Annotated in this window: 95 protein-coding genes and 8 pseudogenes (1 of these 103 running past the window's edge); 53 read left to right on the top strand and 50 right to left on the bottom strand. The window is 71.1% G+C overall.

Translation table 11 applies throughout. From position 1 onward, the window contains the following. Positions 1-480 carry the 3' portion of a class F sortase gene (locus ABZX65_RS27985; RefSeq protein WP_355345724.1) on the top strand. The gene continues 201 nt to the left of window position 1, outside the view, so the window shows 480 of its 681 coding nt (coding positions 202-681); its start codon lies beyond the left edge, outside the window; its stop codon occupies positions 478-480. Between the two features lie 167 nt (positions 481-647). Further along, entirely contained in the window at positions 648-2,219 is a 1,572-nt protein-coding gene (locus tag ABZX65_RS27980; protein ID WP_355345721.1) for an oleate hydratase, read from the top strand. A gap of 224 nt (positions 2,220-2,443) precedes the next feature. Here ABZX65_RS27980 and ABZX65_RS27975 read toward each other — a convergent pair whose 3' ends face one another. After that, positions 2,444-2,896: an anthrone oxygenase family protein gene (locus ABZX65_RS27975; RefSeq protein ID WP_355345718.1), complete on the bottom strand. Its 453-nt coding sequence runs from the start codon at positions 2,894-2,896 to the stop codon at positions 2,444-2,446. 81 nt (positions 2,897-2,977) lie between these two features. On the opposite strand from ABZX65_RS27975, the gene ABZX65_RS27970 reads away from it, so the two are divergent. The 6 genes from ABZX65_RS27970 to ABZX65_RS27945 all read left to right on the top strand — a co-directional run bounded on the left by ABZX65_RS27970 (position 2,978) and on the right by ABZX65_RS27945 (position 7,727). After that, positions 2,978-3,697: a TetR family transcriptional regulator gene (locus ABZX65_RS27970; protein WP_355345715.1), complete on the top strand. Its 720-nt coding sequence runs from the start codon at positions 2,978-2,980 to the stop codon at positions 3,695-3,697. Between the two features lie 143 nt (positions 3,698-3,840). Next, complete coding sequence (locus tag ABZX65_RS27965) at positions 3,841-3,972, top strand: putative leader peptide (RefSeq protein WP_355345712.1); 132 nt, start codon at positions 3,841-3,843, stop codon at positions 3,970-3,972. A 224-nt stretch (positions 3,973-4,196) separates the two neighbouring features. Then, the gene (locus ABZX65_RS27960; RefSeq protein WP_355345709.1) at positions 4,197-5,240 is read left to right on the top strand and encodes an amino acid ABC transporter permease; all 1,044 of its coding nucleotides are present in this window, start codon (positions 4,197-4,199) and stop codon (positions 5,238-5,240) included. Between the two features lie 17 nt (positions 5,241-5,257). Continuing rightward, the gene (locus tag ABZX65_RS27955) at positions 5,258-6,010 is read left to right on the top strand and encodes an amino acid ABC transporter ATP-binding protein (RefSeq protein ID WP_355345777.1); all 753 of its coding nucleotides are present in this window, start codon (positions 5,258-5,260) and stop codon (positions 6,008-6,010) included. A 118-nt stretch (positions 6,011-6,128) separates the two neighbouring features. Next, entirely contained in the window at positions 6,129-7,130 is a 1,002-nt protein-coding gene (locus ABZX65_RS27950; protein WP_355345706.1) for an ABC transporter substrate-binding protein, read from the top strand. A 156-nt stretch (positions 7,131-7,286) separates the two neighbouring features. After that, positions 7,287-7,727, top strand: coding sequence for an NUDIX hydrolase (locus ABZX65_RS27945; protein WP_355345703.1), 441 nt, complete (start codon positions 7,287-7,289; stop codon positions 7,725-7,727). A 23-nt stretch (positions 7,728-7,750) separates the two neighbouring features. Here ABZX65_RS27945 and rpsN read toward each other — a convergent pair whose 3' ends face one another. From rpsN to ABZX65_RS27920, 5 genes are all read right to left on the bottom strand, one after another. Continuing rightward, the gene (gene rpsN, locus ABZX65_RS27940) at positions 7,751-8,056 is read right to left on the bottom strand and encodes a 30S ribosomal protein S14 (RefSeq protein WP_355345700.1); all 306 of its coding nucleotides are present in this window, start codon (positions 8,054-8,056) and stop codon (positions 7,751-7,753) included. Next, positions 8,056-8,292 (bottom strand): 50S ribosomal protein L28, encoded by a 237-nt coding sequence (gene rpmB, locus ABZX65_RS27935; protein WP_355345697.1) that lies wholly within the window; start codon positions 8,290-8,292, stop codon positions 8,056-8,058. The genes rpsN and rpmB overlap by 1 nt, the downstream gene beginning before the upstream one ends. A 248-nt stretch (positions 8,293-8,540) precedes the next feature. Further along, positions 8,541-9,356, bottom strand: a complete 816-nt coding sequence (locus ABZX65_RS27930) for an SAM-dependent methyltransferase (RefSeq protein WP_355345694.1) — start codon at positions 9,354-9,356, stop codon at positions 8,541-8,543. Between the two features lie 56 nt (positions 9,357-9,412). Further along, positions 9,413-9,652, bottom strand: coding sequence for a DUF397 domain-containing protein (locus ABZX65_RS27925; RefSeq protein WP_317452483.1), 240 nt, complete (start codon positions 9,650-9,652; stop codon positions 9,413-9,415). Position 9,653: 1 nt separating this feature from the next. Beyond that, a complete protein-coding gene (locus ABZX65_RS27920) occupies positions 9,654-10,535 on the bottom strand; it encodes a helix-turn-helix transcriptional regulator (RefSeq protein WP_355345690.1) in 882 nt (293 codons plus the stop codon). A gap of 244 nt (positions 10,536-10,779) precedes the next feature. On the opposite strand from ABZX65_RS27920, the gene ABZX65_RS27915 reads away from it, so the two are divergent. Next, the gene (locus ABZX65_RS27915; RefSeq protein ID WP_355345687.1) at positions 10,780-11,343 is read left to right on the top strand and encodes an ATP-binding protein; all 564 of its coding nucleotides are present in this window, start codon (positions 10,780-10,782) and stop codon (positions 11,341-11,343) included. Then, on the top strand, positions 11,340-11,813 hold the full coding sequence (locus tag ABZX65_RS27910; RefSeq protein ID WP_355345684.1) for a hypothetical protein: 474 nt from the start codon (positions 11,340-11,342) through the stop codon (positions 11,811-11,813). Before ABZX65_RS27915 ends, ABZX65_RS27910 begins: the two co-directional genes overlap by 4 nt. 83 nt (positions 11,814-11,896) lie before the next feature. Here ABZX65_RS27910 and ABZX65_RS27905 read toward each other — a convergent pair whose 3' ends face one another. Both ABZX65_RS27905 and ABZX65_RS27900 read right to left on the bottom strand, forming a co-directional pair. Further along, entirely contained in the window at positions 11,897-13,894 is a 1,998-nt protein-coding gene (locus ABZX65_RS27905; protein WP_355345681.1) for a hypothetical protein, read from the bottom strand. Positions 13,895-14,177: 283 nt separating this feature from the next. Next, positions 14,178-15,800 (bottom strand): hypothetical protein, encoded by a 1,623-nt coding sequence (locus ABZX65_RS27900; protein WP_355345678.1) that lies wholly within the window; start codon positions 15,798-15,800, stop codon positions 14,178-14,180. Between the two features lie 325 nt (positions 15,801-16,125). On the opposite strand from ABZX65_RS27900, the gene ABZX65_RS27895 reads away from it, so the two are divergent. After that, positions 16,126-16,641: a hypothetical protein gene (locus tag ABZX65_RS27895; protein ID WP_355345675.1), complete on the top strand. Its 516-nt coding sequence runs from the start codon at positions 16,126-16,128 to the stop codon at positions 16,639-16,641. A gap of 107 nt (positions 16,642-16,748) precedes the next feature. On the opposite strand, the gene ABZX65_RS27890 is transcribed toward ABZX65_RS27895, so the two are convergent. Further along, a complete protein-coding gene (locus ABZX65_RS27890; protein WP_355345672.1) occupies positions 16,749-18,185 on the bottom strand; it encodes an MFS transporter in 1,437 nt (478 codons plus the stop codon). Between the two features lie 191 nt (positions 18,186-18,376). Here ABZX65_RS27890 and ABZX65_RS27885 point away from each other — a divergent pair, with 191 nt between their 5' ends. Beyond that, positions 18,377-19,066 (top strand): TetR/AcrR family transcriptional regulator C-terminal domain-containing protein, encoded by a 690-nt coding sequence (locus tag ABZX65_RS27885; protein WP_355345669.1) that lies wholly within the window; start codon positions 18,377-18,379, stop codon positions 19,064-19,066. A 21-nt stretch (positions 19,067-19,087) separates the two neighbouring features. Here ABZX65_RS27885 and ABZX65_RS27880 read toward each other — a convergent pair whose 3' ends face one another. Further along, the gene (locus ABZX65_RS27880; protein ID WP_355345666.1) at positions 19,088-19,981 is read right to left on the bottom strand and encodes a MurR/RpiR family transcriptional regulator; all 894 of its coding nucleotides are present in this window, start codon (positions 19,979-19,981) and stop codon (positions 19,088-19,090) included. Between the two features lie 89 nt (positions 19,982-20,070). After that, positions 20,071-21,816: a serine hydrolase gene (locus ABZX65_RS27875; protein ID WP_355345663.1), complete on the bottom strand. Its 1,746-nt coding sequence runs from the start codon at positions 21,814-21,816 to the stop codon at positions 20,071-20,073. A gap of 205 nt (positions 21,817-22,021) precedes the next feature. Here ABZX65_RS27875 and ABZX65_RS27870 point away from each other — a divergent pair, with 205 nt between their 5' ends. After that, a complete protein-coding gene (locus ABZX65_RS27870) occupies positions 22,022-23,230 on the top strand; it encodes an amidohydrolase (protein ID WP_355345660.1) in 1,209 nt (402 codons plus the stop codon). A gap of 43 nt (positions 23,231-23,273) precedes the next feature. Here the strand turns inward: ABZX65_RS27870 and ABZX65_RS27865 are convergent, their stop codons facing one another. The 4 genes from ABZX65_RS27865 to ABZX65_RS27850 all read right to left on the bottom strand — a co-directional run bounded on the left by ABZX65_RS27865 (position 23,274) and on the right by ABZX65_RS27850 (position 29,538). Then, a complete protein-coding gene (locus ABZX65_RS27865) occupies positions 23,274-23,417 on the bottom strand; it encodes a hypothetical protein (RefSeq protein ID WP_355345657.1) in 144 nt (47 codons plus the stop codon). 111 nt (positions 23,418-23,528) lie between these two features. Further along, a complete protein-coding gene (locus tag ABZX65_RS27860) occupies positions 23,529-26,738 on the bottom strand; it encodes a discoidin domain-containing protein (protein ID WP_355345654.1) in 3,210 nt (1,069 codons plus the stop codon). Between the two features lie 257 nt (positions 26,739-26,995). Beyond that, the gene (locus ABZX65_RS27855) at positions 26,996-27,520 is read right to left on the bottom strand and encodes an AAA family ATPase (RefSeq protein ID WP_355345651.1); all 525 of its coding nucleotides are present in this window, start codon (positions 27,518-27,520) and stop codon (positions 26,996-26,998) included. 134 nt (positions 27,521-27,654) lie between these two features. Beyond that, positions 27,655-29,538 (bottom strand): LamG-like jellyroll fold domain-containing protein, encoded by a 1,884-nt coding sequence (locus ABZX65_RS27850; protein ID WP_355345648.1) that lies wholly within the window; start codon positions 29,536-29,538, stop codon positions 27,655-27,657. Positions 29,539-29,841: 303 nt separating this feature from the next. Here ABZX65_RS27850 and ABZX65_RS27845 point away from each other — a divergent pair, with 303 nt between their 5' ends. Then, positions 29,842-30,837: a pyridoxal-phosphate dependent enzyme gene (locus ABZX65_RS27845; RefSeq protein WP_355345645.1), complete on the top strand. Its 996-nt coding sequence runs from the start codon at positions 29,842-29,844 to the stop codon at positions 30,835-30,837. Positions 30,838-30,896: 59 nt separating this feature from the next. On the opposite strand, the gene ABZX65_RS27840 is transcribed toward ABZX65_RS27845, so the two are convergent. Next, on the bottom strand, positions 30,897-34,106 hold the full coding sequence (locus tag ABZX65_RS27840; RefSeq protein WP_355345774.1) for a TIM-barrel domain-containing protein: 3,210 nt from the start codon (positions 34,104-34,106) through the stop codon (positions 30,897-30,899). 683 nt (positions 34,107-34,789) lie between these two features. Here ABZX65_RS27840 and ABZX65_RS27835 point away from each other — a divergent pair. Continuing rightward, positions 34,790-35,314, top strand: coding sequence for a hypothetical protein (locus tag ABZX65_RS27835; protein WP_355345642.1), 525 nt, complete (start codon positions 34,790-34,792; stop codon positions 35,312-35,314). 55 nt (positions 35,315-35,369) lie between these two features. Here the strand turns inward: ABZX65_RS27835 and ABZX65_RS27830 are convergent, their stop codons facing one another. After that, entirely contained in the window at positions 35,370-36,008 is a 639-nt protein-coding gene (locus ABZX65_RS27830; protein WP_355345639.1) for a hypothetical protein, read from the bottom strand. A gap of 298 nt (positions 36,009-36,306) precedes the next feature. Between ABZX65_RS27830 and ABZX65_RS27825 the strand changes: the two genes are divergently transcribed. Together ABZX65_RS27825 and ABZX65_RS27820 are read left to right on the top strand one after the other, a co-directional pair. Next, positions 36,307-38,022, top strand: a complete 1,716-nt coding sequence (locus tag ABZX65_RS27825; RefSeq protein WP_355345636.1) for a PHP domain-containing protein — start codon at positions 36,307-36,309, stop codon at positions 38,020-38,022. Continuing rightward, on the top strand, positions 38,019-38,711 hold the full coding sequence (locus ABZX65_RS27820) for a hypothetical protein (protein ID WP_355345633.1): 693 nt from the start codon (positions 38,019-38,021) through the stop codon (positions 38,709-38,711). The genes ABZX65_RS27825 and ABZX65_RS27820 overlap by 4 nt, the downstream gene beginning before the upstream one ends. Before the next feature lie 54 nt (positions 38,712-38,765). Here ABZX65_RS27820 and ABZX65_RS27815 read toward each other — a convergent pair whose 3' ends face one another. Next, positions 38,766-39,005: a DUF6191 domain-containing protein gene (locus tag ABZX65_RS27815; RefSeq protein WP_355345630.1), complete on the bottom strand. Its 240-nt coding sequence runs from the start codon at positions 39,003-39,005 to the stop codon at positions 38,766-38,768. A gap of 130 nt (positions 39,006-39,135) precedes the next feature. Here ABZX65_RS27815 and ABZX65_RS27810 point away from each other — a divergent pair, with 130 nt between their 5' ends. Then, positions 39,136-39,354, top strand: a complete 219-nt coding sequence (locus tag ABZX65_RS27810) for an HTH domain-containing protein (RefSeq protein ID WP_355345627.1) — start codon at positions 39,136-39,138, stop codon at positions 39,352-39,354. On the opposite strand, the gene ABZX65_RS27805 is transcribed toward ABZX65_RS27810, so the two are convergent. Then, positions 39,351-41,057, bottom strand: a complete 1,707-nt coding sequence (locus ABZX65_RS27805; protein ID WP_355345624.1) for an FAD-dependent monooxygenase — start codon at positions 41,055-41,057, stop codon at positions 39,351-39,353. The genes ABZX65_RS27810 and ABZX65_RS27805 overlap by 4 nt on opposite strands. Before the next feature lie 119 nt (positions 41,058-41,176). Beyond that, on the bottom strand, positions 41,177-41,812 hold the full coding sequence (locus tag ABZX65_RS27800; RefSeq protein WP_355345621.1) for a TetR family transcriptional regulator: 636 nt from the start codon (positions 41,810-41,812) through the stop codon (positions 41,177-41,179). Between the two features lie 225 nt (positions 41,813-42,037). On the opposite strand from ABZX65_RS27800, the gene ABZX65_RS27795 reads away from it, so the two are divergent. From ABZX65_RS27795 to gap, 4 genes are all read left to right on the top strand, one after another. Continuing rightward, positions 42,038-42,850 carry a hypothetical protein gene (locus tag ABZX65_RS27795; protein WP_355345618.1) on the top strand — a complete coding sequence of 271 codons (813 nt, stop codon included), beginning with the start codon at positions 42,038-42,040 and terminating at the stop codon, positions 42,848-42,850. A gap of 45 nt (positions 42,851-42,895) precedes the next feature. Beyond that, a complete protein-coding gene (locus ABZX65_RS27790) occupies positions 42,896-43,855 on the top strand; it encodes a nitronate monooxygenase (RefSeq protein WP_355345615.1) in 960 nt (319 codons plus the stop codon). 202 nt (positions 43,856-44,057) lie between these two features. Continuing rightward, positions 44,058-45,005, top strand: coding sequence for a DJ-1/PfpI family protein (locus ABZX65_RS27785; protein ID WP_355345612.1), 948 nt, complete (start codon positions 44,058-44,060; stop codon positions 45,003-45,005). 245 nt (positions 45,006-45,250) lie between these two features. After that, on the top strand, positions 45,251-46,249 hold the full coding sequence (gene gap, locus ABZX65_RS27780) for a type I glyceraldehyde-3-phosphate dehydrogenase (RefSeq protein WP_355345609.1): 999 nt from the start codon (positions 45,251-45,253) through the stop codon (positions 46,247-46,249). A 235-nt stretch (positions 46,250-46,484) separates the two neighbouring features. On the opposite strand, the gene ABZX65_RS27775 is transcribed toward gap, so the two are convergent. Continuing rightward, a complete protein-coding gene (locus ABZX65_RS27775; protein WP_355345606.1) occupies positions 46,485-46,763 on the bottom strand; it encodes a YciI family protein in 279 nt (92 codons plus the stop codon). A gap of 357 nt (positions 46,764-47,120) precedes the next feature. Here ABZX65_RS27775 and ABZX65_RS27770 point away from each other — a divergent pair, with 357 nt between their 5' ends. From ABZX65_RS27770 to ABZX65_RS27745, 6 genes are all read left to right on the top strand, one after another. Then, positions 47,121-48,098, top strand: coding sequence for an acetylxylan esterase (locus tag ABZX65_RS27770; protein ID WP_355345603.1), 978 nt, complete (start codon positions 47,121-47,123; stop codon positions 48,096-48,098). Between the two features lie 239 nt (positions 48,099-48,337). Then, positions 48,338-48,634, top strand: coding sequence for a hypothetical protein (locus tag ABZX65_RS27765; protein ID WP_355345600.1), 297 nt, complete (start codon positions 48,338-48,340; stop codon positions 48,632-48,634). After that, a complete protein-coding gene (locus tag ABZX65_RS27760; protein ID WP_355345597.1) occupies positions 48,631-49,674 on the top strand; it encodes a LacI family DNA-binding transcriptional regulator in 1,044 nt (347 codons plus the stop codon). The genes ABZX65_RS27765 and ABZX65_RS27760 overlap by 4 nt, the downstream gene beginning before the upstream one ends. Positions 49,675-50,095: 421 nt before the next feature. Further along, entirely contained in the window at positions 50,096-54,490 is a 4,395-nt protein-coding gene (locus ABZX65_RS27755) for a LamG-like jellyroll fold domain-containing protein (protein WP_355345594.1), read from the top strand. A 172-nt stretch (positions 54,491-54,662) separates the two neighbouring features. After that, complete coding sequence (locus tag ABZX65_RS27750; RefSeq protein WP_355345591.1) at positions 54,663-61,106, top strand: RHS repeat-associated core domain-containing protein; 6,444 nt, start codon at positions 54,663-54,665, stop codon at positions 61,104-61,106. A gap of 3 nt (positions 61,107-61,109) precedes the next feature. Continuing rightward, positions 61,110-61,502 carry a hypothetical protein gene (locus tag ABZX65_RS27745; protein WP_355345589.1) on the top strand — a complete coding sequence of 131 codons (393 nt, stop codon included), beginning with the start codon at positions 61,110-61,112 and terminating at the stop codon, positions 61,500-61,502. A gap of 24 nt (positions 61,503-61,526) precedes the next feature. Here ABZX65_RS27745 and ABZX65_RS27740 read toward each other — a convergent pair whose 3' ends face one another. Continuing rightward, complete coding sequence (locus ABZX65_RS27740; RefSeq protein WP_355345586.1) at positions 61,527-61,895, bottom strand: hypothetical protein; 369 nt, start codon at positions 61,893-61,895, stop codon at positions 61,527-61,529. Between the two features lie 18 nt (positions 61,896-61,913). Here ABZX65_RS27740 and ABZX65_RS27735 point away from each other — a divergent pair, with 18 nt between their 5' ends. Then, positions 61,914-62,771, top strand: a complete 858-nt coding sequence (locus ABZX65_RS27735; RefSeq protein ID WP_355345583.1) for a LysR family transcriptional regulator — start codon at positions 61,914-61,916, stop codon at positions 62,769-62,771. Positions 62,772-62,911: 140 nt separating this feature from the next. On the opposite strand, the gene ABZX65_RS27730 is transcribed toward ABZX65_RS27735, so the two are convergent. Then, positions 62,912-63,334 carry a hypothetical protein gene (locus ABZX65_RS27730; RefSeq protein ID WP_355345580.1) on the bottom strand — a complete coding sequence of 141 codons (423 nt, stop codon included), beginning with the start codon at positions 63,332-63,334 and terminating at the stop codon, positions 62,912-62,914. A gap of 564 nt (positions 63,335-63,898) precedes the next feature. Here ABZX65_RS27730 and ABZX65_RS27725 point away from each other — a divergent pair. After that, positions 63,899-64,285, top strand: a complete 387-nt coding sequence (locus ABZX65_RS27725) for a DoxX family protein (RefSeq protein WP_355345577.1) — start codon at positions 63,899-63,901, stop codon at positions 64,283-64,285. A gap of 36 nt (positions 64,286-64,321) precedes the next feature. On the opposite strand, the gene ABZX65_RS27720 is transcribed toward ABZX65_RS27725, so the two are convergent. Together ABZX65_RS27720 and ABZX65_RS27715 are read right to left on the bottom strand one after the other, a co-directional pair. Continuing rightward, complete coding sequence (locus ABZX65_RS27720; protein ID WP_355345574.1) at positions 64,322-65,221, bottom strand: helix-turn-helix domain-containing GNAT family N-acetyltransferase; 900 nt, start codon at positions 65,219-65,221, stop codon at positions 64,322-64,324. A 179-nt stretch (positions 65,222-65,400) separates the two neighbouring features. Then, on the bottom strand, positions 65,401-66,141 hold the full coding sequence (locus tag ABZX65_RS27715; protein WP_355345571.1) for an alpha/beta hydrolase: 741 nt from the start codon (positions 66,139-66,141) through the stop codon (positions 65,401-65,403). Between the two features lie 295 nt (positions 66,142-66,436). Here ABZX65_RS27715 and ABZX65_RS27710 point away from each other — a divergent pair, with 295 nt between their 5' ends. Further along, entirely contained in the window at positions 66,437-66,892 is a 456-nt protein-coding gene (locus tag ABZX65_RS27710; protein WP_355345568.1) for a hypothetical protein, read from the top strand. Between the two features lie 121 nt (positions 66,893-67,013). On the opposite strand, the gene ABZX65_RS27705 is transcribed toward ABZX65_RS27710, so the two are convergent. Genes ABZX65_RS27705 through ABZX65_RS27695 form a run of 3 tightly spaced genes read right to left on the bottom strand, consistent with a single transcriptional unit; the run spans position 67,014 to position 69,011 of the window. Continuing rightward, positions 67,014-68,117: an iron-containing redox enzyme family protein gene (locus ABZX65_RS27705; RefSeq protein ID WP_355345565.1), complete on the bottom strand. Its 1,104-nt coding sequence runs from the start codon at positions 68,115-68,117 to the stop codon at positions 67,014-67,016. Beyond that, the gene (locus ABZX65_RS27700; RefSeq protein ID WP_355345562.1) at positions 68,117-68,386 is read right to left on the bottom strand and encodes a CDGSH iron-sulfur domain-containing protein; all 270 of its coding nucleotides are present in this window, start codon (positions 68,384-68,386) and stop codon (positions 68,117-68,119) included. The genes ABZX65_RS27705 and ABZX65_RS27700 overlap by 1 nt, the downstream gene beginning before the upstream one ends. Next, on the bottom strand, positions 68,370-69,011 hold the full coding sequence (locus ABZX65_RS27695; RefSeq protein ID WP_355345559.1) for a HemK2/MTQ2 family protein methyltransferase: 642 nt from the start codon (positions 69,009-69,011) through the stop codon (positions 68,370-68,372). Before ABZX65_RS27695 ends, ABZX65_RS27700 begins: the two co-directional genes overlap by 17 nt. 212 nt (positions 69,012-69,223) lie before the next feature. Between ABZX65_RS27695 and ABZX65_RS27690 the strand changes: the two genes are divergently transcribed. The 6 genes from ABZX65_RS27690 (at position 69,224) to ABZX65_RS27665 (ending at position 75,035) form a co-directional block, all read left to right on the top strand. Further along, the gene (locus ABZX65_RS27690; protein ID WP_355345556.1) at positions 69,224-70,588 is read left to right on the top strand and encodes a peptide ligase PGM1-related protein; all 1,365 of its coding nucleotides are present in this window, start codon (positions 69,224-69,226) and stop codon (positions 70,586-70,588) included. 343 nt (positions 70,589-70,931) lie between these two features. After that, a complete protein-coding gene (locus tag ABZX65_RS27685; RefSeq protein WP_355345553.1) occupies positions 70,932-72,185 on the top strand; it encodes an ice-binding family protein in 1,254 nt (417 codons plus the stop codon). A gap of 246 nt (positions 72,186-72,431) precedes the next feature. Continuing rightward, complete coding sequence (locus ABZX65_RS27680) at positions 72,432-73,022, top strand: DUF5819 family protein (RefSeq protein WP_355345550.1); 591 nt, start codon at positions 72,432-72,434, stop codon at positions 73,020-73,022. Continuing rightward, complete coding sequence (locus tag ABZX65_RS27675) at positions 73,012-74,085, top strand: HTTM domain-containing protein (protein WP_355345547.1); 1,074 nt, start codon at positions 73,012-73,014, stop codon at positions 74,083-74,085. The genes ABZX65_RS27680 and ABZX65_RS27675 overlap by 11 nt, the downstream gene beginning before the upstream one ends. A 147-nt stretch (positions 74,086-74,232) precedes the next feature. Next, the gene (locus ABZX65_RS27670) at positions 74,233-74,532 is read left to right on the top strand and encodes a hypothetical protein (protein ID WP_355345544.1); all 300 of its coding nucleotides are present in this window, start codon (positions 74,233-74,235) and stop codon (positions 74,530-74,532) included. A gap of 152 nt (positions 74,533-74,684) precedes the next feature. Further along, a complete protein-coding gene (locus ABZX65_RS27665) occupies positions 74,685-75,035 on the top strand; it encodes a carboxypeptidase-like regulatory domain-containing protein (RefSeq protein ID WP_355345541.1) in 351 nt (116 codons plus the stop codon). Between the two features lie 33 nt (positions 75,036-75,068). On the opposite strand, the gene ABZX65_RS27660 is transcribed toward ABZX65_RS27665, so the two are convergent. Together ABZX65_RS27660 and ABZX65_RS27655 are read right to left on the bottom strand one after the other, a co-directional pair. Continuing rightward, complete coding sequence (locus ABZX65_RS27660; protein WP_355345538.1) at positions 75,069-76,730, bottom strand: serine/threonine-protein kinase; 1,662 nt, start codon at positions 76,728-76,730, stop codon at positions 75,069-75,071. A 184-nt stretch (positions 76,731-76,914) separates the two neighbouring features. Then, complete coding sequence (locus tag ABZX65_RS27655; RefSeq protein WP_355345535.1) at positions 76,915-77,685, bottom strand: serine/threonine protein kinase; 771 nt, start codon at positions 77,683-77,685, stop codon at positions 76,915-76,917. A 547-nt stretch (positions 77,686-78,232) separates the two neighbouring features. Between ABZX65_RS27655 and ABZX65_RS27650 the strand changes: the two genes are divergently transcribed. The 5 genes from ABZX65_RS27650 to ABZX65_RS27630 all read left to right on the top strand — a co-directional run bounded on the left by ABZX65_RS27650 (position 78,233) and on the right by ABZX65_RS27630 (position 84,235). After that, positions 78,233-78,868: a sensor domain-containing protein gene (locus tag ABZX65_RS27650; RefSeq protein WP_355345532.1), complete on the top strand. Its 636-nt coding sequence runs from the start codon at positions 78,233-78,235 to the stop codon at positions 78,866-78,868. Further along, positions 78,865-80,577, top strand: coding sequence for a DNA/RNA non-specific endonuclease (locus tag ABZX65_RS27645; RefSeq protein ID WP_355345529.1), 1,713 nt, complete (start codon positions 78,865-78,867; stop codon positions 80,575-80,577). The genes ABZX65_RS27650 and ABZX65_RS27645 overlap by 4 nt, the downstream gene beginning before the upstream one ends. 102 nt (positions 80,578-80,679) lie before the next feature. Then, on the top strand, positions 80,680-81,357 hold the full coding sequence (locus ABZX65_RS27640) for a VWA domain-containing protein (protein ID WP_355345526.1): 678 nt from the start codon (positions 80,680-80,682) through the stop codon (positions 81,355-81,357). A 2-nt stretch (positions 81,358-81,359) separates the two neighbouring features. Continuing rightward, positions 81,360-82,307, top strand: a complete 948-nt coding sequence (locus ABZX65_RS27635; protein WP_355345523.1) for a protein phosphatase 2C domain-containing protein — start codon at positions 81,360-81,362, stop codon at positions 82,305-82,307. Continuing rightward, entirely contained in the window at positions 82,304-84,235 is a 1,932-nt protein-coding gene (locus ABZX65_RS27630) for a hypothetical protein (RefSeq protein ID WP_355345520.1), read from the top strand. The genes ABZX65_RS27635 and ABZX65_RS27630 overlap by 4 nt, the downstream gene beginning before the upstream one ends. Positions 84,236-84,256: 21 nt before the next feature. On the opposite strand, the gene ABZX65_RS27625 is transcribed toward ABZX65_RS27630, so the two are convergent. Both ABZX65_RS27625 and ABZX65_RS27620 read right to left on the bottom strand, forming a co-directional pair. Then, entirely contained in the window at positions 84,257-84,649 is a 393-nt protein-coding gene (locus ABZX65_RS27625) for a VOC family protein (RefSeq protein WP_355345517.1), read from the bottom strand. Further along, a complete protein-coding gene (locus ABZX65_RS27620; RefSeq protein ID WP_355345514.1) occupies positions 84,646-84,948 on the bottom strand; it encodes a metalloregulator ArsR/SmtB family transcription factor in 303 nt (100 codons plus the stop codon). The genes ABZX65_RS27625 and ABZX65_RS27620 overlap by 4 nt, the downstream gene beginning before the upstream one ends. 317 nt (positions 84,949-85,265) lie before the next feature. Between ABZX65_RS27620 and ABZX65_RS27615 the strand changes: the two genes are divergently transcribed. The 3 genes from ABZX65_RS27615 to ABZX65_RS27605 all read left to right on the top strand — a co-directional run bounded on the left by ABZX65_RS27615 (position 85,266) and on the right by ABZX65_RS27605 (position 88,213). After that, positions 85,266-86,471, top strand: coding sequence for a S8 family peptidase (locus tag ABZX65_RS27615; RefSeq protein ID WP_355345511.1), 1,206 nt, complete (start codon positions 85,266-85,268; stop codon positions 86,469-86,471). 356 nt (positions 86,472-86,827) lie between these two features. After that, complete coding sequence (locus ABZX65_RS27610; RefSeq protein WP_355345508.1) at positions 86,828-87,553, top strand: dienelactone hydrolase family protein; 726 nt, start codon at positions 86,828-86,830, stop codon at positions 87,551-87,553. Between the two features lie 270 nt (positions 87,554-87,823). Then, positions 87,824-88,213: a PPOX class F420-dependent oxidoreductase gene (locus ABZX65_RS27605; protein ID WP_355345505.1), complete on the top strand. Its 390-nt coding sequence runs from the start codon at positions 87,824-87,826 to the stop codon at positions 88,211-88,213. Positions 88,214-88,628: 415 nt separating this feature from the next. Here ABZX65_RS27605 and ABZX65_RS27600 read toward each other — a convergent pair. Continuing rightward, a pseudogene (locus ABZX65_RS27600) lies at positions 88,629-88,898 on the bottom strand (transposase); the annotation flags it as partial. Here ABZX65_RS27600 and ABZX65_RS27595 point away from each other — a divergent pair. Next, positions 88,840-89,394 (top strand): hypothetical protein, encoded by a 555-nt coding sequence (locus ABZX65_RS27595; RefSeq protein WP_355345786.1) that lies wholly within the window; start codon positions 88,840-88,842, stop codon positions 89,392-89,394. The pseudogene ABZX65_RS27600 and the gene ABZX65_RS27595 overlap by 59 nt on opposite strands. A 243-nt stretch (positions 89,395-89,637) precedes the next feature. Here ABZX65_RS27595 and ABZX65_RS27590 read toward each other — a convergent pair whose 3' ends face one another. The 4 genes from ABZX65_RS27590 to ABZX65_RS27575 form a co-directional block, all read right to left on the bottom strand. Further along, positions 89,638-90,651, bottom strand: coding sequence for a hypothetical protein (locus ABZX65_RS27590; protein WP_355345502.1), 1,014 nt, complete (start codon positions 90,649-90,651; stop codon positions 89,638-89,640). 46 nt (positions 90,652-90,697) lie between these two features. Further along, positions 90,698-91,999, bottom strand: coding sequence for a hypothetical protein (locus ABZX65_RS27585; RefSeq protein ID WP_355345499.1), 1,302 nt, complete (start codon positions 91,997-91,999; stop codon positions 90,698-90,700). 92 nt (positions 92,000-92,091) lie between these two features. Further along, on the bottom strand, positions 92,092-93,057 hold the full coding sequence (locus ABZX65_RS27580; RefSeq protein ID WP_355345496.1) for a hypothetical protein: 966 nt from the start codon (positions 93,055-93,057) through the stop codon (positions 92,092-92,094). Next, positions 93,054-93,584, bottom strand: a complete 531-nt coding sequence (locus tag ABZX65_RS27575; RefSeq protein WP_355345493.1) for a hypothetical protein — start codon at positions 93,582-93,584, stop codon at positions 93,054-93,056. Before ABZX65_RS27575 ends, ABZX65_RS27580 begins: the two co-directional genes overlap by 4 nt. Before the next feature lie 820 nt (positions 93,585-94,404). Between ABZX65_RS27575 and ABZX65_RS27570 the strand changes: the two genes are divergently transcribed. Then, positions 94,405-95,208: a phosphotransferase gene (locus ABZX65_RS27570; RefSeq protein WP_355345490.1), complete on the top strand. Its 804-nt coding sequence runs from the start codon at positions 94,405-94,407 to the stop codon at positions 95,206-95,208. 117 nt (positions 95,209-95,325) lie between these two features. Here the strand turns inward: ABZX65_RS27570 and ABZX65_RS27565 are convergent. Further along, positions 95,326-95,505: pseudogene (locus tag ABZX65_RS27565) on the bottom strand (IS5/IS1182 family transposase); the annotation flags it as partial. A 245-nt stretch (positions 95,506-95,750) separates the two neighbouring features. Between ABZX65_RS27565 and ABZX65_RS27560 the strand changes: the two are divergent. After that, positions 95,751-98,225: a SufS family cysteine desulfurase gene (locus tag ABZX65_RS27560; protein ID WP_355345488.1), complete on the top strand. Its 2,475-nt coding sequence runs from the start codon at positions 95,751-95,753 to the stop codon at positions 98,223-98,225. Between the two features lie 355 nt (positions 98,226-98,580). On the opposite strand, the gene ABZX65_RS27555 is transcribed toward ABZX65_RS27560, so the two are convergent. From ABZX65_RS27555 to ABZX65_RS27515, 9 genes and pseudogenes are all read right to left on the bottom strand, one after another. Continuing rightward, a complete protein-coding gene (locus tag ABZX65_RS27555; protein WP_355345771.1) occupies positions 98,581-99,411 on the bottom strand; it encodes a hypothetical protein in 831 nt (276 codons plus the stop codon). 792 nt (positions 99,412-100,203) lie between these two features. Next, positions 100,204-101,565, bottom strand: coding sequence for a hypothetical protein (locus ABZX65_RS27550; RefSeq protein WP_355345486.1), 1,362 nt, complete (start codon positions 101,563-101,565; stop codon positions 100,204-100,206). A 169-nt stretch (positions 101,566-101,734) separates the two neighbouring features. After that, positions 101,735-102,484, bottom strand: a complete 750-nt coding sequence (locus ABZX65_RS27545) for a class I SAM-dependent methyltransferase (protein ID WP_355345482.1) — start codon at positions 102,482-102,484, stop codon at positions 101,735-101,737. A 113-nt stretch (positions 102,485-102,597) separates the two neighbouring features. Further along, positions 102,598-102,795 (bottom strand): MbtH family protein, encoded by a 198-nt coding sequence (locus ABZX65_RS27540; RefSeq protein WP_355345479.1) that lies wholly within the window; start codon positions 102,793-102,795, stop codon positions 102,598-102,600. Positions 102,796-102,818: 23 nt separating this feature from the next. Beyond that, positions 102,819-104,255 carry a thioester reductase domain-containing protein gene (locus tag ABZX65_RS27535; protein WP_355345476.1) on the bottom strand — a complete coding sequence of 479 codons (1,437 nt, stop codon included), beginning with the start codon at positions 104,253-104,255 and terminating at the stop codon, positions 102,819-102,821. Between the two features lie 122 nt (positions 104,256-104,377). Then, positions 104,378-105,856: pseudogene (locus ABZX65_RS27530) on the bottom strand (amino acid adenylation domain-containing protein); the annotation flags it as partial. Further along, a complete protein-coding gene (locus tag ABZX65_RS27525) occupies positions 105,853-107,019 on the bottom strand; it encodes a condensation domain-containing protein (RefSeq protein ID WP_355345473.1) in 1,167 nt (388 codons plus the stop codon). The gene ABZX65_RS27525 and the pseudogene ABZX65_RS27530, both read right to left, overlap by 4 nt. Before the next feature lie 65 nt (positions 107,020-107,084). Beyond that, positions 107,085-109,097, bottom strand: a pseudogene (locus ABZX65_RS27520) (amino acid adenylation domain-containing protein); the annotation flags it as partial. Positions 109,098-109,527: 430 nt separating this feature from the next. After that, positions 109,528-110,275, bottom strand: a pseudogene (locus tag ABZX65_RS27515) (transposase); the annotation flags it as partial. Positions 110,276-110,392: 117 nt separating this feature from the next. On the opposite strand from ABZX65_RS27515, the gene ABZX65_RS27510 reads away from it, so the two are divergent. Beyond that, entirely contained in the window at positions 110,393-110,794 is a 402-nt protein-coding gene (locus ABZX65_RS27510) for a hypothetical protein (RefSeq protein WP_355345470.1), read from the top strand. A 286-nt stretch (positions 110,795-111,080) separates the two neighbouring features. Here ABZX65_RS27510 and ABZX65_RS27505 read toward each other — a convergent pair whose 3' ends face one another. Further along, positions 111,081-111,470 (bottom strand): hypothetical protein, encoded by a 390-nt coding sequence (locus ABZX65_RS27505; protein WP_355345467.1) that lies wholly within the window; start codon positions 111,468-111,470, stop codon positions 111,081-111,083. A 256-nt stretch (positions 111,471-111,726) separates the two neighbouring features. Here ABZX65_RS27505 and ABZX65_RS27500 point away from each other — a divergent pair, with 256 nt between their 5' ends. Then, positions 111,727-112,134, top strand: a complete 408-nt coding sequence (locus tag ABZX65_RS27500) for a DUF3224 domain-containing protein (protein WP_355345464.1) — start codon at positions 111,727-111,729, stop codon at positions 112,132-112,134. A gap of 142 nt (positions 112,135-112,276) precedes the next feature. Then, positions 112,277-112,842 (top strand): annotated as a pseudogene (locus ABZX65_RS27495) (transposase family protein); the annotation flags it as partial. Positions 112,843-112,974: 132 nt separating this feature from the next. On the opposite strand, the gene ABZX65_RS27490 reads toward ABZX65_RS27495, so the two are convergent. After that, complete coding sequence (locus ABZX65_RS27490) at positions 112,975-113,310, bottom strand: hypothetical protein (RefSeq protein WP_355345461.1); 336 nt, start codon at positions 113,308-113,310, stop codon at positions 112,975-112,977. A 664-nt stretch (positions 113,311-113,974) separates the two neighbouring features. Next, positions 113,975-114,094: pseudogene (locus ABZX65_RS27485) on the bottom strand (IS5/IS1182 family transposase); the annotation flags it as partial. 114 nt (positions 114,095-114,208) lie between these two features. Here ABZX65_RS27485 and ABZX65_RS27480 point away from each other — a divergent pair. Both ABZX65_RS27480 and ABZX65_RS27475 read left to right on the top strand, forming a co-directional pair. Further along, positions 114,209-114,841: pseudogene (locus ABZX65_RS27480) on the top strand (IS5 family transposase); the annotation flags it as partial. A gap of 70 nt (positions 114,842-114,911) precedes the next feature. Then, on the top strand, positions 114,912-115,241 hold the full coding sequence (locus ABZX65_RS27475) for a hypothetical protein (protein WP_355345458.1): 330 nt from the start codon (positions 114,912-114,914) through the stop codon (positions 115,239-115,241). Positions 115,242-115,343 lie beyond the last annotated feature (102 nt).

Below are 115,343 nucleotides of genomic sequence, written 5' to 3'. Positions count from 1 at the left end.
CCGGCGATCACGGTGCTGCCGCCCTCGGTGCCGACCGAGGTCCGGATTCCCTCCATCCGCCTCGACGCCCCGGTGACCGGCCTCGACCTGCGACAGGACGGCCACCTCGACGCGCCGCCGGACGACAACCGGAATCTGGCGGGCTGGTACCGGGGCGGTACGGCGCCCGGAGCCGTCGGCACCGCGATCCTCGCCGGTCACGTCGACACCCGGCAGGGCTCCGCCGTCTTCTACAACCTCGGCGCGCTCAAGAAGGGCGCCGCCGTCGAGGTGGACCGCCAGGACGGCCGTACCGCCCTGTTCACGATCGACGCCATCGAGGTCTACGCGGCCAAGGACTTCCCGAACAACAAGGTCTACGGCCCCGCCTCCCGGCCGGAGCTGCGCCTGATCACCTGCGGCGGCGGATTCGACAAGAAGCGGCAGCAGTACCTGGGCAATGTCGTCGTCTACGCCCACCTGACCGGGGCCCGCCTCTGAGGCCGTGACGTGCCCGGCGTACCTGCTCCGACGTACCGGCCGACACCGGCGTACCTGCTCCGACGTACCTGCGCGACGCACCGACCGACACCGACGTACCTGCGCGACGCACCGACCGACACCGACGCACCGAACGTTCCGACGTACCGAACGACACCGATCGAGGAGTGGCTGTGGCCAAGGCATATCTGGTGGGAAGCGGAATCGCGTCGCTCTCGGCGGCGGCGTTCCTGATCCGCGAGGGCGGATTCACGGGCTCCGACATCGTGATCCTGGAGGAGCAGGACCGCGAGGGCGGCAGCCTGGACGCGGCGGGCACGCCCGAGAGCGGCTACACCATGCGCGGCGGCCGGATGTTCGAGGTGCACTTCGACTGCACCTACGACCTGCTGTCCTCCGTCCCCTCCCTCGACGACCCCACCAAGTCCGTCACCGAGGACACCTTCGCCTTCCACGAGGACTTCGCCTGGAACGACCACGCCCGGCTGGTGGACGCGGAAGGGAAGGTGATCGACGCGCACTCGATGACCTTCTCCGAGCGCGACCGGCTGGAGTTGGTGGCGTGCGTGGCGACCCCGGAGAAGCTGCTGGACGGCAAGCGCATCGCGGACTGCTTCCACGAGGAGTTCTTCCACACCAACTTCTGGGCGATGTGGTGCACCACCTTCGCCTTCGAGCCCTGGCACAGCGCGATCGAGTTCCGCCGCTATCTGAACCGCTTCGTGCACCTGTTCAAGACCTTCGACAGCATGTCGGGGATCTACCGCACGCGGTTCAACCAGTTCGACTCGATCGTGCGTCCGTTGATGAAGTGGCTCGCCGACCAGGGCGTCGTCGTGCAGTTGGGCACCCGCGTCACCGATCTGCGGCTCGCGCCGGGCGACGAGCTCACCGTGGAGGCCATCACCTGGGTGCGCGGCGGCGCGACCGAGGAGACGGCGGTCGGCCCCGACGACCTGGTGATGGTCACCAACGGTTCGATGACCGCGAACTCCACCCTCGGCGGCACCGACACCGTGCCCGCCCTGGACACCACGAGCACCGCCGGGTCCTGGGCGCTGTGGGAGACGCTGGCCGCCAAGCGCCGCGGGCTCGGCGACCCGAAGGTGTTCGACTCCTCCGTCAAGGACTCCACCTGGGAGTCGTTCACGGTCACGACCAAGGACCCGCTCTTCTTCGAGCTGATGGAGGAGTTCAGCGGCAGCGAGGCGGGCAAGGGCGGCCTGATCACGTTCAAGGACTCCAAGTGGCTGCTGACCATCGTCCTCAACCACCAGCCGCACTTCCGTGAGCAGCCCGAGGACACGTACGTCTGGTGGGGTTACGCGCTCTTCCCCGACCGGGAGGGCGACTTCGTCGGCAAGCCGATGGCGCGGTGCACCGGCCGCGAGATCCTGGACGAGGTCCTTCAGCACCTGCGGTTCGCCGAGCGCCCGCGCATCCTGGACGACTCGATCGTGATCCCGGCGATGATGCCGTACATCACCAGCCAGTTCCTGGTCCGCTCCGCGGGCGACCGCCCCCAGGTCGTCCCCGAGGGCTCCACCAACCTGGCCTTCATCGGGCAGTACGCGGAAGTGCCCGACGACGTCGTCTTCACCGTGGAGTACTCGGTGCGCACCGCGTGGACCGCCGTGGCGGGACTGCTCGGTCTCGAGCGGCAGCCCCCGCCGGTCCACAAGGGCGGCCACGACCCGAAGGTGCTGATCGAGGCGGTGCAGACGCTCCACCGCCGCTGACGCCGCTGACGCCGCTGACGCCGCTGACGCCGCTGACGCCGGTCAGGCGGGGCCGGGCTCGCGCTGCGCGTCGTCCAGGGCGCGGAGGCGTTCGAGCGCGGGGACGGCGGCGGCCAGCGCCGCCGCCTCGTCGGGGGGCAGCCGGTCGATGAGCCGGGCGAAGACCTCGACACTCGACCGGCGGCGCTCGGCCAGAACCGGCGCGCTGTACCGAGAACGAGCGCTCAGTAGACCGCGGCGACCAGTACGAGAGCGACCCCGGTCACCGACGCGCCTATGCGTACGAGGTGGAAGCGGCCCCAGCGGTCCCGGAGCTCCTGCCAGTCGTCGGGAAGGGTGTCGACCGTCCAGGTCCCGATGGGCGTGACGATCGGGACCTCGACGGCTGCCGTCACCACCAGGGCGACGACGAACAGCGCGAGTGCCGCCAATGTGAGGAAGAACGTACGGCGGTGCCCGTCGTAGGACAGCACCAGGACGGGAACCGCGGACAGCAGCGCCGCGGGCATGAGCACGGTCATCACCTGGGCCATGTTCCGGCTCAGCCTCCGCACGAGCGGCAGCATGAAGTCCGGCTCGAAGCGCGGCATGGACCGGGTGAGGGCGAGCCAGGGACCCCAGAACATCCCCGAGACCGCGGCCGACAGAAGGATGTTGACCAGCTGCCAGGTCTTCATGGTGATGCGCCTCCCCGTGTTTACTGTCACTATAAATTTACAGTAGCAGAATAAATTATACTCCCGCACTATGCTGTGCACATGAGCAGGGGCACGGTGAACTGGACGGTGCTGCGCGCGCCCGCCGCGGGGGAGCCCGAGGGTGAGGGGCTGCGCGAGCGCAAGAAGCGCCTGATGCGGCAGCAGCTCTCCGACGCGGCGACGCGGATGTTCGTGGAGCGCGGCTTCGACGCCGTACGGGTCGCCGAAATCGCCGAGGCGTGCGGGGTGTCGGAGAAGACGGTCTTCAACTACTTCCCGACCAAGGAATCGCTGATCCTGGACCTGCCGCAGGCGACCGCGGCCTCGCTGGAAGTGGCGCTCTCCGACCCCGCGCCCGGCTTCTCACCGGTCGCGGCGGCGCTGCGGGTCCTGGCCGACGAGTTGGCGAGCGTCACCTCCTGGCTCGCCGCCCAGGACGACCGGGCCGGCGCCGCCGCGGACTTCCGTCGCTTCGGCGCGCTCATCCACTCGACCCCCTCGCTGCGCGCCCAGCAACGGGAGATCCGCGACGAACTCGTCGCCGTCACCGCAGGACTGCTCGCCCGCAGGACCGGCGCGGAGCCCGGCGACCCGGAGCCGCAGATCACGGCCACCGCACTGCTCGGGCTGTGGCCCGTGCAGTTCCGCAGCCTCGGCCGCCACCTCGACGGGACCCGCACGCCCGGCCAGGTGCGGGACGCGGTCACCGTCGACGTGCACCGTGCCGCGAACCTCATCGACGCCGGACTGCGGACGTTCGGGGCGCCGGACGCCGGATAACGCCGGGCCGGCCGTACGGGACGGCGCTTCATGCGTGTCCCGCGTGCGATCTCCGTCACTCGCGCGGGCATTGTCCCCACGGCACGGGCCGGTTACCGTGATTGCTGTTTTCCGGCAGGACCGACGCGAGTGAGGGGACGGGCATGCGCGGCGCACACGACAGCGGCGGCACACCCCGCCCCGGCGGGTCCTTCCAACTCCACGTGGCCAGGCGCCACGTCGACCTGCTGCGCGTGAGCAGCGCCCTGTGTCCGGAAACCCTCCCGGCCCGCTGACCGTCCAGGAGCCCGCAGGTCCGCACGTCCCGTCGGGACGTCGACCCCGCTTCCCGCACGGCGGCGCGTAGCCGTTCGCCGACGCGCGCCCGCACACCCCCGCACACCCCCGCGCGCTCGCCCTCCCCGCCGCCGTTCCCCGACGTCAACCCGCCCGCCGCACGGGGCCGTTGACGCCGTACGCGCGCTGCCGCGACCGCACATCCAGACGGGAAGCACCGACCATGGAGCACCAGGACACCTTCCAGCGCCTACGCGCTGTGCCCGAAGACCCCCCACCACCGGCCGAACCGGGGAAGACCCGCGCGCCGCGCGCCCTCGACCGCCGCCCCACGGACGACGAACTGCTCGCCGCCAGGCTCGTACCACTGCGCAGGCCGGGCCAATGGGTCTCCGCGCTGGTCCTGTTGGTGCTGTTCGCCATGCTGGTGCACACCCTGCTGACCAACAAGCGGTTCCAATGGGGCACCGTCGGCGACTACTTCCTGCGCGGATCGATCCTGCACGGCCTGGAACTCACGCTGTGGCTCACGGGCGCCGTCATGGCCAGCGGCTACCTCCTCGGCATCGGCATCGCCGCGATGCGCCTGTCCCGCAACCCCGTCCTGCGCGCCCTGAGCTTCGGCTACGTCTGGCTGCTGCGCTCCGTGCCGCCGCTGGTACAACTCCTCTTCTGGTACGAACTCGCCTCGCTGTACCCGCGGATATCGCTCGGCATCCCCTTCGGCCACGAATTCGTCACCGTCAAGACCGCCCACCTGTTCAGCGGCATCCTCGCCGCCTACGTCGGCCTCACCCTCGACGTGGCCGCCTTCTCCTCCGAGATCGTCAGGGGCGGCATCCTGTCCGTCGACCCGGGACAGAGCGAGGCCGCGCAGGCGCTCGGCCTCGGCAACGGCCGGATCTTCCGCAAGATCGTGCTCCCGCAGGCCATGCCCGCGATCATCCCCGCCTCCGGCAACCTGCTGATCGGCATGCTGAAGGCGACCTCCATCGTGAGCGTCATCGCCGTCCAGGACCTGCTGTATTCGGCCCAGTTGATCTACAACCAGAACTTCCTCATCATGCCGCTGCTGCTGGTGGCCACGGTCTGGTACGTCATCCTCACCACGCTGCTGTCGATCGGCCAGTTCTACGTCGAGCGGTACTACGCGCGCGGCAGCGGTCGCGGTGGCGGCGGTGGTCCCAAGCGCGGCTTCTGGGAGGTCACCCGCGCCAACATCCCGGTGTTCGGCCGGACCAGGACCGACCTGGCGGGTCTGTCATGACCGACGACGGACGCCCGCTGGTCAGGATCCGCGGCCTGCGCAAGAGCTTCGGCACGCAACTCGTCCTCGACAGCGTCGACATGGATGTCCACGAGGGCGAGGTGACCGTCCTGCTCGGCCCCTCCGGCTCCGGGAAATCCACGCTGCTGCGCTGCGTCAACCACCTGGAGCGGCCCGACGCGGGCTTCGTCGAGGTCGGCGGCGACATCGTCGGCTACCGGCCGGGCCGCGGCCGACTGCACGAACTGCGCGCCCGCTCGATCACCCGGCAGCGCGCCCATGTCGGCATGGTCTTCCAGCAGTTCAACCTCTTTCCGCACATGACGGTGCTGGAGAACATCACCGAGGCGCCGGTCGCGGTGCGCGGCGTGCCGCGCAAACAGGCGGCGGTCCGGGCGCGCGCCCTGCTGGAACAGGTCGGGCTCGGCGGACGCGAGGACTCCTACCCCCGGCAGATGTCCGGCGGCCAGCAGCAACGCGTCGCCATCGCCCGCGCGCTCGCGATGGAGCCGAGACTGCTGCTCTTCGACGAGCCCACCAGCGCCCTCGACCCCGAACTCGTCGGCGACGTCCTCGCCGTGATGAAGGACCTCGCGGTGAGCGGGATGACGATGATCGTCGTCACCCACGAAATCGGCTTCGCCCGCGAGGTCGCCGACACCGTCGCCTTCCTCGACGGCGGCCGGATCATCGAGTCGGGGCCGCCCGCCGACGTCCTCGCCGACCCCCGCCACCCCAGGGCGCGGTCCTTCCTCGCGGCCGTCCTGTAGCGCCGGTCCCGCATCGCCCCCGCACTCCTCCAATTGACGCTCGCCGTCGAGCGGTTCACGCCAGGCCGCGCACACACCTGCCCGCACTCGTCTCGACCCCGCTGCGAAAGGCACCCCCGTGACCACCGAAAGACGCCCCGCCCGCCGTCTCCCGCGGCCGGCCGCCGCCACGCTCACCGCCGTCATCGGCCTCGCCCTGCTGACCGCCTGCGGTGACTCGTCCGACGACTCGGGCACGCCGAAGTCCCGGGCAGCCGGCGCCACCTCGTCGTCGTCCGCGTCGGCCGGATCGACCGCCATCCCGACCGAGGACGTCGTCTCGGGCATCGCGGCCGACCCCGCGCTGACGGCGGAGCTGCCCGCCGCGGCGAAGAGCAGCGGCACGCTCACCCTGGGCACCACCCGCGCGCCGGGCGTCACCGGCCTCCCGCACGGCGGCGAGAGCGAGGACGGCACGCCCATCGGCCTCGACGTCGACCTGCGCAACGCCGTCGGCAAGGTCCTCGGCATCACGTGGAAGGTGCAGTACGGCACCTTCCCGACCGTCATCCCCGGTGTGCAGAACGGCCGGTACGACGTCGGCCAGGACAACTTCGGTGTCACCAAGGCCCGCGTGGAGGTCGTGGACTTCGCGACCTACCTCAACGACGGCCAGTCCTTCCTCGGCGCCGAGGACGTGCCCGTCGACTCGGTCACCCAGCTCACCGACCTCTGCGGGCTGACCGTGGCGACCAGCCCCGGCTCCACCTTCCAGCAGATCCTCACCGACGGCGCCTCGAAGTGCTCGGGCGCCGGGAAGAAGCCGTACAAGGTGCAGTACTTCACCGACTCCGCCCCCATCTTCCTGGGGCTGGCGAACGGCAAGGTGGACATCTACTTCGGCCCGACGCTGGCGCTGAAGTACGACGCCACGCATGTGCCCCACACGAAGTACCTCGGCCAGATCAGCACCACGCCGGTCGGATTCGTGACGGCGAAGGGCTCACCGATCGGCAAGGCGCTCAGCGACGCCGTGAACAAGCTGATCGCCGACGGCGCCTACGCGAAGATCTTCGCGAAGTGGGACGTGCCCGGCACGGGCATCACCAAGTCCGAGGTCAACCCGGCGGCCACTTTCTGAGACCCGCCGCCCTCGACCGCGCCCGTCTCAGGCGGCGCCCGGACCCCGCGCCCGAGCGGCACGGGGTCCGGGCCGCGCGGCCCCGCACGACGATCACACCGGCCGACCTCCGCGTGCTACGGTCCCGCGAAGTCCCTTCGCCCCATGAGGATTTCCATGCCGTATCAGCCGCCTGTGTGGCCGGTGTCCGTCAAGGCCGTGGTGCTCGACGCGCGTGGCCGTGTCCTGCTGTCGAGGAACGACCGCGAGGAGTGGGAACTCCCCGGCGGGCACCTGGAGTCGGGCGCCGAGCAGACCGGACGACGGGCCGACGACAGCCCCGAATCCGCCGTCGAACGCCAGGTGCTGGAGAGGACCGGCTGGCTGGTCGAGGCCGACGGCCTCATCGACGACGGGGTGTGGATCCACGAGACCGCGCCCGGCCGTCGCGTCCTGGTCGTCACGTACGGCTGCTCGCTGCTGCCGCCCGACCAGCCGCCGCCGCCGACGGCAGAGGAGCACAAGGAATCCGCGCTCTTCCCGCTCGACAGCATCCCCGAGCTGAACATGCCCAGCTCCTACAAGCGCGCCATCTACGCCTGGACACAACGAAGTTGAGCTGAGGCGCGAGGGAGGGACAGCTACCAGCTCGATTTGCGCACGCCCGGCAGGAACCCCGCGTGCGCCTGCTCGCGCAGCCGGACCCGTGAGATGCCGAAGGTGCGGAAGTAGCCGCGCGGGCGGCCGTCCACCGCGTCCCGGTTGCGGACCCGGGTGGCGCTGGCGTCGCGCGGCTGTCGGCCCAACTCGGCCTGCGCGGAGGCCCGTTCGCCGGGCGTGGTGGCGGGGGAGGCGATGATCCGCTTCAACTCGGCCCGGCGTGCCGCGTATCGGGCGACGACCGCCTGACGCTGCTCGTTCTTCGCGATCTTGCTCTTCTTGGCCATCAGACCTTCTCCCCGCGGGCGCGCAGCCGGGCGACGGCCGCCTCGACGCCGATCCGGTCGACGGTCTTGATGCCCTTCGCGCTGAGCGTCAGCCGGACGAAGCGGCCCTCGGAGGCCAGCCAGTAGCGCTTGCGCTGGATATTGGGGTCGAAGCGGCGCGGTGTGCGCCGATGGGAGTGCGAGATGGCGTTGCCGAAACCGGGCTTGCGCCCGGTGAGCTGGCAGTGGGCGGACACGGTGCCTCCAGGGCGGTTGCGGACTCGCGAGGGCCCGCGACGGCCCGGACGACCGCCGCCGATGCCCCGGCGACCGGCCCCACCGTACCTTAATGGAAACGAATGTCATTACGTCGGGCTCCCGGCTCCCGGCTCCCGGACTGCCGCACTGCCCCCTGTCCGGGACGCGGCAGCGCCCCCCCCTGAAACGCGTCGCGGCCCGGCCTCCGGCGTCACCGGAGACCAGGCCACAGGGGAACGGGAGGCGATCAGGGCTTACGGGCGACCGCTCCGTACATCGCGATCTGCTCGTCCCGCACCGCGGGGTCGACGGAGTCGTCCGGCCGCCAGCGGTGCACCTGCGTGATCCCCGGCTCCACCAGCTCCAGGCCCTCGAAGTACGCCTGCGCCTCGCTGAGATTCCGCAGCCGCATCGGCATGCCGCGCGCGGTGTACTCGGCGTTCACGCGCCCGACCTCCTCCGGCGCGAAGTCGTCCGTGCCGATCGACATCGCGAGGTAGCTGCCGGACGGCAGCGGGTCCAGCAGGCGGTGGACGATGCCGAGCGGGTCGTCCTCGTCCATGATCAGGTGGACGATCGCGATGAACGTCAGGCCCACCGGCTTGCCGAGGTCGATGGTCTCGCGGAACTGCGGCGAGCCGAGGATCGCGGCAGGGTCCCGCATGTCCGCCTCGATGTACTCGGTCCGCCCCTCGGGGGTGCTGGAGGACAGGCCCGCCGAGAGCGTGAGCACGATCGGGTCGTTGTCCACGTACACCACCCGCGACTCGGGGGCGATGGACTGCGCGACCTCGTGCACGTTCGGCCGGGTCGGTATGCCGGTGCCGATGTCGACGAACTGCCGGATGCCCGCCTCCTGCGCCAGGTAGCGCGTGGCGCGGTGCATGAACTTCCGGTTCTCCAGCATGTGCGGCACGATCGACGGCCACGCCTCCACCATGGCGTCGCCCGCCTCGCGGTCGGGAGGGTAGTAGTCCTTGCCGCCGAGGATGTAGTCGTACACCCGTGCCGGGTGCGGGTTCTTGGTGTCGATACGGTCGGCCGGCCAGCCGTTCTCGGGCACGCGGTCCTCCGGATTTCCTTGTCGATGTGCGGTGGTGCCGCTCGCGCGGCCTGGCGTCACTGCTGGAGCAGGAAGTCGGCGTCGCCCGCCTTGGTGCCCCGGATGAAACTCTCGATCTCCCGGCGGTTGTAGATCAGCGCGGGGCCGCCCGGATCGGTGGACTGGCGCAGCGCCACCCGGCCGTCGGGCAGCTTCATCGCCTCGACGCACGCTCCGCCGGCATCGTCGCTCCACGGCTTGTGCCAGCCGTGGGGCCCGAGGTCGGCGGCACTCATGCCGTTGCGAATGTGATCCACGTCAGAGCTCCTTGCGTAGGGCACCCAGCAGTGCCTTGGTCTTCTTCTCCTGCGCCGCCTGGGCGGCGAGCCGGTCCATGGCCTCGCGGTACGCGGCGACCTCGTCCTGCTTGTCGAGGTAGGTCGACCCGATCAGGCCGCCGAGATAGACGACATCGGGCAGTTCCGCGGCCTCGAACCGGAAGAGCTGGAAGGCCCCCGCGCGGGTCGCCGGGTGCGGCCCGTTGGTGAAGGGCATCATCTGAAGGCGTACGTTCGGCAGTTCGCCGATCTCCAGCAGATGGTCGATCTGAGCGCGCATCACCTTCGGTCCGCCGACCGGCCAGTGCAGCACCGTCTCGTCCATCACCGCCCACAGCAGCGGGGGTTGGGCACGGGTCAGGATCTGCTGCCGGGCCAGCCGCAGGGCGACCCTGCGGTCGATGTCCTCGGCCGACGCCTGCGGGTCGCCCGCGGTGAGCAGCGCGTGCGCGTACTCCTCGGTCTGGAGCAGGCCGGGGATGAACTGCGCCTCGTACGCGCGGATGTGGACCGCCGCCTGCTCCAGGCTGAGATAGGCGCCGAACCAGTCGGGCATCACGTCGCGGTAGGTGTGCCACCAGCCGTGCTTGTTGGCCTCGCGGGCGAGTTCGAGGAAGGTCTCGATTTCGGCCGTTTCCGTGATGCCGTAGGTGCGCAGCAGCTTCTCGACGTCGGACAGCCGCAGCCGTGCCACCTTGGCCTGTTCCATCCGGCGGATCGTCGAATGGCTCACCCCGATGACCTCGCCGGCCTGCTCGAATGAGACGCCGGCGCGGGATCTGAGCTCCTCCAACTGGCGTCCCAGTATCATCCGCAGCACCGTAGGAGGGCCGCCGCCCCACCCATTGTCGGTGGCCGCCATTGCTACCTCCCCGTGCGAATGTTCAGTGCTCGCCGCAGTGTGCCATGTTGCCCCGCAGTCTCCCGCCGCCCTGGCTCATTCTGCGAATTGCACTTTGTGGCTTGCGAGTTGAGGGTAGCAGCACCATAGTTGGAGTCGACGGCGTAGCCGATCACCATGATGACTACGTTGTCAGGAACCGCCACGCGCCCGGTCGTCCTCAGCCGTCGTCATCGCGGAAGCACCGACACAGGCAGTGACGCCGATGGTCGAGCCCGGCAGTGATGCCGCCGAGCGCGCAACCGCGACCCCACATACGCGGCCCCCACGAGAGGTGACGGCCATGGCAGCATTAACGGGTCTCCGAACCCCACCGATCACGTCATCGCGCCCGAGCGGCGATGTGTACGCCGTCTTCCGTCTCGCCGCCCGCCGGACCTCCGTGAGCGTCGCCCGCCACGAGGCCCGCGCGGAACTCGACCGCTGGGGCCTGCCCGAGGGCGTCCGCGACGACATCGTGCTGGTCGTCTCCGAGCTGGTCACCAACGCGATCGTGCACAGCCTCAGCGATAGCGTGACCTGCCATCTGCGCGGCGGCGGCCCCGAGGTCTACGTCGAGGTCGGCTCCGAGGGGCGCAGCGCGTCGCGGCACGACGCCCGGCCGCCGGACGAGGGGGGCCGCGGGCTGGTCGTCGTGGAGGCCCTGAGTACGACCTGGGGGATCAACGTCCCCTCGCCCGGGACCGGTTGGACGGCCTGGGCCACCTTCACCGTGCCCGCCGCCCCGGCCGACGACGCGTCGGCCATGTACTCGGAGGACCCCCGATGAAGCGTGTCCCCCCGGCCGGCCGTCGCTCCGCCCTGCCGCCCCGGGGCACCCGCCTCGACTGGCTCGCCCCCCGCGTGGACGGGCCTCCGGCCGCCAGGGAACGGATCCATGTCCCGACCACCGCAGACTTCCCGCCGGGACTGGCCTGCGACGTGGTCGAGACGTCCGCGGAGCACGGTATGCGGATCCTCGGCTGTCTGCCCAGCTCCGGCTGCGTCCTCACCAACGGACGGCAGTGGTCGTGGATCGTGCCGACCGGCTCCGACATCGACGTGGAGTGGCCGTCCTCCACCCGCTACCTGGTCGACGCGGCCGTGCTGGTGCCCGCGTACGAGACGCTGCCCGACGTGTCCGGCGGCCACGACGTCATCCACCCGCCGGACCAGGCCGTGCCGTACACGCACCCGATCCTGCTGTACTTCGCGGCCTGCTGCATCGCCGGGGTGCAGCCCGCCATGACCGTCGAGTAGCCGCCCCGACTGGCGGCCCGGAACGGCACGGGGCCTGCCCGGAGCCGCCGCGCGGGCGGTCCGGGCAGGCCGTGGGTGACAACTCAGCGGACCGTGAAGGGGAGTTGGACGGTCTTGCCGTTCACCAGCACTTCGGCGGCCATGATGCCGACGGTCTTCGGGTCGCGCACGGTGAAGTCGAGCGCGAAGGTACCGTCGAGACCGATGACGCGCAGCACCGAGGAGTCGGAGCTCTGGGCGCCGTTGGCGCGGCGCCCGGACACGACGACCGTGGCGACGGGGGCGAAGTTCCGCCCGCTGACCAGTACGGAGGTGCCGACCGGTCCCGCGGCCGGACTGAGCGAGTAGGCGGGAGCGGGCGGGGCCGTGCTGCCGTTGACGGCGAAGGCGGCGGTCGCGGTGTGCCCGTTGATCAGCCACTCGTGCGCGTAGAGCGCCACCGTGGCCGGGTCGTTGACCGTGAAGGTCTGCGACCAGGTGCCGTCCAGGCCGATGATCTTGGTGGCGTAGCTGTCGGAGGTGCGGGAGCCGTCCGCCTTCAGCCCGTCGATCTCCACCGTGGCGACCGGCGCCCAGCCCTGGCCGACGACCGTGACCTTGGTGTGCGCGGGACCGGAGGCGGGGCTGAGCGTGATGAACGTCGTGGCGACGGACAGCGGCGCGAGGACGTGGATCGAGCCCGCGGTGACCTGCACCTGGTAGGAGCCCTTGGCGACGGATTTCGCCACGGTGACCGAGCCGGAGAGCTTCCCGTCGGAGGCGATGCTCAGGCTGCTCGACGAGACGGACGCGGCCGAGCACGCGGTGCCGTCCGCGGCGCAGAGCGCGGCGGTCGGGGTGGTGCCCGCGGGCCAGCCGGATCCGGTGAGCGTCGCCGCGTGGCCGGGAAGGACGGTCGGGGTGGTGGCGCTGAGCGTCACGGCGGTGGTGGTGACGGTGAACGGTACGGTGACGCTGGTCCCGGCCGTGCCGCTCTCGTCGGCGTAGACGGCCACCAGGTCGGCGCTGTCGATGGTGAAGTCGGTGCTGAACGTGCCGTCGGGCAGGCTCTGTACGTAGACCGCGTCGTCGAGGGCGTTCCCGGCGGCGTCGAGTCCCCAGATGTTGATCCACTGGTCCTGGCGGAAGTTGTGACCCACGACGGTGATCACCGTGCCGACCACGCCGTTGTTCTGGGACAGCGTCATCGTTCTCGGACCGGTGGGCGCGAACGCCTTGACCGTCAGTGGCGCGTTCGCGTGGGTCGTGCCGTCGTTGACCTGGATCTGATACGAGCCGTCGGCCACGGTGTTGGCGTCGGCGAGCGTCGCGGTGCCGGTGAGGATGCCCGAACTGTCGATGGCGAGGGTGTCGGACGTGAAGTCGGCCGGGTTGCAGCCCGCGCCGTTGGCGTCGCACAGCGACACCGTCGGAGTGCCGCCGGCCGTCCAGCCGCCGCCCGCGAGGTCGATCGCGGTGTGCGGCCGGACCGCTCCGGTGGGCCCGGACAGCGACGCGCCGCTGCCCGCTCCCTGCGCGGTGACCGTGCCGACCGGTCCGCCGCCCGCGGTGATCACGCAGGGCGTCTGGTACGTACCCCCGAGGACCACGGTGCTGGTGAGGGTACGGGTCGGCGTGAAGGTGATGGCTCCCGAGGCGTTGGCGGGCAGATAGATGTCACCCTCGTACGGGGGAACGACGACGGGCTGCCCCGAGGGGTAGTTCATGTTCACCGTGGGGCCGGTGACCGTCACGGTGCCGGTGGCGCCGCCGGACATCGCCAGGTCCATGGAGGGCGTGGTGGGCACATTGGACAGCGAGGTGCCGGGGATGGCGGGGCTGGCGCCGAGGGTGACGGTGACGTGCACCTTACCGCCGGGGGTGACGACGGCCGGGGTGAGGGTCACCGTCATCGACTGCGGCCCGGTGGCGTCGCCCTGACCCGCCGGGAGCGTGCAGTGCACGGTCGGGTTGATGGTCGCGGCCTGGGCCGTCGTCGCGGAGGTCAGACCCGCGCCGACGAGGGCGAGCACCGCGACGGCGCCCGTGGCGATTCTTGCCCGCCAGCCCCGTCCGGGCCTGCGGTGGAAGGGTGGGAACATCTGCTGCGCCGCCTTTCGGGCATGGCAGACCCCTCCCTGAGCCTGGGCACGGGAGGGGTCCGGGAAGAGGGAGAAGGCCCGCGGGGTGGGGTCCCGGGGAATGAGTCCGCGGGGGATGAGCCCCGGGGGAGAAGGAGCGGGGGTCGGGTCCGGGCCGTTCCTCCCCCGGGAGATGGGCCCGGGAGATAGGCCCGGGAGATGGGCCCGGGAGATGGGCCCGGGGGAGGAACGGATCAGGAGGAGGGACGTCGGAGTCGGTTGGTGCGGAACGGGGACGTGGCGCTCAGGTGAGGGTGAGTGTGAGGATCGCGCTGTAGTCGCCGGGCGCCGTCACCGCGGGGAGCCGCAGGTCCATGTCGGCGTTGACCTTCACGGTGCCGCCGACGACCTTCTCGCCGCCGGCCGCGGTGAGTTGGCACAGCGTCGCCGCGGTGCTGCCCAGCGGGCCCGGCGTGCCCGGTGCGGGCGTGCCGACGCTCTGCGAGCCACGGACGCAGTCGGGTGTCCAACGGACGGCCGAGGCGGGGATGGTGTTCTGACCCGAGGTCAGGTCGGTGAGCGTGCCGGTCAGGGACCAGCCGAGGTCGACGCCGCGGGAGTCCACGACGGTGACGGTGTTGAGCGCGCTCGTGGCGGTCTGGGACCGTCCGGTCAGGGGGATGGTGCCGAAGTCGATGGTGTCCCCGGACTGGGTCATCTGGAGATTGCCCGCGGTGACGGTGGCGCTGATCTTCTGGGTGGCCGTCGCGCCGCCGCTGTCACCCACGGTGAACTTCGCGTTCACGTCGGAGCCGTCCGCACCGCTCTCGTCGGTGTGGATCGCGGTGGTGGCGGGGTCGTTGACGGTGAACTCGGCGGTGAAGGTGCCGTCGGGTGTGCTGACCGGGTACACGGCGTCGTCGGCGGTCTGGTTGCCGTCGGCGTCCACCCCCCAGACGTTGATGTACTGGTCCTGGTGGAAGTTGCCGCCGCTGACGGTCACCACGGTGCCGAGCGGGCCGTGGTCGGGCGAGAGCGTGACGCTGCGGGCGCCCGTGGGCACGAACGCCTTGACGGTGAGGTCGGCGGTGGCGTGCTTGGCGCCGTCGCTGACCTGGACCTGGTAGGTGCCGTCGGCGATCACGGACGACGCGGCCAGTGTCGCGCTCCCCGAGAGGGCGCCGGACGAGTCGATCGCGAGGGTGTCGGCGGTGAAGCGGGACGGGTCGCAGCCCAGCCCCTGCGCGTCGCACAGCGAGACCACGGGGGTGCCCCCCGCGGTGAATCCGCTGCCGCTCAGCGCGACCGAGGTGCTGGGACGTACGGCCGAGGCCGGCGCGGTGAGCGTGGTGGCCCCACCGCCGCCGCCCTGCACGGTGACCGTGCCGATGCCGCCGCTGCCCGAGACGATGTCACAGGGCGTCTGGAAGGTGCTGCCGAGCACCACCGTCTGCGTGTTCATCTTCAACGGCGTGAACGTCACCGGTCCCGACGCGTCCGAGGGGACGAAGAAGTCCCCTCCGTAGGGCGGGATGACGATCGGCGCGGGCGCCGCCGGGATGTCCACGGGTACGGTCGGGCCGGTCACCGAGACCGTCCCGGTCGCCCCGCCCGACATGGTGAAGTAGATGCTCGGCGTGGTCGGTACGGCGGACAGTGCGAGCGGGCTGGTCGCGGGCGAGGGTCCGAGGGTGACCTCGGCGTGCACCTTGCCGCCCGGCGCGACCGTGGCCGGGGTGAGGGTCACCGAGACGGACTGCGGCCCGGTGTTCTCACCCTGTCCGGCGGGCAGCACGCAGTGCACGGTCGGGGTGACCGTGTCCGCGTGCGCCGCGGGGGCGGCCAGCGTGCAGGCCGCGGCCAGGGCCAGAGCCGGCACCGCCGCCCGCGCGAGGCGCCGTAGAGAGATCTGCCCTGCATGATGCAACGCGTGCCTCCTGACTCCGGGACGCATACGTGTATATGACGGTGCGTCAGGTGCTGGTTCCAGGGCATTGCGACAGCGCGGGACGCAGAAGTCAATGCGAACCCGCCGGTAACCTCGCGGTGTTGGGCCGTCGTTCGCACCGGGCGAGGCCGGCCGCGGGTCACGTCGTCCCGTGGCGCTTGACTCTTCAAGGTCATGGGGCTTCACTCCCGACCAGCGCGCCGGGCCGGACAGCGGGTAGTCACTCGACAACGGGATGTCAAGGGTGCCTGTGCGAGGTCGTCCCCCGGCGCACCCTCACCCTGCTTGATTGGAGTGCTTTGCCATGTCCAGATCCAAGCGTATGGGGACGATCGCCGTCCTCAGCGGCGGCGCACTGTTCGCCGGTCTGACCCTCGCCCCGCACGCGGTCGCCGTCACCCCGGCCACCGCCACCGCCAGCTACAACTGCGGCACCTGGGGCAGCGGGACGGCCACGCTGACCGCCACCGACTCCGGCGGCGTCAAGAAACTGAAACTGAGCTCCTCCACGATCACGGTCCCGGCCGGCACCACGGTGCCGCCGAACAGCATCACCACGACCATCAAGGTCAAGAAGAACGGCTCGACCGAGGTCGACTTCTCCGGCACCGTGAACCCCGCGATGACCGGCGCCGTCACCCTCGGCCCGCTCCCGCAGTCCACCGGCACGCTCGCCGCCGGTGACAAGACCGACTCCTGGGTGCTGTCCGGCACGCCGAGCGCCACCAACTGGTCGGTCAAGATCGTCACCACCTCGCCCTCGGTGACCACCGTCTACTGCATCGCCACCAGCGCCCAGTCCACCGCGTTCACCTGGTAGCGGTTCACCTCGTCGTACGGGATTCGCCCGGCGCGACTCGGTACGCGGCACGCACGCCGGGACCCCGCCCCCCCAAGGGAGCGGGGTCCTCGCGGCGGCCTGACCCGCTAGTGGCCGGTCTCCTCGGGGGCGCGCTTGGGCATCAGCGCGACCGCGGGCAGGCACAGCAGGCTGAGCCCCAGGACGACGGCGAGGCTGATCTTCATGGCGTGGCCGAGGCCGCCGCCCGCGGTCTGGAAGAAGACCGAGGTCACCGCGGCCGAACCGATACCGGCGGCGAGCTGCTGGATCGCCGAGAGCGAGCCGCTGGCGCTGCCCGCCTCGTCGGGGCTGATGTCGCCGAGCGCGATGTCGAAGATCGTGCCGTAGCAGGCGCCCATGCCGAGCCCGGTGACGAAGATCGGCGCGGCCAGCGTCCACAGGCCCACGTGGGTGCCCGAGTGGGCGACCAGCGCGAGCAGCCAGCCGCCGCCCGCCAGCAGGATCGCGATGCCGACGAAGATCAGCGTGCGGCCGAGCTTCTTGATCAGCGCCATGCACGCGCCCGCGGCCACGATGATGCCGAGCGTCATCGGCAGCAGGGCGAGTGAGGCGGTGCGCGGCGAGGCGTGCAGGCCCTCCTGGATGAACAGGGACAGTACGTAGATCAGCCCGCTGGTGGTCGCGAAGACCACGAGCCCGACGACCAGTCCCGAGCTGAAGCCGCGGTTGCGCAGCAACGACGCCTTCAGCAGCGGGTCGGCCGCCGTGCTCTGGCGGCGGGCGAAGGCCGCGAAGGCCGCCACGCCCACGACGAGGGAGAGGACGGGAGTGGCCGTCCAGCCGTTGGTCGAGCCCTCGACCAGACCGAAGAGCAGGCCGAACATGGTGACGGCGAGCAGACCCGAGCCGATCCCGTCCACGACGACCGCACGGTCCCCGTCGTCGTGCGGGAGCAGCCGGACCGCCAGGACCAGGCCGACCGCGCCGAGGACGAGGTTGATCAGGAAGATCGGCCGCCAGGACAGGCCGAAGAGGTCGGCGTCGATGATGAATCCGGCCAGGATCGGACCGCCGACCGAGGCCAGGCCGAGCAGCGGCCCGAAGAACGCGAACGCCTTGCCGAGCATGTCGCGCGAGAAGGTCTTGGTCATGATCGCCATGCCCTGCGGGATCATCAGGGCGCCGAAGGCCCCCTGCACCACACGGGCGGCGATCAGCAGTCCGGGATCGGGGGAGAGCCCGGCCACGGCGGAGGCGACGGTGAAGCCGCCCATGCCGATCAGGAACATCCGGCGCTGGCCGAATTTGTCGCCGAGCCGCCCGCCGATGACGAGCAGGACGCCCATGGCCAGCATGTAGGAGGAGCCCAGCCACTTGATCAGGCCCTGGCCGCCGTGCAGCTCGGCGCTGATGGTGGGCGCGGCGATGTTGGTGACGGTCGAGTCGATCATGTCCAGGGCGTCGGCGAGCAGCACCAGCCCCAGGATCGCCCACATCAGCCGGGCCGATGTGCTGGTGCCCGCGGGACGGGGCGCGGTCGAAGTCGTGGTCGCGGTGGTCATGGCGGGGACCTCCTTCCGGGGTGACGTCGGGTGACGTCCGCTGTGACATTGCGTGATCGAACCGGTCTGTCCGACCACACCCACCACCGTACACGAACATGTTCGTTGCGAACGCGTTCAGAGCGAACATGTTCGTTCCATGCGGCGTGATCACGCCATGGCCGGGCGAACGTGTTCGTTATGCTGAGGCGATGACGCCTGGGAAAGCCGCCCCCATCAGCCGCCGCGACCGGCCCGCCAAACCCGCGCTCTCCCGCGAGGGGATCGTCGGCACGGCGCTGGAGATCATGCGCGCCGAAGGGCTCGACCGCGTCACGATGCGCCGCCTCGCCCAGGAGCTGGACACCGGCCCGGCCTCGCTCTACGTCTACGTGAGCAACACCGCCGAGCTGCGCGCGTACATGCTCGACGACCTGCTCGCCGGACTCGACCTCGGCCCGGTGACCGCGCCAGGGGACTGGCGCGAGCGGCTGTTCACGCTCCTGTGGTCGTACGGCAGAGCCCTGATGGAGTACCCGGGTCTCGCCCAGTCCGCGCTGGTGACCAGGCCCGCGGGCCCCGGTTACCTACGGCTGGTCGACGGCCTGCTCGCGCTGCTGGCCGAAGGCGTCCCCGCGGAGCGGACCGCGTGGGCGGTGGACCTGCTGCTGCACTTCGCGACCTCCACCGCCACCGAACAGGGCACCCGCAGCGTGGCCGACGGCGCGGAGCAGGAGGAGAGCGACCTCGCGAACGCGATCCTCTCCGCCACGCCCGACACCTACCCCCATATCGCCGCCCTCGGCATGGACCTGCTGAGCGGCACCGGCACCGGCCGTCTGACCTGGGGATTCGACGTGCTGCTCAACGGCATCATCCACACGCCCCGGCCGTCGGCGTAGCAGGCGGCCTCACCCGCCCGGTCACGGCTCCGGCAGCCGGTGGTCGCCGACCGCGTCGTACGTCTCCTTGAGCGCCTTGCGGGCGCTGTCCAGATGGTGCTGGGCGACGCCGATGAACAGGCAGTCGATCACGGTGAGCTGGGCGATACGGCTGGCGGTCGCGCCCGAGCGGAAGGTGGTCTCGGGGGCCACGGTCGTCAGGAGGTGATCGCTCACCGCGTGGATCGGCGAGCGCGGGAAGCTGGTCAGGGCGACGGTCGTCGCGCCGTGCTCGCGCGCCACCCGCAGCGCCTCGACGGTGTCGGCGGTCGCCCCGGTGTGGGAGAGGCCGATGGCCACGTCACCGGGGCTGAGCACCGCCGCCGAGGTGAGCATGATGTGGGTGTCGCTCCACGCGAAGCTCACCCGCCCGATCCGGTGCAGCTTCTGCTGGAGGTCGGCGGCGACCAGGGCGTTGGCGCCGACGCCGTAGATGTCGACGCGGCCCGCCGCCGCGACCGCCGCCACGACGCGGCGCAGCGTGTCGACGTCGAGCTGCCGCGCGGTCTCCTCGACGGCGCGCGCGTCGGCGAAGGCGACCTTGCCGACGACTTCCGACAGGTCGTCGGTCGGCGTGATGTCGCTGCCGAGGTGCCGGTCGTCGCGGGTCTCGGCGCGCGCGGCGTCCGCGGCCAGCGCGATCCGCAACTCCGGGTAGCCGCGCAGGCCCACGGAACGGCAGAAGCGGATGACCGTGGTCTCGCTCGTCGTCGCCGCCTCGGCCAGTTCGGTGATGCTGCTGCGCGCGGCGAGCGCCGGATTGGCCAGCACGGCCGCCGCCACGCGCCGCTCGGCCGGAGCGAGGTCCGGCAGCAGCGACCGGACGCGCGCCAAGGGACTCGCCTCGGGGGATTCGTTGTCGGAACCGGCTGACACGGGGGAAACGTATCCACCGTGATCGTCGGGGTCAACGTGGCCTCGGGCGAGCCCCGGCGCGGGTGAGCGCTCCGCGGCCGGCGGACGGATCAGTGCACGGTCCGCCAGGCGCCGGCCGGGGTGAGTCCCGCGGCCCGCAGCAGGTCGTGGTGGCCCGAGGTGACCGACAGCCCCGCGAGGTCGACGCCGCGGCCCTCGTAGACCGGGTCGGTGGCGTACGTCCAGCGGATCAGCGCACCGGCCGCGTCCCGCGGAAGCTCGGCGCGCACCCGCCACCAGGCGCGGACGTCCTGCCCCGACAGCGAGGTCGGGGCGCCGGACGGCGCGCCCTTGCCGGTCACCCGCAGCGGTAGCGGCTGCCAGGTCGTGCCGCCGTCCGTGGAGGACTCGACGGTGAGCAGGTCGGTGGACTCGGTGTTGACGAACGCCGAGAAGTCGATGTCGACCCGTGTCTTCGCGGTGATCGGTCCCGTGGTGAGGGTGCTGGTGGTGCCGCCGCCCTGCCCCGAGTACCACAGCGGGCCGCCGCCGGGGGCCCGGACCGCGATCGCCTGCGCGAGCGCGGTGGCGATGGCCCGGCGCGGCGGATTGGTCGAGGGCGTGTTCCGCGTCGGGTGCACCCGGTTGCTGAGCAGGACGGCGAACGAACGCGACTGCGGGTCGATCACCAGCGAGGTGCCGGTGAAACCGGTGTGCCCGAGGGTGCGCGGACCGGATAGGCCGCCCATGTACCAGATCTGGTCCAGCTCGAAGCCCAGGCCGTGCGAGTCACCGGGGAACGCCTGGTTGAAGTTCTGCTCCATCAGCGTGACGCTGTTCCGGCTGAGGATCCGACGGCCCTTGTACGTACCGCCGTTGAGGATCGTCTGCGCCAGGACGGCCAGATCGTCCACGGTGGAGAAGACGCCCGCGTGGCCCGCGACGCCGCCCATGGCCCACGCGTTCTCGTCGTGCACCTGGCCGCGCACCATGCCGCGCGCCGGGCTGGTCTCGTACTCGGTCGCCGCGATCCTCGGCAGCTTCGCGGCCGACGGGTTGTAGCCGGTGTCGGTCAGCCGCAGCGGTCCCGTGATGCCGTCGCGCACCAGCGTGTCGAGCGGCTTGCCCGTCACCTTCTGCAACACCAGTTGCAGGCTCAGCATGTTCAGATCCGAGTACAGATACGTCGTCCCCGGCGCGTTGATCGGCTTCGCGTCGAGAATCGCCTTCTCGCGGGACGGCAGATCCGGGTAGCCCTGCCACAGGGAGGGGACCGGATCGGCGTCGAACCCCGAGGTGTGGGTGAGCAGTTGCTCGACGGTGACGGCGCCCTTGCCGTTGGTGGCGAACTCCGGCAGGTAGTGCGCCACCGGCGTGTCGAGGCCGATCCGGCCCGCTTCGAGCTGCTGCATGGCCACGATCGAGGTGAACAGCTTCGACAGCGAGGCCAGGTCGTAGATGGTGTCGGTACGCGCCGGGACCCGCTGGTCGGCCGGCAACTCGTGGGTGGCGTCGGCGTATTCGACCGCGTAACCGCCCGCGTCGCGCTCCACCACCACGCCGTCGTGGGCCATCAGCGTGGTCGCGCCGGGGAAGAGGTGATTCGCACCCGAGGCGGGGTCCTCCCAGCCCGCCATCTGCCGCTCGAAGGCGTCGATCGGCGCCGCGTCCAGCCCGGCCGACCGGGGGGTGCCCCGGTGCAGGACGGTGTCCGCCGGGGCGAATCCGGAGTACGGCCGGTCGAATTGGCCGCTCCCGCCGTGCTGCGGGGCCGGGGTCGCGTCGGCGCTCCCGGCGAGTACGAGGGAGAGGGAGGCGAGCAGCGCCGCGGCTGCCGTCAGTGCAGGGGTCCGCATGGAAACCTCGTCTGTAGAGGCCGGCTGGATCGGGAGCAGTGGTCGGGAGCGGCAGGGAAGGGACGCCGGGGGAGTGGAAGGATTCCTACCGCATGGCAGCTGGCGTCGGTAAGTTACTCACGCCGCACGTGCGGGTCAACCATTCGACCGGTCAAGGCTGTCGGGCGCGACGAACCCCGCGCCGCCGTCCGGTACCCTCCCACGCATGCCATCAGCACTGGACAGCCAGGAGATCGGCAATATCGCGCAAGGGTTCGACAACGACCTGGTGCTGCTGCGCCGCGACATCCACCGCCACCCCGAGCCCGCGGGCGCCGAGGAACGTACGGCGGCGCTGGTCGCCGAACGGCTGCGGGCCGCGGGCCTCACGGTGACCACCGGCGTCGGCGGCCACGGCGTGGTCGCGGTGCTCGACGGCGCGGGACCGGGACCCACCCTCGCCTACCGCGCCGACATGGACGCGGTGGACGACGACGAGCTGGACGAGCTGTTCGAGAGCGACTTCGCCTCCCTCGTCCCCGGCACCGCGCACCTGTGCGGCCACGATCTGCACACGGCCGTCGGGGTCGGCGTCGCCCAGGTACTCGCCCGGCTGCGCGAGCGCTGGCACGGCCGGATCGTCTTCCTCTTCCAGCCTGCCGAGGAGACGCTGGCCGGAGCGCGGGCCATGATCGAGGACGGCGCCCTGGAACACACACCCCCGCGCGAGGTCTACGCGCTGCACTGCGGGCCGTTCCCGGTCGGCACCTTCGCGGTCATGCCCGGTCACGGACTGCCGGGACAGGACCATTTCCAGGTCGAGTTGACCGGCCCGGACGCCGCGTCCGACGCGCGCCGGATTCTCGACCTGGTGGACGGCCTGTCCACCGTCCGCCTCCCGCGCAACCCCGAGGAGTACGACCGCCTGCTGGCCGACCTCCGCGACCCCGACGGGCCGCTGGCGCGATTCGTCGTCACCTGGCCCGAGTTGACCGCGCTCGACGACGGCAGCCCGCTCGTCCGCGTCTCGCTGCGCGCCTGGCCCGACAGCCGCTACGCCGAGATCCGCGACACCGTACGCGCCGCGGTGGAACCGCTGCCGGGCGCCACGGCCGTCTTCGCGGACGAGCCGTTCCCCGCGATGGTCTGCTCGCCGGAACTGAGCGAGGCCGCGGCGCGGTACCTGCGCGGCGCGCTCGGTCCGGACACGGTGGAGGTGCTGCACGCCTCCTTCCCCTTCAACGGCGAGGACTTCGCGCTCTTCCTGAACGGTGTGCCGGGCGCGATGTTCTACCTCGGCGTCGCCAATCCGGAGGCCGGGATGAACGGCGCCCCGCACGCACCGGACTTCGCGGCCGACGAGCGGGCGCTGGGGTTCGGCGTCCGCGGCATGGCCGGTTTCCTGCTCAGCCGCCTCGCGGCCGACGTGGCCTGACGGCCCGCCCCACCCTCGGCGGAAGCGGGCCTCCTCATCGGCCCTACGCGGACGGCGTCCTGCCGGTGGCCGCCGCCGCGGGGCCGACACCGGTCCCGGTGACGGCCGCGACGCTCACGGTGCACGACGTGCCCGGGGTGAGGGCGCCGACGACCACGGCTCCCGCCTGCTGCGCGTCGTCGTGCACTGAGTTCGACCTGATGCGACGTCAGCGGCCCTCGCGGCGATGCCGGTTCGGGGCGGCAGACCGGCCTGACCCGGTCTGCCGCCCCGAACCGGGGCTCTTGTCCGGCCGTGGTCAGGCCGGGACGACCTCCAGGCTCACCAGCCGCGCGTCCGTGTCGCGACCGCCGGACACGGCGAGCGCCACATAGCGTGCCGTCGTACGCGCCGCGAGCGTCGCCGCACGGCCGCGCCGCCGCAGCTCGCCCGCCGAGGTGTACGTCAGCCCGTCCGTGCTGAACTCGATGGCGGCGGACGGCACATGGCCGCCGGTCCAGGCGGTACGGATCTCCCGCACATCGACCGCCGCGCCGAGATCGACCACCATGCGGCCGCGCGCGGAGCCGGGCCGCCAGGACGTCGCCGGGTCGCCGTCCACGGCCGCGGCCGGATCCGACATGCCCGCCGGCAGCGGACCGGTCGGGAAGGTGTCGCAGCCGACCGCCACGTCCTCCAGCGGATACGGCTTCGCGCCGCGCACGGTGACCTGCGCGGTCCTGCCCGGCTGGACATCGACCTGGGCGCGGGCGCCCGACGGCGCCGTGACCAGCAGACGGGCGCGCGGACCGCTCACCCGTACGGTCGCGGCGTCCACGACCTCCACCCGCAGACCGGTGGGCACCGAACCGCCCGCACGCGACGTCAGGGTGAAGCGGGCCGGGACGACCGCCGCGCTCGCGGCCGTCAACTCGGTGGCGACGTCGGTGCCGTCCGCGGTGACGTGCTGCGTTCCCGCGTAGAGCGTGAGACGGGACCGGCTCTGCGGCACCGACACCGTGGTGGCGACGGAGCCGGCGGAGAGGTTGAACAGGCTCAAGTGCCCGCCCGCCGTACTGGCCTTGACCGCCGCGTCGCGCGCCCGGGGCACGGGCAGCGCGGCGGCGGCCTTCACCGCGCGCGGGTCGCCCGACGGCAGCCCCTCCACCAGCAACGGCTCGGCGGGACCGTCGGAGAGCACCACCAGATCGCCGTACACCGACAGCGGGTTGGCGGCGCCGCGCACCACCAGCCCCGCCCGGCCGTCCACCGACAGCCAGCCGCCGCGGCTGGACAGGTCCGCGCTCGGGAAGCGGATCAGATCGGTCCAGGTCTTCCCGTCCGCCGAGCCCTGCACGCGGTACGCGCGGGCCGCCGCCGTCTCCCAGCGCAGCGTCACACGGTCGAAGGCACTGGCGGCGCCGAGGTCCACGGTCAGCCAACTGTCCGCGCGCCCGCGGTCCGAGACCGCGACCGCCCACCGGGTCGTCGCATTGCCGTCCACGGCCAGCGCCGCGCCCTTGCCGGAGTCGGCGGACGACGCGGTGGCCGTCCTGCCCTGGGCCAGATCCGGACCGCTCGCGCCGTCACGGACCTCGAAGGCGTACAGCGAGTAGCCGTACGTGGTGTGGCCCGCGACGCCCTGCATGCGCACGTACCGCCACGAGCCGCTGGGCACGGTCAGCTCGTCCACCCGCGGCCCGGGACCGACACCGGCGTTGCCGCTGTCCTGCGAGGCGACCTTCGCGCTGCCCTCGGCCGCGGTGTACGTGCGGCTGCCGACGAGCCCCGCGACACCCGGCATCGTCAGATTCTGCACCCGCAGCGAGCCCTCGCCCGACGCCGTACCGCTGGTCGCGTAGACCACCGCGCCGGACGGCAGAGTGGTGAAGCCCGCGGTGCCCGAGTCCAGGGTCAGCACGGTCGCGGTCGCGTCGAAGCCGTCGCGCACCTCCCGGTACGTCGTCACCGACCGCTTGAGCACCTTCGCCGCCGTCGCGGGCAGGAACATCGGCGTCGTGCCGCTGAGCGCGAACAGCCAGTCGTCGTGGGCGGGTTGCCAGCCGAACTTCACAAAGCCCGGCTTGCTGACCGCCGCCGCCCAGGCCGCCGGGGTCTGCTGCGCGACCAGGCCGGGGCCGGGGCCGAAGTCCTTGACGCCGGAGGCGCGCGCGAACATCTCCGCGTCCGACAGGGGCTTGACGATCCCGCCGTGCGCCGCCCGCCACTCGTGCAGCAGATAGCTGATCGCCACCTCTGCGCGCGCCTCGGGCTCGTACTTCGGCTCACCGGAGAACTTCGCCAGCCGGTACAGCGGCGCGTACGCCTGGTACGGCGCCAGCCGCGCCGCCATCGCGGCCTCGCCCCACGCCGCCGTACGGTCCCCGGCGACCTGCGCGAGGAACGCCAGCGGGATCACGTCACGGCCGTAGAGGTGCTCGCGGTCGGCGACCATCGGCATCAGCGGCTCGCCCGCGTCGCTCATCACCATCAGCAGCGTGCGCCACAACTGCCTGGCGTTCGGCTGCTCGGTGAGCACCTGCGGCAGCGGACGGCCCGCGGTGATGAAGTGCACGGCGTTACGGCCCGAGGTGCGCCACAACTCCTGCTGGTAGTGCGGTCCGAAGGAGCCGTGGTTCTCCACGATGAAGGAGTCGTACAGATTCGTCGCGGTGTTCGCGCTGACCGCGACGCCGTCCACCACGGTCGGGTTGGCCAGGTCGGCGGCCGGGAGCCCCGTCTCGTTCCGGCTCCAACGGCCGTACGCGGCGCTCCAGTCGGCATACCTCGGATCGTCGCTGGCCCAGGCCAGACCCGGCGCCAGGGACTGGGCGTAGACGCCCATCTCCTCCAGCTTGGTGTCCCCGACGAAGCCGCCCTTGAGCCCGTTCGGCGTCCAACTGCCGGACGCTGGGTCGTTGGCGGTGCCCAACGCCGTGGTGTACGCGGCCTGTTCGCGCACGATCGTGTCGACGTGACCTCGCGTCACCGCGTCCAACTGGTCCCAGAGCAGGTGCGCCGCGAGCACGAAGTAGAGCTGGAAGGTCGTGTCGAAGAAGAGGGTGCGGCCCCACTCGGTGCCGCCCGTCAGGCGGTTGGACGCGGCGAAGTGCTTGACGGTGGCCAGTGTGTGCGCCCGCAGCGTCTCCTTGTCGATGCCCGCGCTCGTGGCGTCGTACGTACCGCGGGTCAGCAGCACCGCGTTGCCGAGGACGACCACGAAGTTGTAGTCGGTCCCCGTGTAGTAGCCCTTCGAAGCGTCCCACTGGGTCTCGGCCCAGCGGGTGTGGGTCAGCAGCGCCTGGTAGTAGGCGGCGGCGACATCGTCGTCGGGAGCGTGGCCAGGACCGTGCCCTGCGCCGCCGGGCCGGCCCGCGGGCGCGGCGTCCGCGGAGGCGGCGCCGATCGACAGCGGCGTGGCGACGGCCAGGGAGGTGAGCGCGGCGAGCTGGGCGAAGCGCCGTCTGCCCAGTCCGGCGGGGTCGTGGGTCACGGCAGATCTCCTCTTGCGTTTAGACAACGTTGTCATAGGCTGCCGGGCCATTCTTTGCGGTCGTGGACGCGGCCGTCAAGGTCTGGGGAGACGGCAAAGCGGACGGACCGCGGCCGGTGACCGGGCGGACTGTGGCCGGTGGGAGGCGCGGTGCGCGTGGGCTGCGGGATGCGAGGGACGGGCGGCCGGGGGAGGCGCGGGGCGCGATCCGGAACCCGGCCCAGCCGTCGGTCGCGGGGGTACCGGGGTTCGGCACGCGGCCATCGGGCCGACGAGCCCGCCAGGTCACCGCGTCACGGGCGCACGGTGCGCAGCCACGCCTCGGCCCGACGCGGCGAGGGGAAACGGAACACCTGGAGGTGCGCGAAGCGGGGGTCCTGGCCGCGCCCGCCGATGTCCGCGCGCCGGGCGGCGTGCTGGGACCAGGCCCACCACGCCGGGTGTTCGCCGCTGAACCAGCCCGACACGGTCTCCACATTGCCGCCGAAGACCCGCTCCCGGCGCAGCGTCCTGCTCAGCGACCGGCGCAGGACGCGCGGCATGATCACCGCTCGCGGGTAGTCGAGCCAGACCACGGTGTCCGCGCGTGTCCACAGCAGGTCCCGTACCTCCGGGTAGCCGAAGGAGTCGACGATCCACTCGGGGCCGGCCGCGAGGTCGGCGACCTTCCGCTCGAACTCCGGGTCGGTGGCCCAGTCGGGGCCCGAGAACCGCAGGGCGTCCATCTCGTGGAAGGGCAGGCGGAGCCGCTCGGCGAGGGCCCGCGCCATGGTGGTCTTGCCCGCTCCGGTGATGCCTGCGACGAGGATGCGTTTCACCGCCCGAGGCTAACCGCTGCTCGGGCGGTGGGGTCCCGGTCCGGGTCCGATCGAGAGTGAGGTCCGGGGCCGGGGGACGGGGCCGGGGGACGGGTGCGGTCGGGTCGGGACCCGCCCCCCGGCGGCTGTGTCCGTCAGGCGTTCATGAACTCGCGCGGGGCCAGCGCCCGTTCGGCGATCCGGACGTCACCGATCCAGCCGCGCATGACCTGGTCCGGCTTGCCGCCGTCCGCGTGACCGCCGATCATCCACGGCAGATTGAGCGAGGTCAGGCCGTTGTTGCGGGTGGACGGATTGCGGACGACCGGACAGCCGTCGACGTACATCGTGGTCTGCCGCCCGTTGTTGACGACGGCGACGTGCCACCAGACGTTGATCGGCAGGTAGTGGCCCCAGTTGGTGGTCGACGTCGTGAGGTTCAACGGGTAGACGTTCCACTGGAGTTCGGCGCCGCCGGACAGGCTGAGGGTGACGATCGGCTCGGTCTCGGAGTAACCCGTCTTGCCCGCCTGGCCGCTGGTGCCCCAGCGGCTCAGCAGCGCCGACCAGCCGTTGCGGTTGCCGTCCCAGTCGGCGGGCAGCTTGAAGAACGCCTCGAAGGTGTACGCCGAGCGGAAGGTGGCCGCGTTCAGCGGCGCCCTGTCCACGGTCTGGAGGTAGGCGCCGTGCGGGCCGCCGCTGTCCCTGTCCCCGCCGAAGTAGAGGCTGGCGTGGCCGGGCTGGTCCGGGTGGTGGTCGGCCGACCAGGTCAGCGCCGCGTCCGTGGCGCCGGGCAGCGCGACCTTGGTGAGGTCGTTGCCGCGCCCCGACAGGTCGACGATCCGGTCGGTGCCGTGCGAGCCGTCGAACCGCCAGTACGCCAGGGTGCCGGGGACGAGCATCCGGTTGACGGGCCGTGCGGGCCGCGGGGTGGCCGGGGCGAAGCCCGAGAAGCGCTGCTCGAAGTCGATGTCGAGCGAGAACCGGTCCTGCGGTCCCGTCAGTTCGATCTCCTGCCGCTCCAGCTCGTTGAGGCTGTCGGCGGCCTTGCCGAGGATCCACGGGGAGATCGTCTCGACGTCGATGGTGTCGCGCGCCAGGTCGAAGCGGTAGAGCCGGATCATCGCGGCGCCGCCGTAGTACCGGTCCTGGTAGTTGGTGATGTGCAGATGCGTGTCGTGCCCGGCGGCGTTCTTCTTCACCGTGCGGGCGGGCGGCCAGAAGTGACCGTTGAGCGTGAGGAAGATCTGGTCGTTGCCGTCGATCAGGTCGGCCCACAACTGCTGCCCGAAGTCGGACAGTTCGGCTTCGTCGCCGTACGTGTCGGCGCCGACGATCTCGTGCGTGGTGAGGATGACCGGGGACTTCGGGTGCGCGGCGATGACCTTCTTCGCCCACGCGACGCCCGCGGCCGACGGCCGCCAGTCGAGGGCCAGCACCAGCCACTCCCGGCCCGCGGCCCGGAAGGTGTGGAAGGTGTTGTAGCCGTCGGGGCTCGCGCCGCCGAAGGAGCGCGCCTTGCGGAACCGCCGCGGCCCGAAGTGGTCGAGGTACGGCGTGTTCCCGCGTTGGTCGTCCTTGCCGGGGATGTCGTGGTTGCCCGCCAGCACGCTGTACGGCACCTGGTGGTCGTCCAGGATCTTGAACGCCTTGCTGATGGAGGCGAATTCGCCCGCCTTGCCGTTCTGGGTGAGGTCGCCCAGGTGTGCCATGAAGACGATGTTCTCGTCCTTGCCGTTCGCCAGCAGATAGCGGAAGGCCGCCTCGACCGGCGCCGGGTACAGGGCGTCACCGTCGAACATGTACTGCGTGTCCGGCATCACCACGACGGTGAAGCGCTGGTCGTCGGTGTCGGGCCGCCACGGCCCACCGAACCCCGGAAGCCCGGCGGTTCCGGCCGTCCCCGGCGTACTGGCCGACGCGGGTCCCGCGGCCGACAGACCGGCCACCGCGGCTCCGGCGAGTCCGGCTCCGACGAGCAACGATCGGCGGCTCGCGCCGGGCAGGGGTCCCTCGGGCTGGTGCTGCGGACTGCACATGGGCGTCTCTCATTCGTCTGCGCTGTTGTTCGGTTCATCGGTCGTCGCCGTGGGGCAGCACGGAACCTGTGAGGGGTCCCCGAGAGGTCGACGGGGCAGGTCCGGCCGGCAGAAGCCGACGCTACGGACCGAGATGACAGCCCCAGCCAACGCGCGACGAAGCGCACATGAACGCCTTGCCGGAATCACCCACTCCGGGCGCGCCCCCGGCCCGTGCACCGCCGCCGCGCAGGCCGCGGGACCGTAACGTCCGAGGTCCGGCCACCCGCGAGGCGCCCGAGGAGCACGGCGTAGGGTGCGGTGGTGACCTCAACCCACCGCCCCCCGACCGCCGCCGCGCCGGTCACGCTGGCCGACGTCCGCGACGCCGCCGCCCGCATCGACGGCGTCGCGCACCGTACGCCCGTCCTGCGCTCGCGCACCCTGGACGACCTCGTCGGCGCCGAGGTCCATCTCAAGTGCGAGAACTTCCAGCGCGTCGGCGCGTTCAAATTCCGCGGCGCGTACAACGCCGCGTCCCGGCTCACGCCCGAGCAGTTGGCCAAGGGCATCGCCGCGTACTCCTCCGGCAACCACGCGCAGGCCGTCGCGCTCTCCGCGCGGGAACTGGGCAGCACCGCGGTGATCGTGATGCCGGAGGACACCCCGCGCTCCAAGCGGGAGGCCACCGAGGGCTACGGCGCGGAGGTCGTCACCTACGACCGGTATACGGGCGACCGGGTCGCCATCGGCGAGGCGCTGGCCGCCGACCGCGGCCTCACCCTGATCCCGCCGTACGACCACCCGCACGTCATCGCGGGGCAGGGCACCGCCGCCCTGGAACTCCTCGACGAGGCAGGGCCGTTGGACGCCCTCGTGGTGCCGGTCGGCGGCGGGGGACTCCTCGCGGGAAGCGCGACCGCCGTCAAGGGGCTGGACAGCGCCATCCGGATGATCGGCGTCGAACCGGCGGCGGGCGACGACACCAAGCGCTCGCTGGAGGCGGGCGAGCGTGTCGCCATCCCCGTCCCGCGCACGATCGCCGACGGGCAAGCGGCCTCCGTCCCCGGCGAGTTGACCTTCTCCATCAACCGGCGGCTGGTGGACGACATCGTCCTGGTCACCGAGGACGCGATCCGCGAGGCGATGCGTTTCGCCTTCGAACGCCTGAAGATCGTCCTCGAACCAAGTGGCGCCACGCCCCTGGCAGCACTGCTCTCCGCCCGCGTCACCCCCCTACCGCCCCGCGTCGGCCTGATCCTGTCCGGCGGCAACATCGACACCGCGCGCTTCGCGGAGCTGTGCGGTGGCGCGGGCTAGCGGCGTCATAGGTACGGGCCCGCGCGGGAGTACGCGCGGGCCCGTACGGGGCCGGTCGGTCAGCGGTAGCTGAGGGTGACCGGTGCGTGCACGCTGCGCGCGGGCAGCGTGCAGGTGAGGGAGCGGGTCGCGCTGTCGTAGTGGTACGCGTCCGGCGGCAATCCCTTGCCGGCCGCCGTGACGTGGCTCGGCGCGGCGACGCCGAGCAGCGTCACCGTCCACTGCCGGGTCCTGACCTGGCCGGGGAAGGACCCGGCGGCCGGGCTGACGGTGACGGTGTGCCGACCGCCGCTCTCGCGGTACCGGACCGTCGTGGTGGCGCTGCGACCGGGACCCCCGGCGGTGCCGTTGTCCTCGTAGAGCGAGGTCGAGCCGGAGGCGCCCGCGGCCACGGTCAGCGTGACCTTGGTCAGCGGCGCCTTGTCGTTGGCGGTGACATCGTCCGTACGGGTCGGGATGACGGCGCCCGCCTTCACGAACACCGGCATCCGGTCGAGCCCCGTGGTGATGGTCCGCGTGGTGCCGCCGGTGTAGGTCTGCCCGGTGAAGTAGTCCGTCCACTGGCCGGGCGGGAACCACACCGACGTCGTGGCCGTCGTCCCCGGGGTGGTGACGGGAGCGACCAGCATGTCGGAGCCGTAGAAGTACTCACTGCCCGCGGTGGCGTACGCCTGCGGCTCGTCCGGGTATTCGAGGTACGTGGCGCGGACCACGGGGACGCCCGTGGTGACCGCCTGCTGCGCGAGGCTGTACGTGTAAGGCACCAGGTTCTCGCGGAGGTTGAGGAATGTGTCCGCCGACTGCCGGGCCGCGGTGCCGTACTGCCACGGCAGCCGGTCGCTGTGGTTGCTGTGCAGCCGGTCGACGGGCTGGAAGGTGCCGAGCTGCACCCACCGGGCGTACAGGTCGTCCGGCAGCTTGTGCGTGGTGTGGGTGCCGCCGCCGTCGGTGTACGTCTCGGAGCCGGTCAGCCCCGTCGTGTCGTTGTGCCCGCCGATGTCGTGGCTGACCGCGGACATGCCGGTCGCGACCGACTCGCCCGGTGTGTAACCGACTTCGGACCGCAGCGTGCCCCAGGTCGAGGACGTGTCACCGGTGAAGTGCACGGTGGTGCGCTTGTCGGCCCACGGTCCGGTGGGCAGCCCCTGCTGGCCGCTGTACCCGCCGGCCTGGAGCGAGCCGTAGGCACGGGAGATGACGAAGCCGCGGCCGATCGCCGGAGCGGATTCCGCCGCGTACGCCTGGTTGATCCACGCGTCGGGCGTCACTCCGGCGAGCGAGGACTGGGAGTTGTCGCAGCACCAGTCGAACCACCAGAAGTCGTTGCCCTGCTGGTCCATCGTCTTGTGCAGGTCCATGTACGCCTTGAGCTGGTCGGGGTCGCCGAAGTCGAAGACGTAGCAGTCGCCTCCCGCGCTCGCCCCCGCCGCGCAACCGCCCTTGACCAGCTTGCCCTTGGCGGTCGCCTGGGCCTGCGCGAACTGCGGGTCCGAGGCCAGGATGCTCGGGTGGGTGTTGAGCGTGTTGTGCAGCCCCTGCGCCGCCGACCAGTCGAAGAAGCCCTTCGGGTCGGGGAATGTGGCGGTGTTCAGCTCCCAACCGCTCCAGGCGTTGGGCGACTTGAAGTCCGTGTCGGTCACCAGGACGTCCAGCGGGACGCCTTCGGACCGGAAGGCGGGCAGGATCGTGTTCTCGTAGTCGGCGGCGGTCCTGTCGATGTACTCCGAGTACCAGACGCCGTACGCCCACTGCGGCAGCAGTTGCGCCGGGCCGGTCAGCGTCGCCAGATCCGACAGCGCCTGCTTGTAGGCGTGGCCGTACCCGAAGAGATAACCGTCCTGGTACGGCGTCCCGTTGTGCGAGGGGCGCTGCGTGACCTTCTTGGCGGCGGTGTCGTACAGCGCGGACGTCGTGTCGTCCAGCAGGTACCAGCCGTCCTTGTACATCAAGCCGGGCGTGGTCGTCGGATTGCCGTTGTCGCCGTTGAGCCCGTCGAGGCTGCGCCGGTATCCGCCGAGCGCGAGGTGCGGCTGCGGGGCCGCCGCGCCGGACGCGGTCACCGACAGCGTGTCGAGGTTGATGTGGCAACTCGCCGCGTTCGGGCAGCCGACGGTGATGTCGTCGGCGCCCGCCTTGAGCGCCACGGGCACCGAGGCGGTCTGCCAGGTGTCCCAGTTGCCGGTCACCGGCAGCGAGAGCGTCTGACTCGTACCGCCGGACGACACCGTGGCCGTACGGGTCTGGTTCAGGCCGTCGCCGCCCGTGGAGTTGGCGTAGCGCACCTGGACCGCGTACGTCCCGTCCGACGGGACCCCGACGACGTGGGTCGTCACGCTCGACCCCTGGTTCAGCTCCCCGAGGAAGCCGCCGCCCGAGTATCCGCCGTGGTCGGTGGCCACCTTCGCGGAACCCGCGATCCGGTCCGCCTCGGCCTCGCAACTCGCGCCGAAGGCACAGTCCGCGATCGCCGTCGCCGAGGCCGTGGGGAACGCGCTCCCCGAGTTCACCAGCGCGACGCTGTCGATGTTCACATTGCCGGAGTTCCCGGCGGCCCTGGACAGCGTGACGGTGTGACGGCCCGCGCCGAGCTGCACCGCGGCGGTCGCCAGACTCCAGGTGTCCCAACTGCCGGTCACCGGAAGGCTCAGCGTCCGCGCCGCGCCGCCGTCGACCGTCAAGGTGAGCGTGCGTGTGGTGTTCTGGCCGTCGCCCGCCGCGGAGTTGGCGTACCGCGCGTCGAATTGGTACGTGCCCGCCGTCGCGACCTCGACATCGGCCGACAGCGAACTGCCCGTCCCCTGGAAGCCGGCCAGGAAGCCGGAGCCGGTGTACCCGGTGTGGTCCGTGGCGACGCCGACCCCGCTGTACGGCAGGCTCTCCGCCTCGCACAGCGCGCCGACCGCGCACGTCATCTGCTGCCACGGCGCCGCGGCGACCGCGGAGGATCCGGCTGTCAGTCTCACCGACAGATTCCGCGCGCTGAAGGGCCCGGAGCCCACCTGGTACCGCAGCGTCATCGCACTCGTCGCGACCGTCAGCCAGCCGTTGGACGTGCTCGTCGTGTACGCGGCCGGCGCGAAGTCGCCGCGGCCGATCGCGTTGTACGTCGCGGCGTCGGTGAACTTCCCGTCCTGCGCGTACTCGGTACGGATCAACGTCGGCGACAGCACCTGGAAGCGGGCGCCGCCCGAGGTCACCGAGGGGACGGCGTGGTGGCCCGCCCCGTGTCCCGGTCCCGCGGACGCCTGGCCCGCCCCGGCCACCGTCATCCCCGCCACGCAGGCGGTCACGGCGACCACCGCTGCCCGCCGCCGCATGTACCGCATCGTGCGCCACGCTCGTCTTCTTCTCACGCACAACTCCGTCCTGAAGCGGGCCCCTTGTCGACCCGTCGTGAGGCTCCGTCGGCCGCTGACAGCGTTGTCGGAGCCCGCCTCCCCGTACCGCGTGGGCTCCTGAGGTCCGACCTGGCGGAATGCTGGACAAAGGCGGCGCCCGCGTCCCACGGGCACCTCCCCGCACTTCTTCCATCGTTGCAAACGATGTCGGTGGCATGACAGCACAGTGCCTGGCGGGTGTCCATACGGGCGGCGGTCAACGTTGGAAAAAGGGGGGTCGCCCGCGCGGCGCCGAGACCGGCGGCGGCGCGCGCCGTTCCCGACCGCCGGGCATCCTCAGGGCGGTGCGGGTGATGCCCCGTCAGGGGCGGTTAGCCGCTCCCCGGATAGACGCAGACCGCCTCCACGGGGCACCGCTGGAAGCACGGCGCGGTGCCGCGCTCCTGACGTAGGACAGGGCGGCGCGCGGCGCGGACGTCGCCCTTCCGGGGCCCGGCGGCTCCCGGTACCGCGCCGGTCAGAACGCGGCCGGTCGGCTCGCGCGTAAGCCCGTACGCCCCCTGGCCGGGGAAAACGCGTGGCCCGACGGGGTCGGCCTCTGGGAGGCTCCCGGCGTGACGACGTATGAGGTGCTGCTCATCGGGGGGCGTTCGGGCGTGGGCAAGTCCACGGTGGCCTGGGAGGTTTCGGAGCTGCTGCGGGAGGCGGATGTCGCGCACTGCGTGATCGAGGGCGACCTCATGGGGCAGGTGCACCCGGCGCCGCCGGACGATCCGCGCCGCTCCGCGATCACCGAGCGGAATCTGGCCGCGGTGTGGGCGAATTTCGCGGCGCTGGGGCACCGCAGGCTGATCTACACCAACACGGTGAGCGTGCTGGAGCACGACATGTTCGTCCGGGCCCTGGGCGGCGGGCCGCCGCGCGTCGTCCGGGTGCTGCTCACCGCCGACGACGCGACGGCCCGCACCCGGCTCGCCCGGCGCGAGACCGGCTCCCAACTCGCCCCGCACATCAGCCGGAGCGACGTCATGGCGCGGCACCTGGCGGAACACGCGCCTCAGGACACGGTACGGATCGCCACGGACGGCAGGAGCGTCGTGGACATCGCCCGCGAGGTGGTCGCCGCGACGGGCTGGTGAACACCGCGCCCGGAAGGCGCCGCGCCCACCGCTCCGGAGCGGCGACGGGCCCGTGTCAGAGCAGGAAGACGCCGGGGCCGATCTCGCGGGAGGTCGCGCGCGCCTTCTTGGCGGCGGCCGGGGACCAGACCGTACTCGGGGACCAGAGGGCGCGCAGCCCGGAGACGGCGTGCGCGTTCAGGCCGGACAGGTCCGCGGCGGTGAGGTCGAGGACCACCGTGTCGAGCAGGGTGCCGAGCGAAGCGCCGTACGCGCTCATCCGGGACCTGGTGCTCGACATCTCGCGGTCCCGGACCCGGACGTAGAACGGCTCGCGGCTGCGCAACGTCGCCAGGGCGCGGGTCAGTTCGAGGACGCCCCGGCGGACGGCGAGGACACCGCCGTCGTCGAGCACGTCGCGTTCGTGGACGCTGACGTACCGCCCCAGCCGGGGGTGCGCCCGCAGACGCGCGCAGCCGCCCCGGCAGAGGCGGGCGCTGATCCGGCGGAGGCTGCGGGCGAGCGCCTTGCCCTGGTGGCGGACGACGTTGGCGCGCTTGGGGGAGAGGTAGGTGCGGCTGTCGTCCAGCGCGAGGGTGAACTCGGTCATGTCCCGGCGGGCCGCCGCCAGTTCCACCGCGAGTCCGGCGGGGTCGCGGCGCGCCAGGACGCAGTTCACCGACGCGGGCAGGGACCAGTTCTGCCGAGCGGTCACGCGGATACTCCTCGGGTCGTCCATCGTCCGCGGAGATTACGGGCGCCGCCTCGGGACCGGTCCCGAGCCCGTGGACGACGGCCCGCCACGCGGTCCTGTCCGGGGCCGGACGCGCCCTCGCCCGTACCGCCGACGACGCCCGCATGCGAGGGGCCCTCGCGACGCGACGCGCACGCCGTGGGCCTTTGCTTACGCTTTACTTCGCCTTTGCCACCCCACGGTGCCTCCCGCCGTTCACCCGCGCTGCCCAGACTCGCCGCGTCCTACGCGTACATCCTGTCGTCAGCGGGAGCTGAATATGAGCCACGGCCACAGCCACGGTCACCAGCACGGGCCCCACGATCACGCGCACGGCGGTCACACCGACGGCGGTTCGCTGCCTCCCGCCCTCGACACCTCGGTACCGGACGAGGAGTTGACGCCCAGTCAGCTCTCGCGGCGCTCCATGCTGCGCCGAACGGGCCTGCTGGGCGCGGGACTCGCGGCCGGGAGCGTCCTGGCCGGAGCGGGCCAGGCGGCGGCGCACTCCTCCGGCGGTCATGCGGGCCACGGCGGTTCGCACCCCGGCGGCCTGCTGTGGCTGGCGGGTGACCACCACATCCACACCCAGTACAGCAGCGACGCCAAGTACCGCGTGATCGACCACGTACGGCAGGCCAACGCGCACGGCCTCGACTGGATGGTCATCACCGACCACGGCAGTGAGCAGCACGCCAAGATCGGTGTGGAGAAGGTCAATCCGGACATCGTCGCGGCCCGCGCGAAGGTCTCCGACACCCTGGTCTTCCAGGGCCTTGAGTGGAACATCCCGGCCGCCGAGCACGGCACCGTCTTCGTCCACCCCGGCCGCAACGAGGTCGCGGTCCTCAAGGAGTTCGAGAACTCCTTCGACGGTTCGGTGAAGGGCGCGAGCGCCAGCACGCCCGCCAACGAGGCGCTGGCCATCTCCGGCCTGAACTTCCTCGCCGACCAGGTCAGGCGGCGCAAGGTCCAGGACGTGCTGTTCCTGGCCAACCACCCGGCGCGCAAGGGCATCGACTCCCCGCACGAGATCCGCGCCTGGCGCGACGCCCAGCCGGGGATCGCCGTCGGCATGGAGGGCGCCCCCGGCCACCAGGCGGGCGGCCTGCCCGCCCCGCAGGGCGCCGGGTCCGGGCGCGGCATCTACGACAACAGCCCCAGCGCCGACTCCTTCCCGGGCTACCCGCTGGAGAGCTACCGCACCTGGGGCGGCTTCGACTGGATGACCTCCACCGTCGGCGGCCTGTGGGACAGCCTCCTCGCCGAGGGCAAGCCCTGGTGGATCACCGCCAACTCCGACTCGCACAACGTCTACGCCGACAATTCGGTGCGCGGCCCGAACGGCGACTTCAACGCCAACGGCAAGTACGCCGACCCGGTCTACGGCGGCGCGCTCAACCTCACCGACACCGACTTCTGGCCCGGCCAGTACAGCCGCACCCACGTCGCCTCCGCCGGCTTCTCCTACGCGGCCGTCATGGACGGCATCCGCGCCGGACGCGTCTGGGTCGACCACGGCGGCCTGATCAGCGGCCTCGACGCGCGGCTCGGCGACGGCAGCCGGTCGGTCACCCTCGGCGGCGTCCTGCACGTGCGCCGCGGCAGCAAGGTCGACCTGGTCGTCACCGTCGCCCTGGCGGGCGGCCCGAACTGGTCCCAGTTCGTCCCCAAGCTCGCCCGCCTCGACGTCATCCAGGGCCAGGTGACCGGCACCGCGCGGGACAAGGACACCCTCGCCGCGCCGAACACCAAGGTCGTGAAGTCATTCGAGGTCGACAAGTCGACCGGTAAGGTCCGGCTGACCTACTCCCTGGGCCGGGTCGACAAGCCGGTGTACGTCCGCCTGCGCGGCACCGACGGCAACCGCACCGCCGTCGGCGTCAACGGCGCCTCCGTCGACCCGGTCGGCCCCGCCATGGACGTGATCGGCGACGCCGACCCCTGGAAGGACCTGTGGTTCTACTCCAACCCGATGTGGGTCCTGCCCGCATGACGACCCCGCACGAAGGACCCGGCGGCCACACCGTCATCGGTGTGACCGCCGGGTCGGTGAATCTGCGCGAGGCCGACCACCTCATCCGGCACCTCGCCGACGTGCTCGACCTCCCGGCCGCCACCGTCGCCTGCACCCACCTCGTACGCGCCACGGCCCGCCCGCGTACGGCCGTCTCCTTCGCGCTGCCCGACGCCGAGGCCGCGACGGCGGCATGGGACCGGCTGCTGGCCCGGCTCTCGCCCGAGGACACGGCGGGGCCGGGCGGGGCGGGGCTCGACGGTGCGGGACTCGCCAGCGCTGGACTCGACGGTGCGGGCGCCGCGCTCGGCCCTGCTACGCACGGCCCGGCCGAGGAGGCGCGTTCCGCGACCGCGGCGGCGGCGGAACACGCCCGCGGGAGCGGCGGCCGGGCGGTGCTCTATCCGGGCGCCGACGTCCTGACCGGCACCGTCACGCTCGCGGACCTGCTCGCACGTACCGCGATCGACCAGGTCGTCCTGGTCGGCGCGCCGCCCGCGACGGACGGCGACGGGCCCGATCCGCACATCCCCGTGCGGACCCGCGACCACGTACGCCCGCGGTGGCGCGACGGACGGCTCGTGCTGGACCTGACCCCCGCGGCCGGTGGCACGCTGGCCCCCTTCGAGGTGCCGAACCCGACTCCCTGCTGCGCCGACCACCCGTAGTCCCGCCGTGGCGCGCGGATCGCTCGGGAGCTGCGGATGAGGCGTGCCCGCGCCTCACTCCTCGTCCGCGTCCACGGCCGGTTCCCGGGCGGGGGCGGGCTCCGACGGGGCCGCCTCGGTGACGTGGGCATCGGCGTGGGCCGGACGGATGACCACCGAGCCGGAGTCGAGGTCTATCGCCCCGCGCGCCGGATCGCTGCTGCCCTCGTCGTCGCGGGACAGCTCCAGGCGGTTGCGCTCGTCCTCGGTGTGCTTGCGGCCGGGCGCGAAGAGCTCATCCATGAAGTTGAACATCGCGGCTCCTTCTCGGCTCGGCTCGACACGGCACCACTTCAGGCTACGCCGAGCGTCCCCCGAACGAGTGAGAGCCGCCTTTGACAACGAGGGGTTGACATGACAACCCCTCGTTGTCACTCTGGAGGGCATGGCAGACAGGAAAGATCTCTCGATGCACGAGCCGACCTTCGCCCGCATCAAGGAAGTGCGCGCCCAGGCCATCCACCACACCCGCCTGGCCCGACAGTTCGCCGTCGAGCGGCGCGACCTGATGCAGGAGCTCATCGGACAGGGCGTTTCGCAGTCCGACATCGCCCGCGAGCTGGGCGTGAGCCGCCAGGCCATCCAGAAGATGCTGGCCTGCTAGACGGCGCCCCCGGTCCGATTCCCGGCCTGATCCCAGGCCGGACGCCCGGCCCGGCCCCGGATCTGATCCCCGGCGCCGAACCAGTGCCGCGCGGCCGACCGGAGCGCGTCCAGGGCCGCCGCGCCGGGACGCGGGTCGGACGACGCCCAGGCCACGTAGGAGTCGGGACGGATCAGCAGGGCGGTCGGGGCGGCAGCGTCGTCCGGCCGCGACGGCGGCTGCTGTGACCGGGACGGCGCGTGCGCCGTGACGACGCCGACGCGGTCGCTCCACGGGCCGAGCGCCGCCGCGGCCGCCGCGTCGTCGGTCAGGTCGAGCAGCAACGGCCGCGCCGATCTGGCCAGTTCGGCCACCGAGACCGTGCCGCCCGGGGTGGGGAGGTCCAGATCGGGCGCGAACCGCCCCACCAGCGCGTGCGGTTCGGGACCGCCCATGTCGTAGCGGACATCGGTGCCCGCCGTGAGGTCGGCGAGGTGCTGGACGGTCGCGGGCTGCGCGAGCAGTTCGGTGAAGAGCTGACGCAGCGCCGTGACGTCGTCGCCGGGAGCGGTCAACGCGGCCTGCGCCTGGGCGTAGACGACCATACGGTCTGCGGCCCCGCGCCGCTCGGCGTCGTAACTGTCGAGGAGGTGGGCCGGCGCGGTGCCGTGGATCGCGGCGGCCAGTTTCCAGCCGAGGTTGACCGCGTCCTGGAGGCCGAGGTTCAGGCCGGGGCCGCCGCCCGCCGTGTAGATGTGGGCGGCGTCGCCGACGAGGAACACCCGCCGGTCCCGGAAGCGCTCGGCCACCCGCGTGTTGCCGCCGGTCAACCGCCGCAGGACGTAGGGCCCTTCGCCGGTCGGCGGGCTCAGCGGCAGATCGGCGCCCAGTACACGCCGGACGCTCGCGCCCAGTTCTTCGAGGCTCATCGGCGTCCCGGTCTCCGGCTGGTCCCACTCCGTGGTGCTGATCAGCGCCGGGCGGCCGGGGAAGGGCGCGTACGAGAATCCGCCGTGCTCGGTACGGAGCGGCAGGAACGGCCGGACGGTGCCGTAACCGGGCACATTCAGGGCGCCGGTCGCGGGGTCGACCCAATGCGCGGGGACGGTCGCGTGCGCCGTCCGGTTGGTTCTGCGGTCGTCACTCACGCCGGGGAAGCCGATGCCCGACAGCTTGCGGGTGACGCTGTGCGCGCCGTCCGCGCCGACGACGTAACGGGCGCGCAGCCGGTACGCGCCGTCCGGTCCCGTGACGTCCACGGTGACGGCGTCGCCCGGTGCGCCCGCGTCAGGGTCCGACGCCTCCTGCGGGTCGTGCGGGTCCTGTGATTCCTGCGCCAGGGCGGTCACCCGGTGGCCGCGCCGGATCTCCACGCCGAGTTCACCGGCCCGCTTCTCCAGGATCTCGACGATGTGCCGCTGCGGCGCCGCGATGCCGTACACCGGGCTGTCCGGGAGCAGGCTCAGGTCCAGCGGCAGGGCGGCGAACATGAAGGAGGCGGAGTTCGGGCGCGGCGGCCCCGGCGTCCCGCTCAGGTCCTCGTACAGCCCCCGCCGGTCGACCAGCCGTACGACCTGGCCGACCAGTCCGTTCGCCTTGGGCTCCTCGCTCGGCGCCGACAGGCTCTCCAGCACGGTCGGCCGTACCCCGGCCAGGGCCAACTCGCATGCCAGCATCAGCCCGTTCGGACCGCCTCCGACGATGACGACATCCGTGGTGACCAACTGGTCCTCCTCAGTGACTCGTTGCGTGAACGGAAGAAGGGAAAGGGGGAGCGCCGTACGAGGGCAGGCCGGAGCGACCCGGCGGCCGACCGGGTCAACTCACTTACGGTGCGGGCGGATCAGGGAGCGGGCAGGCCCGCGACGATCCCGTCGAACGTCTCGCGCAGGACCGCGGCGAGCGACACGGGCGGATCCGCGGTCAGGGAGTGCTCGACGGCCACGGCGCTGCCCGCGCCGACCACCGCGGCGACCAGCTTGGGATACACATCGCGGGCGACGTCGGTGCCGGTGCGCTCGGCGACGGCCCTGGCCAGTTCCTCCTGCGCGGCGGCGTTCGCCTTGACGATCTCGCCGTGCAGGGCCGGTTCCGCGAGCATCAGCCGCACGCCGTCCGTCCAGCGCCGCCGGTCCTCGGACGAGCCCTGCTCAGGACCGCCCTTCGGCGCGAACTGGCCCTCCACGGCATGTGCCACCGACTCCCACAGCGGCTCGTCGGCCGGTCGCGCGCGCAGTTCGTCGGCGACGCGTCGCATCCGCTCCAGGTGGCTGGCGGCGATGGCCTCGGCCTTGCCGGAGAAGTAGTTGCGGAAGGTGCGCACGGACACGTTCGCCGCGGCGGCGATGTCCTCCACGGTGACGTCGTCCCAGCCGCGCTGGACGCACAGCCGGATCGTGGCCTGGCTCAGCGCGACACGCGTCTCCCGCTTCTTGCGCTCCCGCAGGCCGAGGCGGGCGGCGTCTTCGTCCTGTGTCATGGCTACGACGGTAGATAAATATTGCCGTGATGGCAAGATTGCCGGAGCGGCAAGTTTATTAGAAGGCGGTCGGCGACGGTTCCGGGGGCGGCTCGCGTCGGCGCCTCCCGCTCTCGGGGGCGCACCTGAGGGTCACGTCCCTGACGCCACGTCAGGGGCCCTTCGGGGTACGGCAAGGGGCATCCCCAAGGCCGCACCGCCGTGCGCGACGGCAGGCTGACAGCCATGCGATCCACCACCGACACGCGCCGCTCGACCGTCCGCCGCGGAGCCGCGGGCCTGGCCCTCGCCGCCGCCCTGGCCGCCACGGTCACGGGCACCGCGAGCGCCGACCCCGCAGCCGACCCCGCGGCCCTGTCCGCAGCCTCGTCCGCGGCCACCGACGCGCCCGCCCCGCCCCCGTACTCGTCCGACTTCAGCGACTGCCCGGCCCTCCCCGCCGGGGTCGACGCCACGCTCTGGAAGTGCGAAGTCCTCACCGCCACCGGGTCGTTGACGCTCGGCAGCCGTACGATCCCCGAGTTGGCGCCGATGACGCTCACCCACGCCGAGGGCCCGCTGCCCGACGGCGCCGACGGCCAGGTCTGGGGCGCCCTGCGCAGCGCCCCCGACCGCGTCCCCGGCGGCCTCACCGGCATCCCCGGCGCCGACCGAGACCCGCTGCTCCGGCTGTCCCTGCGACCGGAGTACGGCGGCCGGTCCGACTTCTTCTCCGTCGGCGACCGTCTGGGCCTGTTCACCCTGCGCTTCCGCGCCCTCAGCCCCCTGCTGCCGCACGGCTGCGTCATCGGCGGCGGCGACACCCCGGTCGAGCTGCGGCTGGTGCGCTCTGGCGGCTCCCGCGTCGTCTCGCAGGATCCGCCGGTCATCGCGTTCGACGCCTACGACACCGCCTTCACGGTCCCCGGCGCCACCGGCTGCGGCCCCCTCGACCGCCTCGTCGACAACCGCCTCGGACTTCCCGCCGCCACCGGCAACGCGATGCGGCTGAGCGCGTACTACACGTTCAGGACCTACGATCAACTCCCGCCGCGCTGAGTGGGATCACGCGTCGCGGACCCGGCCGGGGCCATGATGGAGCCCATGACTTTGGCGACGGCGTTCACGGAGATGTTCGGTGTGCGGCACCCGATCGCGCTGGCACCGATGGGCGGTTCCGCCGGTGGCGCGCTGGCGGCGGCCGTGTCGCGCGGCGGCGGCCTCGGACTGCTCGGCGGCGGCAGCGGCGACCGGGAGTGGCTGGCCCGCGAGCTGCCGGTGGCGGCCGAGTGCGGCAGGCCGTGGGGAGTCGGGTTCCTGAGCTGGGCGGCCGAGGCCGGCGCCGTCGAGCAGGCACTGGAGTACGGTCCCGCCGCGGTGATGCTGTCCTTCGGGGACCCGGCGCCCTTGGCGGCACGCGTCCGTGCGGCGGGCGTGCCGCTGATCGTCCAGGTCACCGACCTGGAGGAGGCCCGGCGGGCGCTGGACGTCGGGGCCGACGTCATCGTGGCGCAGGGCACCGAGAGCGGCGGACACGGCGCGCGCCACGGCAGGTCCACGCTGCCCTTCGTGCCGGTCGTGGTCGACCTCGCGGCTCCGGTGCCGGTGCTCGCGGCCGGTGGGATCGGCGACGGCCGCGGCGTGGCCGCCGCGCTGGCGCTGGGCGCGGCCGGTGCGCTCATCGGCACCCGCTTCCAGGCGACGGCCGAGGCCGGGGCCGAGCCCTCGGCCGTCGAGGCGATCGTCGGCGGGAGCGGGGAGGACACCGAGCGCAACAGCGTCCTGGACATCGCCCGCGGCTCCCGGTGGCCGACGGCGTACACCGCTCGTACGCTCGGCCACCCCTACCTGGACCGCTGGCGCGGCCGGGAGGCGGAGCTGGCCGCCGACCCGCAGGCGCGGCAGGAGTACCAGGCCGATGTGGCGCGCGGCGCGGTGCCCTCGCTCCCGGTGTGGGCGGGGGAGGCCGTCGACCTCGTCCACAACGTCCCGCAGGCCGCCGACCTGGTCGCCGTACTGGCCGTTCAGGCGGAGGAGGCGCTGGCGCGGGCCGTACGGCGCTGACCTCGCCGTTCACGCGGGCCGACGTCCGCCCGTACGGGAGCGGTCGCGGACAGGCGTACGCCGCCGGATGGCAGGATGCTTGCGGTAGGTGCCATCGCGGCCACCGACGCCCCGGTGGGTACCCGTGTCCGGCCGCGAGGCACGCGGAGTCACCGCAGTCACCGCAGTCACCGCAGTGACCGGAGCGACCGGAGGAGAGCTGATGAGCCGGAAGCGGCACCGCGTCGCCGTGCTCGTACTGGAGGGTGCGAAGCCGCTCGATGTCGGCATCCCCGCGCAGGTGTTCTCGAACCGGCCGAGCATGCCGTACGAGGTGCGGGTGTGCGGGGCCGCGCCAGGACTCGTGACCGGCGGTGACGGCCTCTCGTACCACGTGGCCGAGGGGCTCGACGCGGTCGAGCACGCCGACACCATCTTCATCCCCGGCTACCGCGAGCCCGCGACCACGGAGCCTCCGGCGGCGGTCGTCAGCGCGCTCACGGCGGCCCACAAGCGGGGTACGCGCCTCGCCGCGATCTCGACGGGGGCCTTCGCGCTGGCGGCGACCGGCCTGCTCGACGGGAAGCGGGCGACGACGCACTGGCACTACACGAAGGCACTGGCCACCCGGCATCCGCTGGTGCGGGTCGACGAGAACGTGCTGTTCGTGGACGAGGGCGACGTACTCACCTCGGCGGGCGCGGCCTCCGGTATCGACATGTGCCTGCACCTGGTGCGGCGTGACCACGGAGTGGGACTCTCCAACCACGTGGCGAGACGGCTGGTCGCGGCGCCGTACCGCAGCGGGGGACAGGCGCAGTACGTGCCCCGGAGCGTGCCGGAACCGCTCGGCGACGTCTTCGCGAGCACGCGGGAGTGGGTGCTGGCGCACCTCGCGGAGCCGCTGACGCTGGAGGAGCTGGCCCGCCACGCGCGGGTCTCGGCGCGGACCTTCTCGCGGCGGTTCGTGCAGGACACCGGGTACACGCCGATGCAGTGGGTGCTGCGGGCGCGCGTGGACCTGGCCCGTGAGCTGCTGGAACGCACCGACCTGGGCGTGGAGCAGATCGCCGACCGGGTCGGGCTCGGCACGGGCGCCAATCTGCGCCTGCACTTCCAGCGGATCCTCGGCACGTCGCCGACGGAGTACCGGCACACGTTCTCGGCCTGAGGGGTCTCGGTCCGAGCTTTTCCGGATGGGAGCTTTCCGGGCTGAGTCTTCCCGGGCCGGAGCCGTGAGGGCTGAAGCGGTACGGAGCCGCTGGACCTGAGGCGAGTCGATGGCGGGTCGATGGCGGGCTGCTCGCGGCGTCACGACCGGTCTGGCGAGATCCTTGCGGGCGCTGTCATTCGGGCCACTGTCGGCTCGGCGCGCGGTTGCCGACCATGGAAGACGTAACGAAAGGAGCCCTTCTCATGACCCGCATCGCCGTCAACGGATTCGGCCGTATCGGCCGCAACACCCTCCGCGCCCTGCTCGCCCGCGACACCGACCTCGAAGTGGTCGCCGTCAACGACCTGACCGCGCCCGAGGCGCTGGCCCACCTGCTCGAGTTCGACAGCACGCTCGGCCGCCTCGACGCCTCCGTCGAGGTCGACGGGACCGACCTGGTGGTCGACGGCCGCCGCATCAAGGTGCTCGCCGAGCGCGAGCCCGAGAAGCTGCCGTGGGCCGAGCTGGGCGTCGAGATCGTGCTGGAGTCCACCGGCCGCTTCACCTCGGCGGACGCCGCCCGCGCCCACATCCGCGCCGGTGCCAAGCGCGTCCTGGTCAGCGCCCCCTCGGACGGCGCCGACGTGACGCTCGCGTACGGCGTCAACACCGAGGACTACGACCCCGCCGCGCACGTGATCGTCTCGAACGCCTCGTGCACCACCAACGCGCTGGCCCCGCTCGCCGCCGTGCTGGACGACCTGGCCGGTATCGAGCACGGCTTCATGACCACCGTGCACGCCTACACCCAGGAGCAGAACCTCCAGGACGGCCCGCACCGCGACCTGCGCCGCGCCCGCGCCGCCGGGGTCAACATCGTCCCCACCACGACCGGCGCCGCCAAGGCCATCGGCCGCGTACTGCCCAACCTCGACGGGAAGCTGTCCGGCGACTCCATCCGTGTCCCGGTCCCGGTCGGCTCGATCGTGGAGCTGAACACCACCGTCGCGCGCGAGGTCACCCGGGACGAAGTGCTCGCCGCCTACCGCGCCGCCGCCGACGGCCCCCTCAAGGGCGTCCTCGAATACACCGACAAGCCCCTGGTCTCCAGCGACATCACCGGCCGCCCCGCCTCGTCGATCTTCGACTCCGCCCTCACCCGCGTCGACGGAAAGCACGTCAAGGTCGTCGCCTGGTACGACAACGAATGGGGCTTCTCCAACCGCGTCATCGACACCCTCGAACTCCTCGCCCGCTCCTGACCGACACCCAGCCGCAGGCCGCCGCCGCTCGACGTAAGTCGCTTACCGCACCGGTGAGTTGACTGATCGTCAGTCCTCGCGGTGGCCACGCGGCGCGATCCTGCTTCAGGTCGCCGAGGCGATCGAGGCCCACGGCCGACGAACCGGCCGTGGGCCGACTCGTTCTCCACGGGGGAGTGTTCGCGACGCCTGCACCGAGACCAAGACGGTCATGGTCCACCTCCGAGGCACCGGATCAGCCGTCGGTCAGACGGCCCCGCCCGACCACCGGAGCCCACTCGTGGACGGCGGTCACGGTGACTCCGGGCGTCCGGTAGTACGCGTCCGCGGCCATGATCCGGTCCAGTTCGTCGCGGTCGGCGGAGAAGACGAGAAGCGCGCCCGTGTCGTCCGCCCAGGGTCCCGCGGCGACGAGGCGGCCCTCGTCATGGAGGCGCTGGAGGATCGCGCGGTGCGCGGGGCGGGCCGCGAGGCGTTCGGAGGTGGCGGTGAAGGCGAGTTCGACAGTCAGCATGCCTCCGAGGGTAGGTTTCGGGAGTGGCCGGATCCGGATCACGTGATGCCGCGGGCGTGGCGAGCCCGCCTGCCGGGACCGGCGGCGCAGTGGGCGCGGCACGCGCGCACCGGAACGCAGGCCCCGGCCGTGACCTGCGAGAACGCCACTCGCTAGCATGGCCGTCGGCAACCGTACCGGGCCTCACCGGCGGGCCGGGACGGGGAACGGCGGCCGCCGCCGGATTCGACCCGGACGCGGCGCGATCGAGAGGATCGAGAAGCGGCCACGGCTCGTCCAGCCGCCGACAGCGCATTCGCCGCCCCCGCCGGGCCTTCCGGCGCCGGGCGGAACGACCGACGAGAGGAATCCGCACCCGTGACGGCCGAGGCCATCGAGACCCACGACTTCCCGTTCGACCCGACGTACGGATACGACCTGGACCGGCTGCTCCAGGTCGGCGCCCCGGAGGCGCCCGCCGACTTCGGCGACTTCTGGCAGGGCGCGTACGCCAAGGCGCTGGCGGTCGACACCGCGCCGCGGGTGGGAGCGCTGGAGGAGGAGCGGGACGGCGTACGCGTCCACGCGGTGTCGTACACCTCGGTCGGGGGTTTCCGCGTGGGCGGCTGGCTGACGCTGCCCGCCGACGGACACGTCACGCACGGCATGGTCGTCCTGCACGGCTACGGCGGCAGGGACGCCGTCGATGTGACGCTGCCCCCGCCCGGCACCGCCGCGATCTGGCCGTGCGCCCGCGGAATGGCCACGCGCAGCCTCGACCCGGAGATTCCGGCGACCGCGGCCGAACACGTCGTGCACGGCATCGCCTCGCGCGAGACCTACGTGCACGGCGGATGCGTCGCCGACACCTGGTGCGCGGCCTCCGCGCTGCTCGCCCTGGTACCGGGAGCGGCGCGCCAACTCGCCCTGGTGGGAGGCAGTTTCGGCGGCGGGATCGGCGCCCTGGCGCTGCCCTGGGACGACCGTTTCCACCACGGGCTGCTGACCGTGCCCAGCTTCGGCAACCATCCGCTGCGGCTGACCCTGCCCTGCACGGGCAGCGGCGAGGCGGTCCGCGCCCACTACGCCCGGCACCCCGAAGTCACCGAAGTGCTCGGCTACTTCGACGCGGCCGTCGCCGCCACCCGCGTCCGCGTCCCCGTCCACGTCGGCGCGGCCCTGTTCGACCCCGCGGTGCCGCCGCCCGGACAATTCGCCGTGCACAACGCCCTGGGCGGCCCGAAGGAGCTGTTCGTCCTGACGGCGGGCCATGTCGAGTACCCGGCCGCCGCCGAGGAGGACGCCCGACTGCGGGCGGCACAGCGGGAGTTCCTGGCGGAGGCCGACCCGCGATAACGGCCGGCGGTCGCCGGGACGGCCACGGACCATGTGCTCGCGGAAACGTCCCGTACGCGGCGCTGACGCGCTCTCCGTACCAAGACCGGCCGGGACGCCGGATGGCCGCCGGGCCGTGACGCTCGACGGACAGCCGAGCAGCGAGGCCGACATGTCGAGCCTGCTTCCGGCGGACCGCCCGCGGCGGGATCCCGCCGATGCGCGGCACCGGACGGGCGGCCCGCGCCTACCATGCTGACGTGCAGCTCATCTTCCCGGACCCGCTCGGCTCGCTGAAGCCGCTGTGCCGCGCCCGCCGCGCCTGCCGCGCCTGCCGCCCCCGTCGTGCCCGCCGCGCCTTCCGCCCCCGTCGCCCCCGTCGCCCCCTGGAACGCCATGCCGCGCCCGCGCGAACCGGCTCCGGACCGGGCCGGGCGGGCGGACCCGCCGGGACAGCGCACGCGGCAACCGAGCACCGCCGCCAGGAGACCGGCCCGGCCCGGCGCGAGCCGGTGACGCACAAGGACAGCCCCCTGCGACAGGAGAGCACACCGTGACCGCCCGCCGCCGCGACCGCGCCCCCAACCAGGCCGACGTGGCCCGTCTCGCCGGGGTGTCCCAGTCGGCGGTCTCCCGAGTGATCAGCGGCGACGCCGTCCGCGCCCGAATCCCCGAGGAGACCCGCAAGCGGGTCTTCGACGCGGTCAGGGAACTCGGGTACGTCGCCAACCCGGCCGCCCGCGCGATGCGCAACAAGCGCACCAACCTCCTCGGGGTGCACACCTTCGAGGCCGTCTTCCCGCACGCCCGCGAGGACTTCTACTTCGAATTCCTCCAGGGCATCGAGGAGCGGGCGGAGGAGACCGGCTACGACCTGGTGCTGTTCACCTCCACCGGCAGCGGCGACGGGGGCCGTCGCAACATCTACCGGGACGGCACCAACCGGCTGGGCCTGGCCGACGGCAGCGTGCTCCTCGGCGTGTCCACCGACCGCGGCGAACTGGCCAGGCTCTGGTACGAGGGCTACCCGTTCATCCACATCGGCCGCCGCGAGGTGCCCGGCGCCGAGATCCCGTGCGTCATCCCCGACTACGAGACCGCGGCGGCGGGCATCGTGGAGAAGCTCGCCGCGCTCGGGCACCGCAGCATCGGCTATCTGCGCGAGCCCCTGGAGATGGAGCCGTACACCGACCGCCGGGAGGGCTACGCGCGGGCCGTCCGCGAACTCGGCCTCACCGACGGGTCACCCGGCTTCCGCGGCGAGACCGGACTGTCCGACGCGTGGCTCGACCACCTGGTCACGGGACCCGAGACGGCCGTCGTCGCCGAGAGCGTACGGCTCGCCGAGACGCTGCGGACGAAGCTGGCCGAGCGCGGTTTGCGGGTGCCGGACGACCTGTCCGTCGCCGTGCTCGAAGGCGCGCCCGAGCAGCCGGATGGCCGGTGGGTGTCGCTGGAGATCCCGCGCGTCGAGATCGGCCGGACCGCCGTGGACCAGCTCATCGCGATGCTCGACGACCCCGGCCGCCGCGCCGACAACCTCCTCGTCCCCTGCTCGATCGCCGTCGGCACCACGCTCGCTCCTTCCCGTCACTGACCGTCACCGACCGCCCGTCCGAACACCCGCCTGTCGGACCGTCCGCACGTCCGCACGTCCGCCGCCCGCCGTCTGTCCGGGCCGCGTCGCGGCGCTCACCGACGGTGCCGATAACGCCGAGACGGCGCATAGGGCCGTTGTGCGAGCAGGGCCGGACAAAGCCGGGCAGCGGCTCTCACCAGCGGCTAAGCGGAATTCACACAGACGCGGGCATCCGTCCGCTACCTGCGCCTACGCGAAATATTCGACGGACATTGACGGAACGTCACGAAACGCTGGGGGCGGGCGAATATTCGAGAGAAGTGTGTTGCTGTCGTGAAGGTGTTGATCTACGGTTCTCGATTGTTCGCGCACTGTTAACAGACGCCTACAAGGCGGCGCGTCTCATGGGGGGATTATGGATTTGGGTGGGGTCAGACGTGTGCGTGCGTCTCGTGGGCTGATAGTGACGCTCGCGTCCGCTCTGGTCGTCGCGGTGGGTCCCGCGGCGGCGATCGCGGTCGCCGCGGCACCGACTCCGGGCGCGGAGCCGACATCGACATCGATGTCGAAGGCGGCACAGTCCTCGAAGCCGGTGAAGGCCGACACCGGTGCGTCGCACCGCACGGCGCTCACGCAGGACGCGGCGGTCGCCGAGGCGGCCGAGGCCGGGCAGAGCGTGGAGATCACGTCGCTGCGGACGGAGTCCAACGAGACGTACGCGCTGCCGGACGGCAGCCTGGAGACGGACCAGCACCTGCGTCCGGTCCGGGCCCGCGTCGGCGGCGAGTGGAAGACGATCGACAACACTCTGGTGCGGCGGCCCGACGGCGGCGTCGCACCCGCGGTCGCGTCGGTCGGCATGGAACTGTCGGGCGGCGGCTCCGCGCCGCTGGTGACCCTGGACAGGGCCGGGCGGAAACTGTCGTACACCTGGCCGTCGGCGCTGCCCGCGCCGACGCTCGACGGCGACACCGCCACGTACAAGAACGTCCTGCCGGACGTCGACCTCCGGGTGCGCGCGGACACCGACGGTTTCCACGAGCTGCTGGTGGTCAACACCGCCGCGGCGGCGCGGAATCCGGCGCTCACGCAGCTCACCTTCGGGGTGGTGACCGACGGCCTCGACGTGGCGCGCACCGCCGACGGCGGTCTGACCGCCACCGACACCACGACCGGCGGCGAGGTCTTCGCGGCGCCGCAGCCGATCATGTGGGACTCCGGCACGCAGGGGACGAACACCCCGGCGGCCGGAACCAAGAGCGCCAGGACCACCAGCGCCGCCAAGGGCGCGAAGGCCGCGACCGCCGAGGACGGCAGCCCGGAGGACCCGGCGCAGGGCCCGACCGATACCTCCCAGATGGCGCCGATCGCCGTCGCCGTCGACACCTCCGACGCGTCCGGCTCGCTGACGCTGACGCCCGACCACGCGCTGCTGACCGGCGCGGACACCTCGTTCCCGCTGTACATCGACCCGCAGACGTACACCCCCAGGGCGGGGGACTGGACGATGGTCTCGCGCTACTGGGCCTCCAGCCCGCAGTACCGCTTCAACGGCGACGACGACGCGGGTGTGGGCGACTGCGACTGGACCTACTGCGCGCCCAGGGACGTCAAGCGGCTCTTCTACTCCTTCCCGACGTCGAAGTTCGCGGGCAAGACGATCCTGGACGCCACCTTCGTCGCGCACGAGACGTGGTCCGCGTCGTGCACCGCCAAGCCGATCGAGCTGTGGCGCACCAGCGGCTTCACCAAGGGCACGACCTGGAACTCCTCCGCCGACCACTGGCTCGACCACATCGACACCCAGACCGAGGCGCACGGCAGCTCCGGCTGTGCGGCCTCCGACGTCGAGTTCAACGCCACCACCGGCGTGAAGTACGCGGCGGCCCACAACTCCGGGACCACCACCTTCGGTCTGAAGGCCAACGAGTCCGACCCGTACGGCTGGAAGCGCTTCACCAACAAGGCGTATCTGCGGGTCCACTACAACCAGCCGCCCAAGCAGATCCCCATGTCCCACCTGTCGATGAGCCCCGGCGCCTCCTGCCACAGCCCGTCCACGTCGGTGCGGATCCGCACCCTGCCGACGATCAGCGCGAGCGATGTCACCGACCCCGACGGCGACCAGGTGAGCGTGCAGTTCTCCGTCGCGTGGGACGCCGGTGACGGCAAGGGCCTGGTCACGCAGTGGACTTCGGCGAAGATCGGCCCGAAGAAGTCCGGCTCGACCTTCTCCACGAAGCTCACCGCGACGCTCGGCGGCAAGACCGTCCCGAAGAACAAGACGATCGCCTGGCAGGCCCGCGCGGTCGACTACGACCAGGGCAAGTACTACAGCTACTCCCCGTGGTCGTCCGCGGGTTCCGCGACCAACTGCTACTGGGTGTACGACACCACCGTGCCGGCGGGCCCCGTGATCACCTCGGGCGACTACCCGGCCGTCGACGACAACAACCCGAACGACCCGACGTACGACGGTGTCGGCCGGGACGGCGACTTCACCTTCCGCTCGGCCTCCACCGACGTCGTGAAGTACTGCTACGGCGTCAACGCCGACGCGGTGTGCGACACGGCCCACACCGTGGCCACCTCGGGCGGCGCGGCGAAGTCGGTGACCTTCCGGCCGACCCGCGCGGGCACCAACTTCCTGAACGTGCAGGCATTCGACAGCGCGGGCAACGGCAGTGAGCCGGAGGTGTACGAGTTCCGGGTCAAGGAGGGCCAGCCCGCCCGCGCCCAGTGGCAACTCGACGACGACGCGGGCGCCACTCAGGCGGCCGGCTCCGCCGGTGACCGCACCCTGAACGTGGTCGGCTCGCCGACCCTCGGCGCGCCCGGCAAGTCCGGCACCGCCGTCGACTTCAACGGCACCGACTCCTACCTCCAGTCCGACATCCCGGCCGTCCACACCGACCAGGGCATGACGGTCGCCGCCTGGGTGAAGCTCGACCAGATGCCGACCGCCGCGGCGGTCGTCGCCGCGCAGCCGGGCAACAACGCGCCGGGCTTCGAGCTGTACTACTCACAGGGCTACGACCGGTGGGTGTTCAACCAGTACAGCTCCGACTCGGCCACCGCCACCCCGGTCCGCGCGATGTCCGCCACGGCGGGCGGCGTCACGGCCGGACAGTGGTACCACCTGCTCGGCACGTACGACGGGACGGCCCACACCCTGTCGCTGTACGTCAACGGGACCCTGATGGGGACCACGAGCTACACCACCGCGTGGGACGCGCGGCGCGGTCTCCAGATCGGCGCGGGGAGCTACTCCGGCTCCCCGGGGAGCTTCTTCCCCGGCACGGTCGACGACGTCCGGATCTACGACAAGCCCCTGGTGGCCGCCGACGTGGCGCACCTGTACAAGGGGGAGCAGCTCGGGGCCGGCCGCCCGGCCAGCGCGGTCTTCCCGCTGGACGAACCGGCCGCGCAGGACGACGGCAACCCCACCACGGTGGTGCACGGCCAGGCCGACGTGGACCCCGCGGTCCTGCACGGCGGGGTCACCGCGGGAAGCGCGGGCGCGCAGGACAAGTCGCTGACCCTCGACGGCACCAGCGGCTACGCGTCCACCCGCTCCCCGCAGGTCAACAACCAGCGCAGCTTCTCCGTGGTCGGCTGGGCGAAACTGTCCGCCAAACCCGACCACGCGGCGATCATCGCCACCCAGACCAGCACCTACCGGCCGGGCTTCGAGCTGTACTACTCCGCGACCTACGGGTGGTCCTTCGACGCCTACAGCGCCGACTCCGACAGCGCCACGATCGTGCGGGCCTCCCAGGGTGACACCACCCATTCACCGGCCGGTGTCTGGACCCACCTCCTCGGCTCGTACGACGCGAACACCGACGACATGCGGCTGTACGTCAACGGCCTCTGGGTGGCCACGACGAAATTCGCCGCGCCCTTCTACGGCAAGGGACCCGTCCAGATCGGCGCCGGGTCGTACGACGGCGCACCGAGCAGCTTCTTCCCCGGTCAGATCGACGACGTGCGGTTCTACGACCGGGCCCTGTCGGCGCCGGAAGCCGAGTCGATGTACCACAACCAGCTCGTGGTCGAGGGGCGTTGGAAGCTGGACAGCGCGTCCGGCACTCCCCAGGTCTCGCCCGACTCGCTGACCACCGCCGCCGACCAGCACCCGCTGACCCTCGGCGGCGGCGCGCAGATCGACGCCACGGGCGCCAACAGCATGGTCGGCACCGGGTCGTTGGTGCTCAACGGCACGGCCACCGGCTACGCGTCGACCACCACGTCACCGATCCACACCGACAGCAGCTTCACGGTGGGCGCGTGGGTCTCCACCGCGGCGCGGCCGACGAAACCGGTGACGGTGCTGAGCATGGCCGGTACGAACACCAGTGGTTTCGCGGTGCGTTACGTACCCGACTCCGCCGACCCGGCCCACGCGGGCGCCTGGCAGTTGCAGACGTCCAACGCGGACGGCACCGGCGCCGTCGTCTCGACCGCCTCCGACACCAGCTTCCAGGACAACGGCGCGTGGGATCACATCGCCGTGGTCTACGACCTGATGGCCGGTCAGATGCGGTTGTACATCAACGGCCAGATGCAGCAGTCGCTCTGCTCCGACGGTGACGACGACGGCAACCCCGACGACCCGGCGTGCAAGGAGTCGGTGTCGTGGAACTCCTCGGTGCTGCCGTTCGACGCGACCAAGGGCCTGCAACTGGGCCGCCTCAAGACCGGCACGTCCACCTGGGGCGAGTACTGGCCCGGTGTGATCGACGACGTGTGGGTCTTCGGCGGAGTCGCGACCGACACCCAGATCGCGGCGCTCGCCAGCGGAGTGGATCTCGACACCACCGCCGGGCCCTGACCCGGTAGCACCACCGGGGCGGCGCGCGGGTCATCGCGCGCCGCCCCGGACGCGTGGCATTCGACGAAGTGACAGATCAGACACGTGCGCACGGGCGGAGCCCGGCGGCGGTTCGTGCTGCCGACGTCGGAAGACGGGGGCGCACACGGTGAGGGATGGGGACGGGACAAGCGTGAGCGACAGACGGACATCAACGGGCGGCGCGCGCGGCAAGGCCGCGCTGCTCGCCTGCGGAGCACTGGTGGCGGGCCTGCTGCAAGTGGCCGCGCTACCGGCGGCCCAGGCCGACGACATGCCGAGAACACCGTCCCCGGGCGTGCCCGTGGCCGGACACTCCAGCACCACGACGGCGCCCCGCGCCGAGGACGGCCTGCCGCACCGGGCCGACGACCGGGCCGCGGAGAAGTCCTGGGCCGCGCCCGGAACCGCCACGGTGACGCTGCCCGCCGCGCACGCCGAGCCCACGGCGGTGCGCGCCGGAAAGCTCCCGGTGACCCTCACCGTGCCGGCGGCGGCGACATCCGCCACGGTCAACGGCGCGGCCAAGGCGACGGCCCCGCCGTTGACCGGCGCCGCGACCGTACGCGTCCTGGACCGGAAGACCACGCGGGCCGCGGGCGTGGACGGCCTCCTGTTCACCGTCGCACCGCGGGCGGACGCCGCGGGCGGAACGGTCGGCGTCCGCGTGGACGACAGCGCGTACGCCCAGGCGTACGGCGGTGCCTACGCGGCCCGGCTGCGCCTGGTCACACTGCCCGCGTGCGCGCTGACCACCCCCGACAAGCCCGCCTGCACCACGCGGACCCCGGTCCGCGCCACGAACGACGCGGCCACGCACACGCTGACCGCCGACGCGCTGACCCTGGCGTCCTCGGGCGCGCCCGGCGCCGCGACGGTCCTCGCGGCCACCGCGGGCACGTCGAGCGACCACGGCGACTACACCGCCACGTCGCTGTCCCCGTCCTCGAACTGGAACGTCGGGCCCAACACCGGCTCCTTCACCTGGTCCTACGACATGCCCGCCCCCGACGTGCCGGGCAGCTTCACCCCGAAGGTCGGCCTGTCCTACGACTCCGGCAGCGTCGACGGCCGCACCAGCAGCACCAACAACCAGGCGTCCTGGGCCGGTGACGGCTTCGACCTGTCGCCCGGCTACATCGAGCGCAGCTACAAGTCCTGCGGCGACGAAGGCGCCAAGGACTCCTCGGGCAAGAAGTACGAGGACCTGTGCTGGGCGTACGACAACGCGTCGATCTCCTTCGACGGCCACTCCGGCCAGTTGGTCGCCACCGGCACCAACTCCTTCCGGATCAAGGGCGACGACGGCACGAAGGTCGACCGGGTCTACGGCACCTCCACCGACGTGCGCTCCAACGGCGCGCGCAACGACGAGTACTGGCGGCTGACGCTCACCGACGGCAGCCAGTACTACTTCGGCTACAACCGGCTGCCCGGCTGGGCGAGCGGCAAGGCGACCACCGACTCCACGTGGACCGTGCCGGTCTTCGGCAACAACGCGGACGAGCCGTGCCACGCCTCCACCTTCGCCAACTCCTGGTGCCAGCAGGGCTGGCGGTGGAATCTCGACTACTCCGTCGACCCGCACGGCAACGCCATCGCGTACTACTACACCAAGGAGACCAACTACTACGGCCGCGCCAGGACCGCCGCCAGCCCCACGACCTACGTCCGCGGCGGCTACCTGGACCACATCGACTACGGCCTGAAGTCCACCGCGATGTACTCGGCCAAGGCCCTCGCGCAGGTCGCCTTCACCAGCGGGGAGAGGTGCCTGTCCGCCACGGCGGGCGCCTGCGACGCCTCGAAGATCGACAACGCCGCCTCCCCCTGGTACGACACGCCGTGGGACCTCAACTGCAAGTCGACCGGCGACTGCCACTCCTTCGGCCCGTCCTTCTGGACCCGCGAGCGCCTGACCGCGGTCACCTCGCAGGTGCTCACCTCGGCCGGGAAGTACACCCCGGTCGACACGTGGAAGCTGGGCCACCAGTGGGGCATGGCCGACATCGACTACCAGTTGGAGCTGGCGTCGATCGAGCACACGGGCAACGCCGACACCCCCGAGGGCGCGCCCGACCTGACCATGCCGAAGATCACCTTCGGGTACGACCAGCGCACCAACCGGCTGGACATCCCCGGTGACAACACCTCGCCGTTCATCAAGGAACGCGTCTCGACCATCGACGACGAGACCGGCGGACAGACCGACATCACCTACTCCACCGCGGCCTGCGACGCCGCGCACCTGCCCACCCCCGACACCAACACCACGCTCTGCTTCCCGCAGTCCTTCACCAAGGAGGGCGACGAGGACCCGTCGCGCCAGTGGTTCAACAAGTACGTGGTGAAGCAGGTCATCCAGTCCGACCGCACCGCCTCCTCGCCCGACGAGGTCACCAGGTACGACTACCTCGGCGGGGCCGCCTGGCACTACGACTCCGACGACGGCATCACCAAGGAGAAGTACAAGTCCTGGTCCACCTGGCGCGGTTACGCCCACGTCCAGGTCGAGACCGGCGGCCAGGACCCGGTCGGCATGAGCTCGCGGACCGACCACTACTACCTCCGCGGCATGGACGCCGACAAGACGACCGGCGGCAAGCGCACCGTGACCGTCTCCGACGACAACGGCGGCACCATCACCGACCACGACTCGCTGGCGGGCGTCGAGTACAAGACCGAGCACTACTCCGGGCCTGACGGCAAGGTGCTGGACAAGTCCGTCAGCACCCCCTGGCACCACGAAACGGCCTCGGTCACCCGCAGTTGGGGCACCATCGCCGCGAATCTGACCGGCACCGCGGAGACCCGCGCCTGGACCTCCCTGGACAACGGCGCCGGTTCGTCGTGGCGGATCACCGACGTCACCCGCACCTTCGACAACACCGCGGGCCGCGTCCTGACCACCGACGACCACGGCGACATCTCCACCGCCGCCGACGACCGGTGCGCCACCACCACCTACGTCGACAACGGCACCGACTGGATCCTGGACAACCCCTCGCGGATTCTCACGGTCGCGGTGCCCTGCTCGGCGACCCCCGATTACACCAAGGACGTCCTGTCGGACATCCGCACCGCCTACGACGGCCACGCCTACGGAGCCGCGCCGACCGCGGGTGACGCCACGCACGTGGCGAGCCTGAAGTCCCACAACGGCACCACCGCCACCTACCTGGAGTCCGCCGCGGCCTACGACTCCTACGGCCGCGCCGTCTCGGCCACCGATCTGAGCGGCAACGTCACCGCGACCGTGACCGGCGCGCCCCAGCGCACCGACCGCACCGACGGCCGCGTCACCACCACGGTCTACGCCCCGGCGACCGGCTTCCCGACCACGACGACGGTCACCACACCGCCGGCCACCGCGGGAGACGCGAGCACCGCGCAGACCACCACCACGACCCTGGACCCCGTACGCGGGCTGCCCGTCACGGTCGTCGACACCAACGGCAAGCGCACCGACACCACATACGACGCGCTGGGCCGCAAGCTGCGGATCTGGCTGCCCGACCGCTCCAAGGCCAACAACCAGACGCCCAACTCCGCCTTCACGTACACACTGGCCGACGGCAAGCCCCCGGTGGTGGCCACCACGAGCCTCGCGGGCACCGGCACGCAGACCGCGTACGCGCTGTACGACGGCTTCCTGAGGGTCCGTCAGGCCCAGACGCCAGGGCCCAAGGGCGGCATGCTGGTCTCCGACACCTTCTACGACGAACGCGGCCTGCCCGCGAAGACCTTCGCCTCGTACTACGCGGCGAAGGCGCCCTCCACCGTGCTGTACAAGGTGGACGACGCGCTGTCGGTCGAGACGCAGACGTGGAACACCTACGACGGTCTCGGCCGGGTCGTCCGCAGCCAGCAGGTCGCGGGCAACGGCGACGGCGGCCAGGTCCTCGCGACCACCACCACGGCCTACGGCGGCGACCGCACCACGGTCACCCCGCCGAAGGGCGGCACACCGACCACCACGGTCGTGGACGCGGGCGGCAACGTCCGTGAGCTGGACCAGTACCAGGCCGCGACACCCACGGGCCCGTACGACAAGACGCTCTACGACTACACCCCGGCGGGCAAGCTCTCCAAGGTCACCGACGCGTCGGGCACCGTCTGGGAGTACCGCTACGACCAGCGCGGCAACCAGACCAAGGCGATCGACCCCGACAAGGGCACGACCGACTCCGGCTACGACGACCGCGGCCAACTGGTCTCCAGCACCGACCAGCGCGGCAAGAGCGTCACCCACCTCTACGACGGTCTCGGCCGGGAGACCGAGACCCACGACGGCGACGCGACCGGCCCGCTGCTGACCAAGCACGTGTGGGACCCGGCCGGTTTCAAGGGCCAGATCGCCTCGGCCGTCCGCTACGTCGGCGGCGCCACGGGCTCCGCGTACACCGTGGCCTACTCGCTGTACGACAACCTGTACCGCGCCCACCGCACGACGACCACGATCCCGGCGGCCGAAGGCGCGCTCGCCGGTTCCTACCAGGGCAACGTGCAGTACAACGCGGACGGCACCACGCAGTCCGTCGGCTACCCCGCGGCGGGCAGCCTGCCCGCGGAAGCGGTCACCCCGACCTACGACGAGGTGCTGCGGCCCAGCACGGTGTCCGGCTCCGGCGGCGCCACGTACACGACCAACACCACGTACAGCTACACCGGCCAGGCGCTCCAGTACACCTTCCAGGCGGCCGGGCAGAAGATGACCCAGGTCACCAACACCTACCAGTGGGGCACCCAGCGGCTGTCCAACTCCCGCGTCGACCGGCAGGACGTGCCGGGCACCGACAAGTCCGCCACGTACGGCTACGACCCGGCCGGTGACATCACCTCGCTCACCGACGTCTCCCGCGACGGCACCGACGCCCAGTGCTTCCAGTACGACTACCTGGGCCGGCTGACCGAGGCGTGGGCGCAGGGCTCGGCGGGCTGCGCGGCCACCCCGAGCGCCGCGGCACTCGGCGGCCCGGCCGCGTACTGGCAGTCCTTCGGCTACGACAAGGCGGGCGACCGCACCAAGGAGACGGACCACTCCGCCACCGGCGCCACCGCACAGGACACCGTCCGCGACTACTCCTACCCAGCCCCGACCAGCCCCCAGCCGCACACGCTCAGCCAGATGCGGACCACGGGCCCCGGCGGCAGCACGCTGAAGTCCTACACGTACGACGCGATCGGCGGCACCCAGACCAGCACGGTCGGCGCGGCCAAGCAGACCCAGGTGTGGGACACTGAGGGCCGCCTGACCCAGGTGACCGCGGTCGACGGCAACGGCGCTACGAAGACCACCTCGTACGTCTACGACGCCGACGGCAACCGGCTGGTGGTCCGTACCGACAGCGGCAGCACGCTCTACCTCGGCGGCACCGAGGTCGCCCTCGCCAAGGGGTCGACCACACCGCGCGCCACCCGCTACTACGACCTCGGCGACGGCAACCAGGCGATGCGCACCGACGACAACAAGGTGTCGTTCCTGATCGCCGACAGCCAGGGCACCAGCCAACTCCAGATCAACGGCGCCGACCTGACCATGCAGCAGCGCCGTACCACCCCCTTCGGGGAACCACGCGGCACGGCGCCGACCGCCTGGTCGGGGGACAAGGGCTTCGTCGGCGGCGTCAACGACCCGGGCACCGGCCTGACCCACCTCGGCGCCCGCGACTACGACCCGTCGACCGGCCGCTTCACCTCGGTCGACGCCGACCTCGACACCAGCGACCCGCAGTCGCTCAACGGCTACGCGTACGCGGGCAACGACCCCGTCTCCCAGAGCGACCCGACGGGCCTGTACACCTGCCGCAACGGTCACGAGGGCTGTGACGAGCACGGCAACGCCTGCGGCAAGGACTGCAGCGCGTGGGCGACCCAGACCGGTGACTGCGTGCACACCGAGTGCAGCAGCAGCAAGGTCAACCAGAACCCGTACGTCAGCCTCAAGACGCAGCGCAAGGTCTCCTACGCGCGACGCCACTGCGACGACCTGTGCGGCACCCTCGGCATCTCCTCGCCGAGGGAACACCAGTGGCAGGACCTGATCAAGGACCTGTACGGCGGCAACGCGCCGGAGCCCGAGCGGGACACGTACGCGGCCGCGCACGCGCAGGAGAAGTCCGTCGCCTTCTCGCCGCACCCGAGCTACAAATACACGATGTCGGAGCTGATCGGGCCCAACAGCCTCGGCACACCCGAGGAGATCATGGCCTACTTCAAGGCGCACCCGAAGGAGATGTTCCCGTTCAAGGTGACCGGCTGCGACGCCTTCACCCAGGGCGCGATGTGCACGCTGCACCCGGGTGACTCGATCGCGCACGGCCTCGGCCGGATCGCGGGCGGCCCCGGCAAGGTGAAGGTGTCCTTCAAGGACAAGACTTCCTTCACCTTCACGGTGACCAACAAGGGATACTTCGACGACGCCGGTTCGCAGATCAAGTTCTCGATCTCGTCCCGGAAGGACGGCGTGTACCTGACGCAGAAGGCGTACACGACGGGCTCGAACTGGTTCGCGTGGGCCGGGGTCAAGATGGGCGCCGCCAAGCAGCAGTGGCAGCAGCAGGCCCGCAATCTGCGGAACGCCATGGAGAACAAATAACGGATGACACGCACGACGCGTAGGGCCTGGCTGTCCTCGGCCCCATGGATCGCCGCCGCGGTGGCGACTCCGTGGGCGTCGAGGGCGGCCTCGCCCGTCGACCCCACGGTGGTCACCCTGCTGGCCGCCTTCGCCGCCGTCGGCGTCCTGGGCATCCCGCTGGGCGTCCGGCTCGGACGCCTGGGCGTCCGGCGGGAGGCCGTCGCCGTGGCCGCACTCGCGGTGGCCGGGGCGGCGGCCTCCTGCGCGGTCCGGATCGTCGGCGCCAGTGACGAGGGCCCGGCGGGCAAGGCGGCGATCGTCCTCGTGCTGGCCGCGCTCTTCGCGGTCCTGGCCCTGCCCCTGCCCGCCGTCGGCTTCGTCGTGGCGTGGGTGCGGCGGAAGCGCGCGCACTGAACACGCGCCCGCCCGGTCGGTCGGTCAGGCCAGCGGCTCGTGGTTGGCCCAGACGACCTGGTACGGGTAGCGGGCCTGCCAGCGGCTGATGAGTTCCTCGGTGCCGGGAATGGCGAAGGCCGCGTTGAGCGCGTCGAGGTCGGCGACGCCGATGTGGACGATCGCGGTGGCGGTGAACACCGGGCTGTGGTCGTCCGCGGGAACACGGATGTGGCGCCGGGCGGAGAAGGTACGCACGTGCCCGGAGCCCACCATCAGGCTTTCGATGTCCTTGAGGTATTGATCCAGGTCCGCGTCCGGGATCGACGGTTCGAACGAGACAATCATCGTGTGGCTGATCATGGGTCCATGGAACCGCCGCCCGGCCGCCACGTCCAAGACCTTCTGGATCATCAGCGATAACCTGAGGGCATGAGTGACCTGGAGACGCGCGAGCTGGAGTACTTCGTCGCGGTCGCCGAGGAACTGCACTTCGGCCGCGCCGCCGAGCGCCTGTCCATCGCGCAGCCCGCGCTGTCGAAGGCGATCCGGCGGGTCGAGTCGCGCCTCGGTGTCCTGCTCCTGACCCGTACGAGCCGCCATGTGGCGCTCACCCCGGCGGGGGAGGCGCTGCTGCACCACGGCCGCCACGCGCTCAACGCGGTCGGCGCGGCGGCCGAGAGCGCGCGCCGGGCCGGTGACGCGCGGGCCCAGCTGCGGCTGGTGATCAAGCCGGGCGGCGACGCCAATCTGCTGTCCGGGATCCTCGCCGCGTACGCGGAACGGCCGGACGCGCGCCGGGTGGACGTGCTGTTCGGCGGCGCCACCGACCGGGCCGACCACCTGCGGGACGGCAGGGCCGATGTGGCGCTGCTGTACGCGCCGTTCGACGACCTGACCGGGCTCGCGTCCGAGACGCTGTTCGTGGAGGGGCGGGTGGCGATCATGCCGCGTGACCACCGGCTGGCCGGGCGTGCGCAGTTGCGGCTCGCGGATCTGGACGGCGAGACGCTGCCGCGCTGGCAGGGCGTGGGCTGGGCGGGTGTGCCCGACGACGGGAGCGGGCCGGAGGTCGCGGACGTGCCGCAGATGGTCCAGATGATCGTGCTGGGGCGGATGATCGCGGTGCTGCCGCGGTCGCTCGCCGAGCCGGCGCATCCGGGTCTGGTGTGCGTGCCGGTGACCGACGCGCCCACGAGCCGGCTGGTCGTGGCGTGGTCGCGCAGCGACGACCGGGCGCTTGTCGCCTCGTTCGTACGGGCGGCGGTGGCAGCGGCGGGCAGGGCGTAGGCATAGCGCGTGTGGTGCGCGGCGCGCACGCGTCGGTGCGCGAGAGCCGCGAGCCCGACCGCCGCCTCCACCGTACTGAGGGTGGGGCGGCGGTCCGGCCGGTGCCGCGTGTGGTGCGAGTGGTGCTGCGGACTGCCTGACTACCGGCCGACGCGCGGGAGGCTGTTGAGCTTGCCGGGCAGTGCGGTGTTCGTCTGCTGGGCCCGCATGAGAGCGAGGACCGCGCCGACACCGGCGAGGATCAGGCTCACCCAGAAGCTGAAGCCGTGGCCACCGGCCGGGCCGAAGTCGGAGTGCGCGAAGATCGCGATCAGGTACAGGACGAAGCCCACCGCGAAGCCGACGAAGGTCAGCATGCGGTCGGGCGCGGGCAGCGTGACGGTGGGCACGAAGAGGCTGACTGCGAGCACCGCGGCGCTGAGCACCGTGATGACCATCGCGAACCAGGCTATGAACAGCCCGTGGCTGAAGTGCCAGGCACTCCAACTCACGCTGCCGAGGTTGATGCCGTAACCGCTCCCGAAATCCCAGGAGTAGTAGTCGAAGAACGAGAAGATCAACACAATGAACCCGATACCGAGAATTGCCCAGTCGAGTCGGTTGACCGAAGCCGGGTCGAAAGAACCCCCGGACGGGCCGCTCGCGCTCGGCGGCTGAGTCGGTGGGCCCGGCGGCGGTACATCGTGCGACATGGTGACTTGTCTCCCTGCTGACGTCGTTCTACGAACACTCGGGGGCTGAGAATAGCGGTACGTCACCCCACCCCGTAAGCAGGTTGGACCGACCTGCATCACATGGGTTCAATTGGTCGCTTTGTTACGTGTGGGGACGCCAGTGGCGGGAGTTCACTTCTCGGTCCCACGGGTTCTGTGGGGAGGGTAAAAGGGGTGAAAGCGGCCCGCACAAGGTTCAAGCATGCGCAAATTCAGCGTATTTGGCCGCGCCCGGTCCCGTGCCAGTCCTGCCGTCGTGCCGCCCCCGGTCCTGCCTTCGTCCCGCGCCCGTTCCTGCCTTCGCTCCGTGCCCGTTCCCGCCTTCGTCCCGCGCCGTTTCCGCTGGCGTGTCACAGGGCGCGGCGGCTGTCTCGTCCTACGGGACACAGGCAATTCCCGATCAAGGAGCGGACGATGAACCTCGCGCTGTGGATCGTCACCGGGCTGCTGGCCGCGGTGGCACTGACCGGCGGTGTTTCCAAGGCATTCATTCCCAAGGACAAACTGACCGCCACTCACGGCGGCGGCTGGACCGGTGACGCCAGTGTCACCTTCGTCAAATCCCTCGGCGTCCTCGAACTCCTCGCCGCTTTCGGCCTCATCCTTCCCGCCGCTCTCGACGTGGCCCCCTTCTTCGTCCCCGTCACCGCGATCTGCTGGTGCCTCCTGATGGTCGGCGCGATGACCACCCACGCCCGTCGCCCGGCCGAAGCCCCCTTCGTCCTCCTCAACCTCTTCTATCTCTGCCTGGCCCTGTTCATCACCTGGGGCCGCCTCGGCCCCCACCCCTTCACCGGGTGAGGCCGCAGTGGCCGCGGACCTCGTGGCGGTGGGGACTCATCCCGACGGCGGTGTGGTGATCCGCTTCTCGAACCAGTGGTGGGCGTACGGCTCGTCGTTGAAGGCCGCGACCTCCTCGAAACCGCAGGAGTGGTACAGGCTGATCGCGGCGTTCAGCGCCTTGTTGGTGTCAAGGCGCAGCAGGTCCCGGCCGTTGCGGGCGGCCCGCAGTTCCAGTTCGGCCAGGAAGCGGCGGCCGAGGCCGAGTCTGCGGGCCCGCGGCGCGACCCACATGCGCTTGATCTCGGCCGGGGCCCCCGGCGGCAGCTTCAGACCGGCGCAGCCGACCGGCTCACCGTGCAGCCGGGCGACCAGGAAGAGGCCGTGCGGCGACCGGAGTTCACCGGCGTCGGGCAGGAGACTGCGCGCGGGATCGAAACCGGCGTCGAAGCGTTCGCGCAACTCGGCGAAGTAGGAGCGCATGCAGTGCTCGGCATCGGGGTGGTCCGGGTCGACGACGTCCAGCGTGACCGTCGCGGCGGTCAGCAGCCGGTCGACCTCGGCCATGGCGGCGACCAGCCGGGAGCGCTGGACGGCGTTGAGCGGCTCCAGCAGGGAGCCCGCCAGTTCGTCGCTGCGACCGTCGAGCACCGCGCGCTCGGCGCGACCGGCGTCGGTGAGCCGGACCGTGCGCACCCGTCTGTCGCGGGGCAGCGGCTCCACCGTCACCAGCCCGTCCGTCTCCAGGGAGCGCAGCAGACGGCTGACGTATCCCGAGTCGAGACCGAGCCGTTCGCGCAACCGGCGTACGTCCTGGCCCCGTTCGCCGATCTCCCACAGGAGCCGGGCCTCACCGATCGGCCGGTCGCGGCCCAGATAACGGTCGTGGAGCACGCCCACGCGCTCGGTGACGGTGCGGTTGAACCGCCGCACCTGGGCGATCTCTCGTGCGTCCATTCTCTGACTCTAGTCAGAGAAGTCCCGTCGGACCAGAGGTGACCGACCCGCGTCGCTCCCTGGTGCCTTCGGTCGTAGGGCTGTGTGTGGAGGAGCGCCGCCGAGCCGGCGGCGGCGCTCCTGCGGGGCCGTCCCGGTCGGAGCGGGCTACCGTCCGGGACCGGTCTGACGGCGCGCCGCTACTTCAGGTGGCGGGTGAAGAACTGGGCCGCGGCGGCACCCGCGGACTGCGGGACTCCGGCGTGTCCGCCGAGGTGGGCGTGGAGGGACTTCTCCTTGGAGCCGAAGGTGTCGAAGAGATCCAGGGACGCCTGCCGGTCGTTGCCTTCGTCGTCCCACTGAAGGAGGACGTGCAGGGGAATGGTGACCTGCTTGGCCTCCTCGAAGATGGCGCGGGGCACGAGGCTCCCGGCGAACAGAACGGCGGCCGAGACGCGCGGCTCGACCACCGCCAGCCGGACGCCGACGGAGATCACCCCTCCCGAGTACCCGACCGGGCCGTCGACCTCGGGCAGTGCGAGAAGGGCGTCCAGGGCGGCCCGCCATTCCGGGACGACCGCCTCCACCAGGGGGAGGACAAGGGCGTGGACGATCTCGTCGCCGACCGGCTCGCCGGTCTCCATCGCCCGGCGCAGGTCGGCGCGGGCCTCGTCGAGGGCGGGCAGGCGAGGCCGCTCGCCGCTTCCGGGGAGTTCGATGGTGGCCGTGGCGAAACCCTCCGCCGCGCAGCCCAGGGCCCGGCCCAGCAGCCGGGGGTACATCTTGCGCAGCCCGAGGGGAGGGTGGCCGAGCAGGATCAGCGGCGCCGGTGCCGCCGCGGACGCCGCATCGGGCGTCCACAAAATGCCGGGGATCTCGCCGAGGGTGAATTCGCGTTCGAGGACGCCTTCGTCGAGGCGCTGCTCAGAAGTGAATCGCATGGTCGTGCCTTTCGGGAGTGCTCGTTGACGGCGCTCCCGGACGACCTATCGCCCGACCGTGGCCCCAGAGGGGAGCACCCATGTCGATACTGCGTTCACGGGTACCACCTCCTCGTTCTCTCGCACGGCCTCGGGGAGGGTAGCAAGGTCCGGGCACGCTTCGCCAACGGGTTTTCCCCGCGACGCCGTGGCCGCCGGCCGTCCCCGGTGTGCCCCCGGCCTCCCGCCGCGGGCCGGTCGCGCCGGACGCTCCGATCGCCGTGATGGACACGGCCGGCCGGGGAAGGTCTTGCACATGACCAACCATGAACAAGAGCGCGGCCCCGCGGCACCGGCCCGACGTCCCGCAGGGCTGAGCGACGCCTCGGTGGAGGCGCTCGGCATCCTCTCCGAAGCCCTCGAGACGGTGGAGCGGGCGCGCGGGCGGCTGTACGACTTCCACCAGCTCACCGGGGGAGCCGACCTGCGACTCGGCGAGGCGGTCGAGCACCTCAGGGCCGCGGGCCACGCGGAACACGCGGAGCGGCTCGAACGCGAGATCGTCGGCCGCAACGTCCTGCCGGGCTACTGGACCTTCCAGATGGTCGAGGCGTACGACGACACGTACGTCGAACCCTTCCGGCGCATGGAGGAGCAGATCCGCACCGACCTGGCGGGCGGCGCGCGCCACATCCACGAGGCCGAGATGAAGGAGGCGCGCCGCACGCACGGCCACCCCGACCACACGGCCCGCCCCCCGCGTCCGTCCTGACCCGTATCCCGCCCCCCCGGAAGAGGCCACCGGCCCGGCGGCGCGCCCCCAAGCCCATGGTGCCGCCACCGGACCGGGCCGGTGGGTCAATTCCTCGGACCCGCGTCGGGCAGGGGAACCGTCAGCCTCCGGTGCGCGGCGACGGCCAGTCCCGTAGCGGCTCCAACGGCGTGCGCAGCGCGCTGCGTCCGTTCCGCCAGGCGTCGAGCAGCGCCGCGCCGAGACGGTCCTCCAGCAGCCCGGTCGCCTCGATGCCGAGGACCACGCCGGCGTCCAACTGCGGCTCCGCGGCCAGCAGAGGAGCGATCACCTCGTGGCGTACGACCTGTTCGTGGACGGCGTCCGCTTCGACGTGCTCGTCGTAGAAGCGCTCCGCGGCAGGGCCCGCGCCGTTGGCGCGCATCGCCTGCGCCAGCCGCCGGGAACCCGGCGACGAGGTGATCTCGACGGCGGCGAAGTGCCCGACGAGCGCGCCGCGGAGCGCGCGGTGCAGGCCGAAGAGCGACATCAGGTTGACCACCGCCAGCGCCTCGGCGGGCGCCGCGTCCAGATAGCGGCCGTACGCGGTGTCCAGGCCGAGGTCCGTCATCAGGTCGGCGAAGAGCCGCGCGTGGATGTCCTCCGCGTGCCCGCCGCCGAACTCGTCGAATTCGACGGCGACCATCGCCGCCTTCGCCCGGCCGTGGAGGCGCGGGATCACCCAGGCGTGGGGATCGGCCTCCTTGAGGTGGTACAGGGACCGCAGGGCCGCGTACTCCCGCAAGTGCTCGAGATGGCCCTCGGGCTGGAGGTAATGACTGACACCGGTGCCGTCGTCTCCCACCGGTTCGACCAGCAGGGCGGCGACGGAGTCCGCCGCGTGCGGGCGGGTCGGCGCGTCCGCGCGCACCTGGCGCAGGAAACGGTCCTCCAGGAAGCCGCGCGTCCGCAGCAGCTCCACGTCCCACTCACGGTCGTCGGCCACACCCGCGAAGCCCTGGTAGTGCAATTCGTACAGCGAATACAGGGCGAGTTGCAGGTCGTCGCCGTACGGATCGGCGGCGGCCACGGCACCGGCGCCGGGCAGCTCTCCCGCGCCGTCGCGCAGCGACGCCACCACGGCGGCCGACAGCGGCCCGCGGGGCGTCGGAAGCGGGGGAGTGGTGGCACGCGACTCACGGTAGGAGGTCGGGTTCGCGGTCGGCGGGTCCGCGGTCGGGTTCGCGGTCGGGTACGCGGTCGTCATCAGGACTCTCCCTCCGGCCCGGCCGGAGCCGTCCGCTGCGCGCCGCACGCCGGCGGCTCTCCGTCCCCGCCGCCCTTGGACCGGCGGCGGTGGCTGGTGTCGCACCACGGGTGCGTCCGGCTGCGGCGGCAGGTGCACACCGCGACCATGAAGCGGTGCGAGGTCACGGCGACACCGTCGTCACCGACGACGGTCACCGGCCCCTCGACCAGGACGGGCCCGTCCCGTTCGACCAGGACGCGGCGCGGGCGCTCAGGCGTGTTCGGCACGGATCACCACCAGCTCCTCCTTGTCCTGCTCCCCGTCGATCAGTCCCGCCTGCCGCAGCCACGCCGTTCGTCCGCGCAGTACGGGCCCGAAGGGGATCAGCTCCCGGTCGGTCACCGCCGCGCGCAGCCCGGCCTCCGCCAGGGAGGCCAGCGTCGCCTCGACCCCGCACAGCGCCGAGTGCACCATCAGCAGGACGCCGTGCGGCGCCAGGACGCGCGGCGCGGTCGCGCAGATCCGGTCCACGACCGCCCGCCCGTCGTGCCCCGCGTCCCAGGAGCGGGCCGCGCCCCGTACCGGCGGCTCGGCCGCGGGGGAGGGGACGTAGGGCGGATTGCTGACCACCAGGTCGTACGGGCGGTCGTGCCGTCCCCGCTGCCCCGCGAGGTCGCCGTGCAGCACCCGTACCCGTCGCCCGGCCCTGAGGGCGTTCGCGCGGGCCGAGAGCACGGCCTGCCACGCGATGTCCACGGCGGTCACCCGGGCGCCCAGCCGCGCGGCGCAGATGGCCAGCGCGCCGCTGCCGGTGCACAGATCCAGTACGTGCATCCCGGGCGCCACGGCCTCGCGGCACATGGCCCGCATCAGGAGGTGGGTGTCCTGCTGGGGTTGATAGACACCTGGCATACACAGCACGGTCCACCTCCGACGCATGATGCGATGACTTTGAGTCACCTATTTGTGTGGTCCAGGGCCGACTGCCCCGGATGCGGGGTACCAATCGACGGACGGCGACCCGATAGGGATTCGGACGGTTCCGGAAATTCCGGAACCGGGTTTCCCGCCGCGATCGCGGGCACACACCCTCTATGGCGCCGAAGGACAGTGGCACTCCATCATTGATCGTTCTTGCCAACTTCGCCTCCGCACTCGCTGTCGACCTGCGGGAACACGCCGTGGTCGCCCGGTGGGCCGAGCAGGCCCCGCGGAAGATCTGGCTGACCCGGCCCGGTGACGTACTGCTGACCCCGGTCCCGCTGTCCGAGCCGTTCGCGCGGTACGCGTGCGCCCTGACCGGCGTCCCGAGGGACTCCGTACGGATCGTCACCGTCCGTGACCGACCCGGTGTCGCGATGGCCGACTCCGTGGCCGACACGCCCGGCCTGACCGACGAGCTGCGCGCGCTCGCGGCGGCCCGCCCCGGCACCCGGCTGCTGCCCATCGCCCTGGACGCCTCGACGTTCGCGCTCGCCGCCGCGCTGGGAGTGCCGGTGTCCCCCTGCGGTCGCGGCGGGCCGGCGGTCGGCGCCGAAGCGCTGGCGGTCACGGAGCTGTGCAACACCAAGGCCGGTTTCCGCGCCGTGGCCGAGCGGACCGGGATGCGCGTGCCGTACGGGCGCACCTGCTCGGGGCCGGACCTGCGCGAGACCGTACGCGCGGTGCTCCGCGCGGCCGTTTCCGGGCGCGGTGTCGTGAAACCCGACCGGTCGGCGGGCGGGCACGGGCTGCGGTTTGTCGGCGCCGAGGATCCGCTGGTCGCGGCGGACGGCTCGGGCGTGGACGGACGTGGTGTCGTCGGGCCGGACGGTCTGGGCTCGGACGGCTTGGGCGTGGACGGACGTGGTGTCGACGGTTTCGGGCCGGACGGTTTCGCGTCAGAAGGATTCGGGTCGGAGAGCCGCTGGACCGTGGAGGAGTACGTCCCCCACACCGTCTCGATCAGCGCCCAGTTCGTGGCCGCGGCCGACGCGCCGCGACCGCTCTTCGACGGTGCCATGCGCACCGAGGACGGCTCCTTCACCGGCTACCGGGCTCCGCTGCGCGGCATCGTGCACCCGACGGTGTGCGACGAACTGCGCGACTGGGGCATGGCCCTCGGCCGCCACCTGATCGCGCACGGCTACCGCGGTCCCTACGACATCGACGCCCTCGTGGCCACCGACGGCACCCTGTACGCCACCGAGTCCAACGTCCGCCGCACCGCGACGACCACCCCGTACGACCTGGTCGTCCGCCTCGCCCGCGGCACCCCCGTCACCTGGACGACGGGCACGGTCCACGCGTCCGGTCCGTACTCCTTCACCGCCGCACTCGACCGCCTCCGTGACCGCGCGCTGGACTACGACCCCGAACGCGGCGACGGCGTCGTCCTCTACGCCGACGCCCCTGCGGACGGCGTGAGTTGGCGGTACGCGATCCTGGCGCGCTCCGCGCGGAGACTGGACGAGTTGGCGGCGTCCTTGCCGTCCGCGCTCCAGGACTGAACCCCGGAGCGCGTCCGCGCGGGGCCGAACTCCGTTTCGGGCGACCGCAGATGGGCCGGATCGGTCCGCCTGAGCGCGACCGGCGGGCACCCGCGCTCTTGATCGGCCGCTCATGGCGATGATTTCCTCGCGGCGCATTCCGGCGTGACGTGCAATAGCGGGAACGTTTTTCCGGCCTCGCGATTCTGCGATATTCGACCATGCCGGTTGATAAATCAATCCTTCACTCGTATGCGTGCATCGCTTCCGCATCTCTTTCTTTAGTGTGCCTGGCACGGAGTCGGCCGTCCTCAGAACCCGCCTTTCGGGCTTCGCTGCCGTTCCTGTCAGGAGTCACGCCTCTATGACGTCACAGATCCTGCCCGCGCCGAAAGGTCGCACCATTCCCACGTGGGTCGCGGCGGTGGTCGCGCCGCTGATCGCCGCGTCTCTCGTCGCCGCGGTGTCGACCCAGGCGGATGCCACCGCCACGGCCGTCCCGCTGGGAACGGCGGACAGTTTCGCCGTACTGGCCGGTCAGACGGTCACCAACACGGGTCCTTCGGTGATCACCGGAGACCTCGGGGTGAGCCCCGGCACCGCCATCACCGGGTTCCCGCCCGGCCTGGTCAACGGGGCCCAGCACTCGGCGGACGCGGTCGCCCTCCAGGCGAAGTCCGACCTGGTCACAGCGTTCAACGACGCCGCAGGACAGGCCACGGACTCGGCGCTGCCCCCGGACGCCGGGGGTTTGTCCCTGGTCCCCGGCGTCTACACCTCCTCGTCCACGCTCGGTCTCACCGGCACGCTGACCCTCGACGCCCAGGGCGATCCCAACGCCGTGTGGGTGTTCCAGGTGGGCTCCGGCCTGACCACCGCGTCCGCGAGCCGCGTTCTCCTGGTCAACGGCGCCTCGCCGTGCAACGTCTTCTGGGAGATCGGCAGTTCGGCCACGATCGGCACCAACTCCACCTTCGTGGGCAACATCCTCGCCCTGACCTCGATCAACGTGACCACGGGCGCGAGCATCGACGGCCGCGCCCTGGCCCGTAACGGCTCGGTGACGCTGGACACCAACCGCATCACGCGGCCGGCGTGCGGCACGGGCACGACGACCGGTGGCACCACCACGGGCGGTACGACGACCGGTGGCACGACCACCGGCGGGACCACGACCGGTGGCACGACGACGGGTGGCACGACCACCGGCGGTACGACCACGGGCGGTACGACGGCGGGAACCACCACGGGCGGGACGACCACGGGTGGGACGACGGCCGGGACCACCACGGGTGGGACGACGACCGGTGGCACCACGACCGGTGGGACGACCACGGGTGGTACGACGACCGGTGGCACGACCACTGGCGGCACCACGACCGGCGGCACCACGACGGGTGGTACGACGACCGGCGGGGCCACCACTGGCGGTTCGACCGGCGGCACGGGTCACTACCCGGGCAAGCACTGCAAGCCGAAGAAGCCGGTGAAGCACTGCCCGCCCAAGAAGCCCGTGAAGCACTGCCCGCCGAAGAAGAAGCCGGGCAAGCCCGGCGGTTGGTCCGACAACCAGGGCTACGGCGCACAACCCGCTTCCCCGGCGGGTCACCAGCGCTGACGCGCCCGGAGCACGACCCCGCTCGGTGAGCGACCAAGCGGTGCGCGGCGGAATCGACACCGAATCCGCCGCGCGCCGCGGCACCGGGCCGCACAAAAGGCAGCAGCGGAAAGTAGAGGGCAGGCGCAGATGCGGGCAGCAGGGACAGCGGTGCGGGTCGATTCCGACACGCACGTACGGGAATTGCCGGACGAATCACCGGAGTTCTCCGGACAACACCGACTGCCCGTCCCGCTGAGAGCGGGCATGGGGATCGCAATCGCGCTGATCGTGGCCACGGCGTTGACCCATGTGGCCATGGTGTTCCTGCACGTGGCACCGGCCAATCCGATCTCGCAGCGGTTCGGCCGCCAGATCAACGCCTGGATCTACCCGGTCTTCGAGCAGAATTGGCAGTTGTTCGCGCCGGATCCCGAGTCGGTGGACCGGACGGTCTACGCCCGTGTCGCGAGCACCGGCCCCGACGGGACCATGCACGTCACCGCGTGGGTCGACCTGACCGCAGCCGACACGGCGGCGGTCGAGCACGACCCGTTCCCCAGCCACACCCACCAGAACATGCTGCGCCGGGCCTGGTCCTCCTACGTCGACACGCACGGGAGCGACGACGAGCCCCACTCGGACCGCGCGGTCATGACCCAGCGGTACCTGCGCAACATCGCGGTGCAGCGCGTGGGGGCCCGCCGACCCGTCGGCGACGGTCCCGTCCAGTCCGTCCAACTCCGAGTGGTCACCGTGCCCGTCGCCGTCCAGCACGCGCGTCCGGTCGCCACCGCGGCCACGGCCGCCGACACCCGTTTGCTGCCCTGGTGGAAGGTGCCCTCGAATGACCACTGACCAGGTGACGTCCACCGAGGACGCGGTGCGGCCGGCGCCCCGTGTGCCGCGGCCCACCCCGAACGGGACCGGCCGGGCGTACGCCCTGCTCACGGAGCGACCGGTGTCCCAGTACGCGGCGGCCGTGCTGCGGATCGGATACGGACTGCTCTACCTCGTCTTCCTGCTGCGGGAGTTCTCGCATCGCGACGAGATCTGGGGACCCGGCTCGCCGTGGACTCCCGACCTCGCCCGGCAGCTCTTCGCCCAGAGCGGCTGGGCCAGCGTCCTCACGCTGTCCGACAACAAGGTCTACTTCGAGACCTGTTACGCCTTCGCCGTGATCATCTGCGCGCTCTTCGCGCTGGGTTGGCGGACGCGGGCGGTCTCCGTGCTCTTCGCCGTCGTCGTCGCCTCATTCCACGCCAGGGCGCTCTTCATGACGGACGGCGGCGACAACCTCACCCTGCTGATGTCCGTCTACCTGATGTTCACCGCCTGCGGACGACGCTGGTCCCTGGACGCACGCCGCACTCGGCTTCGCCCCGCCCGCCCGGACGCGCTCGCCTTCGTGCAACTCCGTTACGTCCGGCGCACGTTGACCACGGTGCTGCACAACTGCGGCATGTTCGTCATCGCGGCCCAGGTCTGCTTCCTCTACGGATCCGCCGGCCTCTACAAGGTCCAGGGCGCCTCCTGGGGCAACGGCACCGCCCTGCACGACGTACTCAACCTCCCCCTCTTCCAGCCCTGGCCCGCGCTGTCCCATCTCGCCGACAGCTTTCCGACGGTGCTCGTCATCGCCGGTTACGTGACCGTCCTCGTCCAAGTCGCCTTCCCCTTCGTTCTGTTCGGCCGCCTCAAATACCCCGTCCTCGTCGTCCTGATCGGCATGCACACCGGCATCGCCCTCTTCCTCGGCCTTCCGCTCTTCTCCGCGGCGATGATCATCGCCGACACCGCCTTCCTCCCCGACCGCCTCTACCTCTCCCTCTCCGCCCACCTCCGCCGATTCCGCCGCCCCACCCCCGCGCCACCGGACCCCACCGACGCGCCCCCCATCCCCGCCCAACCCGCGCTCTAGGCTGTGTCGCCAGCGGAAGCCGGTGAGCCGGGCGCCCCCTGACCTCTCGACGTCGAGCACGCCGCCTCCCGCCGGCCGCGTGGTGTCCATCTCGCCGCGTAAACTGTCGACTCCGACGGTTTCCCGTTCGACCCGAAGGACTCAGCCGTGGCCGACCGGCCCGAGATTGTCTGCATCTGCGGCTCCACCCGGTTCGTGGCCGAGATGCGCGCGGCGAACCGTGACCTGACCTTCGCCGGTGCGATCGTCGTCGCGCCGGGCGAGGCGGACGCGCCGATCACCACCGAGCAGAAGACCGCACTGGACGCCCTCCACCTGCGCAAGATCGACCTGGCCGACCGCGTTCTGATCGTCAACCCCGGCGGCTACGTCGGTGAGTCCACGACCCGGGAGATCGCCTACGCCCAAGCCACCGGCAAACCGATCTCGTTCACCGATCCCGTCTGACCATTAGGCTGAACCGGGCGTGGCTGCGCGAGCGCGACATCGCCACAATGATCCCGGAACATGACGAGCAGATCGCCCGCCGCCCGCACTGCGCATGCCGGCGGTCGTCTGAGTCACGATCGCTGTTGTGGTTCGGTCGAGCGGGGGAAGAAGTGGCCACCTTTTCGCACGGTGCGGTAAAGCCGGTTCGAGGGCTGGTGAAGGGGGTCGTTCGCCTGGCCGATGGTTCGGTGCTCCCCGATTTTGTCATGGAGCCGAAAGCGATTTCGTCGGTCGAGGTGCGGAGCATCGCGATGATCACGAATCGTCTTGGACGCTACTCCTTGAGTCTTCTGCCCGGCATTTACGCAATCCGTACCCACGGCATTGCGGAGGCGAGGCGCGAGTGGACGGGCGAATCACAGGAGGTCACGGTCGAAGCGGGGCAGGTGGTGCATGTGGATGTCACGGTCCGTCCGCCGTTGCATCGCCCGGCTTCACAGCACCTTCCGCCCGTCTCGTGATCAGCTGAGGCTGTGCGCTGAGGTGGACGGCGGTCAGCGGAGCGTGGGGGCGCCGTTGTGGATGATGATCGTGGCGGAGCACTGTTTGTCGGCGCTTGCGCCCTGTTGCCAGACGCAGATGCGGGTGCTGTGGTTGATGTCCGAGACGGTGCCGGTGCGTTCGGCGCCGGTGGAGGCGGCGAGGCCGACGGTCAGCCCGTCGTCGCGGATCAACTCGGCGTGGCAGGTCTCGAAGTAGCTGGTGTTCAGCATGCCGTAGAGCTTGCCGGAGCCCGCGTCGTCGAGCCACGCGGTGCAGCCACCGGCGGGACCGGCGGAGGCGCCGGAGCCCTTGATCGCGGCGGGGTCGTCGCTCATGCTCACGCCGTCGATCGGGTACGTGCCCGGTTCGGTGGTGGCGGACGTGTCGCTTTGGCGGGTGGCGGAAGGGCTTCCCGCCGCCGACGCCGACGCCGACGCCGCGGACGGGGACGAGTGCGGCAGGCCCGCCGCGCCCGCGCTGCCGCTCGTCGCGGCGGAAGGTGACGCCGAGGCCGTACGCGACGCGGAACCCGAAGGCGACGCGCCGGGACCGTGCGAACTGGGCGCGGCCCCTGACGCTGACGGGGAGGCTGATGCGGACGCCGAGCCGGACGTGGACGCGGGAACGCCTCGACCGGAAGTGCCCGTATCGGCACGGAAGAGCGAGGGGCGCAGGAGCAGGAGACTTCCGGCGACCACCGCGACGAGGCAGAAGACGAGCGCGGGTACGAGGACGCGGCGACGCCCACGCGCCGGCCGCTCCTGCCGGGGAGCGACCACGGCCCCGGCCGGCCCTCCGGACGCGAGGGAGACGACGGCTTCGCCGGTCACCGCGCCGCTCGCGCCCGCGGAGGCCGCGGCCCGGGCCGCCTCTGCCATCGCCGCGGCGTCGGGAAAGCGCTCCTCGGGCTTCTTGGCGAGGGCGGTGGCGACGAAGTCGCGCACGGCGGGAGGGAAGTCGGCGGGCAGGGCCGGCGCCGGCTGCTGCACATGTTTGAGCATGATCTCGATGGGCCGGTCGCCGTCGAAGGGCAGTTTCCCGGTGAGCATCTTGTAGCAGACGACGCCCATCGAGTAGAGGTCACAAGCCGCGCTGACGTCGTGGCCCTCGACCTGCTCGGGCGCGATGTAGAGGGCGGTGCCGACGATGGCGTGATCGGGTGTGATCTTGGAGGTGGCGAGGTCGCTGGCGATGCCGAAGTCGGTGACCTTCACCCGGCCGTCGTCGCAGATCAGCAGGTTGGACGGCTTGATGTCGCGGTGCACGATCCGCTGCCGGTGTGCGGCGTGCAGCGCGTCGAGCGCTTCGGCGGCGGTGGTGAGCGCCTGCTCCGGCGGCAGGGGCCCGCCCTCGTTGAGAAGCTGATCGAGCGGTCGGCCCTGGACGAGTTCCATGACGATGTACGCCACCCGCGTACCGTCGCCGACGGCGTTCTCACCGTAGTCGTGGACGTCGACGATGCCCGAGTGGTCCAGCGCGGCGAGGATCAGGGCCTCGCGCCGGAACCGCTTGGCGAACCTGGCGTCGCCGAACAGCTCCGGGCGCAGGACCTTTACCGCGACCCGGCGTTCGAGGACTCCGTCGTCGGCCCGCCAGACATCGCCCATGGCGCCCCCGCCGATCCGCTCCGCCAACGTGTAGCGCCCGCCGAGCAGGGTGCCCCGATCCCACACGCCCGTCCTCCAGAATTCCCCCGGTCACCGGCTGTCAGCCGGAGCGCACAGTCTGCCAGATGCGCCAGGAGTGAATGAAGGGAAAGCCCCTGGCGCCCAAGCGATGTGACATCGCATCAGCTCGCTGCGGAAGGCGTGCGGCCGACGGCGGGGGCCCGGCGCTCACGCGCGCGGCGACCGGCGCTCACGCGCGCGGATTCCAGAAGATCTGGAGGTCCTTCTCCTGGATCAGGTCGAAGCGGAGGGCGAGCGAGACGAGGGCCTCGCGCTTCCAGCCGAGGCGTGGGCTGTCCTGCGTGCCGGTGCGCTCGCGCACCTTGAGCTTGGAGCCCGCCAGGTAGTCGATGTGGAAATTGACGGCGGACGCGGTCAGGTCACCGCAGTCGGGGAGAGGACGCAGCCGGGTGACGACCTCGCCGACCGTGGGGATGGCAAGGCTGGACGGGTCGCGCAGCCGGGGCTCGCACAGGGCGAGCAGCACCAGGAAGTACTTGGCCGTCGGGTCGAGCGCGAAGGGCATGAGGGTGAGCCCGGCCGCGTGGCCGGTGGGGGCCTCCGGTCCGGGGTCGAGGAAGGCATGACGCGGGGCGAAGACGGTGAACCGGGTGAAGCCATCGGTCAACGGCAGCACCACGCGGGAGAGTTCGAACGGGATGGGCGCGCCCAGCCGGCGCGGGGCGACCTTCACGTACTCGCCGCCGCCTTCCAGATTCTCCACGACGTACGTCGTACGGGCGCTGAAGTTCGTCAGCCGCCAGTGGTCGTCGCTCGCGGTGAGTTCGCCCGCGTAGCGGGAGACACCCTCGCCGAGGAGGGGGATGTCGACGGACTGTTCCTCGGTGCCGCGTCCGAACGTGGCCACCTGCCCGGGGCCGAGGGCGAGTTGCCGGGGCCGACCGGGCCGCTCGGCCTCCTGCCCTGGTGCGTCCGTGAGTTGAACGATGACCGTTTCCATGCCGTGTGCGCCTCGTGTCATCCGCGTCATCCGCCCGCTGCCCGCCCCCGCAGGGCCAGGAGTTTAGCAACGGCCCGCGCACGGGACGGACGAGGCCGGTGGGGAAGTTGTGAGGACCCTGAGAGCCCTCAGGTTACGTACGGCCACGTGCGGCAGCAGAGTCGGTGCGTCCGGCAACCGCATGGAGGGAGTGACTGTGCCTGAGCAAGACGCACCCGGTCCGACCGCGTCGACCGACAAGAGCACGTGGCAAGCGCGAACGAACCCCGCCGCCGGGGCGCGTGGCGGTTCGGGTGAGGCGGGACTCCCCACCTGGCAGCAGACTCCTCGGGCCACACCGCCACCGATGGGGCGGCCCGCGCCTGTCAGGACACCCGCCCCCAGGGCGCCGTCGCGACCCGGCCGCCCGACCACGCCGCCCCCGTCCGCCGGTACTTCGGCCACCTCGACCTCGGCGCAAGGGCCGGTCCCGGCTCCTGCCCAAGCCCCGGCCGCCACCAGGCCCAACAGATTGACGTTACGCCGCTGGCGGCCGGTACTCCTCGCCATGTTGCCCTGCCTCCTGCTGGCAGGCGTCGGCTGGTGGTTCTGGCCCAGTCAACCCGCCCCCGTACCGCTGCACTTGGTCGCGGGCACGGTGCACGCCGCGCTCCTCACTCCCGACGAGGCGAGCCGCCTGACGGGGATGACCCTCACCTCCGGTCCGCGATCGGGCGAGCCCGCTCCGGCGCTGGCCGCCGATCCGTCGAGCTGCCGCGTAGCGGTCGGGCCGACCACCCAGGCGGTCTTCGGCAAGGACTGGACCGCCTTCCTGTCCGCCACCTACCAGGACGCCGGAGGACTCGGCGACTACACGGTGACCCAGGCCGTCGGCGTCTATTCCGACAGCGAGAAGGCAAGCGCCGTCCTTCGGACGCTGACCGCAGGGATCGGCTCCTGCCCGTCGGCCGTCCGCACCGACCAGGACGGCCGTACCTCCCCATGGACCTACCGGGTCGATGACACCACCGTGAACGGCGTCGCCTGGACCGCCGTCCAGGACGGCGGCAACGGCTGGGCGTGCTACCGCCGGGCCCAGCTCAAGGGCACGTCGCTCGTGCAGGTGGGGATCTGTGAGGCGGGCGACGGGCGGCCGACCGTCCAGACGCTCACCGAGCGCATCGCTGCCGGGGTGGGCGAGTGAACGTCAAGGGCGGGAGGCCCGGCTTTCCTTCCCGGTCCCGCCGGAGCGGCGAGCGTCGTGCCCTGGGGCCGGTCCTGACCGCACTGCTCGTCCCCGTCGCCATCCCGGTCCTCGGCGCGGGCCCCGCAGCCGCCGCCACCGCGACGGCCCCTCGTACGGCACCCGCTGGGATCACCCGTACAGCGCCCGCCGCGGTCAGCACCGAGGTCCCCGCGCCGCTCCCCGCCACCGGCGGGATCTCCGCCGGCCTCACCCTCAAGACCGTCATCTACAACAACGAGGTCACGGCGCTCCAGCAGCGCGAGACGAAGCTGACCGCCGAGAAGCGGACCCTGGCCAGGGCCACGGCCTCGTACAACTCGCGGGGCGCCGCCTACAACTCCAAGGATGCCGCCTGCGCGGCCAGGACGGCGGCCCACAACAGCAAGATGGACGCCTACAACGCACGCGTAGCGGCCTACAACGCCACCCCGCACGACTTCGTCCTCCCCGAACAGCAGTCCGCTTACGCCACAGCCGAGGCCCAGAAGGAGCAACTCGACGCCGAGGGCGTCGCGTTGAGCCAGGAGACGGCGTCGATCAAGGGCGAGCAGCGGCAGCTCGACACCGAGAAGGCTCAACTCGGCGCCGAGAAGACCCGGTTGGCCGCGGACATGACTCAGCACAACGCGCGGACCCGGACCTGGAGGTCCGACCGGAATCAGTTGGAGAAGGAGCATCGGCACCTGCTCCTGCAAATGGTGACCGCGCTCCAGGCACTGCTCGACGCCCCGCCGCCGCAGGCCGCGACCATGGCTCAGGGCGCGGACGCGACCGAGCCCCTGGACGTCACCGGCCAGGCGATCCGGGCGCCCGGCGGCGATTCCGCCTCACGGGCCGACGAGGTCGCGTCCCTCGGTCGCTACGCGGTGGTGACGCATGTGCCCGTGAGGTTCCAGCCCGTCGTGGTACGGCTCTCGCCGACCGCGCTCTCGACCGTATCGGCGGCGGACGCGGCGCGGTTGGCGCCCTCGGTCACCTACGACGCCGTCGTGCCCGAAGCGGACGGACACTACGCGGCCGTCGGTATCCGGCACGGTGACGCCGCCCCCGACACGGACGCCGACCGGGCACGGAGCGCCTTCGACAACGTCCTCGCACACGGGGGACAGGCCACCGCGACGGTCGACGGCGGCCCGGTCGTCATCGACAGGACCATTACCGTTCCCGCGGACGACCGCGTCAACGACCGTTGCGGCACAGGCGCGGGATTCACCGGGAGCAGCATCGTCTATCTGCCCCGCCACAAGCAGGCCGGAGAATGCGTGGCCACCGGGGCCTACGGGCAGCTCGACGTGCAGAACTACACCGGCGACCGGCAGATCAAGCTTGGATTCGCGCTGCCGGGTCTCCGTACCCTGCCCGCGAGCAACCGGGCGCGTGGACACCTCATCGGATTCGCCATGGGCGGGTCGAACACCGACACCCGCAATTTCGTTCCGCTGTACCAAGAAGCCAACCAATGGATGTACACGCACGCGGAACGGCCGGTCGTGAAGGCCGTCAAGGCGGGCGGCCATGTGTACGTGGAGGCGTATCCGGAATACGGCGACCCGAATTCCGCCGTGCCGACGTCAATCAGCTACCACACCCAGGGCGACGTCGAAGAGGAATGCGTCATCGAGAACAACCCCACGGGCGCCGGAAGCCGCTGCCACAACGGATCGTGACCCTACGGGACCGACCGTCGCACGCGACCGGCAGAGAACGCCGGGCTCCGCAAGAGCCACCTATCACGCGGGAAACACCGTCACGCAGGGAGAGGAACGAAGATGTCCGAGACGAGGGGCGTGCTGCTGCCCGCGTATGTGCTGGCGGACGAGTCGGGTTCGATGAGTCCGTACCTGGAGGAACTCTCCAACGGGCTGGTGTCGTTGTGCGAGGGACTTCGCGCGGAGCCGATGGTCGCGGCGAAGCTGCGGCTGGCGGTGCTGGGGTTCTCCGACGACGTGCAAGTGCGGCTGGCCGTGGCCGACATGCGCACCGAGAGCACCCTGCCGAAGGTGCAGATTCGTGGACTCACCAGTTACAAGGCCGTGTTCGAGGATCTGCTGGACCGGATTCCCGCCGATGTGCAGTGGCTGCGCGGTGAGGGATACAAGGTGCACCGCCCCGTGGTGTTCCTGCTGAGCGACGGGCAGCCCACCGACGGCAGGTCCTGGCGCGGCCCGCACGCCGAGCTGACCGACAGGGCCCGGACCCCCGCGGCGCCGAACATCATCGCCTGCGGCATCGGTGACGCCCGGGCCGACACCATGCTCGAAGTGGCGACCCGTCCCGAGTTCGCCTTCGTCGCGAAGGCCGGGACCGACCTCGGCCAGGCCATCTCCGAGTTCTTCCACTCGCTGACCGCCAGCCTGGTCGCCTCCGGGTACGCGCTGAACTCGGCGAATCCGCAACTCGTCGTGAACCGTCCCGATCAGTTCACCATGGCGATCGACGAGGTGTGAGCGTGAACCCCGACGACGGACTCCTGTCCGCCGGGACACCGGACGTATCGGCTCCGGCGCGGTCGACGCCGCCCTGGCAGCGGATCACGGTCGGCACGCCGGGGCCGGAATTCGAGGCGTTGCCTCCCGGCCAGTACGACTTCGACTTCCCCGACACCGAATGCGACGGCTGGTCGACGGGCGAACTGGCCATGCGGTACGCCTCGGTTCGGGGCGCCAAGCACCGCTACTACCGGCAGCCGCGACAGGACGCCGCCCGCGCGGCCGTGCACGCCGCCACCGGCAGCGTCGTCTTCGCGGTCGCCGACGGCGTCTCCAGCGCGTCCGACTCCGAGCAAGGCGCGATCGCGGCCTGCCGGGCGGCAGTTGAGCGCACGCTCCATCTTCTCGACGGGGCGGCAGGCCCCGTCGACCTGCGGGACGTTGCCTGCCACGCGGCCGACCGGCTGTGCGAACTGGCCCGTTGGCGACTCGGCGGACGGAACCCGCAATTCAGCGAGGTGGCCGATCTGTACGCGACGACGCTCGTGGCCGGGGTGGTCCGCCCCCGCCCCGAAGGCCCGCTGGTCGAGCTGTGCCGGATCGGGGACTCCGGAGCGTGGGCCCTGGACCGCTCGCGCGGACAGTACCTGCCGCTCTTCCCCACCAAGACGGGAACGGACACTCTCCTGGTGTCCGGCACGGTGACCCCCCTGCCCCATGTGCCCGACCCGCTGGAACGGACCAGCAGACGCCTGTCGCCGAGCGAGGCGCTGGTGATCGCGACCGACGGTTTCGCCGACCCGCTCGGCGACGGCGACGGCCAGGTCGGCTCCCTCTTCGCCCGGCACCTGACGAACCCGCCGCCGCCCTTGTGGCTCGCGCACCTGCTGGACTTCTCCCGGGAGACCTTCGACGACGACCGGACCCTGCTGACGGTCTGGCCCGCGGTGCCCGGGGGACAGGGGTGAACGCCCCGCGACCCCCCGCGGTCGATCACCACAGGCTTGCTCTGGGCGCCCAGTTGGGCCAGGGCGGCCAGGGCACGGTCCACGAGGTCACCAACCGGAGGATCAACGAGGCGGCGGGCGGCGGCTGGGACGTGGTCTACAAGGAGTACGGCCCCGCCGTACTGCCCGCCCTGCGCGCCGACGCGCTCGCCGCGAGAGCCGACCTGATCGGCGAGTTGAGCGCGGCGGACGGGAAGTGGCTGTGCGAGAGGACCGCCTGGCCCGCGGCCGTGGTCCAACGGCACGGGCACACTTGCGGGTTCCTCATGCGGGCCGTTCCCGACCGCTTCCGGTTCGCGTTCCAGAGCCTCAACGGGGCGACCGGAGCCCGACGGCTCGCCACCGTGGAGTACCTCCTCAACGACGACGCCTACGTGGCCGGTATCGGCCTGACCATCAGCGACAGGGACCGTCTCGCCCTCCTGGGCGACCTCGCCACAACCCTCAGCCGACTGCACCGCCTCGGCATCACCGTAGGAGACCTGTCACCGAAGAATCTGCTGTTCACGAAGGCGCCGCACCCCGAGTGCTTCCTGATCGACGCCGACGCCATGCGCCTTCGCGGCACCAGCGTCCTCCCGCAGGCCGAGACCCCCGACTGGCAGGTCCCCGACGGCGAGGAGAAGGCGACGGGGGCCGGCGACGTCTACAAACTCGCCCTGCTCGCCGTACGCCTCATCGCCCGCGACCAGACCGCCGCCGACCCCGCCGTGCTGACCTCCGTCAGCCCGGCACTCGCCGACCTCGCCCGGAGCAGCCTCGATCCCGACCCGAGGCGTCGTCCGGATCCCGCCCTGTGGGCGGAGAACCTGGCAGCGGCCGTCAGGACGGCCTCGACGGCCCCGGCTTCCGCGCCCGGTCGGCCAACCCCGCACCAGCCGGGCCGTCCGGTGCCCGCGGCGGCCGTTCCCGGCGGGGCACCGACCACGACCACCACCACAACCAGAACCGGAGCGCTCGTCGCCGCGAGCGTGGCCGCCGTCGTACTCGTCGCACTGGTCGGTCTCGGCGTCGCACACTCCCATCACGCCGACTCCGATACGGCCGCCCCGGTCGGGTCGACCTCCGCGACCGCGCCCTACCCCGCCTTCACCGACCCGACGTTCACCGTCCCCGACGCCACGGACACCACGGACAGCGATCCCGGCCCCACGGATCCCGGCCTCACGGACTCCGATCCCGTGACCACGTCGGCGTCCCCGCCCCCCGACGACATCGCCGCCGCCGAGGTCGGGTCCTGCTTCTACGACCACGGGACCACCAAACGGGCCGACTTGGTGGCGACCGACTGCGGCGACGGGGCGTTCAAGGTCGTGAGCGTCTACGACGGCACCACCGACCAGTCCCGCTGCGACGACGTCACCGACAACGACGAAAGCGTGTCGTCTACGGTCAACAACCGTGTGCTGTGCCTGAGTTATCAGAGCCCCGGCGGCACCGCCTTCCACGCGCGGCAGGGCGACTGCGTCTACGGCGCCAACTCCGGCGGCTCCTGGAGCACCCAGACCTGCCGGACCGGCAACTTCAAGGTCCTGGCCACCTACCGAGGCACCACCGACGACGCGAAGTGCGACTCCTGGCCGCACTACAACGAATGGAAGCGCTTCGGCGTCGCGGGCGACTCAGGACTCGACGTACTGCTCTGCCTGTCCATGAACTACCCCGACGACGCCGGATACGCGACGCAGCGCGAATGCCTCCTGAAATCCGGCGCGGACGGCCACGCGACCTTCACCAACGTCGGCTCCTGCGCCTCCTCCAACGTCGTGGTCACCGGCCGCACCAGCCGCTACAACGCCAGCGCCTTCTGCGGCCACGACGGCTGGACCACCTGGGAACCCCCGGACTACCCGGCCCTCGCCTACACCGTGTGCTGGAGACCGAAGTAGGCGGGTACGCGGGGCGGACGGCTACTGGGGCTGGGTCGCGATCTGGATGAGGTTGCCGCAGGTGTCGTCGAAGACGGCGGTGGTCACGGGGCCCATTTCCAGGGGCTCCTGAGTGAAACGGACGCCGAGCCCGGACAGGCGCTCGTACTCCGCCTTCACGTCGCTGACGGCGAACTGGGCGAGCGGGATGCCGTCCTCGAAGAGCGCGTCGCGGTAGGGCGTGACGGCCGGGTGGCCGGCGGGCTCCAGGAGGAGTTCGGTCCCGCCGGGCTCGTCGGGTGAGACGACGGTCAGCCACCGGTCCTTCTCGCCCACCGGCACGTCGTACTTCTTCACGAAGCCGAGGACGTCCGTGTAGAAGGCCAGGGCCTTGGCCTGGTCGTCGACGAACACACTGGTCAGATGGATCCTCATGGGGTGCTCTCCGTTGGTCCGGACGTGCCGCGGACAGGCCAGCGTTCGGTGATCTGCCGCAGCGGGTCGGTGTTCAGGTCGTGGAACTTGTAGCGCCCCTCCCGCCGGGTCTCGACGAGCCCGGCCGCCTCCAGCACGGCGAGGTGCTGCGAGACGCCCTGACGCGAGAGCCCGAGCCGATGCTTCATCGCCAGCCGCGAGCAGATCTCGAACAGTGTCTGTCCTGACTTCTCCGCGAGCTCGTCGAGGATCGTCCGGCGGGTGGGGTCGGCCAAGGCTTTGAACAGGTCATCGGCCACGCCCCCATGATAGGCAAGCCCCCACTTGCCTATCAAGCCGAGGCGCACGCCGGAACCGTCGATGACCAGGCGGTGCTCACGGACCCGACGGCGGCGTGAACCTCGCCGACGGACCCGGCCGAGGGTTTGAACCTCGCCAAGACGTCCGCTCGGAGCTGTTCCGGCAATCGAAGGTAGCCCGCCGGGCGGTCCGGCTGCGGAGCGAGCGTCTGCGCGCTGACCCCGAGGTACCGGGTCAGAAGTCGCAGGAGCAAGTCGTGCGAATCGCCGGGAGGTGTCCTTGGGAGGGATCGTTTCCGCGTGATCACCTGAGCCGAGTGAACACTCGTAGCAAGATCGCTCTCGCCGGTGCCGTCGTGCTCGCCCTCAGCGGGCCTCTCGTCGCCGGTATGCCCTCTGCTTCCGCCTCCGCTTCGGCTGCGGGGCCCGCACCGCTGGTACGCGCGGCGGACCGGGTGCCGGGCGAGTACATCGTCACCCTCGACAAGAGAATCGACCCCGCCGGAACGGCGGCGAAGCTGGGTCTGAAGCCGGCCTTCTTCTACAACACAGTCCTCAACGGCTTCGCTGTCCGCCTCACTCCCCAGCAGTTGACGCTTGTCCGCGGCAGCCTCGGAGTGGAGGCGGTGGAGGAGGACGGGAAGGTCGCTGTTCCCGACCCGGCGACCGCGTCCACCCCGGCGGTACGCCTGGGCCCGGCGGCCTCGTCCTGGGGCCTGGACCGGATCGACCAGCGCGATCTGCCGCTCGACGGGAAGTTCATCACCACCGGCAACGGCGCCGGAGTGACCGCCTACATCCTCGACACCGGCATCGACTACGGCCACTCCGAGTTCGGCGGGCGCGCCACGTTCGGCTTCGACGCGGTCGCAGACGGCAGGGACGGAGCCGACTGCAACGGCCACGGCACGCACGTCGCAGGAACGGTCGGCGGCAAGACCTACGGCGTCGCCACCAAGGCGAGCCTGGTCAGTGTCCGAGTCCTGGACTGCCGGGGCAACGGCGACGACTCCGCGGTGATCGCGGGCCTGGACTGGGTCGCCAAGCACGCCGTGCAGCCCGCCGTCCTCAACGCCTCCATCGGCGGCGAGAAGTCCCCGGCGCTCAACACCGCCACCACCGCCCTCTCCGACGCGGGCGTCCTGCCGGTCCTCGCGGCGGGCAACGACGCGAAGGACGCCTGCGAGCAATCCCCCGCCTCCGCGCAACGGGTGGTCACGGTCGCGGCGAGCAACAGGTCCGACGAACAGAGCACGTTCTCCAACTGGGGCCCATGCGTCAATCTCTACGCCCCCGGAGAAGGCATCCTCTCAGCCAAACTCGGCGGCGGCTCCGCCTCCCGGAACGGCACCTCGATGGCCGCACCGCACACCACCGGAGTCGCCGTCCTCTACAAGCAGGAACATCCCGCGGCCGACCCCGCCGAGACCGCCGAATTCCTGGAGACCACGGCCACCCGGAACGTCCTGACCAAGCTCAACCCGACGTCCCCCAACGCACTTCTGTTCACCGACGGACTCTAGCCCGGACCAGCCGTCGGCATCGTGACAGGCGGATCGCGCCACCCGGCCGTCAACCGTGCCCCCGCCCATGTGGTGGCCGACCGGGATACGACGGCCGGTGGACTGGCGGCATCCGCCACCGGCGCCCGGCGCCCCTCCACGGCTGCGGCAGCCCCGCCACCGTCCGGCTCGACGCACCGACACCGGGCGACGCCAAACGACCCGCTCGGCTTGTCCGTCATCTACCAGGACCTGCCAGGTCTGCCGATGACTTGGGCACTCGGGCCGGGCGGGCGCGAGGTGTGCGCGGATGTTTTTGTTCCGCCGGCGGAGAACAGCGGCCCGACCGGGCTCGACGGCCATTACGGTCCAGTCGTATGACGACGGTTACCACGCGTACGGTCGAGTATCCGGCTGACGGTTTGACGATGGTCGGGCACCTCGCGCTTCCGGCCGGTACCGACCGCCGGCCCGCGGTGCTGCTCGGGCCTGAGGGCATGGGGCTCAGTGACGTCGAGCGCCGCCGGGCGGATGCTCTCGCCGAGCTGGGATATGTAGCGCTGGCCTTCGACCTGCACGGCGGGCGCTATCTGGGGGACCCCGAGGAGATGCTGGCCCGTTGCCTGCCGCTGCTCGCCGACCCGGACCGGATGCGGGGGATCGGCCACGCGGCGCTGGACGTGCTGCGCGCCGAACCGCGCACCGACCCCGACCGGATCGCCGCCATCGGTTACGGCACCGGCGGCGCCATCGGGCTGGAACTGGGGCGCGACGGCGCCCACCTGCGCGCGATCGGCACCGTCAACGCGACGACCACCGGCCGGCCGGGCGAGGCAGCGCGCATCCGCTGCCCGGTGTGGGCCGGAGTCGGGTCGGAAGACCCGATCATGCCCCCCGCGCAACGCAACGCGTTCACCGCCGAGATGCAGGCCGCCGGCGTCGACTGGCGCCTCGTGGTCTACGGCGGCGCCCTCCACGCCTTCCACCACCCGCCGGTCGACCACCCCATGGTCCCCGGCGTCGGCCACCACCCACAGCACGCACAACGCGCCTGGCGCGACGTCATCGACCTGCTCACCGAGTGCCTGCCCGCAATGGAGTGATCTTGCCGGCAACCGCCCTTCCGGGCCGCGTACCAGGCCGGTAGATCGCCACCGGCTCCGGCGGCTCCGGTTTGCAGGGCATCACCGCAGCTCGGATTCGCTACGAAGACACCGACAGATCCGTCCGCCGTTGGACGGAGGCAGCACGTCACCACCGCACGGCCGACGATCACCCCACTCCGGTCTCGCACCCACGACCTGGCCTTCTGCTCTAGCGCATGCCGGGCACGCAGGGGGAGGTTCCATCAAGCCGTGACGTACCCTTCCGCCATGACAGATGGTCAAACGGACCTTGAGCGGCTGGCATCGGGCAAGTACGTCCGGGTCACTACCTTCCGTCGGGACGGCACAGAGGTTCCGACCCCGGTGTGGGTGATCCGGGACGGTGATGCCCTCGGTATCTGGACGGTCGCCGACTCCGGCAAGGTCAAGAGGATCCGCAACCGCGCCGACGTCCTGGTGTCCGCCTGCGACATTCGCGGCAACCCCTCGGGCGAGCCCGTCCCAGGACGGGCGGAGATCCTCACCGGCGAGCAGACCCAGCACTACCGCCGTCTCCTGGCCCGCAAGTACGGGTTGACCGGAAGACTCACCCTCCTGGGCAGCCGCCTGCGCCGCGGCCTGGACGGCACCGTCGGCATCCGGATCACCCTCGCCTGACCGTGCGGCAGCGTCCCCGCCCGCCAACGCGATCCCGACGTCGCCGAGGCGGTCGGCGGAGGAGTTGGGGCCGGGTGGTGTCGCGATCCGGCGTGGGGATCGCTGGGGGGCGCATGGATGCTGAGGACCCGAAATCTGCTTCAGCCGGTGGCTCGGTCTTCGTCCTGCCGACCGCAGCGACCAGGTGACCGCACGTCCGAACAGTGAGGCCCGGCTCCGCAACCGGCGGGTGCGCGTAGGTATGCATCGTCTCGTTGAACTCCCTGTGCCGGAAGAGCGCCTGCACGGCCTTGGGGCTCAGGCCAGAATCAAGGAGCCATGTGGTGGAGAAGTGCTTCAGGCTGTAGAGCCGGGTTCTCTTCAGCAGCCCGGCTAGCTTTACCGCTAGGCCGTTTCGTTTGGATCGGCTGGCAGACCAGAGGAAGATCCCCGCGATGTGCAGTCCAGCCAGGTAGATGGTCCCTGTCCTGTCGTCACGGGCGGCCATGCCCCGTCACTGCTTCAAGCGGTTGATGCAGCCTCCAACGGTGTCGCGCTGTTTGTATGCCTCGCGGTCAAGGGCTGGTGGCCTTCCGCGTCGCAGGTGGTGGTCTCGTTGATCGGCCGGAACGGGGATAACCGCCCGAATGCCACGCTCGCGCAGGTGCTCGCGGATCGCACGGGAGGAGTACGCCTTATGGGCCAGGCCACGTCCGGATGCGGACGGTGATCCGACCGGGTTCACCGCGGCCTCCGGCGGCGGGTGGAAGCCCGAACCGGGCGCGGAGGACCTGACGCTGACCGGCTCCCCGCTCACCGGCACCTTCACCCTCAAAGACGGCGAAGGCACGACCCCCACGTTCGCGAAGGTCGACCCCTCGGCCACGACGTGGCGGGTCACCTCGATGTTCCTGCCGACCACCAACTCCACCTCCCAGGTCGTCTCGGAGAAGATCCCGGTCGGCAATACGTTCCTGGCCCGCCTCAAGTACGCCATCGCACCCACGTCCGCCGTCACGCAGGCCACCTGCTCCACCGCGCCCGCGACCAAGGGCTGCCGCGTACTGGAATACGTCTACGCCAACGCCACCACCGCAGGTGGGCTGGGTGCCTTCTTGCTTGACCAAGCCGGGGTGGACGCCGAGCTAGAAGCCGCCGGGCAACGGCTTGCCGTCCTTGTAGGCCAGGACGTCCAGCGGTGAGGGGCCGTCGGCGGCGTAGACGACGCAGTCGGACAGGACCGCGACCGGGTACTGGCCGGTGGACGCGGCGTACTTGATGATTCGAGCCGCGCGGTGTTCTGCCCAGCCCGGTAGCGGTAGTTGGGAGGTCCTGAGCGGGGTTGCGTGGCGGAGTGAGGCATGTGAACCGGCTGCCGCGTGGCCTTTGGCGAGCGGCAGCCGGTCTACGTCGGGGGCCTGTTGCGCGATCGGCGTTTCAGGTGGTCATGGCTGGGCGGGCGGGTCGCCGCGCAGGACGAGGGAGTGGTAGCCGCCCGCTGCGATGGCCTGGACTTTGGTGGCGGCGTCGGTGGGGAGTGCGGTGAGGGCCGTGGTGTTGGCTTTCCATTCAATGGCCTGGCCGTTGTCGCGCAGGGCGACGATGCGGTCGTATCCGGCTGCCACCGCGACGACCCGGGTCTGGGCGGTAGTCGGCACCCACTGGTTGGTCATCGCGGTGCCCCAGGCGTAGACGCGACCGCCTACGACTGCGACGGAGAAGTCCTTGCCGGCGGCGATGGCCGTGGCCGTGCCGTTCTTGACCGGGGTGACGACGTCCGTCTGCTTCTTGCGGTTGTCGCCCCACGCGATGACTTTGCCGTCGTCGGTGAGGGCGAGGGCGTGGTAGGCGCCGGCGGCGATCGCGGTGATTCCGGTGTGGGTTCCCTCGGGGGTCTGGGTCTGGCCGTAGCGGTTGTCGCCCCAGGCCAGGACTTGGCCGTGTTTCAGGGCGAGCGAGAAGAACTGGCCTGCCGCGACGGCGTCGACGCCGGTCTGCGCGGCGGCGGGGACGGCTGTGGAGCCGTAGCGGTCGCTGCCCCAGGCGATGACCTGGCCGTTTTTGACGGCGAGGGAATGGAGGTAGCCGCCGGAGACGGCGGTGACGTCGGAGTGGAGCGCGGCCGGGACGTCTGTCTGGTGGTAGAGGTTGCTGCCCCAGGCGGTGACGGCGCCGTCCTTGACGGCCAGCGAGTGGAAGGCGCCGGCGGCGATGGCGCTCGCCCCCCGCAGCGCGGCGCCGGGGATGGCGGTCTGGCCGTAGGTGTTGTCGCCCCAGGCGAGTGTCGCCCAGTCGGTTGCGGCGCGCTGGGCGGGAGCCGGCGTCACGACGGCGGGGGCGGTCCCCGGGGCGGCGGAGGCCGGCTGGGTGAGGGCCGGCAGGGGGCTGACGGCGGCCAGGGCGATCAGTACGGCCGCGGGTCTCCAGTGGCGTCGGCCTGCTTCACGGCGGGTCGGCATGGGGCGGTTTCCCTTTCCCTGGGAACTCGGGGAGGTGGTGGTCACGTCAGCCACGGTCGGCTCCGGCTGCCGGCGCGCCCGCGTCGACGGGGGTTTCGGCAGAGGGACGGTTGGAGCGGCAGCGTGCCTGCTCACCGGAGGTGAGGGGACCGGTGCGCTGGTAGACGCGGTCGGCGAGCTGGGTGGAGGGGTGGTCGACGACCGTGTAGAGGCGCCAGTCGAGGTTCGGGTCGGCGGGTGTGGGATTGGAGGTGTACCAGCCTTCGGTGCGCTGGCGTCCGCTCTGGGTTTCGATCCAGGAGACCTCGCCGGGGCTGATGACCTCACGGACCGTCCGGTCGGCCGCCGGGGCCCATGCGGGGGTGGTGCCGGTGCCGGTGGTGAACTGGCCGTTCATGTTCGAGCGTGCAGCCGACCCGGGGGCCGGGGGCAGTCCGGCGGCGGCGGGCAGGTCGCTGATGGTGCGTGAGGAGATCCGCAGCGGCCGTTCTCGGGTGATGGTCGCGCGGGTGCAGTTGATGTATCCCTCCTCGGCCTGCCTGGCGGGCTCGTAGTACGCGAAGGAGTAGTCGGACTCGGCCGTGAACGTACAGCGGCTGCCGGCGGTGTTGCACTCGGTGACGGCCTCGGTGACGGTCCGCTTGTCGTTGCCCCTGAACGCCAGCGAGGGCGGCAGTTCGTTGTTGCGGATGGTCTTGTCCAGTGGGGGCGGAACCTGGACCGCCGTGATGTTGGTGATCATCGGTCCGCACTGTCCGCCGTTGGTGCCGGTGCCGGCCGCGCCGCCGTTGGGTTTGACCGGGACCGTGGAGGCGAAGGTGAGCAGCGGCTCGTAGGCGTTGGCGGTGAAGGTGTAAGTGCGCCCGGTGCGCCAGACACCTGCGCCGAAGACATTCCATTCCTTGTCCGGGTCGGGCTCGGTCAGCTCTTTCTGAACGGCGCCGCCCTCACCTTGGACGGTGTAGGTCTGCCCCTGTTCCACCGTGCGGGGGGCACACTGCATCGCGATGCCGGGGCTGTCGTCGAAGGTGACCGTGACCCGTGCGCCCGGCCGCACACCGCGCAGACGCTGCTTGAACTCGTAGGACGAGCCGTTCTGGGGCAGCATCGCCGCGGCCTTCCCCCCGGGGTGGCCCGTGACGGTGCCCGCGTAGCGAAACACTCCGCTGGCGGTTCCGGCACCGTTGTTCGCGGACGTCGAACCCACCGACCATCCCGTGGGCGTGAGGGTGTTGCCGTTTCCGCTGATCGCCGGAAGCGCCAGGTCGCCGTTGATCACGGCGACCGGCTCGGGCGTGTCCGCCGAGGACGCCTCCGGAAAGGCGACGGCCACCAGGCCGAGACACATGGCCCCGACAGCGGCACGGCGAAGCACGGGGCGGGCTGTGGTCACGAGGGTCCTCTCCGGGGCCGGACCGTGCGGCGGCTTCGTGCGGGCGCTCACGAGGCGACGCCCGCGAGGTGAACGCGGTGCTTGAGCCAGGCGCCCGCGGGCAGCCTTTCGACGGTCAGGCCGGCGTCGGACCCGGCGCGCGCACCGGCACGGCGGGCCGGAACGCTGCGGGTGGGCGGGGGCGTGGTGGTCTCGTCGATGGCGTCCCTGCCGCCGGGCCGCAGCCGCTGGCAGGTGTTGCCGGGCACGGTGTAGGTGTCCGCGACGAAGGTGCTGCGGTTGACGGTGGAAGGACCGTCCACGAAGACGTTGTGCGCCCCGAGGCCGCTTCCGGTGAGGATGCTGCCGGCCACGCGCTGCATCGCAGCGCTCGCGCCGAACATGAGCGCGTCGCCCGGGGCGACGGTGACCTCGTATGTGGTGGACTCCGTCTGCTGGGTGCTCCAGTTCTTGGAGTACGACAGCTTGAAGGCGCCCTCGAAGGCGGCCCGCAGGCCCGCCGTGCCGGTCAGGGTGCCGCTGCCGTTGGCGGTTCCCTTCGCGGTGGCCTCGGCGCTGGGCCCCTTGGACTGGTCCGGGGTTTTGAAGGTCCCGCCGGCCTCGCCTCCGACGCCGGCGGTCACCGAGCCGGAGGCGTTCAGGCTTCCCTCGATGGTGATCTGCCCGGTGATCTCGCCGCCGAGGTTGTCGGAGCTGGAGACCTGGAGGGAGACCTGACGGCTGACCTTGATCGGCTCCTTGGTGCAGTTGAGGACCGCATTGCCCAGCGATCTGACAGCGGTGACGTACTCCCTGGAGGCGTCGCGGTTGATCTCGAAGCGGCAGGCACCGGCGTGTGCGGCACAGTAGTCGCTGATCTTCTGCGGGGAGTCCAGCGGCTTGTCGCCGTCGAAGGCCTGCGCGACGGGGACGGCGGGGTCGGGGCCGTCGGCCGCTGCGGCGGCCGGGGCGGACAGCGCGACCGCCAGGGCTGCGGCGGCGGCAAGGACTCGGCGGTTCGTCGCGGCGGTCATGGGTTCATCAACTCGCAGACGCGGGTGAGGTCGGCGGGGTCACCGGAGGACGACAGCGCGGGGGGCAGATCGGCTCCGAACGCGGAGCACTCGCCGCTGACCGCGGTCTGTGCGTTGTTTGAAGGAGCGGGGTGGACGCCTTCCAGTTCCTGCTGGGTCTTGGCCATGCCCTCCTTCTGCTCGTGGCCGTCCCCGGCGAGGTTGGTCATGCAGTCCTTCGAGGTGGGCGGGCACTTGGTGGCCTCGCCCTTGGCGGCGCCGATGTCCTCCTTGGCCTGCGCCTCGTCCTTCTCCACCTTGTCGCGCTGCCCGTCCACTTCCTCACGGTCCTTCGTGGACGCGGGGCAGGGCTTCTCCGCGCCGTCCGGGCAGGTCGAGTCGGTGGGGGAAGGCGTCGGATCGTCGGCCGCGCGGACGACAGCGACGGTGGGAGCGTCATGCAGAACTGCCCGGGAGGCGGGGAGGGCGGCAGCGGTGATGGCCACCGCGAGAGCGGCGATGCCGCGGGAGACAGGGATACGCGTCATGTTTCTGGGCACGACCTTTCCAAACACATGTTCATATACGGTGCATGTCGTCATGGACATATGAAAATCAGTACAATCTCAAACCCATCCGTGCCGCAGCCGGAAAACGATCACGCGATCGGCTCTGCGACCCGCCTCCTGAGCCCCGGCCACCGCCGGAACGGGGGCTGTAGACGCGGCCAGTGGACATGGATTTCGCGCAGTGGACGTCGTGGCGGACCCTGCGGAAGGGAGGCGTCGCCCTGACCTGGGTCCCCCACGGGAGCGCAGATACTCCGCCAAGCCGTCGGGTCGAACCGGTAAGCCCGGGTGGAGCTGCTCGCGCCGCGCAAGCGCGTCCTGGGCGAACCACTTGCGTTTGAGCACGTGCCCGCCGTCAGCTGTCGGGACAAAGGAGGCGTAGCCGCGCTCGGCTTCGGGCCCGAAGACCTCGGCCAGTGCTGCCGGTGCGTGCGCTGCCAACGCCGGTCCGAGCCAGCACAGCGCCTCGGGGAATGAGCCTGCACCAACCGGGCTCGTCGGTGGGGACGAAGCAGGCGTCCTCGGCGTGGGCGCGTCACAGCCGAGCGCCTTACGAGGGCGACGAGCGGCCACGGTGACGGTTACCTCCGATCCCGGGCTCTATCGCTTACTAAGCTCGCGACCTTGACCATGGGTATCGGTGACCCCAGCGAAGCTGTAGTAACGGCCCAGAAAGCGCTCAGCGAAGTCAGCGGGTTGAGGTCCAAACGCGCTCTGACTGACGTGGCGGCGCTGTCCGATGCTGGCCGCCCCTTCGGGCGCAGGCCAGAGGCGGCCGAGCTGAGGCGGAGAATCGCCGATGTCGTCGCGCTATGGCCCGGCGCGAGTCGAAGCATCACGGCACATCCTTCAGGAAGCAGCCAGTACCGCCCACTTGGCAGCTGACGACGCCGAGCCGATCCGGTTCGCCGAAAACGATCTCTGGCGGATCCCTGGTGGCATCGTCGTGCGCATCGCCCGGCCGGGGCAGGACGCGGCAGCAGCGCGTGAAGTCGCCGTGGCAAGTTGGCTTGCCGGCCACGACGTCCGCGCGGTCGTGCCCCTGTCCATCGAGCAGCCCCTCGTTGCCGCTGGCCGACCGGTGACCTTCTGGCATGAACTGCCCGAGCACCAGCACAGCACCGCCCGTGGTCTCGCGGTCCTCCTGCGGCAGCTCCACGACCTCCCCGTGCCCGCTGATCCCCGGCACCTGGGCCTTGTTCCTCTCGACCCGTTCGTACGTATCCGCGAGCGCCTGGAAGCGTCAGCGATCGTCACTGGGAGTGACCGGAAATTCCTCCTCGAAAAGGTGACCGAACTCCGGGAGGAATGGCCGAGGCCGCCCGCAGGTCGCCCGGACCGCGTGATTCACGGTGATGCCCGGCGAGGCAACTGCGTGGTGACCGGCAATGGGGGGGTCGAGTTCTGTAGCGCGTACGGCGCCGACTTCCGCTCCTGGGACGGATACGACGTCATGCGGAGCGTCCGAGAACTGCGCCTCGTCACCTTCGCCCTGCAGATCACCGGTCAGGATCCAGTCGCGGAACGCGAGGCGCGGCACCGCGTCGCGTGCCTACGCGGGCTCCAGGGGTTACGGCCGTGGGCCTGGTCCCCCGTGGGTTAGTAAGCACCCTCCAATACAGCGACGGAAGGGCGAATCGACATCGCGATCGCACTCCATCTGCTGCGGCAGTACCGCGAGGACAAGGCCAGGGAGGGTGAGGACAGCCCTAAGCTCGACTGCCAGCAGTCCCAGCACCGCGTGCGACAGGTTGTGGCGCAGATGGATCAGCGTGGCCACCAGCCGATCGACGAGCATCAGCTAGTGGCGAACTCCGGCACCCTCGGCCCGCTCGCGGATTCCGCCCCGCGCAGCATGACGGCGGCCTTCAAGGCCGGCCTGCCATGGCGCCGCCAACTTTGACGAGATCGCCCTCGGCCCGCAGCGGGTTGATGGGGATCACCGCGATGCCGTAGCAGCACGTCGCGGCAACTGAAGTTCTCCGCCGCCGCACCAGGCGCGTCCCGCGTGGCGTCAGCAATTGTAAACGTCCCGGCGCATTTAACACCTCCGTCACCGGCTTCTCTACACGTCCCCTGCGGAGAGTTGGTTAATGGGCGTGTTGCAGCCGTCCTCGAACTCATCGAATGAACTGGAGGGTGCATATGAATGCTGATTCTGACTGTCCGTGCGGTGCGCACTCGGCCCTGCGGGACTCTGTGCCGGGCGCGAGCCAGCGGGTGTTTGACCTTGACGAGATCCGGGCGGACTTTCCCATCCTTTCGCGCCGGGTCGGAGGCGGTGTTCCGCTGGTGTATCTGGACAGCGCGGCCACCGCACAGAAGCCGGAGATGGTCCTGGCGGCCGAGGCCGACTTCTACCGTCTTCACAACGCCAATGTGCACCGAAGTTCCCACCAGGTGGCGCGTGAGGCGACGGATCTGCTGGAGCGGGGGCGGGCCAGGATCGCCGGCTTCATCGGTGCCCGGCCGCAGGACATGGTCTTGGTGAAGAATGCCTCCGAGGGGCTCAATCTCGTCGCATACGCGTTGGCGAACGCCTCCCGTGCGGAGCGTGAGTTGCGGTCCATGGCGCTGGGGCCGGGGGACCGCGTGGTCATCACCGAGATGGAACACCACTCGAACCTGATGCCCTGGCAGCAGTTGTGCCGCCAGACCGGTGCGGAGCTGGCGTGGCTGACGATCACTCAAGAAGGGCGACTGGATCTGGACAACCTCGACGAGGTGGTCAACGAGCGCACCAAGGTTGTGGCCTTCACTCACCAGTCGAACGTGTACGGCACGGTGAACCCCTTGTCGGTGCTGGTGAAACGCGCCAAGGAGGTGGGGGCGCTGACGGTCCTGGACGCGTGTCAGTCGGTGCCGCACTTCCCCGTCGACGTCACCGAACTCGGGGTGGACTTCCTGGCGTTCTCCGGGCACAAGATGTGCGGCCCCACCGGGATCGGGGTGTTGTGGGGGAGAGGGGAACTCCTGCGGGCGCTTCCACCGTTCCTGACGGGCGGGGAGATGAATGACACCGTCGCCATGGGGCACTCCACCTACGCCGACCCGCCGCAGCGATTCGAGGCCGGCACTCCCATGATCGCCCAAGCCATCGGACTCGCCGCCGCCTGCGCCTACCTCGACACGCTGGGCCGCGATCGGATCGCCGAGCACTGCGCCCGACTGACCGCCCGCGCGCTCGAAGGGCTGGCGAACATCCCGGGCGCCCGGATCGTCGGCCCCGCTGACAGCCGTGATCGCGGGCCAGCGATTTCTTTTGCGCTCAAGGGACGCTTTCCCGACGAGATCGGAGAACACCTGGACGAGCGCGGGATCGGCATCCGCGTCGGTCACCTGTGTGCCCGTCCGGCGTGTGTGCGCTTCGGACTGCCCGCCACCACTCGCGCTTCCTTCTACGCCTACAACACCGAGGACGAGATCGACGTGTTCCTCGAGGCGGTCGCTGAACTCGCCGAACACACCGGGCATCAGGCGGGCGGTCCACCCACGCGGGAGAAGGCGGAGGCGCGTGCGGTCGCCTCTCCCGAGCCCGCGGCGGCTTCGGCCCCGTCTGAGCTGGTGACGGCCTTTTCCGACCGGGTGTTCACCGACGCGGCGACCGCGGTGGGAGGACTGGCTGTCTCACTCGGCGACCGCCTGGGTCTGTACCGGGCGATGGCCGGCGCGGGACCGCTGACACCGGCCCAACTCGCCGAACGGACCGGTACTCAGGAGATCTACGTACGCGAGTGGCTGCACACCCAGTACGGCGCCGGATACGTGGTATCACCCGGCACCGAAGCGGACGGTCAGCGCAACTACGAGCTCCCCGACGCCCATGCCCAGGTCCTCGCTCACCCCGACGCCCCAACAGCCGGCGTCGGCATCTTCACCGCACTGCAAACCCTCTACCGGGTCGAAGACCGGCTCGCCCAGTGCTTCCGCACCGGCGAGGGCGTGGACTGGAGTGAGTACCCGCCACAGATGTTCCGAGCCGTGGCGCGGTTCTTCCGGCCGGCCTATAACGCGAACATCGTCACTCGGTGGCTGCCCGCCCTCCAGGGAGTGCGCGAGCGCCTCGACAGCGGCGCCCAGGTCGCCGACATCGGCTGCGGGGTCGGCTACTCCACCATGCTGATGGCAGCGGCCTTTCCTCGATCTGCGTTCGACGGATACGACTACCACGCCGAGTCCATCGACCGGGCTGCGATCATCGCCGAAGAGCGCGACCTCGACGACCGCGTTCACTTCCACACCGTCGCCGCCGCCGACCTTGACGCCGACCGCCCGGCTTACGACCTGGTGACCTTCTTCAACTGCCTCCACGATATGGGTGACCCTCTCGCGGCCCTGAAAGGTGCACGCCGCATCCTCAAGCCGGCAGGCACGGTCATGCTCGTCGAACCCAACGGAGAGGCGGATCCGACGATGAACACGCACCCCGTCAGCAAACTCTTCATGGCGCTGTCCGTAGGGTTGTGCTTGCCCGCAGCGGTCGCCCAGCACGGCCCCCAGGCCCTGGGCAACCACGCAGGCGAACACGCGCTGCGTTCGCTGGCCCGAGAAGCCGGCTTCGCCCACTGGCGCCGTGCCGCCGAAACACCGCGGAGTGCCGTCTACGAAATCCGCGCCTGAACCCGGCGGGTAGGGACGATGCCCACCTGTACCCCCAGGGGGGCACTCCGCGAGGCGGTATCCGTTCGGTCGCCCCGTCTCTCGGCTCGGTACCACCGCGCCGCCCTGGCATCGGGCGTCGGTATCTGCCGGTAGCGCCACCGTCGGGAGGGGCGGCCTGTCCAATCCCTCCGCGGAACGACGCCGGGCCTGGGCCGGCGCGCCCACTGCGAAGGCCGGGGGAGGTCTGGATGGAGGGGCTCCGCCTTCTGTGCCTCCAGCATATGCCGTGGCCAGTCCCGAGTGATTTGCCTATATGTCAACTTCCGCAAGGCCCCTCCCGTCCAGGTGCTCAGTCTCCGCATACGGCGCGGTACTACAGGTGCGCTGCGATCTCGTCCATGCGTCCGTCTGCCGGCCGGAGGCCGGTAGTTTCAGTCGGGGAGGTCCTGGCCGACCGGAGGACGTGCTGGATGTCGTACTTCCGTGTCCGGTACTGCCGTTGGACGACGCTGAGCGGACCCAGCCCGGAAAGGGCGGTGAGGATCTGCCGGGTGAGGTGGGCGGAGTCGGGGCCACGTTCGACGAGCCCCAGGGTCGGTGCCTGCGCCAGATCGTCGGGGTGCAGGTCGCCGAGTCCGTCGATGTGCCGGTGCCGCTTGGGAGGCACGATGGCCCCGGCAGCGGGGAAGGGGCCGTGCCCGACGGTGATGAGCAGGTCGCTCGCGTCCGTGACCGAGGCGGACGCGGCACGGAAGTCCGATTCCGCGTAGCACCACTGGTCGGGATGCTGCCCGCGCAGCCTGGGGAAGCGGGTCCGCAAGACGCCGAGGATCTCTGCGGCCGGCTCGACCGGGGTGCACGGAGAGAGGACGAATGACAGCCGGTCGGGGTCCGTCGGCTGGAAGTGACGGGCGTGCTCCACGGTGGCGATGACGGTGACGGCGGTCCCACGTTCCCCTGTGGCACCGGGCACCTGGGGCACTCCGGACCGCCCGAGCACCACCACCGTCTCGCCCCGGGCGAGGAATTCGGCCGTCAGCATCTGGCTTGCGAGGCGGTGCGGGCATTGCCGGGACGCCCGCCCGCTCGGCAGGCTGCGGAGCGGGCGGGCGTCCTGAGCGGATCCGGCAGAAGCGGCCGGCCCGCGGAACAGCCCGGCGCACCGCTCGTCGGCGGAAACCAGAAGCACGCGCCGGGTCCTCATCGCCCGCGTCCACCGGTGCACCGCGTCCTCGGCCTCCTGCCAGTGCCCGGCAGACGCGACGGCGATGCCCACTGCCGTACCGTCGGGTTCGAGGTACGTAGTCCCGAAGACGGCTTCCGTGTTCCGCCGCGTCGGACCGTGAGAGTCGAGGGCTCCGAACGGCTCTTCCCGCACCTCGGCTCCCGCGCGTCCAAGCCACTCCGTCACCACGCCGGACGCCGGACACCGCACCTCGCCCCTGGTGGGATGGAGGAAAGTCGTGGCGATACGGAAGTCCGCAGTGGAGCGGTCTGCTGTGACATTGAAGCGCTCGGTCTTACGTGTCCTGTTCATGCCCAGCCCTGCCTTACCCGATCTGTCCTATGTCCGAGTCATAGGACTGGCTCAAATCAGCAGAGCACAGACAGGTCTGCGCATAAAGGAAAAGGCCCGCTTTCGAATATCTTTCCGGAGATTCCCAGCCACCTTTGACGGGCTGCGGTCAGCAGCGCACGGGGCCGTACTCCGCCGTGACCTGGGCTAGTTCGGAGGGGGACGTTTGCCCTGGCTTGCGCGGGCGGCGGTCAGAACGGCCGTGGTGGACGCCGGGCGCCCGCGTAGCCCGGCGGCGCGGGCGCTGACGCGGGCAATTCGACCGATTTCTGCCTCCGGCGCTGTCCTGCGGCCGGGTCGGCAGAGGGCTGGCCGGGCGGCGGGCCCGGCATGCGCGGCTTGAGAGCCGGCGCAGTCCAGTGCCGCACCGGTTGTTCACCGACCCGACCCTTGTCGAGCCGTTCTCGACCGGTGCCTTCCTCAGCGCATGCCGGACGTCGCGCCGTCCCGGTCCGGGATCAGCGCGCTGTTCCGGCGCAGTAGGGCCGCGACTGCCGGAAGCGTACGGTAGGGGCGCAAGCGTGCGGCCAACTCGTTGCGGGCCCGGTCTATGCGCCGGGAGGTGAGGCCGGGGATGAGATCCAGGAAGCCGTGCCAGGTCTGGCATGCCGCTTCCACGTGGCCCTGGGCGAGTTGGCGCTCGGCCAGGCGCGCGAGCAGGATGGCCTGCGAGCGGGCCTCGCCAGGTCGGCGTAGGCGTACGGACCGTTCCAGCGCGAGGAGCGCGTCCTTCTTCTGCCCCAGGTAATGCATCACCACAGCTTCCTGATGGGCGAAGGCGGCGGTGTCGAACGCTCCGACGTCATGGGGCGCGTCCGATGTCCGGCCGAGGTTGCTTTCGGCCCGGCCCAGCAGGCGCAACGCCTCCTTCTTGTTGCCGGACGCCGCCTCGGCCACGCCCAGCTGTCCGATGAGGCTGGCCCGGACGTGGCGCGGGGCCTGCCGGGCGCCTCGCGCTACTGCCGCCTCGGCCAAGACACGAGCGTTGGCGAAGTATCCGAGGGCGCGGGACTGGACGCTCAGCGCACGCAGGGCCAGCGCTGCGCCTGTTTGGTCGTCGGCGCCCTCGCACAGGCTGAGGCTCAGCCGGTAGAGGGACTGAGCGGTGCCCTGGCGCTCGTCGTCGAAGTTCATGAAACCGCACAGGTAGGTCAACCGGGCAGCGGTCGTGAGCAGTTCACGGCGGACACCGGGCGAGGCCGGGGCCGACAGCCAAGGCGCGACGGTGTGGGCCAGGAACCCCTGGAGCGCGGGCCTGGCGTGTCCGCCCCCGAAGGTGCGGTCCGCAACAGAGAACAAAGTGACCATCGAGCCGGCCCAGCGCAGTTCGGCGGCGGACGGGGCCAAACCCTCAACAGCCGCACCGTCCGGCCAGGCCATCGGGATCTCCTCGGTGCCGGGCAGGCTCGCTGCCCGATAAATGCGCGTGGCCCCGGCCGCGGTGGACGGCTTGTCGAGACTCGTCAGCAGGACACTCCTCCAGTGGACGCTGTTCTCCTGCTCAGCGGTCGACGCCGGGGCCGGTTTCTTCGCAAATCCTGCGTCGAGCGGCGTAATCCTGCGGCCCAGGCGGAGCGTCAGAACCTCCGCGACCAGGTCGGAGACGGGCGGACGGGGCGTGGTGCCCGCCAACCACTGGGATACCGACGCCCGCTGGTAAGACAGCGCCAGCCCGGATGATCGGCCGGCCCGGTTGACGGCTTGGGCGAGTTGCTCACCCGTCCACCCGGCCTCGGCCAGCAGCGCCCGTAACTGCGAATTCGGCACGTTCAGTTTTGCCATGACGGCTCCTCGGCGAACGGCGGGAACGCCCTGCGACCGCGGGTGGAGGGAACCCGTCGCTATGGCGCTCGCTCTGGGAGCGTGCTCTCGCCCGAAGCAGGCTGTCAAACTCCTGGCGTCGTTGTCGGCCGAAGAGATCAGCAGCGTTCCCGGCTGGCCTCGCCGGTCGTCAACTCCTTCCCGTCAGTTGCTTGGCGGTGAGCAGCCCCGCGTGCGGGGCGTCCAGATAGGGGCGCCAGAACGTGTCGGGGCCAGCCGCGGCCGCGTCCGACAGCCGGTGCCTGTGCCACTGGGAGGGACCGAATCCGGTCTCGGCGAGAGCCTTTTCCAGGGTTGGTGCGCTCCAGTAGTGCGCGGTGACATGGGTGTCGTAGGAGCCGAAGAGGATGTGCAGGTCGACCTCGCCGCCGTCCTCGCGCCCGTGGAGGGGGTTCAGCCGGAAGCCGTAGCGGGAGTAGTAGTCGGGGTCGGCGGGAAGGTCTGGATGGATCGGGAGCGTCACTAACTCCCCTCCCGTGCGCAGCGCTCCGGCCGCGGTCCGGAACAGGTCCACCAGTTCCGGATAACTGCTCGCGTACGGCAGCACGTAGACGGCCAGCACCAGGTCGAACGTGCCGTGCAGTTCGGCGGGCAGCGGACCGGCGACGTAGCGGATACCGAGCCGCTCGGCCTCCTCGCGGCGCCGGGCGTAGCCGATCATCCCTGCCGACTCGTCCAGCCCGGTCACCGCGAACGCGCCGCGTCCGGCCAGCATGCGGCTGTACACCCCGCTGCCGCAGCCGAGGTCCAGGACCTTCCGCTCGGCGTTCACCGTGCCGACTGCCCCCAGGACTGTGGGGAACTCCAGGTGCTGGCGGAAGGGTAGGGCCGAGAAGTCCTCGTAGAGCTGGGCCAGGGCATCGAACTGACTTGACATCATGTCGTCACGTCTTTTCCTTGCTGGAGGACGGAGGAGGTGGCCGGGGTTCCGTGCCGCAGCGCGGAGTCCCCGGGGAGGGCGGCCCGCGGTTGACCCGGCCCTGCGCGCCGGGGTCAGCCGGCCGGGAGGTGGCCCATGTCGGTCCAGTGCGCGGCAATGTAGGCCGTGCACTCCTGGCGGCGCGCGGAGCGGACCACCGCGGACCAGCCGTCCGGGATCTCGGCGAAGGCCGGCCACAGGGAGTACCGGCCCTGTTCGTTGAGCAGCACGTGGAACGTGCCGTCCTGGTCGTCGAAGGGGCTGTCGGTCATCGCTGTCTCCTGATCAGTCGTCCTTAGGCGCGACGGGCGAGGAATCCGCTGCGGGTGAGCTCCCGGACGTATTTCGGGAGCAGTTCGTCGGTGGTGGGGCACGCCTGGCCGGTCAGCGCCCTGACGGTGTCCCAGGTCCGCGTGCAGGACAGCGCTGGCATCCGGTCCTCAAGGTAGAGCTCGAGGACGCTGGTGCCGGACTGCTCCAGGCGTTCGGTGAACAGCGGCAGGAACGGCGCTATCTGGGACTCGGCGTCCCGCGCGGCGTGCGCGGCCAGACGGTCCACCCATATCTTCCACGGGACGGTGTCGACGCTGTGGCCGGCTTGGTTGAGGTGCTCGATGAGGTCTTCCAGCAGGGCGTAGCGCGGGCTGTTGAGGTGGTAAGCAGAGCCGTTGGCCGGACGGTCCAGCGAGAGCCGGACGATGGCGCGGGCAACAGTGTCCACCGGGGTGAAGTCCATCGGCAGCCGTATGTCGGGGGCGGCTCCGACATCGGTGAAAGACTTAATGAGGCTGCACAGGAAGCCGTCGGTCTTCCACGCCCCCGTTCGGGAGTGGCCGGTGACGTCGTGCGGCCGGTAGATGGCGAAGGGCAACCCGAGGGCTCCGGCCTTTCGGATCAGCTCCTCGGCCACCCACTTGGTCTCGGGGTACCCCATGAAGAGGTGCTCGGGGTGGACAGGGATGCTGCCCTCGTGGACGCCCCGGACACCGGACAGGCCGGCGGCCGAGAAGACCGCCTGGGTGGAGACATAGTGGACGGACTTCGTCCGGCCGACGGCGGCGAACCGGACGACCTCCCTCGTGCCGCCGACGTTCACCGGGGAGAGGGCGGAGTAAGGGTAGAGGAAGTTCACTTGTGCGCCGTTGTGGTAGACGAGGTCCGTCTCCTCGGCGAGCCACCGGTAGCGCTCCGGGGTGAGACCCAGGCGGTCGGCGGCCAGATCCCCGGCGACGGCGACGATCCGCGAGGCGTCCCGGTCCGCGACTTCCAGGCCGTTGCCCCGCAAGGCCGACCTGACCCGCAGCAGTGCCTGTGCGTCGTCCGCGGCCCGCACCAGGCAGTGCACCGTCAGATCCGTGTCCGCCAGGAGGGCGGCGATCAGGTGGGCGCCGAGGAAGCCGGTCGCCCCGGTCAGCAGTGCCTGGCGGGGGCCGCTCGCGCGGGACGCCAGCGTCGCGGCGAAGTCGAGAGCGGTGCCCGGGTCCGACTCGGCGGCGAAGTCGGGGAGGATGCGCCGCCGGGCCGGTACGGAGGGCGCGGCGCGGGCGGTGCGCACGGCCGCGGTCAGTGCGTCAGGGGTCGGGTTGGCCAGCAGCGCCTGGAGTACGGCGCGGCTGTCCTCGGGGCGCAGTCCGAACGCCTTGACCGTGCGGGCGACCAGCCGGGTGGCCTGGAGCGAAGTGCCGCCGTGCGCGAAGAAGTCGTCACGCGGTCCGGCTCGGCGGCCGCCCAAGGATCGCGCCCACAGAGCTGCACCTGTTCGCCGGTGTCGTCCTGCGGCGCCGCAGCGGGCGAGGCCGCGGCAGGAGTGAGGGGCCTGGCGGCGAGAGCGGCCCGGTCGGTCTTCCCGCTGGTGGTGAGCGGGAGCCGGTCCAGCCGGACCAGTACGTCGGGCACGAGGTGCGGGGGCAGCTCGGCGGCCAGGTATCCGCGGACGGACTCGGCGGAGGGGCCAGTGCCGTCGACGGTGAAGTAGCCGACGAGGCGCTTGTCGGCGGGTGAGTCCCCGTGGACGACGACGGCGGTCCGGCCCACCTGGGGATGGCGGGTCAGCGCGGCCTCCACCTCGCCCGGTTCGATGCGGCGCCCGCGAACTTTCACCTGATCGTCGTTGCGCCCGGCGAAGACCAGGTTGCCGTCCGCCGACCGGAAGCCGAGGTCGCCGGTGCGGTACATCCGCTCGCCGGGGAGCCCGAACGGGCAGGCGACGAAGCGGGCGGCCGTCAGCACCGGCCTGGCGACGTATCCGTCCCCGACGCCCTCCCCTGAGATGTACAGCTCGCCGACGGTTTCGTCCGGCACTTCGCGCAGACGCGCGTCGAGCACGGACACCCGGCTGCCTCCGAGCGGGCGGCCGATCGGCACCGGGTCCCGCACATCGCCCTGGAGCCGGAGCCGGTGGCTGGTGGCCGCTACGGTGGTCTCGGTGGGGCCATAGGCGTCCACGACGGTGAGATCGGGGCAGTGCGCCAGCACCTCGCGCACCGCGGCGGCCGGTACCGCCTCCCCGCCGGTCCACAGCTCCCGGACGCCTGCCAGGCAGCCCGGATCCTCTTGGGCAACCAGTTGCAGCAGGCTTGCGGTGAGCAGCAGCGAGGTGATGCGGTACTTCGCGATGCAGTGGGCCAGCCCGGCGATGTCGAGTGGTCCGTCCGGTGCCAGCACCGCCTGGTGGCCGCTGAGCAGCGGCGCCCACAGCTCGTACGTCGAGGCGTCGAACCCGTACGATGAGTGGACCAGCACCCGGCTGTGCGCGGCACTGCGCAAGCGGGGGTCCAGGACCAGCGCAGCGACGTTGGCCTGGGTGACCATCACCCCCTTGGGGGTGCCGCTGGAACCGGACGTGAACATCACATATGCCAGGTCACTCGCGGCCGGCGGGCGGGTGCGCTCGGCGTCGCCCAGGTCGTCGGGGGCGGCCGCAGCCAGTTCCCTCGCCGTCTGCGGGGCGTCCAAGAGCAGCACGTTTGCGGCGAGGCCGTCAGGCAGCCGGTCGAGCAGGCGGCTCTCGGTGAGGGTGAGCGCCGGGGCCGTGTCCGCCGCCATCTGCGCCAGTCGCGCTGGCGGATGGCCCGGATCGAGCGGCAGATAGGCCCCGCCAGCCTTCACCACTGCCAGGACGGCGACGATCTGGTCCGTCGAGCGCGGCAGCAGCAGGGCGGCGGTCGTACCGGGGCCGACGTGCCGGTCCACCAGAAGGCGGGCCAGTCGGTTTGCGCGGGCGTTCAACTGCCCGTACGTCAGCGCGCCGTGGGCGCCGCCGATCGCGGCCTCATTGTTGTGCGCGGCGGCCTGGCGTTCGAAGAGGTGTGACAACGGCGGGGTGGTGGTCATGGAGCGGGGTTCCTTTCCGTTCGGGCCGGGTGGGCGGTGGGCGTCGCGAAGGACGCGGCCAGGAGCCGGCTGAGCGATAGTCCCGGGTCACCCGCGGCGGCGGTGAGGAAGCGCCTGAGCCGGCCGAGGACCCCGACGACCGTGCCCCTGTCGTACAGCCTCGGGTCGTACTCGGCGTCGCAGGTGAGGCCGAACAGTTCGCCGGCGGGGTCGCGCCGCTCCCAGAACTCCAGCAGCAGGTCGAACTTCACGGCGCCGTTGTGGGGCACAATGACGTGGGCCGGACGGACGCCCAGATCGACGGTCGGCCAGGGGATGTTCTGGAGCACGACGACTGTCTGGAACAACGGGTTGCGGCCGAGACTCCGCGGCGGGTTGAGCCGTTCCACGACCCGTTCAAAGGGGACGTCCTGGTGCTCGAACGCAGCCAGCACCGTGCTCCGGACGCGGTCCAGGAGTCCGGCGAAGGAGGGGTCGCCTGATGTGTCGGTGCGTAATGTGAGGGAGTTGACGAAGAAGCCGATCGCCTCCTCCCACCGAGGGTCGCTCCGGCCGGCCGTCACCGTGCCCAGCGGGAGGTCTGTGGCTGCGGCCGACTCGGCCAGCACTGCGGCCACCCCGGCCTGGAGCACCATGAACAGCGTCGCCCCGTTGCCGCGTGCCAGCGCGACCAGCTCTCGGTGCAGGGCGGCGGGCCAGAAGGCGCCTACCGAGCCGCTGCCGCCGCCCATTCGCGCGCCCGGCGTCCTGGGGCGGTCGTACAGCCCCGGGAGTTCGGCGGGCAGATCCGCCAGCGTCTTCTCCCAGAAGGCGAGCTGGTCGGCGGCGGGCCCGGCGGAGTCGGCGCCGGCCCCGAAGGCCCGGTCCTGCCAGACGGTGAAGTCGGCGTACTGCGCGGGTGCTTCGCGCGGTGCCTCGGCCCGCCCGGCAAGAACGGCCCGGTAGGCGGCCGCCAGATCCCTGGCCAGCGGCCCCACGGACCAACCGTCGCACGCGATGTGATGCACGACCAGCACCAGGACCGACCCGGCGAGGTCGGACCGGCCGCGCAACAGCCACGCCCGTAGAGGCGCTTGACCGGTGAGGTCGAACGGCTCGGCCACTGCCTCCCGCACCGCGACGTCGATCCCGTCCGGCTCGACGCGCTGCGTCCGTAGCGCCAACGGGCAGTCGCCGGGCGCCAGGACGTGCTGGACGGGCTCCCGTCCAGCACCGGGAAGATAGTGCGCAGGCTCTCATGTCGCTCGACCAAGGCGCTCAGCGCCGCCCGCAGGCCGTCCGGCTCCACCGGGCCGTCCACCGGAATGAGCAGCGGCACGTGGTAGGCGGGGCCGGGGTCGAGCTGGTTGAGGTGCCAGAGCCGGGCCTGGCCGGGGGACAGCGGAAGCGGGTCAGGGCGCCGCTCCATGCGGCGCGGGCCCGCTTCCGGCGGCCTCGGTCCGCTTCCGGGATCCCCGCGGCGGGCCGCGCTGACCAGGTCGGCGACCGCGCCGAGCGAGCCGGCATCAAAGACGGTGCGGATCGGGAGGCCGACGCTGAACTCGCGGCGCAGCAAGTAGGTGAACCGGGTGATCTGGAGAGAGTTGGCGCCCGCGTCGAGGAAGGCGGCGCCCTGCTCCACCGGGGGCAGCCCCAGCGCGCTCCACAACGCGGCGACCCGGTTCCGTGGCTCGTCGTCCCCGGCTGCGGCGTTCGTCGGCCCGTCCGGCAGCGGGCGGTCCGCGAGGAGGGCGCGGTCCACCTTGCCGTGGGCGTTGAGGGGCAGCGCGTCCAACGGGATGACGGCGTCCGGCACCAGGTGGGGCGGCAGTGTACGGCGCAGGGAGGCCCGGATCCCGGCGCTCTCCAGGGCGCCGCGCGGACGTACGTACGCCACCAGCCGTTTGTCGTCGGGGCCTGTCTGATGGACGACCACGGCCGCCTGCGCCACCTCCGGCCTGCCCAGCAGGGCGGCCTCGACCTCGCCGGGCTCGATGCGGTGCCCGCGCACTTTGACTTGGGCGTCGGCGCGGCCTATGAAGTCCACGACGCTCTCCGGCAGCGAGCGTACGAGGTCGCCGGTGCGGTACATCCGCTCGCCCGGCGCGCCGAAGGGACAGGCCACGAAGCGCTCGGCCGTGGTCTCCGGTCGGCGCAGGTACCCGCGGGCGACTCCCGCCCCGGCGATGAAGAGCTCGCCGACCTCTCCGGCCGCCACCGGCCGTAACCGGGTGTCAAGCACGAAGAGCCGCTCCGTGTCGAGCGGGCCGCCGATCGGGATGGACGGACCGGCCGCGTCCGCTGTGGTAACTCGCTGCTGGGTGGCGAAGGTGGTGGTCTCGGTCGGGCCGTACACATGACGCAGCACGGTGTGCGGAGCGGCGCGAAGGAAAGCCCGCATGGCCTGCGGTGAACAGGTCTCGCCGCCCGTCAGTACCTCGTCCAGACCTGCGAGGGCCGCCGGGGCGAAGCCGGTGATGACGTTGAACAGCGCCGTGGTGAGGAAGACGGCCGAAGCGCCGCTCGCGGTGACGACGGCGCCCAGCCGGTCGGAGTCGAGGGCGTCCGCCATCATTATGGCCCGGCCGCCGTTCAGCAGCGGCACCCACAGTTCGTAAGTCGCGGCGTCGAAGGTTTGCGGGGAGTGCACGAGCACCGCGCGGTGCGCGGGAGTGCTGAAAAGGCGGTCGGAGGCGAGCGCGAGGATGTTGGCGTGTGTGGTGATCACCCCCTTGGGGCGCCCGGTGGAGCCGGAGGTGTACATCACATATGCCGAGTCGTCACCGCTGCCGCTCATAGGCCCGCGCCCGTCCTCCGTACGGCCCCGGCGCGTCCCGGTGAGGGAGCGCAGGAACGCCGGGTCGTCCAGGACGATCCATGCGGCCCGGCCGGCCGTCGTGTCGGTACCGAGGCGAGCGGCGATCCCCCGTCGGGTGACCAGCGCGGCGGGTTTCGCGTCGTTGAGCATCAGGGCGATCCGGTCCTCCGGATAGGCTGCGTCGAGCGGGAGGTACGCAGCTCCGGCCTTGAGGATCGCCAGCACTGTGACGGCGTAGTCGGCCGAGCGTGGGAGGGCGAAGGCGACGATGTCGCCGACCCGGACGCCGTGCGCGGCAAGTAGCGCGGCGAGGCGGTCGGCGCGCGCGTCCAGTTGTGCGTAGGTTAGCTCGCCGTCGTCCCCGGCCACCGCGACAGCGTCCGGCGCCACCCGCGCCTGCCGCTCGAAAGCCGTCGGTACGGTGAGGGCCGGTTCAGCTGCCATGGTGGCATCGGCCGGTATCTGCGCACTCGTCACACTCACGTCCTTGGCGTTGTGTCCTGACAGATGGCTGCGGTCTCCTGGCCGGGATCCGTGCTGATCCGATGACGGGTGCCAGGGACGGAATCCGTAGGCTCGGCAGCTCCGCGGGCCCGTCAAGGAAAGTGACGATGCCGGCTCGGACCGTACCGGCGCGTCCCGGCCGGTACGTGCTGCGGACTCCTCCCAGCTTGGTGCGGCGACCTTGCCGAATACGGGGTCTGCCAGATCGGGACTGTTAAAAAGTCGGCGCTGTCAACAACAGACCGACCATGCGCGGGCGGCAGCGGTGGCCCGGACGAGAACGCCGAGGCGGTTCTTGACCGTCGGGCGGCGGGCGCCGTCGGCGATCCCCGCATCGACGGTGTGGTCGAGGTCGCCGTTAGCGGCGTGCGACGTCGGCGTCGGTGGCGCCGGTGCGTGACCACCACAGCCAGACCGGCTTGTTCACCCCGCCGGACGGCAGGTGCTCGACGGCCAGGCGGATGACGGTGCCCTCGATGACGGGCAGCGGGTCGTCGTGGTCCAGCCACGCGGCCCGCTGGGCCAGCCTGGGGTGCAGGCGGTCCCCTGCTGAGCGGTGGCCCTCCAGTAGAGGCGGGGGTCGGTGACCGTGACGGCTTGCGCGGGGCCCCAGGTGGCGGGGTCGCCGGAGACGAACTCCCCGCCGTGCTTGGGCGGCCGGCCGCCCTTCGGGCTGGACCGGAGGAACTCTTCGCCCGAGGGCGCCGGGCGGCGCATCACCCGGTCCGATCGGGTCCGGCAACAAGACCGCGACCGGCAACCCGGAACGAGCGGTTCGGCACGGTCCCGGCGTCCGGCCGAAGCCACGGCGAGACGTCCACCGCCAACACCAGCCGGCCGTCCGCCGCCCTCGGCAGCGGCACCCCGGCCAGGACCCGCCGCAGCCGGGCGGCATCCATCCCGCCGCGGTTCAGGCCGGCGTACAGGGAACCGTGCCCACGGCGGTGCTCGGGCGCCAGCGCCAGGTCGACCAGCGACCACACCGGTCCGTCCGTGCAGAGCACGGCGTCGGCCAGCTCGAACAGCGCGTCCGCACGGGCGGTCAGGCGATCGCAGAAGTCGGCAGGAACTGCGTTACTGCATGACCGCCCCTCCCTCGCGCCGTGAACATCCCACATCCCATTGCACCCAGGTTGGCCGGGATTCTTCTCGCTCCTTCTCTTCGGGTTGGGCAACGGTGTTTGAAGGGGCTACGGGCGGACGTTGAGCCCCACGTTTTGAGAGGAACGGGTTACGTGAAGGTACGCAGGCACATCACCACGATCACGGCCACCGTCGCGCTTGCGGGGTTGGTCGGCTTAGGTCTGGCGGCGCCAGCGCAGTCGGCCCCGCAGTCCTGGAAGTGTCGTGACGCCACCGCCTCGACCACCGGGGCGAAGATCGCTGCATCCATCTGCTGGAGCGGGAGTACGGCCAAGGTGGCTGGCCAGGTCTACGACACCAAGGCCGACAGGCACAGCGGCTGCGGAGAGATCATCAAGGCCTCCAACTCGGCCTACAACTACTGTGCTCGCAAGGGTGCGGGGACATCGGTGCACTTCGTCACCGGCGAATTCCACTACAGCCATCCCGTGTGGATCAGGGCATGCACGGAGAATGGTCCCGCATCCGGTCAGAAATGCTCAGCCTGGCACTGACGGACACGCCCGATGGCCGCCAACGTCTTGAACTGATACGGGCCCGCACCCACAGGTTGGTCGACATGCCACCTGGGTGCGGGCCCCCGCGGGGAACGGTCACGGCGGCCGTTCCCCGAACGGAACCTCTGAGGCTGGTGTGATGGGAGGGAGCGGAGCCGCGACGCTGATCAGCGTCTCCGCCCCGGACCCACCGAAAACGCTCGGAACCTTGATCGTTCTCATGTTCTCCAGGGGCGCCTTGGCCCAGGGTCTTGCCTGATACGGAGGAACCGAGGGCTCACGTCTAAAAGCAGAACCAGCCGTTCTGCACGAAACCCTCCGCGTTCACGTTGCCCCAGGCGAAGCCCCGCACGTACTCGCTGCCGAACTCCGCATAGTTCTGGTGCACGGTGAATGTTTGTCCGTAGGTGAGATGGTTGAACGGCGTGCCACCGTAGGAGCTACGGACATCGAGGGTCTGAGCGCACACGGTCATGCGCTGACCTATGTTGCCGTCGTTCGCCCAGAGGTAGGGGCCGCCGGCATAGGCGGCGGACTGGGTGACGGTGAGCATTACCGCCGTGAATACGGCGGTGAGAGAGCTTCCGAGGATGGCACGCCGCGCCAACCGCCGGGGACGACGGTCCTTGCGCAGGGTCGGTTCGAACTGCTGACGTAACGCTGACGCGACCATGGGGTTGTCTCCTTGTCTCGGGGACTTACGGCACGGACACAGTAAAGGGACAGGCAGGCATGCGACAGCCACCCGGGCCAGTAACCGACAGGGTCAAGCCACCTTCGAGTATCGGTAGCCGATGAACTGCCATGGCCTCCCCTTGATGATTGAGGTTCCGAAACAGGCATTTAGCTTGTTTTTTTAAAGTCTCCTTGGGGGCTGGGGTTGCCTCAGGTGCTGCTTGATTGTCAGACCCCCTCGGTACGGTCGACGCATGAGAGCTACGGCAACCTTCACCGTCAAAGCGTTCGTCCCTACCGAGCTGAAGCCCGGGCCAGCCGTATCCACGGCGCTGCCGGTCGGTGTCGCGACCATGGAGAAGCACTACGAGGGGGAGGCAACCGGCCGCTCGGCGACCTTGTTCACTTCCGCGTTCGACCAGACGACCGGCGTGGGCACATACATTGCCATGGAGTCGTTCGACGGATCGCTGCACGGTCGGCAGGGTTCCTTCAACTTCGCGCACTCGGCGACAACGTCTGGCAACGACCGCACTGCGGAGTTCTTCACCATCGTGCCCTCAAGCGGCACCGGCGAGTTGGCGGGGATCGTTGGCGCTGGCGGGATGGCTGTGGAGGCTGACGGCACGCACCGTATCTGGTTCGACTACCAGCTCGGCTGAGCGGCAGGCTTTGGAACGGCGCCGCCTGACATCCGTTGGCCTTCCTTCTCCTGCCCGGCCGGGTGGTCACTCCTCTTACCGACGCCGGACGACGCTCCGAACGTGATTACTCGTACGGGGATTCCTCGGACATGAACACGGCCGGCTGGTGGCGACGCTGATCCATCCGCGGCACGACCTGCCGCACTCGGCGCTGGGGCTGCTGTTCGGCGTCGACCGGTCCACCGTTACCCGGGCGATCGGAGAGATGCGCACGCTCCTGGCGGAGCGGGGGTGCGCAGTTCCCGACCGCCCCGGCCTGCGGCTTCGGACGCTGACGGATGTGTTTGCCTACGGCCGGGCCGAGGGCGTCGAGCTGCGTTTGGACGCCACCGAGGTTCAGGTCCGCCGGCCACCGGTCGGCCGCGGCGGACGGCGCGCGTTCGTCTCGGGCAAGAAGAAGCAGCTTGCCTGGGCCTGAGCCGCGACCACCGTGGGCAAGCGATCACCCCTCCGAGAAAACCCTGCCCGTGGGCACTACCCGGCAGAGCGGAACAGTGGGAACGAGACCGCCACGGCCACGCGTCCGACCGAATCACCGTCGGACGCGCCCTCGCCGATCACAAACGCTGGAAGCAGCTCCAGCGCTGGACCCATCGTCGTGACCGCCTCCCCGACACCTACCGAGCCATCGCAGGCATCGTCTCCGACCGCAACATCCCTGCCTGAAATCGGGCCATGCACGGTGCAGGCGGTCACCCAGGTCGTCCACACCGAACGAATCGGGGGAGCAGGAACGCGCAGCCGCGGACTTGGCGCGTGGGCCGTCCCCTCCACGCGCCTGTGGCGGAGGGTTGCGGATCAGGGCTGAAGGATCTCCTGGATGCCGGGAACAGGTCCCACTGCCAGGTCTTCGATGACGAGGATGAGGAAACAGTCCGCGAGGGCGGAGGCGTTCCCCTCCGCGGACTCCCCGGCGAGCGTGTCCTCCGGGAGGAACTCCGTCTCCCAGGTCCGGGCTGACTGCCATTGATCTGATTCCACCGTCCCCCGGACGCGGATCGGCCACCTCGTCCCCGTGCCCTGCGCGTCGATGATGCGGAGGGCGCCTGCCTGTGGGGAATGGCCGGTTAGACCTTTCATCTTCTCCGCGACGAGCCGCGTTGTCTCGGCGGGTGGGAATTCTTCGCCTACCATGCCGCCACTGTACCTTCTTCGAACTGCGGTCCGGCGGTTTTCCGCAGATGCCGAGTTGTCAGCACGCCGGCTGGACTTCACCGCGAGGGAGCGTTATCGAGTTCTCATGGTAGGCGGTGATGATCCCCTTGATGCCGGTGGACCCGTAGCTGTTGAACTGGACCACAACCCGGAACTGACCTTCGCAGGGGGCCAGGTCACGGAGGATGAACGCTATGGAATTCCACCCTTGCGGGACAGTAGAGGTGAAGTATGCCAACGTGTTGGCAATATCCTCGTCGACGTGGGCGGACCAGTGCTTGGAATGAATGTGGTTGAAACCCCAGGTGCTGCTTCCACACCGAAGCGGTACAAGTGCGTACGGCACGTGAGGCGCGTACCACTTAACGATGTGCCCCGCTGTCTGGCCGTTGCACGCGGTCGGGCTGAGCGCTGCTGGCTGGACCGGCGCCGCTTGCGCGGTGGTGGATACACCTCCGGAAATGATCATCGGTTGTCAGGCTGGCTGCTCCAATGGATCAAGATGTATCCGGAATGCACTTGCGTGATGACCTCTTCGCGGCTCAGCAGGTCGAGTACGGCGCACATCTATCGGCGACACGGGCGACGTCCTGTATGGGGCGTCACTTACATCGGCTAACAACGGCTAACACAACGAGCCGAGTTATCGGTGGGTGATGAGGCAGCAGGCGAGTTTGAGGAACGCTTCGCGGATGTCGGCTCGCCGTTCCCCTCGGATGCGCAGACGTCGGACGCCGTGCAGCCACGCAAAACTCCGCTCGACCCCCTGGGGCGTGTTTTGAAAGTCGGCTCCGTTCGTCGTCCCATGCCGTGATGATCACGGTGTGGGGCGAGGGGATCTTTCTGACGAGCAGTGCGCGGTGCTGAAGCCGTTGTACTGCAGGCTCGGGCGGATGCGGCAGGTCTGATCACGTGGGAGGTCAACGTCGACTCCACAATCTGCCGGGCCCATCACCACGCCGCAGGCGCCCGCCGGGACGGACATGCTCAGAAGAAACCGCCCGGCGGAACCCGCACGGAGCCCGACGACCACGGTCTGGGCCGGTCCCGGGGCGGCTTCACCACCAGGATCCATCTGGCCTGCGAGCAAGGCCAACGGCCGCTGTCTTTGCTGGTCACCGCCGGACAGCATGGTGACAGTCCTCAGTTCGCCGCCGTCCTGGACGGAATCCGAGTACCCCGCGCCGGGCCGGGCCGTCCCCGTGTCCCACCTCTGCGGGTGCGGGGTGACAAGGCGTACTCCTCCCGCGCCAATCGGGCCTACCTGCGAAAGCGTGGGATCCGCTGCACCATCCCGGAGCCGGCCGACCAGGTCGCCAACCGCAAACGGCGCGGGAGGGCCCGCGGGCAGCCTCCGGCCTTCGGCCGCGAGGACGACAAGGCCCGGCACGCGGTCGAGTGCGGGATCAACCGGCTCAAGCGCAACCGGGCGGTCGCCACCCGGTTCGACAACCTCGCCGTCCGCTTCGAAGCCACCGTCCTGATCGCCGCGATCAGCGAATGGCTGTGACCCCTGAACTGTCGGTTCCACGTGCCATGCTGACCACGGCCAAGGTGAACCGGGCGAGGGAGAGACAACGATGGGGGCTCAGCACTACGGCGCCGACAGCGAGAACGGCGACCGCATCGACGACCCCTCCGAGGACGCGCTATTCATGATGCTCAGCGACCTCAACGACTCCGACAACACCTTCCTGGTCGTCCAGCCCGACGAGGACGACCCCGTCTGGTTCGCCTCCGTGGCCGTCCTGGACGAAGGCGGCTACGAGATCGTCCGCCGCGACACCACCCGCAACGAGCACGAGGTCACCACGGCGAACAGCATCAACGACATCGCCCGCGACCTCACCATCTGGATGGCCGCCCGCGACTTCCCCGGACGGCCAACCAGACAGGCCACCGACTTCTAAAACACGGCCTAAAGGTTGTTGCAGAACGTCCGTGATGGGGCATTCCTTCTGTATGGGTGGGGTGTTGCGGGCTGAGCCATTGTGGGTGGAGACATTCACTGG

Source organism: Streptomyces sp. NPDC003300 (assembly GCF_040610915.1).
In the GTDB taxonomy this organism is placed as follows: domain Bacteria; phylum Actinomycetota; class Actinomycetes; order Streptomycetales; family Streptomycetaceae; genus Actinacidiphila.
Note: the sequence above shows the minus strand (reverse complement) of the source record. Positions and strands in the feature narration are given on the sequence as shown.

Coding starts and splice junctions, on each gene's coding strand:
- ABZX65_RS27975 (WP_355345718.1), bottom strand. CDS start 2,896: ATGAAGACCTGGCAGCTGGTCAACATCCTTCTGTCGGCCGCGGTCTCG.
- ABZX65_RS27970 (WP_355345715.1), top strand. CDS start 2,978: ATGAGCAGGGGCACGGTGAACTGGACGGTGCTGCGCGCGCCCGCCGCG.
- ABZX65_RS27965 (WP_355345712.1), top strand. CDS start 3,841: ATGCGCGGCGCACACGACAGCGGCGGCACACCCCGCCCCGGCGGGTCC.
- ABZX65_RS27960 (WP_355345709.1), top strand. CDS start 4,197: ATGGAGCACCAGGACACCTTCCAGCGCCTACGCGCTGTGCCCGAAGAC.
- ABZX65_RS27945 (WP_355345703.1), top strand. CDS start 7,287: ATGCCGTATCAGCCGCCTGTGTGGCCGGTGTCCGTCAAGGCCGTGGTG.
- rpsN (WP_355345700.1), bottom strand. CDS start 8,056: ATGGCCAAGAAGAGCAAGATCGCGAAGAACGAGCAGCGTCAGGCGGTC.
- ABZX65_RS27920 (WP_355345690.1), bottom strand. CDS start 10,535: ATGGCGGCCACCGACAATGGGTGGGGCGGCGGCCCTCCTACGGTGCTG.
- ABZX65_RS27915 (WP_355345687.1), top strand. CDS start 10,780: ATGGTCGAGCCCGGCAGTGATGCCGCCGAGCGCGCAACCGCGACCCCA.
- ABZX65_RS27910 (WP_355345684.1), top strand. CDS start 11,340: ATGAAGCGTGTCCCCCCGGCCGGCCGTCGCTCCGCCCTGCCGCCCCGG.
- ABZX65_RS27905 (WP_355345681.1), bottom strand. CDS start 13,894: ATGTTCCCACCCTTCCACCGCAGGCCCGGACGGGGCTGGCGGGCAAGA.
- ABZX65_RS27895 (WP_355345675.1), top strand. CDS start 16,126: ATGTCCAGATCCAAGCGTATGGGGACGATCGCCGTCCTCAGCGGCGGC.
- ABZX65_RS27890 (WP_355345672.1), bottom strand. CDS start 18,185: ATGACCACCGCGACCACGACTTCGACCGCGCCCCGTCCCGCGGGCACC.
- ABZX65_RS27885 (WP_355345669.1), top strand. CDS start 18,377: ATGACGCCTGGGAAAGCCGCCCCCATCAGCCGCCGCGACCGGCCCGCC.
- ABZX65_RS27875 (WP_355345663.1), bottom strand. CDS start 21,816: ATGCGGACCCCTGCACTGACGGCAGCCGCGGCGCTGCTCGCCTCCCTC.
- ABZX65_RS27870 (WP_355345660.1), top strand. CDS start 22,022: ATGCCATCAGCACTGGACAGCCAGGAGATCGGCAATATCGCGCAAGGG.
- ABZX65_RS27860 (WP_355345654.1), bottom strand. CDS start 26,738: ATGACAACGTTGTCTAAACGCAAGAGGAGATCTGCCGTGACCCACGAC.
- ABZX65_RS27850 (WP_355345648.1), bottom strand. CDS start 29,538: ATGTGCAGTCCGCAGCACCAGCCCGAGGGACCCCTGCCCGGCGCGAGC.
- ABZX65_RS27840 (WP_355345774.1), bottom strand. CDS start 34,106: ATGACGGTGGCCGGGGCGGGCCAGGCGTCCGCGGGACCGGGACACGGG.
- ABZX65_RS27825 (WP_355345636.1), top strand. CDS start 36,307: ATGAGCCACGGCCACAGCCACGGTCACCAGCACGGGCCCCACGATCAC.
- ABZX65_RS27820 (WP_355345633.1), top strand. CDS start 38,019: ATGACGACCCCGCACGAAGGACCCGGCGGCCACACCGTCATCGGTGTG.
- ABZX65_RS27815 (WP_355345630.1), bottom strand. CDS start 39,005: ATGTTCAACTTCATGGATGAGCTCTTCGCGCCCGGCCGCAAGCACACC.
- ABZX65_RS27810 (WP_355345627.1), top strand. CDS start 39,136: ATGGCAGACAGGAAAGATCTCTCGATGCACGAGCCGACCTTCGCCCGC.
- ABZX65_RS27800 (WP_355345621.1), bottom strand. CDS start 41,812: ATGACACAGGACGAAGACGCCGCCCGCCTCGGCCTGCGGGAGCGCAAG.
- ABZX65_RS27795 (WP_355345618.1), top strand. CDS start 42,038: ATGCGATCCACCACCGACACGCGCCGCTCGACCGTCCGCCGCGGAGCC.
- ABZX65_RS27790 (WP_355345615.1), top strand. CDS start 42,896: ATGACTTTGGCGACGGCGTTCACGGAGATGTTCGGTGTGCGGCACCCG.
- ABZX65_RS27785 (WP_355345612.1), top strand. CDS start 44,058: ATGAGCCGGAAGCGGCACCGCGTCGCCGTGCTCGTACTGGAGGGTGCG.
- gap (WP_355345609.1), top strand. CDS start 45,251: ATGACCCGCATCGCCGTCAACGGATTCGGCCGTATCGGCCGCAACACC.
- ABZX65_RS27775 (WP_355345606.1), bottom strand. CDS start 46,763: ATGCTGACTGTCGAACTCGCCTTCACCGCCACCTCCGAACGCCTCGCG.
- ABZX65_RS27745 (WP_355345589.1), top strand. CDS start 61,110: ATGACACGCACGACGCGTAGGGCCTGGCTGTCCTCGGCCCCATGGATC.
- ABZX65_RS27740 (WP_355345586.1), bottom strand. CDS start 61,895: ATGATCCAGAAGGTCTTGGACGTGGCGGCCGGGCGGCGGTTCCATGGA.
- ABZX65_RS27735 (WP_355345583.1), top strand. CDS start 61,914: ATGAGTGACCTGGAGACGCGCGAGCTGGAGTACTTCGTCGCGGTCGCC.
- ABZX65_RS27725 (WP_355345577.1), top strand. CDS start 63,899: ATGAACCTCGCGCTGTGGATCGTCACCGGGCTGCTGGCCGCGGTGGCA.
- ABZX65_RS27720 (WP_355345574.1), bottom strand. CDS start 65,221: ATGGACGCACGAGAGATCGCCCAGGTGCGGCGGTTCAACCGCACCGTC.
- ABZX65_RS27715 (WP_355345571.1), bottom strand. CDS start 66,141: ATGCGATTCACTTCTGAGCAGCGCCTCGACGAAGGCGTCCTCGAACGC.
- ABZX65_RS27710 (WP_355345568.1), top strand. CDS start 66,437: ATGACCAACCATGAACAAGAGCGCGGCCCCGCGGCACCGGCCCGACGT.
- ABZX65_RS27705 (WP_355345565.1), bottom strand. CDS start 68,117: ATGACGACCGCGTACCCGACCGCGAACCCGACCGCGGACCCGCCGACC.
- ABZX65_RS27695 (WP_355345559.1), bottom strand. CDS start 69,011: ATGCCAGGTGTCTATCAACCCCAGCAGGACACCCACCTCCTGATGCGG.
- ABZX65_RS27685 (WP_355345553.1), top strand. CDS start 70,932: ATGACGTCACAGATCCTGCCCGCGCCGAAAGGTCGCACCATTCCCACG.
- ABZX65_RS27680 (WP_355345550.1), top strand. CDS start 72,432: ATGGGGATCGCAATCGCGCTGATCGTGGCCACGGCGTTGACCCATGTG.
- ABZX65_RS27675 (WP_355345547.1), top strand. CDS start 73,012: ATGACCACTGACCAGGTGACGTCCACCGAGGACGCGGTGCGGCCGGCG.
- ABZX65_RS27655 (WP_355345535.1), bottom strand. CDS start 77,685: ATGGAAACGGTCATCGTTCAACTCACGGACGCACCAGGGCAGGAGGCC.
- ABZX65_RS27650 (WP_355345532.1), top strand. CDS start 78,233: ATGTTGCCCTGCCTCCTGCTGGCAGGCGTCGGCTGGTGGTTCTGGCCC.
- ABZX65_RS27640 (WP_355345526.1), top strand. CDS start 80,680: ATGTCCGAGACGAGGGGCGTGCTGCTGCCCGCGTATGTGCTGGCGGAC.
- ABZX65_RS27625 (WP_355345517.1), bottom strand. CDS start 84,649: ATGAGGATCCATCTGACCAGTGTGTTCGTCGACGACCAGGCCAAGGCC.
- ABZX65_RS27610 (WP_355345508.1), top strand. CDS start 86,828: ATGACGACGGTTACCACGCGTACGGTCGAGTATCCGGCTGACGGTTTG.
- ABZX65_RS27605 (WP_355345505.1), top strand. CDS start 87,824: ATGACAGATGGTCAAACGGACCTTGAGCGGCTGGCATCGGGCAAGTAC.
- ABZX65_RS27595 (WP_355345786.1), top strand. CDS start 88,840: ATGCCACGCTCGCGCAGGTGCTCGCGGATCGCACGGGAGGAGTACGCC.
- ABZX65_RS27590 (WP_355345502.1), bottom strand. CDS start 90,651: ATGCCGACCCGCCGTGAAGCAGGCCGACGCCACTGGAGACCCGCGGCC.
- ABZX65_RS27585 (WP_355345499.1), bottom strand. CDS start 91,999: ATGTGTCTCGGCCTGGTGGCCGTCGCCTTTCCGGAGGCGTCCTCGGCG.
- ABZX65_RS27580 (WP_355345496.1), bottom strand. CDS start 93,057: ATGACCGCCGCGACGAACCGCCGAGTCCTTGCCGCCGCCGCAGCCCTG.
- ABZX65_RS27575 (WP_355345493.1), bottom strand. CDS start 93,584: ATGACGCGTATCCCTGTCTCCCGCGGCATCGCCGCTCTCGCGGTGGCC.
- ABZX65_RS27570 (WP_355345490.1), top strand. CDS start 94,405: ATGTCGTCGCGCTATGGCCCGGCGCGAGTCGAAGCATCACGGCACATC.
- ABZX65_RS27560 (WP_355345488.1), top strand. CDS start 95,751: ATGAATGCTGATTCTGACTGTCCGTGCGGTGCGCACTCGGCCCTGCGG.
- ABZX65_RS27555 (WP_355345771.1), bottom strand. CDS start 99,411: ATGAGGACCCGGCGCGTGCTTCTGGTTTCCGCCGACGAGCGGTGCGCC.
- ABZX65_RS27550 (WP_355345486.1), bottom strand. CDS start 101,565: ATGGCAAAACTGAACGTGCCGAATTCGCAGTTACGGGCGCTGCTGGCC.
- ABZX65_RS27545 (WP_355345482.1), bottom strand. CDS start 102,484: ATGATGTCAAGTCAGTTCGATGCCCTGGCCCAGCTCTACGAGGACTTC.
- ABZX65_RS27540 (WP_355345479.1), bottom strand. CDS start 102,795: ATGACCGACAGCCCCTTCGACGACCAGGACGGCACGTTCCACGTGCTG.
- ABZX65_RS27505 (WP_355345467.1), bottom strand. CDS start 111,470: ATGGTCGCGTCAGCGTTACGTCAGCAGTTCGAACCGACCCTGCGCAAG.
- ABZX65_RS27500 (WP_355345464.1), top strand. CDS start 111,727: ATGAGAGCTACGGCAACCTTCACCGTCAAAGCGTTCGTCCCTACCGAG.
- ABZX65_RS27490 (WP_355345461.1), bottom strand. CDS start 113,310: ATGGTAGGCGAAGAATTCCCACCCGCCGAGACAACGCGGCTCGTCGCG.
- ABZX65_RS27475 (WP_355345458.1), top strand. CDS start 114,912: ATGGGGGCTCAGCACTACGGCGCCGACAGCGAGAACGGCGACCGCATC.